Source organism: Amphritea pacifica (genome assembly GCF_016924145.1).
Taxonomy (GTDB): Bacteria; Pseudomonadota; Gammaproteobacteria; order Pseudomonadales; family Balneatricaceae; genus Amphritea; species Amphritea pacifica.
Map to the genome: position 1 here is coordinate 1 of NZ_JAFFZO010000024.1, position 82,795 is coordinate 82,795.

Sequence of the window (82,795 nt, forward strand, 5' to 3'; positions counted from 1 at the left end):
ATGATCCGGTAGTTCGCGCAAATATCAGTGAGCCAGAGTTAGCGACTCAATCAGAGCTCGAACATAAGCGTGCATTTATTCTAAGTCAAAATCGTTTCATTGTTGACAGAGGGGAGTCCACATAAGCGAGCAGCGCAGCCGCGATCTAGCCACTGCCCTTAAACCGCCTGCCCCGCAGCCACTCCCGACGCCCAGGCCCACTGGAAGTTATGGCCGCCCAGATGCCCGGTCACATCGAGGCACTCACCGATAAAATACAAACCAGAAACAGATTTAGTTTCCATCGTTTTCTGATTGATTTCATTAGTATTTATACCACCCATTGTAACTTCGGCCGTACGATAACCTTCTGTGCCCGACGGTTTAATTTTCCAGCAACAGAATGCAGCCGCAACCGCTTCAAGCTGCTTATTGGAGAGGTTTCCTATTACGCCAGAGAGCTCAAACTTTACACAGAGTATCTGTGCCATTCGCTTACTCATCTGCTGCGCCATGATGGTGGTCAGCTCAGCTTTCGGGCGCAGCTCGCGTTGCTCTTTCAGCCACTCGAGAAGATCGAAACCAGGGAACAGATCGATCTCGATCTCTTCACCGGGATGCCAGTAATTGGAGATCTGCAGAATTGCCGGACCACTGAGTCCCCGATGCGTGAACAGCATCATCTCAATAAAGCTGGTTTTACCGATACTCGCCTGAACCCGGTGTGAAACACCGGACAACTCGCTCAGTTGCTCTTTATCTTTGGGTTGCAGGGTAAAAGGCACCAGCGAAGCGCTACGCGGTAACAGATCCAGCGAAAACTGCTCGGCGATATCGTAGGCAAAACTGGTCGCTCCGCCGTTCGGAATAGACAGCCCCCCGGTAGCAATAACAACTGATTTTGCCGCTATATTGCCGGCTGTGGTTTGCAACTGAAAACCGTTGTCGGTTTGTTGCAGCTTATGCACCTGGGTTTCCGTTCTGATCTCAACCCCTGCCCAGTCACACTCGGTGAGTAAAACCTGCAAGATCTCTTTGCTGGACTCATTGCAGAACAACTGTCCCAGCGTTTTCTCGTGATACTCCACCCCGTGACGATCAACCAGATCGATAAAGTCCTGCGCACTGTAGCGACTCAACGCCGATTTACAAAAATGAGGATTTTCTGAAATAAAGTTCGCGGGTGAGTTATGAATATTGGTGAAGTTACAGCGGCCACCACCCGACATCAGAATCTTCCGGCCGATCTTAGCTGTATGCTCAAGCACCAGCACCGAACGTCCCCGATAGCCAGCGGTAGCAGCGCACATCAGACCGGAAGCACCAGCCCCTACAATAACCACATCAACCTGTTGCAAGGTACACACTTCCTGCTTAAAAAAAAACGCATTGTACCCAGTAGAGGTGATTCTAGCGAGTGCTATTGGCTGTTACTGCCCGTCCGGCTGTGACTACCATCACAAAGCGGCGCTGTAGCTGTTTGTTTACAACGGCAGAGAAACACGGTTTCGCTCTTGCGGGCAACAAAGACCACCGGATCAAGCCCTGTACCCTGATGAGAGCCATCACAGAAAGGCTGATTCGCCGAACGGCCACAGGCACACCAGCAATAGGTTTCACCCTCTTTCAGATCAACCCTGGCAGGCGAATCGCCCGCACGATGAACATCAGCATGAGTCATAGTCCGATCTCCATTTACCGCCTGCAGTTTATCTGCAGGCACCAGTAAACGTAGATGAGGCTTTAGCGGAGATCAAACTCCGGAGGGATTTATTTATCTTCGGCTTCCGCCTGGCGAGCCTCTTCAGCGCGCTTCAATCGACGAATTTTATCCGCCAGTGGCGTATCACGTTTAGCCTCAGCGGACTCTGCTGCTAATTCAGCTTCACGGGCTTTTTCGTACACTGACTTATGCTTTTTCTTCTGTTCCAGACTGCGGCGCTTACGGCTCTCATAGCTATCGGGATCAGCCAGTTTCTCGCTGCGCCGGGGCACATCGAGAAAAATGGGCTTTGGTGAAGTACGCTTTTTCTTAATACGTGTCATATCATTTACCTTTATTTCTCTGAGCCGGGCGATCACTCTGTGACTCTGCCTCCAGCCCTTCCTGCGCTTCTCGTTCCTGCTCCAGACGTTCTGCTTCCAGCCGTTGCTGCTCCCACTTTAACAGCCACTCTTCGACCGTTTCGTAGGTTATCTGCCCCAGTTGACCTCCGCGCAATTCGTTAAGCAGTATTTCTGATGCTTTATGCATATCGATCTTGCCGCCGGGTCTCAGTCCGCCACGCTTGCGCCCAATCTCTTCCAGCACCTGGTCGCCGCGCTCTGGCAGTTGCTTCAGTTTATAGCGAGCCACCAGCAACTCTGGGTATGCTTTACGCAAAAACTCAGCAGCGTACAGCGCAACATCTTCGAATTCGATTGCGGTATTTTTAATAGCCCCACTGGCGGCCAGGCGGTAGCCTGAATCGATATCTTCAATTTTAGGCCATAACATCCCCGGCGTATCGGACAGCGCCATACCGTTGCGCAGGGTAAAACGTTTCTGCCCCTTAGTAACCGCGGGCTCGTTGCCGACTTTAGCGATTTTCCTGCCCAACAGGGCATTGATCATGGTGGACTTGCCAACATTGGGTATCCCCATAATCATCGCCCGAACCTGACGCCCATGATTACTTCGCGAAGGCACCAGTTTATTGCACAGATCGGGAATAGTGCTGATCAGCTTTTTCTGCGAATAATCGATTATCAGTGCCTGAGTGTCGGGCAGACTGTTATAAAACGCCGCCCACTCCTGCGTTCGCTGAGGGTCCGCCAGATCACTCTTATTCAGCAACTTGATGACCGGTGTTCCTTTGCGCAGCTGAGACACCATCGGATTTTCACTGGAAACCGGCAGGCGCGCATCAAGCACCTCGATCACCACATCGATCTCATCCATCACCTGGGCGATCTCTTTGCGGGCTTTGTGCATATGGCCCGGGAACCAGTTAATTGTACTCATAATCACAGTCTGCTAAATCAGGGAGCAACATTATACCTGTCGCATTGAAAACAGCGACTTCTTTTGCTGTTTATCCCATAATCCTATTACCTGTATTGGTGATAAACCAGCTGACAACAGAAACTGCTGATTATATGCTGTAGCAAAAAGCAGTTTTGAATGGAAAAAACTATATGGAAAGCACATCAGATTCACAAGTTCTGATGGCCCGCCAGCCGATCTTTGACCGCAGCCAGCGGGTAGTCGCCTATGAACTGCTCTACCGGGACGATCAGGACCCGGATAACAGCCTGTTCCGCAATGCCGGTTCTACCAGTGAGGTTATCCTTAACTCCTACACCAGCATCTCTGATCAGGGGGAGCTGAAACGGGTGCCAGCGTTTATCAACCTCAATCGAGACCTGCTGGTGTCTGACGACTTCCCTGAGCTGCCACGTAAAAACATAGTCCTCGAAGTGCATCACAACATTAAACCAGATCGCGAAATCATCATCGCAATTTACCGTCTGGTCAAGGCGGGTTACCGCATCGCGCTGGATCATTTCACCTATAAAGCAGCGTATGAACCCCTGCTGAAGATGGCACATATCGTCAAGGTTGATGTGCAGAATATGAGCGTTGAGGAAGTGGCCGAGCAGGTGCGGCTGCTAACGCCCTTCAAAGTCACCCTGCTGGCGGAAAAAATCCAGACGGTAGAGATGCTGGAAGCGTGCAATAAACTCGGTTTTAAGCTGTTTCAGGGACACTTCCTCAGCAAACCTAAACTGGTTAAAGGGAAGAAAGTTGACCCGAACCAGGCCGCGCTGTTTGAACTGGTGCAGGAACTTCAGAATCCCAACACCACTCCTGAGCGACTTGAACATCTGATTATCCGCGATCCGGTACTCACCTATAAGCTCCTGCGTATCGTCAACTCAGCGGCCTACTCCCTGGTGCGCAAGGTTGAATCCCTGACTGAAGCGATCGTTATGTTGGGAATGACGCAGATCAGGAAGTGGGCGACTCTGATTGCGCTTAACAACCAGAGCGGCAAACCAGAAGAGATCTGCCGCAGTCTGCTGGTACGGGGGCGGATGTGTGAAGAGATCGCACTGGCAAGCAAACGCAGTAATCCCGGCAGCTATTTCATGACGGGTATGATGTCCAATTTACACCTGTTGCTGGATATTGATCGTGAATCGATGCTCCGGGAAGTCCCCCTGAGTGACGAGATCAAAAATGCGATTCTGTTGAATGAGGGCGAGATGGGCGAAACGCTGATGTATGTTGGCAACTATGAAGCGGGCGACTGGGATCTGTTGCCAACCAATTTCGATTCAAACCTCTATGAAACCTGCTATCGCAAAGCCCTCGACTGGAGTAAAGAAGCGATGCAGGCGCTCAGTGATATCGATTAATCTTCTCTGGCCTCAGCATATCCCCTGGGCCGCATTTGCGGCCTTGCTAACCCACTTCATGCTCCGGGCTGCAGATCGGGATGGGCAGCGGCAAATGCCTGAATCTGCAAACAGTTTTCATTTATCCGGACAATGTTGGGGTAGCGCTCAAGATCGCAGTTGAACCGGTTGGCATTAAATACCTGCGGAACCAGACAAAGATCAGCCAGCGACACCTGATCGCCAAAACTATAACGGCCAGACACCTGGCTAAGCAGCTGTTCCAGCGCGGTAAACCCCTGATAGATCCAGTGCCGGTACCACTCGGTTTTTTCGCCTTCGCTAACACCCAGTTCAGACACCAGATAGTTAAGCATACGCAGATTATTAAGCGGATGGATATCACAGGCAATCAGTTGTGCCATTGCTCGCACGGTTGCCCGATCAGCAGCCGTTTCTGGCAGTAGCGGCACACCACCAGAACAGGACTCCTCCAGATATTCACAGATCGCCAGCGATTGAGTCAGCAGCAGCACTCCATCCTCAAGTGCCGGAACCAGCCCCTGGGGGTTTCGGGCCAGATATTCGGCAGAACGCTGCTCACCGGCAAGCAAACTGACCGGAACCTGCTGATACTCAACCTCTTTAAGATTCAAGGCGATACGAACGCGGTAAGCCGCTGAAGAGCGGCAGTAGTCATACAGAATCATTTATCTTACCCAATATATTTTATTATTAAACAGACGCTTATAGAAAAAATTAAAAGTAGATTATCATAATAAACGGTCAGTCCAGGATTAAGAACGGCTTTGGCAGTGTAGTTTTTGCTGCAGATTATTTTCCAGCCAGCCCTGAAAAAATTCGATAAATAAGCTGACTTTCGGAGGGCTGTATTTGCGATCAGGGTAGATTGCATAAAGGCTGAGCTGCTCTGCCTGAAACTCTGGAAGCAGTAATTCCAAACGTCCCTCCTCAACATAGCGTTCGATTACAAATGAGGCCAGATTAGCCACCCCCCGATGCGCCAGGGCAGCCTGTAATACCAGCAGACTGTTGTTCGCTTTCAGGTCTCCACTGACCTGTACAGTCTGGCTGCCTTCAGCGTTTGTCAGGGTCCAGAGATTGGTATTACTTGCCAGCATAAAGACCAGACAGTTATGTTGTCTGAGATCCTCGGGTGTCTGGGGATGACCATGCTGCGCCAGATAGCTGGGGGTGGCACAGAGGAACAGCGGGATGGAAGCTATCTGACGAGCGATGAGACTGGAATCCGGTAGTTTAGGGTGGGCTATTCTCAACGCCAGATCAAACCCCTCTTTGAGCAGCTCGACATCGCTGTCATCGAGCGCAACTTCCAGCTGCACATCCGGATAAGCAGCCATAAACTCAGGGATCGCCTTTGACAGCAACAACTGACCAAAGGTCATATTGCAGTTAATCCTCAGCAGCCCCCGGGGCTTTCCCTGCAACTGAGACACCAGGTTTTCAGCTTCGTCCACATCTGCAAGAATTGCCTGACACTTCTCATGGTAGGCCGCCCCCACTTCCGTGACACTGAGACGCCGGGTTGTGCGTTGCAGAAGCCGGGCACCGACATGCTGCTCCAGATGTGAAATCTGTTTACTCACTGATGAGCTGGAGATCCCCAGTTCAGAGGCTGCCAGGGAAAAGCTTTTGAGATCTACCACCCTGACGAATACAGCCATTGCCGACAAAACATCCATTCACTGCCTCTCCTGAACACTGATCAGGCTTTAACCTATCAGGGCATACGCTGATACACAATATTAATTCCATAAAGATAATAATCATGGGTCTGAAGCACAAAAAAAGCGACTTCAGAAGCCGCTTTTATCCGCTAATACAGCGATCAGAGTGGCACGATCAGCACCGGCCGCTTTGAGTTATGCATCACTTTATTGGCGGTTGAGCCGAGCAGGAACTGTCCCATAGCAGAGTGCGTCCGGGTTCCCATCACGATGACATCGGCGTTGATCTCATCCGCCACTCTGAGTATGGTTTTCCAGGGAGTTCCCTCCTCTACACGGGAGGTTACAGCGCCTTCATCAAGGATCTCATTCTGCTCAAGTTCCGACTCGCAGAAACGCTGGATTCGCTCCTCAATTTTAAATTTGAGGTTTTCCAGGCTCTGATCATGCAGCTCATTCAGATCCGCCTCACTAATCATGTTTTGAACAATACTCTGCGCTGAGGCACTCAGAGGTTCTATCACATGCAGGTAGGTAATTTCAGAATGATAATGGCCACACAGGCTCACCGCAGCACGAAATGCCGGACGTGAACCTTTATCAATATCAGACGCATACAGGATTTTTTTTACATCAGGTAGCATAACAGTAACCTTCTGATAAAGGGCCCCGGCTCCCTATTAAGAGTAAGAGGCCGTAACATATTAACGATACAGCAGCTCAGGCAGAAACAGCGATATCGATGAGATAAAGGTGATCAGCGCCAGGCGAACGATATCAGCGCACCAGAACGGGGTAACCCCCTTAAAAATAGTACTGGCTTTAACGTCTCTCAGCACCGCACTCAGAACAAATACGTTCATGCCCACCGGTGGCGTGATCAGACTGATCTCAGTCACCACGACAACGACAATACCAAACCACACCAGGTCAAAGCCGAGACTCTGAACCAGCGGGAAAAAGATCGGCACCGTCAGTAGCAACATCGACAAACTTTCAAACACCATACCCAGTACAATGTAGATCGCCAAAATAACCAGAATAACCACCATTGGGGCAACATCCAGGCTGTTGACCAGATCCAGAAGGTCTGACGGCAGGCCGGCACGGTTGATAAAGTTGGAGAAGATCAGCGCACCGATCAACACTCCGAAGAGCATCGCCGAGGTACGGGCGGTATCCGTAAGAATATCGAACAGACTGCCAAAACTAAGCGATCTGCGATACAGGGCAATAATAAATGCACCACCGGCACCAATACCCGCCGCTTCCGTCGGTGTAAAGATACCGAGATAGATTCCTCCCATCACCACAGAGAACAGCGCCAACACACCCCAGACACCATTTAATGCCTGAATCCGCTCGGGCCAGCTCATCTTTTCACCGCAAGGTCCCGCTTCAGGAGTACGCCAGACAACAAACCTGACGGCGCAGAGATAGAGTAAAATACCCAAAAACCCGGGAATAAAGCCCGCCGCAAATAACTCACGGATACTGGTCTCAGTAAGCAGACCATAGATAACCAGAATAACGGAGGGTGGAATCAGTATTCCCAGAGTACCACCTGCGGCAATGGAGGCGGTGGCCAGAGAATCGGCATAGCCATATTTGCGCATCGGCGGCATCGCCACCTTTGCCATCGTCGCGGAAGTCGCCAGACTGGAGCCACAAATGGCCGAAAAACCACCACAGGCAACCACCGTAGCCATCGACAAACCACCCTTGCGGTGACCGAGAAAAGCGTAGGATGCCCGATAGAGCTCATGAGAAAGACCCGACTTGGTAACCAGATTCCCCATCAGGATAAATAGCGGAATCACTGACAGGCTATACTCCTGAGCAGTATTAATCACCCGTTTGGAAGCCATCGTCAGAGAGGAGTTCCAGTTAAAATCCATAAAATTATCAAAGCTCAGGCCCTGCATATAGGCAAAACCAAAGAAGCCCACCAGGCCCATGGCAAATGCGATCGGCACGCGGACCACCACGATGAACAGTAATAAAATTACAAAACCAGTTAATGCAGTAATCATTCTTATAATACCTGTAACGTTGTCAGCGCATTAATACCGGAGACCCGGAATCAATCCCGGGATAGGAAAAGCAGCCGGTAGATACCGTAACTGATCATCAGCGCAGCAGTCGCCCAGCTCATCACGGCAATATAATCGACAATATAACCGACCGGAACCTGCAGAAACTCGGTCACTTCGCCCCGACTATTTGAACGTACTGCCAGTTCATGGATACGAACAGCAAGAAAATACAACGAAGTAGAGATAAGCAGCGCAGACAGCAGACCTAACACTTTGATTACCGTACCGCCCAGTAGCCGGTCCAGAATATCAACGACTACATGACCACCGCGCCAGGTAATAACAGGCATCTCAGCAAAAACGAGAATAGCGAGACTCATCTCAGTTAACTCGGTCGCACCATCAACCGCATTATCGAGAAAATACCGTCCAAACACATCGGCACAGGTCAGCATCATCATAAAGAACAACGTGATGGCAGCTACAAATTCAAGGAGGAAGGCCAGCCAGGCGACCGGCCCCTTCTCCTCGTAGTGCGCTTTCATCCAGGCACTGAAGGACATAGCAGGCTCCTTACTTGTAGCTGCGGGCGATCTGACGCAGCTCAGCCAGCGCGGCTTTAGCGTCGACACCACGGTCAGCTACAGACTCATAGAAGGCCTCATCCATGCCCTTGGTAAGCGCCTTAAACTCTTCAGCCATCGGCTCACCCTCTTTGACCTGAACCACATTGACACCGTTTTCCTGCGCAGCTTTAAGGCCTTCAATATCCGCCGCATCCCAGGCACGCCCAGCCATGGCTGACAGTTTTTCACCAGACACGCTGAGAATAGCGTCACGATCCTTAGCATCAAGATCAGCCAGGAAGTCGGGGTTCATAAAGATCCCAAAGCTCCCCAGATACATGCCACCCGGCAGTGCAACGACATTGCGGGCAACTTCATGCAGACGCAGAGATTTCTGCTCACCCATCGGGATAAACACCCCATCAATAACACCCTGTTGCATCATCTCGTAAACTTTAGGTGCCGGTGCGCCAACCGCCGTCACGCCCATACGCGCACCGATCTCACCCTGAACACCACCGCCAAGACGGATCTTCTTTCCTTCCAGCTCAGACAGAGAAGAGATAGGTTCAGCCAGATGGATCTGACCAGGCCCATGGGTAAACAGACCAATCACCTCAAGACCATCATGCTCATTAGCCTTAGCAAAATATTTCTGATGTACCCGCCAATGGGCGACAGATGCCGCTTCTGCACTCGCCCCCAGCAGCGGCTGCTCTACCGCCTGCGTCAGTTTAAAGCGCCCCGGTACATAGCCGTGATAGCTCCACGAAGCATCCACTACGCCATCTTCCACCAGCTCAAACATGGTTTTTGGATGACCCAGACCATACTCAATCTCGACCTTAACACGGCCCTCGGTGGCATCTTCAACCCACTTAGCCCAGGTAGGCCAGACAACAGCATTTTGTGGATGGGTAGGTGGCAACCAGCTGGCTACACGCAGTGTAGTATCAGCCAGAGCAACGGTAGTTAGTGATGTGCCCAGTGCAATCGCGGCCGCACTTTTCAGGAAAGTCATTCTTGTCATTCGGTCTATCTCCTGGCTATCTCTTGAACGTTTAATACGTCAGTTATTGTTATTAAGAGATTATTGGGGTTTTACCCCTATTTATTATTTATCCTGACCACTCAGGTCAGGGTCTTTCGAATCATAACCAACTAAGTGATACAATTCCATACAACATTAAAAAGAAATGTGTATCAGTTAAGTATTACAGCGCCTCCGTTGCCCTGCTTTGCCTGATCCGCCTTTGTTCTGAGAACCTGAACAAAGCGCATTGTGCTCTGGTCGTCTATCCTGTCTGTCAGAGAGTCCTCGACCCAGCTTTTAGTTAACATGTTAACTTAATAGTATTTACAGGTAAACACCTATAACCACATTCAGTTTTATCTTCTCTGCGTCTGTTCTGTTACGGTCAGTTATGCTGTCCAGGCATCCGGCAGCAACAACCCTGTGTTACATTTACTTATAGACCATATGGATTTAATTACCCCTTACCATGTTGATGAGATTGTTTTTTGCTCATAAACTCGTTGATTTACTGGTAATATCCGCTATCAGCGTTTCCTGTTAGCCTGGATACCCTTTCCGTTCTGATTTATGAGTAGCCCATGAACAAACTCCGTTGTATTGAAGAGTTGGTCGATGACTTTAAGAATCAACGCCCGATCCGGGGCGGTTCTCTGATCATCACTATCTATGGCGATGCCATATCCCCCCGAGGCGGAACAGTCTGGCTGGGAAGTCTGATCAGGTTGCTGGAGCCACTGGGACTCAACCAGCGACTGGTGAGAACATCGATTTTCCGACTGACAAAAGATGGCTGGCTGGCCTCCAGCCAGGTTGGCCGGAAAAGTTTTTACAGCCTGACAGACACAGGACGTCGCCGATTTGAAAGTGCATTCAGGCGAATCTACGCTGAGCTTTATCCCGAGTGGGATGGCAAGTGGGATATGATTGTCACCACTCAGCTCGATAATGAGTTGCGTAAGGTTGTCAAAAAAGAGCTTGAATGGCTCGGCTTCGGTAATATCGCTCCCAGCGTCATGGCGCACCCTATGGCAGACATAACCGAAGTCAGCAGTACGCTGCAGGAGCTATGCGTGCTCAACGATGTGATCCATATGAAGTCCGAACTGGCAGGCAGCCAGACCTCGATTCCGTTGAAAGAGCTGGTGCATGAGTGCTGGAATCTTGACCTGCTGGCCGAAGGTTATCAGGCCTTTCTGGAGCGTTTCCGACCGATTCTCAGAGCCCTGGAGGGGCAGTCCGAACTGGACCCGGAGCAGTGCTTCCAGCTCCGTACTCTGATGATCCATCACTACCGTAGAATTCTGCTGAGAGACCCGCAGCTGCCGGAAAAATTACTGCCGGCCGACTGGAGCGGTACATCCGCCAGAGTGCTGTGCCGCAACATCTACCGGTTGATCTATAAGCGTGCGGAGGAACACCTCTCCTCGACCCAGGAGACCGCCGATGGTCCTCTGCCCGAACCCGCTCCCCGCTTCTACAAACGCTTTGGTGGCTTGTAAGCAGCTGCAACAAAAGATTGCAAGCCACAACAGTTTATGGGTTTAATATTTTAACAGGCGTCCCCAGCGAGTGGGCACCCGATAAACTATTACTATTAGAAAGAACAGATTCTATGCCACTACCTCAACCTGCTGAACGCACAAAAATCCACACCCGTACTGTCATCTGTGAGGGGTTTGAGCGCGCTGATGGCCTATGGGATATCGAGGGCCATCTGACCGATATCAAAACCATCCCGATTACGCTGCGCGACCGGAGTCTGAGTCCGGTGAAGCCCGGCGAGCCCATCCACGATATGTCTATCAGACTGACCATCGATCTGGATTTCAATATTCTCGACGCTGTCGCCAGTATGGAGCACACTCCTTTTACAGTCTGCCCATCAATTGCCGATGCATATAAACAGCTGATCGGCCTGAGAATAGCGCCAGGATTCACCAAACGGTGCAAACAGCTGTTTGGCGGCACCAATGGCTGCACCCATCTGCTAGAGCTGCTTGGGCCGGTGGCAACCACTGCATTTCAGGCAACCCATCAGGCCAGGGAAGCCAGACATGAGCAAGCCAGTGAGGAGCACCGCCCCCATACACTCAACACCTGCCATACTTTTGACAGCGCCGGTGAGGTGGTTAAGAAGTACTGGCCACAATACTACGAGCCGGACAAGCTGATCAGCAGCAAACAGATCAGTTAAACCGCTTCTCGTTTGCATGGAACATTACAAACTCGATAAACAGCCTTACCTTGCCGGGTATGTATTTACGCTCTGGATACAGCATATGCACTTCCCGCGGGTGCGGTTGCCAGCCCGGCATCAGTTTTTTTAACCGGCCAGAGGTCAATGACTTAGTCACAACATAGTCCGGCAGATTGACAATACCCAGTCCATTTTCTGCCGCCCGCGCTGCGATATTCAGCTCATCGACTTTCATCCGCGCATCACCCACAATTTTGACTGTTTCATCCTCTTTACTGAAGTTCCACACCGGATTTCTGCGGGTTACGATCAGAGTGTGCTGATACAGATCCTGCGGGTGTTGCGGTACTCCCCGTCGACGCAGATAATCCTCGCTGGCACAAACACTGAAGCTTGATTCCATTAACGGTCTTGAAATCCAGTTCTGCATCCGCACGTCACCGATACGGAACGCGACATCGATCCCCTCCTCTACCAGATCGATATTACGGTTAACCACTATCAGCTCCAGATTGATACGTGGAAAGCGCTCCATGAATTTAAAAAGCCACTCCGCCAACAGGTCATTGGTGAGGCTGACCGGCGCGGTTACCCTTAGCAACCCGGAAGGCTCTGCCAACTCATCATCAAGTTCTTTAGCGGCATATTCCAGCTCAGTAAAGAGCGGCTGACAACGGTTATAGAACTTGACACCCGCCTCCGTCAGCACCATTTTTCGTGCACTGCGGTGCATCAGCTTATAACCCAGATCATTTTCAAGCTGCTGAACCTTGCGGCTGACGGTCGAAGTGGGGACCGATAACGATTCTGAAGCCGAGAGAAAGCTGCCTCGCTCCACCACTTTAAGAAAGATAAACAGATCCTGATAGTTCATTTGATTACCTTAATCCCATATTTGGGATTATATATTACATTTCTACTACATCTTTTTATATAGGCAATCATATATGATGATTTGATCATAACCATAACAATCCAGAGTGCTTATTTAATGAACATCGCAACCAAACATCTGAATATAAAGCATCCTGATATCAAGCAACTGTCCAAACAGGTCAGATTCCAGAACCATGACGGCACCGTCTGGTTTGGCGAACAGCGCATGCTGTTGATGCAGATGGCGTCACTGACCACCTTTCGCAAAGAACAGATCCTCACCGTCGGTCTGGAGCGGGCCAAAGGCTTTTTTATGCGTCTGGGTTACAGCCTGGGGCAGAAAGACGCCGAACTGGTTAAACGGCTGGCCGGCGATATAGAACCCGAGGAGCTGTTCCGCACCGGTTTTCAGCTGGACTCACTGAAAGGCTCTGTAAAAGTTGAGGAGCTGAAGCTGGAGATTGACCCGGAAAATCAGCACTTCTATGCCCTGCTGAACATGCATGACTCTTACGAAGCTGAAATGTTTATTTCCCAGCTGGGTCTGACAGACGGCCCCGCCTGCTGGGCTCTGGTGGGTCATACCAGCAGCTTCGCCTCAGAACTGCTGGGACAGGAGATCATCTTTAAAGAGACTCACTGTCGCGGCTGTGGCGATCAACATTGCCTGTTTGAGGGTAAGCCCGCTACTGAATGGGAAGACCATCAAACCTACCGCAACTATTTTAAAACAGCCCCCATCATTGAAGAACTTTACGATCTCCAGAATCAGGTTACCGAGTTACGCCATCAGGTGGATGACACCCCGAGCCTGGGCAACCTGATTGGTAAATCCGGCGCATTTAAGCAGGTTTGCAGACTGGCGAAGAAAGCGGCAACCGGTAAGGTTTCAGTGCTTCTACAGGGCGAAACAGGCGTGGGGAAAGAGCTGGTTGCCAAAGGGATCCATGACAGCTCCGGCCGCTCATCCCAGCCCTTTATCGCTGTTAACTGTGCCGCAATCCCCCCGGACCTGATTGAGGCGGAACTGTTTGGCGTCGAGAAAGGTGCATTTACCGGCGCGAACACCAGTCGTGAGGGACGTTTTGAGCGCGCCCATCTTGGCACCATATTCCTCGACGAAGTGGTTGAGCTGAGCCCCCGTGCTCAGGCGACACTGCTGCGCGTATTACAGGAGGGTGAACTGGAACGGGTAGGCGATTCCCAGACCCGTACCGTTGATGTGCGGGTGATTGCCGCAACCAATGAATCACTGGCGCAAGCCGTTGAAGCAGGCCGGTTCCGGGCAGACCTTTACTACCGGCTGAATGTTTATCCGATCGATATCCCACCGTTACGCCAGCGACATGAAGATATCCCGCTGCTGACGGCCCACTTCCTGGAAAAGTACGAAACGCTCTACGGTAAAAACACTCTGGGACTCTCTGATCTGGCGACCAAAGCGCTGCTTAACTATGACTGGCCCGGCAACATCCGTGAACTTGAAAACATCATCGAGCGGGGGGTCATCCTTGCTGAAGATAGCGAAACCATCGATGCCGACTATCTGTTTCCCAGCATGCGTCAGGACAACAACAGCCAGGTGCTATCAAAGTCAGGCACCCTTATCGACTCTGCTCCCGCACCAGAGCATGGAGCCACCAACTGGACAAAGCAGGCGCTTGAACAGTTTGGATCGTTAGAAAAGATTGAAGAAGCGCTGGTCCGGTTTGCACTATCGGAAGCAGAAAACAATGTTGCAGAAGCCGCCCGTATGCTGGATATCACCCGCCCGACGCTGGCTTACCGCCTTAAAAAACTGAATATAGAGGTTGAATAGATGCTATCTGAACAAAGCCAGCAACTACTGACGCTGGCGCTTACCACCGCCCGCAACGCCGGCGTGAATGTGAATATTGCCGTTTGCGATCCGGGAGGCAATCTTTGCGCCTTCCAGCGAATGGATGGCTCGCCTCTGGGGTCGGTTGAGATTGCCCAGAAAAAAGCCCGTAGTGCAGTGTTGTTTGGTGCCCCCACCGAAGCTCTCGGTCAACTGGTACGGGAGCAGCAGCTGGATAGCTTTGAGCAGACTAATGGTGGCCTGATTCTGTTCGCCGGCGGTGAACCGGTCTTCCAGCAGGGCAAACTGATCGGCGGGATCGGCATCTCTGGCGGCAGTGCCGCTGAGGATAAGATGATCGCACTTTCAGCTATCGATCAGGCGGGCTTCACCTCTGCGGGAGTCACTGATGCCGTTTAAGCTTAGCGTAGTAGATCAGTCCCCAGCTCATAATGGTCAGTCTCAAAGTCAGGGATTGCACTACTCTACCCGTCTCGCGCAGCTGTGTGAGGAACTGGGCTATCACCGTTTCTGGATTGCAGAACACCATGATACCGCCAGCTACTCCAGCTCCTGCCCTGAAATTCTGATCGCCCATATCGCCCAGAATACTCAGAATATCCGTGTCGGCAGTGGTGGCGTTATGTTATCCCACTACAGCCCGCTCAAAGTGGCGGAAGTGTTTCGCACGCTGGAAGCGCTTAATCCGGGCAGAATCGATCTCGGCGTTGGCCGGGCACCCGGCGGAACTGACCTGACCAGCAGAGCATTAGCCTTTCCTCACCGGCCAAACAGCGCCGAGCTGTATCCTCACCTGCTAAGCGATCTGAGCGGCTTTGTGCATGATAATCTGCCTGAGGAACACTCCTTTTACGGTATCAATGCCACCCCGGTGGGTGCTTCGGCCCCTCAGCTCTGGACACTAGGCTCCAGCAGCGGCAGTGTCGACCTGGCGGCAGAATTGGGGCTGGGGTTTGTACTGGCGCTGTTTATCGGCACCCATGAACGTCCGGCAGAGATCTTTGAACGCTATAAAGCCAGATTCCGTCCCAATGGTAAGGGGCTGGAGAAACCGCAGACCATTCTCTCTGTCGCCTGCCTCTGCGCCGACAGCAAGGAGGAAGCCGCCTACCTGGCGGCCCCGAACATGTACTGGAAAGTGATGGCATTCCGTCACGGTATCCGTGAGCATATCCGTAGCCCTGAAGAGGCCCTCAGTCTTTATAACCAACTATCACTGTCGGATCAGGCTTATTATCAGGAAACCCTTGATTCGGTGGTCAGCGGTTCAGCAGCACAGTGCCGTGAAGAGCTTGAGAGACTGGCCGATCACTACAATGCTGAAGAACTGATGCTGGTTAACGTTACCCATGATTTTAAAGACCGCTGCAACAGTTACAGCAAACTGATGACGGCATTTTAATCTGAACCCTGCCCGCTCAGGGTTGAGCGGGCAGCGCGATCGGCACCCTCTCACCATCGATATTCAGGGTTAACTCTACCGCCTGAAGCCGGTGATAGCGACTGCCGAGCACCCTGAAATCGGTAGCATCAAGCCCCTCCTCTATCCTTTTCAGATAGAAATATCCCCGGTGTCCATAGATTTTATCCCCCACCACCGGATGACCCAGATAGCTTAGCTGAGCCCGAATCTGGTGTTTCCGTCCGGTATACAAGCGACACTCAATCAGCGCGTTGCCAGCCTCAGAATACAACACCCTGAATGCCGTTTTACTGTGACGCGGTTTCACAAAATGCTTTCTGTCACTGCCATCCACCACATAGACCTGACTGCGAATTGCGCTATCCGCTCTTTCAGACAGCTCGCACACCAGCGTTTTTGACTGCCAGAGAGGAATACCTGTAACCCACGCATGGTAGACTTTCTCTATGATTAACTGATCCAGACGAGGCTTCCATTGACGATCCGCTGAGGCATGCTTTGCCAACAGGATCACACCAGCGGTTTCGCTATCCAACCGGTGTAGCAGCCGCGCATCATAATAGGGTGTCTGCCGCCGCACCAGCGAGATCAGTGTGTTGTAGAGATTACGGGTGGTGCGACTGACCGGCAGCAGGTGGGGCTTATACACCGCCATCAGCTCACTGTTTTGCCACAGTAAACGCCAAGCGGTGTCAACGTCATCTTCCTGATGGCCTGGCAGGCTGACACAGACCGTTTCACCTCCAGACAGTTTAAAACCTGCTGAAACGGTCTCATTATCGATGCCTATACAGCCCCTGGCAAAAAGCTCAGGCAGTCGGTCAACATCCGCAGGCGTGAGCCTCAAACGTAAAAAATCGATCAATGGAAAGGGTAAGGTCCCGGCATCGGGAACAGCGAGACAGTCTGACAGATTAAAGACCAGAGAGAAGTGTTCCGACACGCGTCACAGACCGGTACAGGCAGACTAAAACAACGGACAGATCAGAGATCCGGCAGTTGCTGATGAGCGAAAATTTCCTCGATCTCAGCCCGGTTACTGCAGGCTTGCACCTGCCTGACCACTTCGGGAGTAAGATGCGGCGCAAACTGCTGGATAAAGTCGTACATATAGCCCCGCAGAAATGTCCCTTTACGAAAACCGATCTTGGTGGTGCTGTACTCGAACAGATGACTGGCATCAAGACAGACGAGATCCTGATCCTGCTGCGCATCAAACGCCATGGTCGCGATAATCCCCACCCCCAGCCCCAGACGAACATAGGTTTTGATGACGTCGGAATCAACCGCAGTAAATACCACTTTGGGTTCCAGCCCCTCCCGGCTAAAGGCGTCATCCAGCTTGGAACGTCCGGTAAAACCAAACACATAGGTCACAATGGGATACTGCGCCACATCCTGCAGCGTCAGTCTGGATACCTGAGCCAGCGGGTGATCTTTGGGCACTACAACAGAACGGTTCCAGCGGTAACAGGGCATCATGATCAGATCATTGAAGTGCGACATCGCTTCGGTAGCGATGGCAAAGTCGACCGAGCCATTTGCCGCCATCTCAGCTATCTGCATCGGGGTTCCCTGATGCATATGCAGAGATACATCGGGATAATTCTTCATAAAACTGTTGATCGTCACTGGCAGTGCATAACGCGCCTGAGTATGAGTCGTTGCCAGATCAAGACTGCCCATCTTCTCATCACTGAACTCCTGGGCAACCTGCTTAATGCTTTCAACTTTACGCAGAATATCTCCTGCGACTTCAAGAATCGCTTCACCGGCGGGTGTAACCCGGGTAAGGTGCTTTCCGCTACGGGCAAACACCTCAACTCCCAGCTCATCTTCGAGCAGACGAATCTGTTTACTGATCCCTGGCTGAGAGGTATAAAGGCTCTGGGCAGTCGCAGAGACATTGAGATCATGCCTGGCCACTTCCCAGATGTAACGTAACTGCTGCAGCTTCATTTATACCTCCAATAACGATAAAACCGTATTCTAATAACTATTGATTATAATACACCGTTATCCTTATCAAAAAACCTCTCTTTGACACGCCACTAAGCCTCCTCTATCGCAGGCCTTATGACACCGGGCTCACAGCATAATCAGGTCAGACGGCTACGCAGCTTACGGATCTCTTCCTCGTAGGTGGTCATCTTTTTCTCCAGCGTCGATAGCCGGGCCGTAGCCCGCATAACCTCCTCAGCCTTATCCTTTAACTGCCCGCGGAGCATATTCTCTCGCCGGGAAGCATCATTAACGGCCAGCAGGTTTTTCTGATTAATCCGTTTAAGCTCCTCTTTCATCTCATCGACTTTGTCTTCAAGACGCTTACTGCGATTCTGCTCAGAGAGTAGCTGGCTGCTTAACTGGCTTCTTTCACGCAAGTTCTGGCTGTCTTCAGTTTTGTAGCGTTTTAACTCAGTTTCCAAAGACTTAATCTGATTTTTATAGGTCTCCAGTTTGACATCTTTCTTGGCCACGACAGCCTGCAGATTATGAATATCCTTGGTCAGCGCGGACTCTTTACGCCCACACTCATCGCGAAACTTTTCCAGCGCACTGCGGTAATAACGGGTGTCTGCTTCCGCTTTCGCAACCTGATCCAGCCCATGACGCTGTTCTTCAATGATGCGCTGATCAAAAGTGCGTTTTGAGTCGTCGATCTTTTTCTGCAGCAGATTCAGTTCCTGCTCAACATTAAGGCGGCGCTGCTCTTCTGCCTTCTGTTCAGAGGTTGCCGTTGCCAGATTGATTTTCAGCACTGATATCTCAGCGTCAAGCACCTCAATCTGATGTTTTTCCTGTAGCAGTTGCTGTTGCAGATCACGATAGTTCTGATCCATCTCGGCTTGCTGACTCTGCGCCTTAAACAGTTCCGACTCTGATTGGCGGCGGGCATCTTCGCTGGCCAGCTGTTGATACTGCTTATCAGTGGACAGGGCTGACTGAGCCTCCTGCACGGCCAGCTGCCACATAGATTCAAAGCTATGCACCAGAGACTCAGGAAGCTCAGGCATCCGGGGTGTAGAATCACCGAACATCCGCATCCGATCAGGTAACACCGTCCACCACTGCTCTAGCAGTCCCGTCAGTTGCTCTGGCTCTACGCCAAACAGTTTTGCCAGTTCTGTTGTACTGGGCTCCCTGCCACTTTTTAATATGGCGTCTGCTGCTTTATTAAACTCTTCGGTGTTGATCTGTTGACTCATTAATAACGCCTTACCGGGCTGATGATTGCCCGTCTATTTTCTGCAAATTTTTTAACCCGTTTTCCAACTCATCCCCTAAAGGCGCGTGGAAAATTTTTCTGCCACCCGATGGCAGAGGTACTCGTAACTCAGCGGCATGAAGAAATAAGCGGCGAATACCGTAACCTTTCATCTCCCGATTCACCGGGTCCGTACCGTACTTATCATCACCGATGATAGGGTGACCCGCAAACTGACAATGAACACGAATCTGATGTGTCCGTCCGGTAATAGGGCGCGCCTCCACCAGAGTAGCCAAACCATCAAAGCGTTTAAGCACTTTATATTCAGTTAGTGATGCTTTACCCATGGGATGGGCTTTTACGATCCGCTCACCGGATTTTAGTTCATTTTTTTGCAGCGGTGCATCGACTTTGGTTTTTCTCGCCGACCACTTACCCTCAACCAGGGCGTGATAGATCTTGGTTATCTTTTTCGCTTGTAGTGCCGCATGTAAAAACCGGAGGGCACTGCGTTTTTTAGCCACCATGATACAGCCCGAGGTATCCCGGTCGAGGCGGTGAACCAGTTCAAGAAAGCGGGCATCCGGCCTGATCTGACGAATGGTTTCGATCAGGCCGAGGCTGATACCGCTACCACCGTGAACGGCCAGTCCTGACGGTTTATTGAGCACTATCAGATCATCATCTTCATACAGAATTGAGCTCTCAACCAGATGTTTCAGGTTATCGCTGACGGTGGCCTGAGGCTTCTCCTCGCTCAGCCTGATGGGGGGTACTCTGACCAGATCGCCATCCTGTAACCGGTAATCCGGTTTGATGCGCTTTTTATTAACCCGCACCTCCCCTTTACGTAAAATCCGGTAGATCAATGTTTTAGGTGCGCCTTTTAGACGGGTGCGCAGGAAATTATCAATTCGCTGCCCGGCTAACTCTGAATCGATTTCAAACCACTGGACTGCGGGCGCAGATACTGCTGTTTCTTCTGACATATTAATGGGATATCGGACCTTTCGATTGATGCTGTCTGTTTAAGCTGCTATATTCTAGCGCTGCTGCGGGCAGTTGGCTTTAGCTAATTTGAAATTCCCGGTTATTTTGCATTTTAGTTCTTAGAATCAGGCAAATAATCGGTTCGAATCCCTCGTACAGCATCAATTTTAAGAGAATTACTACGTATTTCATCCAGCTGGCAATGCCCTGAATTGCAAAACCAGTTGGAGGTGAAGATGTCAGTTGCCCGGAACCTGCCAATAAACAGACGGCAGCAACAGCCTGATCAGACTCGAAATAAGAGGTCGATATGAGGCAACTGTTTCCTTCACCGTCGATAAGACCTGGTCGTATTTTTATGCAGCCAGGCATTAAGTTGAGCACATGAGTCGTTACGAAGACTTGGTTTTCTGTGTCTGGATATATTCTATAGACACCTCTCTGTGTGGCTTGCGGCTGGATGAAGTACGTTAGTGTTATAAGAGAACGCTAACAAACAATGAAAAGAATGCTAATTAACGCAACTCAACAAGAAGAGTTGCGCGTTGCCCTGGTTGATGGCCAGCGCCTTTATGATCTGGATATCGAATCCAGCTCCCGCGAGCAGAAAAAAGCCAATATTTACAAAGGCAAAATCACCCGGGTTGAACCCAGCCTGGAAGCAGCCTTTGTTGAATATGGCTCCGAGCGCCATGGTTTTCTGCCCCTCAAAGAGATCTCACGCGAATACTTCAAAAAAGGCTCCGATAAAGGTGGTCGTCCGAATATCAAGGATGTGATTGCTGAAGGGACCGAAGTTATTGTTCAGGTTGATAAGGAAGAGCGCGGCAACAAAGGCGCTGCACTGACAACCTTCATCAGCCTCGCTGGCCGTTATCTGGTATTGATGCCTAACAACCCCCGCGCTGGCGGTATCTCCCGTCGTATCGAAGGCGATGATCGCAAACAACTTAAAGAGGCTCTGGATGGGGTAACTATCCCACCAAAGACCGGCGCTATTGTGCGCACCGCCGGTATCGGCCGCACCTCTGAAGAGCTGCAGTGGGATCTCGATTACCTGATGACCCTGTGGGATGCAATCACCAGCGCCGCTGATGAACGTAAAGCCCCCTTCCTGATCTATCAGGAAAGTAACGTCGTTATCCGTGCAATCCGCGACTACCTGCGCCAGGATATCGGTGAAGTACTGATCGATAAACCGGAAGTCTATCAGGAAGCGCTGAACTTCGTTCAGCAGGTAATGCCCAGCTATCAGAACAAGATCAAACTCTATGATGAGTCGATCCCCCTGTTCAATCGCTTTCAGATCGAGAGTCAGATCGAAACCGCTTTCCAGCGTGAAGTTCATCTGCCCTCCGGCGGCTCTATTGTTATAGACCCCACTGAAGCACTGGTATCCATCGATATCAACTCTGCCCGCGCAACCCGCGGCAGCGATATCGAAGAGACCGCATTGCAGACTAACCTGGAAGCGGCTGATGAGATATCCCGCCAACTACGTCTGCGGGATATCGGCGGTCTGATCGTTATCGACTTCATCGATATGACCCCTATCAAAAACCAGCGGGAAGTTGAGAACCGGATGCGCGATGCGCTGAAAGTTGACCGCGCCCGTGTACAATTGGGCCGTATCTCACGCTTCGGCCTGATGGAGATGTCCCGCCAGAGACTGCGGCCTTCACTGATTGAGAGTCGCGGCGCCGTCTGCCCTCGCTGTAATGGCCAGGGTACAGTGCGTGATACTGAATCCCTCGCCCTCTCTATCCTGCGCCTGATCGAGGAGGAATCATCAAAAGACCGCACCGCACAGATTCGTGCGATTCTGCCAGTTTCCGTGGCCACCTTCCTGCTCAACGAGAAACGCCGCGAGGTTCATGAGGTTGAGGTGCGTCACAAAGTCCGGGTTGTGGTTGTCCCCAATCCAAACATGGAAACACCGCATTATGAGGTGGTTCGTCTGCGCGATGATCACACCGTAATCAACACCAATGATGCCAGCTACACCCTGCAACCGGAACCTGAAGAGGAGCCGGAAGTTGAAAGCGCCAGAACTCAGCCTATACGTGAGCGTGCAGCGGTCAGTACGGTAGCCCCATCAACTCCGGCACCGGCTCAGGTAGCAGCCCCTCAATCTACGCCAGCACCTGTTCAGCAGAAGGCTGTCGAAGCCTCCCTGACCAGCCGCATCTTTACCGCACTGGGCAGCCTGTTTGGCAGCTCAGAAGATGCCAAAGAGAAAGCACGACTGGAGCAGGAAAAGGCTAAACAGGAGCAGGAGCAAGAGGAGCGCAATAAGAAGCAGCGCGGCCGTAAGCGTACCAACAACCGTCGCGACCGCGATCGTAACCGCAACCAACGCCGTGACAGCGATAAAATCATTGATAACCTGTCTGATAACAATGACTCACAGAGCACATCTGATCGTGATGAGTCACGCGAAGAGTCAGGTCGTGGCCGCTCGCGCAACCGTCGCCGCGGCGAACGGGACAAAAAAACGCAGCAGGATAATGAAGAGCAGAGCAACGCTCAGCAGAGCGAGCCTCAGAAAAGCAGCGAGGAAAACAAACCTGCTGAACAAAACGAAGATGGTCGCGCCCGTGGTGAACGCCGTCGCGGTCGCCGTCGTCGCGGAGAGCGCAGCGGCAAACGCACCAGCGATTCCAGTGCTTCTGAAACTAATGCTTCCGAATCTAATGCTTCCGAAAATAGTACACAGCTGAATGAAACGGCAGAGACAATCGCCAAACCTCAGACTGAAGAGCCAGCAGCGGTTGCTGACACTCAGCGGGAGACTCAGGCGGAAGAAGCGCCTCGCAAGCGTCGTCAGCGCCGTCGCGGGCCTAAAACAGAGACTACAGATACTGAGAACAGCACTGACAGCACTCAGACGACAGAAGCGACTAAAACAACCGTCAACCCTTCTGCTAAATCTGAAGTGGCTGAAGCGGCAGAGTCGGTATCAACGGACGTAGCAGAAACTGAAACAGCCGCAGCTGATACCCAGGCGGAACAGCCAAAAACTGACACAGCTGACGCCGCAGATACGACTGCAGCTGCAGAAGCAACAACGACTGCCAATGTGACTGAAACGGCTGAGAATGTGACTGAAGAATCTGCCGCAGCACCTGAGGCTGCAACAGAAGCTCCTCAGCCTGAACGCCTGAAACCAGAGCCTCTGGAACCAGAAGAAGCGACAGCAGCCGCTGTTGCAGAGCCTTCACAAGCTGAAGAGAGCGCCACTGCTCAGTCTGACGAAGCCACTGAGGAACAGCCCGAGCCTGAAGCTGTGACAGAGGAACAGCCCAAGCCTGAGGCCGCAGAACAAGCGATAGTTGAAACGACCAACACAGCTGCGGAAGCAGAAGCAGAGGAAGCGCAACAGGCTACAGCTGAAGCCCCCGCCGAAGAAGAGCAACCCAGCCGCCCAGCCGGTCGTCGCGTTCGTAAACGCCCTGATCTGACTGCGCCAACGGTTGCGCCTGACGAAGTCATGACCGCCCGCCCACGCCGCGAAGCGCCACCGACCAAGGCTCCTGAAGAGGCAGCACCGCGTCAGCGCCGTCAGCGTCGGGCCCCTAATGATCCGCGTCTGCAGGAAAACAGCGATAGCTGAACTCAGTAACGACAAAAAAGCCGGCGATTCGCCGGCTTTTTTAGGTTTATGATTTATAACAGGAAACATCTATGACAGGAAACATCTATGACAGGAAACATAGCAACAGCACCTGTCAGGGATAGCAGCGGGGTTCTATCTCCAGCATCACCCCAAACTGCTTGTATACATCAGCCTGAATAGCCCCCGCCAGCTCAATAATATCGGCTCCGGTAGCATTACCATGATTGACCAGCACCAACGCCTGCTTCTCATAGACTCCCGCATCACCTTGAGTACGCCCTTTCCAGCCCAACTGATCAATCAGCCAGCCAGCGGCCAGCTTGTAATACCCGGGCTTATCAGCAAACACCACCAGCCCGGGAAAGTCCTGCTTCAACTGTCCCGCCTGGCTCTCAGATATCACTGGATTTTTGAAAAAACTGCCAGCATTACCCAACTGCTCAGGCTGAGGTAGTTTGCTATTCCGTACCTCGCAGATAAGATCACTCAACTGCAATGGTTCAGGCATGGTTATACCGAGATCCGTCAACTGCCCGGCAATACCACCATAATGAAGCACCGGATTAAACTCACGACTCAGGGTAAAGGTCACTGCGGTGATCAGATAGCGGCCAGGAAAACGACTTTTAAATATACTGTCACGATAATCAAACTGGCAATCTGCTGAAGTGAAGACAACCCGATCACCGGTTTCCAGATCAAACGCCTCCAGGCTCTGCATGCGATCTTTAATCTCAACACCGTAAGCACCGATATTCTGAATAGGAGCCGCCCCCACGGTTCCGGGAATCAGGGATAAGTTTTCCAGACCATACACACCCTGCTCCAGCGTCCAGCGAACAAACGGATGCCACTCTTCACCGCCACCGGCAGTTACAGAAACGCTTCCATCCGGGTTATCCGATATCTGTAATCCGCGAATTCGATTGACCACTACCAACAGATCCAGATCAGCAACCAGAACAAGGTTGCTGCCGCCACCAATAAACAGCACGGGTATATTGTGTGTCTGAACAAATTCCCGGACATCATTGAGTTGTTCAGCGCTATCCAGAACCGCAAAATAGCGAGCCGAAACATCAAAACCAAAGCTGTTATAGGGTTTTAGGGAGACATTTTCCTGGAACTGAAGACTCATTGATTAAGCTCTTTGGCTATACGGTCTAACAAAGCTTCTGAAGCAGCTTCCACCAGATCCAGTACATGATCAAAACCTGAGGGGCCGCCATAATAAGGATCGGGTACCTCGCGCGGATCAAGTTCAGCAAGGTCAAGAAACAACCCCAGATGCCCCTTAAAGCTGGCCGGACATATCGCCCTGAGCTCTGACAGATTCTCCCTGTCCATTGCTAAAACATAATCATAGTGATCAAAATCAGCAGCAATCGCCTGACGTGCCCGCAGATCACTGAGATCATAGCCACGCTGCAGTGCTGCCGCTGCAGAACGATGATCCGGTGGGTTGCCAATATGGTAGGCCGCTGTGCCTGCTGAATCGATCTCAATCAGATGGGCGAGCCCCCGCTGCTCCACCAGCGCCCGAAACACCCCGTGGGCGGTAGGAGAACGGCAGATGTTTCCCAGACAAACGAAAAGAACCGATTTTTTATCCTGATATCTCAAAGCTCTTACTCTCAATATTGACTATGCACAGCTTGACTCTGTACCGATACTGCTCATTATAAAACAAACTGTTGCAAAATGATTTGTCGGGCAACGGATGAGATAAGTTCACGCTAAGTGTTGAAAAAAAACCAACCATTAAGGCTGGTTCGGTTGAATAAAGACACCTCAATAAATCAGCCAGCGCGCCAGCTTACTTAGCAAACTGGCTCTGAATCAATAGAGATTATTTTAGCAGATCATTGTTCAAACAGATGACGAATCCGCTCAAGGTCTTCAGGGGTATCAACGCCCGCTGGCGGCAGCTCGTCTGCTTCCTCAACATGGATAACCGCACCGTTCCACATCGCCCGCAACTGCTCCAGACACTCGGTCTCTTCAATTGGAGCCGGGGCCCACTGAACGAAGTCATTAAGCAGCTTAACACGATAGGCATAGATACCGATATGGCGCTGAAACCTGATACCCGAGGGCATCACTTCACGCCCGGAGGGGGTGGCAAAAGGATCTCTGGGCCAGGGAATCGGCGCCCGGCTAAAGTAGAGCGCCCGTCCTCGGGAATCCGCCACAACTTTAACTACGTTGGGGTTGAGTACAGACTCGATATCATTAATCGGCTCACACAGTGTTGCAATGCTGGCCTCTGTCACCGCACTGAGGTTATGTGCTACCTGATTGATCACCCGCGGTGGAATCAGAGGCTCATCCCCCTGAACATTAACCACGATATCATCCGCATAAAACCCCAGCGAGTGAACCACTTCCTGCAGCCGGTCCGTGCCGGAAGGATGGTCTGCCGATGTCATACAGACTTCGGCACCAAAACCACCGGCGGCATCCGCTATACGCTGATCATCGGTGGCGATAATGACCCGCTGAGCCTCGCTCTGAATGGCCCGTTCATAGACATGCTGAACCATCGGCTTACCGGCAATCTCCGCCAGCGGCTTACCGGGAAAGCGGGATGAACCAAAACGTGCAGGGATAACAACGGAAAAAGCCATATCGTAACCTACTTCGCCAGACGTTCGTCTGCGGTCAGGGTACGAGCTTCTGTCTCCAGCATCACCGGAATATCATCACGGATCGGGTATGCCAGACCAGAACTGCGACAGATCAGCTCATTGGTCTCTTTGTTCCACTCAACCGGTGCTTTTGATACCGGACAAACCAGGATATCAAGCAGTTTCTTATCCATCGTTAGTGCCTCTGTATGAAGTGCTGTAATAATTGTTACGCCGCGGGTCAGCGGCTGAGCAGTCGTTCGAGGGATACTGCAAACCCCTCTCCCAGCCTTGCATCAACCTGCAGATACCAGCTATTTTTAAGTGTTATATGATCGCATTTTACTGCGTCTTTTTCAGTCATTATCAACGGCAGCTGCTGCTCAAAGGATAGATCACGCTGACTAAAGTGATGGTGATCAGGGAAGCAGTGCAGCTCAGGTGTAAACCCTAAGGCTTTCAGTGTATGACTAAAACGTTCCGGATTACCGATTGCGGCTACCGCATTAACCTGCCGACAACCGCTCCACTGGTCCGTGGAGACAGCCGTATCGGATGATAATGACACCAGATGCCCCGGCTGCAGCGTCATAGTAAACGCTTTAGCTGCCTGAGTGGTATCCAACAGTGTATCCGGTAAGCCGCCATTTACCACAATCAGATCAACTTCATTTAATCGTTCGACCGGCTCTCTGAGCGGACCTTCAGGCAGGCAACGCCGGTTGCCAAAGCCCCGCACACCATCGATCACTGCTATTTCCAGAGTTCGGTTCAGGGCGTAATGTTGCAAACCATCATCGCTGATAATCAGATCGCAGCCGGTTTGCTCCAGCAGCAGCTTCGCAGCAGCAACCCGGTCAGGCGAGATCACCAGCGGAACATGGGTTCGACGCACAATCATCAGGGGCTCATCACCCGCTTCAGCAGCGGTTGAATCTGATGTTACAAAATAGGGGTTCGTCGGCGGTGTGGCACGGTATCCACGGCTGATAACACCGGGTTTATAGCCCTGCTGACGCAGATATTCGACCAGCCAGATCACCAGTGGCGACTTGCCGGTTCCACCGACCGAGATATTACCAACGACAATCACCGGTACCGGCGCGGTCCAGCTGGGTTTCGAACCATCCCGATAGCGCTGTCGTCGCCGGGCTGCGATACCACGGAATAGCAACTCCAGCGGGCGCAGAAGACATAGCCAGCGACTGCTGCTGTACCAGGCCTGCTCCAGCCCCATGTTTACTGCCCGGCCGGTTGCTGGGTAGTAATACTCAGCGCGGCGAACCCTAGCTTACCGGCAACATCCATAACGGTAACCACCGACTGGTGCGGTGTTTTGGCATCGGCGGAGATAATAAAGGGCAGCTTACGATTGTCACCGGCCTGATCGATAATCGCCCGGCGCAAGGTGTCCGGCTGACTGTTCAGCAGGCTCTGACCATTCACCGTATAGCCACCATCAACACCGATCAGTACCTCAAGGGATTCTGCCTGGGTCTCGGAGGCCTCACCATGGGCCTCCGGCAGACTGATCTGCAGATGCGACTCGTTCGTGAACGTCGTGGATACCATAAAGAAGATCAGTAACAGGAAAACCACATCGATCAATGGCGTCAGGTTAACGGAAACCTCTTCTTTCGGCTTACGTCTGAATTTCAATCGACTCATCAGTTACTCGAAATCTACTTCACGCTCACCGTGAACTACTTCAACCAGTTTCTGACACTCCTGCTCCATCTCAATCAGCAGAGTCTCAACACGACGTTGAAAATAACGGTGAAATACCAGTGTCGGAATCGCCACAGATAAACCCGCAGCGGTTGTAATCAGTGCTTCAGAGATACCACCTGCCAGCACATTCGCATTGCCAGTCCCCTGCAGCATGATCTCAGCAAACACTTTGATCATACCGATGACGGTTCCTAACAGTCCTAACAACGGCGAGATAGCAGCGATAGTGCCCAGCGAGTTCAGAAACCGCTCCATCTGGTGCATAACATGATAAGCCGCCTCCTGAATGCTCTCCCGCATAATCTCACGACCATGATTGGAGTTATTAAGACCAGCCACCATAATCTGCCCTAATGAGCTTTCATTGCGGATCATCTGCAGGCGCTCAGGGGTCATTTCACCACTACGCACCCGCATCCAGACTTCAGATAACAGATTATCTGGCGCGACCCGCTTCTTCTGCAGCACCCAAAAACGCTCCAGACAGATCGCCAGAGACAAGATAGAACAGGCGATAATTGGCACCATTAGCCAACCACCGGATTGAATCAATTCAAACACCAGTATTCCTCCTACAAACCGGCCCATACTCTAGCATAGAGTCACACGCCAGAGTAGTGATTAACCCGCTGACCAGTAACGCTTTTTCTGATCACGATAGGATTCAGTCAGACAATGGTCTGCGCTGCTCTGAATAATCACTGCGCCCCTGTCTGAGGTATTCAGCCAGTTCAGCTTAAGTAGCTGTAATCGATCAATAATCTCTCTGGCAGGATGCCCATAGGGGTTGTCAAAACCAGAACTGAACAATACCCAGTCCGGTCTTAAACCGTTTAACCACTCGACAGAACTGGAAAAACGACTGCCATGATGAGCGGCCACCAGCCAGTTGACATGTAAACCGGGGTGCTCATTCAGAATCTGCTGCTCGACACTGCTCTCAATATCTCCAGGAATCAGAATCGAACAGTTTTCTGACTGCACCAGTAGCACACAGGAGCGGTTATTTTCATTGGTCTGTTTCAGTCTGGCAGGCTGGATATAGCTGAAACGAACACCATCCCACTCCCAGCTATCACCAGGTGTGCAAGGTTGCGCGGGTAAACGGCGTCGAATCGCCGGACTACCGGAATCCAGACCATTAACCGTTAATGTCTCTGCCAGATCAGCATAACCACCAGCATGATCGTTATCTTTATGGCTGATAATCAGCCGGTCTAGCTGACTGATATTGCGACTTTCCAGCATCGGTATCAGAGTGAAACGGGCAGTACTGCGACCACGATACGCGGCACCGGTATCAAACAGTACGCTTTTACTGTTGGTCTCAATCAGTACGGCAAGCCCCTGGCCAACGTCAGCCACTGTCGCCCGAAAACCGCCCTGATCAACCGGTTGTTCAGGTGGAAAAATCAGTACAGTCAGCATGAGTAGTGCAAAAAACCCAACCCCCATCCAGCGGGGCAGATTCAGCAATAGCGCCGCCAGCCCTCCCAGCAGCACCGGCAAAAGAGCTGGACGACTGAACAACACCGCCTGCCCATCAGAAGGAGCGCAAACCTGTAACAATAGCCAGAACTGGTTCAACAGCCCATTCAACAGCGCGCTCCCCAGCTCAGCATTAAGCAGACAGAGCAGCAAACCCAGTACAACCCCGGGAATCAGAATAAAGGTGAGTAACGGAATAGCCACGATATTGACCAGCGGGGCGATCAGAGCAACCTGCCCAAGCCAGAACAGCAGCAGCGGGAACAACCCCAAAGACACAGACCACTGTGTAGTAACAATGGCTTTAAGCCGATGACTGACCGGATTTGCTGCAGTCGACAGCAGCAGCGCCCCGACTGCGGCAAACGATAACCAGAAGCCAGGCTGATAGAAGCTCAGGGGCTGCAGCAGCAGTACAACCACCAGCGCCAACTGGTATCGCGTCCAGATTCCCAGATGGCGGTTAAACAAACCGGGCAACAACATCGACAGCGCCATGATAAGCGCCCTCTGAGTGGGAATACTAAACCCGGCCAGCAGCGCATAGCTGGATGCCAGCAGCAGCGCAGGCACAATACGATAAGCGCGGATATCAGCCTGCCCCGGTAAAATACGCCCGGCCAGCCACTGCACCGAACTGCCTAACCAATACCCGATCAGACAGGCAATTGCGATATGCAGACCACTGATAACCACCAGATGTACCGTTCCTGTTTGTCGCAGAATGCGCCACTGGTCATCCTTCAGCCCCTGCTTGTCCCCCAGCAATAACGCCCTGATGGTTGCTTCACTGCTATCCGTCAATGATAACCGGCTTAGCCACTGAGCAATCCGGTATCTCAGGTAGGCGATCTGCTGCGCCCCGCTCTCCCCCGGTCCGCGAATCAGTCTGGCAGAGAGCAGATAACCCCGGGCATTAATCTGTTCAGCAAACAGGCGGGTTTCATAATCACTGCCGCCGGGATTCATCAACCCTCGTGGCGGCTTCAGCCGGACCTTCAACTGCCATTGCTGACCTGGCACAATTTCCCCCTCGGGGTGATACCAGCTCAGCTGCAGATGTTTCAGATCAGTCCCAGGCAACGTGGGAGAGTAATGGTCTACGTCAAAACTGAAGCGGATCATAGCGGGACGGTTTTGCGGCAAACCTGTAACCGTTCCACTGACCGAGATCTCCTGTGCCGACATATCCATCGGCATGCGCTGGCTCAGATTGAGATAACCCCAGCCGGAGGCGTAAACAACCCCGAATAGCAAACCGGCTATCTGGATTCGCCCCCCGGAGGATAAAAAGATCCGGCAAGACGGCAGTAAACATAAGAGTAGTAGCAATGCCAGCAGCAGAGTCAGAGCTGGAAATGAGATCAGCCGGGGTAGCCAGGCCACCAGCAAAACACCTAAAGCGATACCAATCATCCATGATTTCCGGTTGGCTTACAGTTTGTAAGGGGGCATAATGAGCCCCTCCCATCAGCTAACTATAGTTTCTTCCTGATGCCGCGCAAACTTATCAGAAAATTTATGCCAGATGAGCATAAACTCAAGTCCAACCGCTACCTGAGCTGGCTTGGAAGTCATATCCATGACCCAAATCTGTGGCACCTGACCCGTAAGTCTGTCAGCAGGGCATTCTTCGTTGGCTTATTCTGTGCGTTTATCCCGCTGCCATCACAGATGCTGATTGCTGCAATCGCAGCTCTGTTCGTGCGCAGTAATCTGCCAATTTCAGTGGGCCTGGTGTGGCTGACCAATCCGATCACTATCCCCCCTATGTTTTATTTCGCTTACTGGATCGGAACACTGATTCTCGGTGTGGACCCGGTTGCTATTGATTTTGAGTTAACGATGGAGTGGATTAAGGCTGAACTGGAACATATCTGGCTGCCTCTGCTGGTCGGATCGCTGGTATGTGGTATCGTCAGTGGCACTCTGGGCTATCTGCTAATGCAGCGATTCTGGGTCTGGCATGTCAATAAAAGCTGGCGTAACCGAAAAAGCCGCAAGTTTATACTACGCAAACTTCTACGGGATAAAGAGCCGCAAGATAGCGATGAAGACTCTCCTGCCAATCAGTCAGACAAAACCACTCAGAGCAAAAAGCCGGAATAAATTCCGGCTTTTATAGAGAAACGTAACGTTCAGCGTATCGATAGATCAGTCAGACCTGCTTAACTGATCAATTGCTGCAGTAAACCATCTTTCAGCTCAACAACCCGCCCCTGTTTTTCAGCGAGCTGTGGATCATGGGTCACCACCACAAACGAAATACCAAACTCAGTATTCAGTTTATCCATGAGCGCCTGCACCTCCTGAGCGGTATGACGATCAAGATTGCCGGTGGGCTCATCCATCAGCACACAGGCAGGATTAGTGACCAGCGCCCGGGCGATGGCCACCCGCTGACGTTCACCACCACTCAGCATCGAAGGCTTATGCTCAAGACGATGAGAAAGCCCCACCGAGTGAAGAATTGCAGTCGCCTGTTCGCGCACGCTGCTGATCGCCTCCCCTCTGATAAGCAAGGGCATCGCTACATTCTCAAGCGCGCTGAACTCTGCTAACAGGTGGTGAAACTGATAAACAAAACCAAGAGAGCGGTTGCGCAGCTGTGCCCGCTCCTGTTCACTGATCTTAAACAAAGAATGGTCGTCGACGCGAACATCCCCGGAACTCGGCAGATCAAGTCCCCCCAGCATATTCAGAAGGGTACTCTTCCCGGAACCGGAGCTGCCCACTATCGCCAGGGTCTCTCCCCGCTTCACCTGAAGCTCTATTCCCCGCAAAACCTCTACCGCAATATCTCCATCACCGTATCGCTTTTTCAGATCAATACACTGCAGAACCAGATCACTCATAACGCAACGCCTCCGCTGGCTGAGTCCGGGACGCCCGCCAGGCCGGGTAGATAGTTGCCAGGAAACTGATTCCCAGGGCCACAGAGATAATCACCACGACATCACCCAGCTGTAGTTGCGAGGGCAGATAACTAATGAAATAAACATCCGCACTGAGAAACTGAATCCCAAAAGTATGTTCAATCCAGGCGATAAGATCGGTAATAGTTAGCGCCAGCAGGATACCCAGAACAGATCCCAGCAGCGTTCCCATCACTCCGATAACGGTGCCCTGCACCATAAAGATCCGCATGATCCGACCCGGTGTAGCACCCAGTGTCCGTAAAATTGCGATGTCGCCCTTTTTATCTGTGACCACCATTACCAGCGTCGAAACAATATTGAATGCCGCCACAAACACGATCAGAAATAGCAGTAAACCGATCATCTTCTTTTCCAGCTGGATCGCCTGAAACAGATTACCGTGCGTACGGGTCCAGTCGCTGGCCCGATAAAACTCGCCCAGATCAGCTATAATCTGCCGGATTCTGGCGGGTGCCTGGAACAGGTTGTCAAACTCCAGACGGATACCATCAACACCGCGATCCATCCGTTTAAGCCGGGCTGCATCATCGATATTGATATAGGCAAGACTGGCATCCAGCTCGGCCCCGACTTCAAACACCCCGACCACGGTAAAACGTTTCAGGCGCGGAATAATCCCGGCAACACTAATCGATGCTTCGGGAAGCACCAGCGTTACCTTATCGCCCACAGCAACCCCCATGGAACGGGCCAGTAATGCCCCCAGAACAATACCGTAACTTCTCGGCTTCAATGCATCCAGGCTGCCAGCTTTGATATTCTCATCCAGAATGGAGATCTTTTGTTCCAGTTCAGGCTCTATACCGTTGATCAGTACGCCACGAACGACACCCCGGTTTGTCAGCATCCCCTGTGCCTGAATGTAGGGTGCAGTACCTACGACGCCAGCCTTCTGATTAACCTTAGCAGCGACCGCCTGCCAGTTTTCCAGCGGCTTACCATAGTCAGAGATAGTGCCATGGGGCACCATGCCAAGAATACGTTCTTTCAGCTCACGGTCGAAGCCGTTCATCACCGAAAGCACAACGATCAGCGCAGCAACTCCCAGCATCAGCCCCAGCATTGAGACCAGCGAGATAAATGAAATAAAGTTGTTGTTCCGTTTGGCTGAGGTATACCGCAACCCAACGTACAGAGAGAATGGTCTAAACATGGCCGGGATTAAATCACAGACTGATAAAATTCTCTAACAAAATCAGAATAATATTCGTTATACTCAGGAAAAGTGACCAACTCACGAGGGCTGTATTTTGAACCAGGAACGTCGCCAGTATTTCCGCATCAACGGCAAAGTAGCGGTAGACTATAAAATCATCACGGAAGATGAGATGCAGCACGGCCGTCTGCCGACGCAGTTTCAGGTTTCGCCCTTCTTTTTGTTACTGACTCAGCTTCAGGAGTTTAGTCAGGACAACAGCTACCAGCTGCGTAAAATCGCTCAGAAAGACCCTCTGGTTGCGACCTATCTCGAAAATATGAACAACAAGATCGATGCCATCGCTCATGCTATCGCTAAAAGTGATGTGGAGTTTGAAAATCTGACAACTCAGGAGATCAACCTGAGTGAAGGTGGCATGAGTTTTTACAGTAAAGAGTCGATTCCTCTTAAAAGCTATCTCGCTCTCAAAGTCGTATTTGAAGAAACCTACTCAGGCTTACTGCTGTATGGTCAGGTTCTCTATAGTGGCGAAAAAAATGAACAGGGCCAGTACAAGATTGGTATCGAGTTCAGCGATATGCCCGAAAGCAGCCGGATGATTGTTGCCCGCTATATTCTCACCAGCCAGACCCGCGAACGACAACAGAATGATGAGCAGTACTGATACGGTTGAACTGCTTGAGAGTCTTAACCAGCTTAATCAGGCTCTGCTCTGTTTCTCTGAACAGCTACTGAACAGCAAACTGCCCTTCTGGTTACCGGGCGAAACGGCCCGCAACCTGCCACAAGCGGCCAGCCTCTATACGGATATCTGGTATCGTGATGGGCAGGACGGTCGTACCACAATCACTCAGCACGGCATGATCGGTGCCAGCGCAGATCTGATTCAGGCGACCCTCAGATTAAACTCCGCAAAAACAGATTTCCAGGCCCTCGCAACCCGTTATCGGCTGAGCCAGTCCGCCGACACCCTGCAACTGCTTCACCGACGCAGTGAAACGATCGCCGCGATGTTGCATCGCCATGGTGCATCAAGACTTCATCTCAAGCAGTGTTATCGTCAGATCCCGGTATTTGAAACCTGCCCCAGCCGCATCGGTTTCAGTTGGTACAGCAGTGGCCGCAGCATTCGCAAACTCACCCCCAGGGAAGCTGAAGAAAAGCTGCTTCAACTGGACACCAGTCAACCTCATATTCAGATACAGTTACAGGCTGTCGGTCAGCTACGTCCCGGTGATATGCTGGCTCAGGTTCAAAATCAGGTACCGGTTATGCGGGCCAACCCGGTCTGGAAACACAAAGACAGCACCCTGCGTAAGGCGCTGAACACCTCATTGCCGATTATTATCGCCCTTAACAGTGATAACCCCACCCTGCCCGCGTATAATGAGCCACCGCTTACGCCGCCTGAAGCGCGTAGTCGGGTTGAACGCAGTGATCTGAAAATAGATCCTCAGCCCTTTCTGCCAAGCATCAGAGTACACCGTTACCTTGGATAACCACACCAATGCCTGACAACTCAAACAGTTCCGATAGCAGCACGCATAACAAACTGCTACATCACATCGCCACAGGGTTTGGTTTGCTGTTTCTTATCGCTTATTATCTGGTGATCGATAGCACGGGATTTTACGACTGGGTGACAGCTCAGATGCCAGAAAAGTATGCCGGAGCCGGACTGATGCTGGGGATCATGATCGGCATGACACCCGGATTCTTCCTCTGGAAACACTACAATCGCTGGATTGAAAGAAAACTCGGGGTCACCGGAAAATATTATGAGGATGGCTTCTATAAAACACCGGAAAAACCCGACGACGATACCGCTGATCGATAATACAGATAAAAAAACCGCCCAATGAGGCGGTTTTCTTATTGCCGCTCTGTTACAGGTTGGAGATACGGTTCAAACCCGCAATCGCCGCTACCCGATAGGCTTCTGCCATGGTCGGATAGTTAAAGGTGGTGTTGACAAAGTAATTTATGGTATTCGCTTCACCCGCCTGATTCATAATCGCCTGGCCGATATGTACAATCTCCGATGCCTGGTCTCCGAAACAGTGAATCCCCAGTATCGCCAGCGTATCCCGGTTGAACAGAATCTTCAGCATACCCACCGGCTCACCGGAGATCTGCGCCCGGGCGGTATCCTTGAAAAAGGCCTGTCCGACCTCATAAGGCACACACTCTTCGGTGAGTTGCTCCTCGGTTTTACCGATAGAGCTGATCTCAGGAATAGTATAGATACCGGTGGGCACATCATTAATGTAACGGAAATCGTCTGCATTGAGCATATCTGAAGACGCAGCACGCCCCTGATCAAGCGCCGCAGATGCCAGCGCAGGCCAACCGATCACATCACCACAGGCATAGATCCCCTCTGATTTGGTCCGGTAGTGCTCATCGACCTCAATCTGCCCCCGACCATTGGCCTCCAGACCAATATTTTCCAGCTTCAGCATATCGGTGTTACCGCTACGCCCATTACACCAAAGGAAAGCATCAGCCCGGATCATCTTGCCAGAGCGCAGCGTCAGAGTGACACCCCGCTCATCCGCGGCCACTTTTTCATACACTTCATTGTGGCGTATCTTCACCGCATTATTACGCAGATGATAACTCAGCGAGTCGGAGATCTCGGCATCCAGAAAAGACAACAGGCGGTCCATCGAATCGATAAGGTCTACCTTAACGCCCAGACCACTGAAGATAGACGCGTATTCAGAACCGATAACACCGGCACCATAAATAATAAGCGTCCGGGGGGTATGACTGAGGGTCAGTATAGTATCGCTGTTGTAGATACGCGGATGATTAAAGTCGATATCATCCGGCTTATAAGGCCGTGAGCCGGTGGCAATAATGATGTTTTTGGCCCGCAGGGTTTCATTTCCCTTAACCGTACCGGTTACCAGCACCGTATTTTTGTCAGCAAACTCTGCCTGACCAAAAAACAGATCTATGCGATTGCGGGCATAGAAGTTGGTGCGCATCATGACCTGGTTTGAGATTACTTTTTCAGCACGCTTGAGCACTTTAGGAAAGGAAAACCAGCGAGGTTCACCGATATCACGGAACATAGGATTGGTATTGAACTCAATGATCTGCTTGACTGAGTGACGCAGCGCCTTAGAGGGGATAGTGCCTTTATGGGTACAGTTACCGCCCACTGAATCCTGAGACTCTATTACGGCTACACGACGCCCCTTTTTCGCCGCATTCATTGCCGCGCCTTCACCGGCAGGACCGGATCCGATTACAATGACATCATAGTCATATACAGCCATCACTTTCCCCTATTACTGTTATTCTTGCGATAATTATTTGTCGAGACAATCAGACCCCGTACAGCAGGCACAGAGTATTTATTCTGCGCCTGAAAAATTCACTCAGCAGCAGATCCCACTCAGTGGCCGGACTTCGCCTCATAGGCCAGTTCGGCAACGGCCTCTTTACGGTTCTGCTTGTCCTGCTCATCTTCACACTTGTTCTGATCGCCACCGCAGATAGGACACTCTTCGTCGATACCCACGGCAGCCAGACCACCACAGGAACCTGCAATCGGTTTACGCCCCATGATAACCCCGATGGACATACCAGCTATCACCAGCCCCAGAACGATAAATGACAAAATCATAGTACTCATAGAACTTTCCTCACTCCACCAGGTAGTGTTTAAACCCCGGTGTCATCTTTTCAATAAAGCCGTCAGCGGACTTTATAATCAATAGCGCTTCAACCCCCTGCTGCTCAGCATAGGCTTCAGCCCGCTCGGGCCCAAGCACCATCATCGCCGTCGCCAGCGCATCTGCTGTCGCACAGTCACTGGCCAGTACGGTAACGGACGCCAGCTTATGACTGATCGGCTTGCCAGTAGATGGATTAATTGTATGGGAAAAACGGATACCGTTTTCCTCAAAATAATTACGGTAATCGCCTGATGTTGCGATCCCCACATCTTTCACTTCAATTATACGCTGAACCTTACGCTCACCGGAAACCGGCGCTTCAATGGCGATCTTCCAGTGGCTGCTGTCCGGCTTCAGCCCCCGGGCTCTCAGTTCACCACCGATCTCAACCAGATACGCGGTAATACCGTTTCTTTCCAGTAGTTCGGCGACTTTGTCCACACCGTACCCCTTAGCGATTGCTGAAAGATCGATATAGACATTACGCTCACGGCTTAACTGATTCCCGGTAAGCCTGATATAGTGATAGCCGACCCGCTGACGCAGCTGAGCAATCTCATGCTCCTCCGGCGCATGGATAACCCGGCCATCCGGGCCAAAGCCCCACAGATTAACAAGTGGACCGACCGTAACATCAAATGCCCCGCCAGAAGAATCGCTAATCTCTAAAGCTTTTTTTAATACCTGAGCCAGACCTTCAGACAGTGTCACAGCCTCACCTGCCGGCATCCGGTTGATGCGGCTCAGCTCGGAGTCCTTCTGATAGGTAGACATACTGTTATTGACCTGCACCAGCAACTGATCAATCTGTGCCGGCAGTTCTGCATCAATATCAGCATCGGACGATACCCACTTCACAGTGAAGCTGGTGCCCATTGTCGGCCCCTGATGGCTGACAATCTGAGGTTGTTTGCTACACCCGGTAAGGAGTGCAAACATGAAAAACGAAGCGGCCAGCAGCAGAGCTGCCGGCCGTTTAATGATTTGTCTGGTTATTTCAGACATCAATGATCAGCCACCAAAGTCGTCGAGGAAGATATTTTCGCGCTCAACGCCCAGATCAACCAGCATCTGAATAACAGCAGCATTCATCATGGGAGGTCCACACATGTAGTACTCGCAATCTTCCGGTGCCTCATGGTCCTTCAGATAGTTTTCGTACAACACATTATGGATGAAACCAGTCATACCATCCCAGTTATCTTCAGGCTGAGGATCTGACAGGGCCAGATGCCACTTGAAGTTGTCATTTTCTTCCTGAAGCTTATCGTATTCCTCATTGTAGAAGCACTCACGCAATGAGCGGGCACCATACCAGAAGGAGATCTTACGCTTAGAGTTCAGACGCTTCAGCTGATCGAAGATATGAGACCGCATGGGTGCCATACCCGCGCCACCACCGATAAAGACCATCTCGTTATCGGTATCCTTGGCAAAAAACTCACCAAACGGTCCGTACACGGTAATCTTATCACCCGGCTTGAGGCTGAAAACGTAGGAAGACATCTTACCCGGAGGCACATCGGTACCCGGAGGCGGAGACGCGATACGGATATTGAATTTCACAACACCGCGTTCTTCCGGATAGTTCGCCATGGAGTATGCACGGATCGTGGTTTCATCCACTTTCGATACATAACGCCACTGATCAAACTTATCCCAGTCGCCACGATATTCCTCTTCGATATCGAAGTCTTTGTAATGCACTTCGTGAGGCGGACACTCCAGCTGAACATAACCACCGGCCCGGAAGTCCACGTTCTCGCCTTCCGGCAGACGCAGGGTCAGCTCTTTGATAAAAGTAGCAACGTTAGGGTTGGATTCAACCGTACACTCCCACTTCTTAACACCAAAGATCTCCTCTTCGAGTTCGATATTCATATCCTGCTTTACAGCCACCTGACAGGACAGGCGCCAGCCCTCTTTCGCTTCACGCATGGTAAAGTGAGACTCTTCAGTCGGCAGCATAGAACCGCCTCCATCAAGCACCTGACACTTACACTGCGCACAGGTACCACCGCCGCCACAGGCGGAAGGCACAAAGATACCAGCGTTAGACAGAGTCTGGAGCAGCTTATCACCGGCAGGAACAGTAACGCTCTTGTCCGGATCATTATTGATGGTGATGGTGACATCACCACTGCTAACCAGTTTTGAACGGGCTGCCAGAATTACCGCGACCAGTGCAAGCACCACCGCGGTAAACATGACAACGCCGAGAACGATTTCTGCATTCATTAGCTTAATCCTTCTTTAGTTGATCATGCGACAGCAATTACAGCTGCACGCCGGAGAAAGACATGAAACCCAGAGACATCAGACCCACAGTGATGAAGGTGATGCCCAGGCCACGCAAACCTTCCGGTACGTCGCTGTATTTAAGTTTTTCACGGATACCCGCCAGGGTAGCAATTGCCAATGCCCAGCCAACACCCGCACCGGTACCATAAACAACGGACTCACCAAAAGTGTAGTCACGCTCAACCATGAACAGAGCAGCACCCATAATGGCGCAGTTCACGGTAATCAGCGGCAGGAATACACCCAGCGCGTTGTACAGTGCCGGTACATACTTATCCAGGAACATCTCCAGAATCTGTACAATCGCAGCGATTACACCGATATAGGAGATATAACCCAGGAAGCTGAGATCAACATCAGGATAACCGGCCCAGGCCAGCGCACCTTCACGCAGCAACAGATTAAAGATCAGGTTGTTGATCGGGGTGGTGATCGCCAGAACCACGATAACCGCAATACCCAGACCAATCGCAGTCTGCACCTTCTTTGAGATCGCCAGGAATGTACACATCCCGAGGAAGAAGGCCAGCGCCATATTTTCAACAAAGACCGCCTTAACGGCTAGGCTGATATACTGTTCCATTACACAGCCTCCTTCTGAGAGTTCTTGGCCAGCTCAAACTCGGGTGCTTCGACCTGATCTTTCTTAAAGGTACGAATCAGCCAGATAAACATGCCAATAATAAAGAACGCACTCGGTGGTAGCAGCAGCAGACCGTTAGCCTGATACCAGCCGCCATCGGTCACCAGTGGCAGGATTTCGATACCAAACAGCTTACCGGCACCAAACAGTTCACGGATAGTACCGACAAACAGCAGTACCACACCGTAACCCAGACCGTTACCGATACCATCCAGGAAGGAGATCATCGGCGGGTTCTTCATTGCAAACGCTTCAGCACGACCCATAACGATACAGTTAGTAATGATCAGACCAACAAATACTGACAGCTGCTTCGATATTTCATACGCGTACGCTTTCAGAATCTGATCTACCACGATTACCAGCGAGGCGATAATCGCCATCTGACAGATGATCCGGATACTACTCGGCATCTGATTACGGATAATCGAGATAAACAGGTTGGAAAATGCAGTAACAACGGTTACCGCTAAGGCCATTACAAATGCAGTCCCCAGGTTAGATGTTACCGCCAGCGCGGAACAGATACCCAGGATCTGCAGACCAATCGGGTTATTGTTAAAAATCGGTCCTAACAGGACATCTTTAACTTGAGACATAATTTACGCCCCCCCTGCTTTCAGATTAGACAAGAATGGTGCATAACCATTTTCACCCATCCAGAAGTGAACCAGATTTGTGACACCACGGCTGGTCAGTGTAGCACCTGATAAACCATCAACCTGGAATTTCGCTTTCGGTGAAGCCGGATCAACACTACCTTTAATCAGCCCCAGCTCAGGCTTCATAGAACCCTCTGGGTAAACCTGTTTACCAGGCCACAGCGCTTTCCAGTTAGGGTTATCAACTTCCCCACCCAGGCCCGGTGTTTCAGCGTGAGAATAGAAGCCCAGACCCACCACTGTATTCAGGTCTGACTCAAGCGCCAGAAAACCATACAGCGTTGACCAGAGACCATATCCGTGTACCGGCAGAATCACTTTATCAAACCCTTTTGGTGAATCACTTTTAACCAGATAGACAGGCATCACTTTTGCCTGATATTTGATAGAGGCGATATCTTCCTGACGACTCAGTTTAACACCGGTATCCGCTTCTTTTGCCGCTTTACGGGCATCATAACGGGCCGGATCACTAACCTCAGTAAACTTACCGGTGCTCAGATCAACAAAGCGCTTTTCGATCAACTGATCAAACACCGCCTGAACATCCTTGCCCTCAGTCGCAATACCAGCCGCAGCCAGAATATTAGTCTGTCGGTCAAGGTTTTTATTGGCAATCTGTTTCGGCTTGAGTAACACCGCTGCTGCAGATACAACCACAGAGCAGACTACACACAGCAAAACAGCTACGGTAATTGTTCTACCGATAGAATCTTTACTCGCTGACATTGCGCATCGCCCTCCGTTTGATGTTCGCCTGCACGACAAAGTTATCGATCAGTGGTGCAAACAGGTTACCGAACAGGATCGCCAGCATCATACCCTCAGGGAATGCCGGGTTAACCACACGGATAAGTACAACCATCACCCCGATCAGGGCACCAAAGTACCACTTACCTTTATTGGTCATAGATGCAGAGATCGGATCGGTTGCCATAAAGAACATACCGAAGGCGAAACCACCCAGAACCATATGCCAGTAGAACGGCAGCGCAAACATAGGATTAGTGTCAGAACCGATGAGATTCAGCAGGGTTGCCATCGCGGTCATTCCCAGGAATACACCCGCCACAATCCGCCATGCTGCAATTTTAGCTATCAGCATCACCAGACCACCCAGGGCAATAGCGAAGGTAGAAACCTCGCCCACAGACCCCTGAATGTTGCCGATAAAGGCATCAAACCAGGTGATATTCTGCGCCAGGATAGCATCAACGCCACCTGCGGCAGCCAGACCCAGAGGGGTCGCACCGGAGAAGCCATCAACAGCGGTCCAGATCGCATCACCTGTCATCTGCGCAGGATAGGCAAAGAACAGGAACGCACGGGCAGTGAGTGCAGGGTTAAGGAAGTTTTTACCGGTACCACCGAAAACCTCTTTACCAATCACAACACCAAAACTGATGCCCAAAGCAACCTGCCATAACGGAATCGTTGGCGGCAGAATCAGCGAGAACAGAATAGAGGTCACGAAGAAACCTTCGTTGACTTCATGTCCGCGCTTCATTGCGAACAACACTTCCCAGAAGCCGCCCACGACAAAGGTAACCATGTAGATAGGCAACCAGTAGGCCGCACCGTGGATGATATTATCCCACAGACTATCAGGGTTGAAGCTGGTCAGGGCACCTGCTATAGCCCCCTGCCAGGTAGTCGGGTCAGTAATACCCAGTGCCGCCATCGCAGTATTTGCCTGATGGCCAACGTTGTACATACCGAAGAAAACCGCCGGAAAAGTACACATCCAAACCAGAATCATAATCCGCTTCAGATCGACAGCGTCACGCACATGAGCTGCAGTCTTAGTCACATGACCCGGAGTATAGAAAATAGTATCCGCAGCTTCATACAGCGCATACCAGTTTTCATACTTGCCGCCTTTATGGAAATGCGGCTCCATCTTATCAAGAATATTTCTTAAGCTCATGATCAGGCCTCTTTCTCTATACGCGTCAGATTGTCGCGAAGAATTTGGCCATACTCATACTTGCCCGGACAGGCAAATGTGCACAGCGCGAGGTCTTCTTCGTCAAGCTCGAGACACCCAAGTGCCATCGCATGAACGACATCCCCGGTAACCAGGGCTCGCAACAGTTGCGTCGGAAGAATATCCAGTGGCATCAGCTCTTCGAACTGTCCCACCGGCACCATAGCCCGTTCCGAACCGTTGGTTGTCGTAGTGAAGTCAAACTTCTTAGACGGGTTCAGTTTGGACAGGAACATATTCAGCACAGAGAATTTGTTCGCACCCGGTGCGATCCAGCCCAGCAATTCACGCTGATCCCCCTCTTCCAGCACAGACACCTGAGAAGCGTATCGGCCAAGATAGCCCAGGGGGCCTGCAGCCTTGCGGCCATTCCATACAGAACCGCTGATCACCCGGTTATTTTCACCTTCAGTACGGCCTGCCAGCAGCTCATCCAGATTAGCCCCCAAACGGGTACGCAGCAGTGTTGGCTGCTTAACCTGGGGACCCGCTACAGCGACCACCCGATCAGTATACAGTTCACCGGTCGTGAATAATTTACCGAATGCAATTACATCCTGATAGCCGATAGTCCAGACAGTTTTTGTCGCAGACACCGGATCAAGGAAGTGGATATGGGTACCCGCATTACCCGCTGGATGTTTACCGGTAAACTCTTCGACCGTAACACCTTCAGCGGCAGGAATGTTTGCTCCCTCAGCTTTACAGAGAAACACTTTACCTTCGGTCAGACGAGTCAACACTGTCAGACCATTAGCAAAGGCTTCCGCCTGCTCAGCAATAACCACTTCCGGATTTGCAGCCAGAGGATTTGTATCAATCGCCGTAACAAAGATCGACGCAGGCTGTGAGCCTGGCTGTGGAACCTTGCTGAATGGACGTGTACGTAGTGCAGTCCAGGCACCGGACTTAACCAGATTATCCTGAACCTGCTCAGCCGTCAGTGAAGATAACTGAGATACTTCATATTTCGAAAATTGTTCCGCTTCGTTGCCATCTACTTCAACAACAACCGATTGCAGAACCCGTCTATCACCACGGTTGATCTCTTTGATCACACCCGCAGCTGGTGCTGTAAAATCAACACCTTCCGTTTTCTTATCGGAAAAGATCACTTGACCGAGTTTTACCCGATCTCCCACCTTGACCCGCATCGTAGGCTTCATGCCTGGATAATCGAAGCCGATCACGGCGACAGACTTAACCTCAACAGCTGCCGAAACAGTCTGTTCAGGTGCGCCTGTTATAGGTAGATCCAGACCCTGTTTGATCTTGATCATCCGCCTCACCCAATCTCTATTATAATTTTTTCAGGATCCCCTCCCACAGAGCGCAATGCCTCCGACTCTGCAACATTGTCCCCGGATGTTACAAACCAAAGCAAAAACCCTACAAAGGACGGGATAACCCCAACCCAAAAACCGGTTAAGTATAAAGATCGGGAGGTAATTTTTCTACAAGAGCGACCACTAAAGGTGACTTTTAGGTCATTAATCGCAAAGCATTGATAGAACTTTAAGATATAAGAATATACTTTTAATGAATATAAAGAAAAACCCAATAAAAAACCGCCTGTTAGGGCGGCTTTTAGTTAGTCTAAAGTCTTATCAGACCTTAGCTTTAGGGAATGCAGGCAGGGTACATTTAGCCATACGCTGAGCCATACGGATCACCTGACAACTGTAACCAAACTCGTTGTCATACCACACATACAGGACACAGCGATTGCCTTCTGCAATCGTAGCCAGCGCATCAACCACACCGGCAGCACGCGAACCAACAAAATCGGAAGAAACCGCTTCCGGAGAGTTGCTGTAGTCGATCTGCTTCTGCAATGGAGAGTGCAGCGCCATATCACGCAGATAACTGTTCAGCTCTTCCTTGGTGGTGCCGTTATCAAGGTTCAGATTCAGTATTGCCATCGATACGTTAGGCGTAGGTACACGGATCGCATTACCGGTCAGCTTACCCTCCAGCTGAGGCAGCGCTTTGGAAACCGCTTTTGCGGCGCCTGTCTCAGTGATAACCATGTTCAGACCCGCAGCACGACCACGACGATCACCCTTATGATAGTTATCAATCAGGTTCTGATCATTGGTGTATGCGTGAACGGTCTCTACGTGACCATTGGTTACACCAAATTTTGCATCGATCGCTTTCAGCACAGGGGAGATAGCGTTAGTGGTGCAGGATGCCGCTGACAGGATAGTATCGCTGTCGTCGATATCGCCGTGGTTAACACCCATAACGATATTCTTGATCCCTTTACCCGGTGCAGTCAGGGCAACCTTGGCAACACCTCTGGATTTCAGATGCAGCGACAGACCCGCTTCATCGCGCCAGATACCGGTATTATCCAGCACCAGTGCATTGTTGATACCGTATTGGGTGTAGTCAACCTGATCAGGACCATCAGAGTAGATCACTTTGATCAGGTTACCGTTGGCGATAATCGCCTGATTTTCCTCATCCACCTGGATAGTGCCGCGGAATGAACCATGAACAGAATCGCGACGCAGCAGGCTGGCACGCTTTTCAAGATCATTAGATGCCTTGCCTTTGCGCACAACAATCGCCCGCAGACGCAGAGATTGCCCGCCACCAGTACGCTCAATCAGCAGACGCGCCAATAAACGACCAATACGGCCAAAACCATACAGCACAACATCGGTTGGCTCTGAGGCTGCACCACCAATAGCAGGTGCCAGTTCAGCCGTCAGAAACTCTTCCATCGATACGCCATTGCCTTCCTGCTGGAATTTGACTGCCAGCTTGCCCACGTCGACATGCGCATTCTTAACATCAATCTTATCCAGAGCAGTCAGAACAGGATGGGTGTCACAAACAGACAGCTCCTTATCCTCAACCTGACGCACATAGCGGTGTGCTTTTATCACATCAACAACTGAACGCTTGATGATAAGACGACCATACACAGAGGTCTCAACGTTCTTGTCACGGTACAGACGACCAACCAAAGGGATCATCTCTTCAGCTAATGCTTCGCGACCTTTCCAGTCAGCTAACACTTTATCTTGGCTCACGGCTCACTCCAAAAAGGTAGTAGTCAATATAGCAGTCAAATTTTGCTGGGCGCATTATCACCTTTTCCCTCCCTGTGAGCAAATCTGAAACACTACACTTTAGGGCTATATTTCAGATTAATGTAACCCGGATGACAGAATAAGACAGATAAGCCACACCTCAGGACAGTCGCATCAGAGACTGTACTTTTGCCTCACGCTCCGTAAGATAAGCGCCCAGATCCCCTGTCGCGCATCGAACAGAGGTCCGTATCAGCTCATGGAGTTTGTTGTCAGTGTTTAAACAAGAATATCAGTTACCCCGAACAGCCGGAGATATCCGGCGGATCGGCAACCTCTCCGGCAGCGGCCGCGGCATGCTGACTACCGAGATTGCCGAGCAGCATCCCGGGCTGATTCTCTGCATTACCAATGACAGTGACGGCGCCTCCCGGCTTCAGTCAGAAATCGGTTTTTATGGCAATAACGGGGTCGAGTGCATGCTGTTTTCCGACTGGGAAACCCTGCCTTACGATAACTTTTCTCCGCATCAGGATATCATCTCAGAGCGTCTGAATACCCTCTACCGACTGCCACAGATGCAGCGCGGCGTACTGATTATCCCGGCCAGTACGCTGATGCAGAGAGTCGCACCACAACGTTTTCTGGATGGTAACTCACTTATTCTTGATCAGGGTCAGTCCCTCAATCTGGATGAGATGCGTCGCAAACTCGCAGATGCGGGATACCACCTCACTGAAACGGTTTATGAACACGGTGAATTTGCCATTCGCGGTGCGATCATCGACATCTTTCCAATGGGCAGCAACACCCCGTATCGCATCGAGCTGTTTGATGATGAGGTGGATACCCTGCGCAGCTTCGATCCTGAAAGTCAGCGCTCAATCGACAAGGTCGATAAGATCCGTGTATTGCCTGCCAAAGAGTTCCCTTTCGATGAACTCTCGATCCGCAATTTCAAACAACGCTGGCGGGAAACCTTCGATGTCGACTATAAGCGTTGTTCCGTTTATCAGGATGTCAATGATGGCATCAGCCCGCCCGGGATTGAGTACTATCAGCCGCTATTCTTTGATACCAGCGCGACCCTGTTTGACTATCTGCCCGATAATGTACTGATTATCACCGAAACCGATCTGGAAGATCATTGCAACCAGTTCTGGCAGGAAGTTCAGGAGCGCTATGAGGAGCGCCGCTATGATATCGAACGCCCTATTCTGCCACCGGACAGACTGTTTATTCCGGCCAACGAGCTGTTTGGCACGCTGAAAAAGATGCAGCGCATTCAGCTGCAACAGGGTAAAACCCAGGCCCGGCCAGAGTCAGGCCGCTACAATCTGCCCCTGACGGAGCCACCTGAACTGACCATCAATGCTCAGTCAGCCCGCCCGCTGGCGGCCGTTGAGAGCTTTCTCGCAGAGACCCGCGACCGGGTACTGTTTTGTGCCGAATCCGCAGGCCGCCGCGAAGCGCTGATAGAGCTGCTCGGGCGCATCCATATCAAACCTCACCCGGTCGACAGCCTGCAACAGTTTTTAGACGATGGCTATCCGGTTAACATCTGCATCTTTCCGCTGGAACAGGGACTGAGTGCGCCGGACCGTTTTCATCTGATCACTGAAACCCAGCTGTTTGGTCATCAGGTTTTTCAGCGTCGGCGACGCTCCCGGGAGCAGGAGCAGTCTGATCAGATCATCAAAAATCTGACCGAACTGAATATCGGCGCACCGGTAGTGCATATCGATCACGGCGTCGGCCGTTATCGCGGTCTGGTAACCCTGGAGCTGGACTCACAAACCTCGGAGTTCCTCAAGCTTGAATACGCTAACGAGGCCAATCTTTATGTACCGGTTACCTCGCTACACCTTATCAGTCGCTATTCCGGAGCAGGCGATGAACTGGCCCCGCTGCACCGGCTCGGCACAGAGCAGTGGAGTAAAGCGCGCCGCAAAGCCGCTGAGAAAGTGCGCGATACTGCGGCCGAACTCCTGGATATTTACGCCCGCCGCGCTGCCCGACGGGGCCATCAGTTTGATTCACCGGACAAGCATTATGCCAGCTTCAGCGCCGCCTTCCCGTTCGAAGAGACCGTCGATCAGGCCAACGCCATCCAGGCAGTCATCCAGGACATGCAATCGGAACAACCGATGGACCGACTGGTCTGCGGTGATGTTGGTTTCGGCAAAACAGAAGTGGCGATGCGAGCGGCATTTATGGCGGTTCAGAGCAATAAGCAGGTCGCTATCCTGGTACCAACCACCCTGCTGGCACAGCAACATTACGAGAACTTTCGCGATCGCTTTGCTGACTGGCCGGTTAATGTTGAGCTCATCTCCCGGTTTCGCTCAGGCAAAGAGAGTAATGCGGTACTCAAATCCCTGACAGAGGGCAAAACGGATATCGTTATCGGCACCCATAAACTGCTCCAGGGAGATATCCGCTTCAGCGATCTGGGACTGCTGATTATCGATGAGGAGCATCGCTTTGGAGTACAACAGAAAGAGCGTCTCAAATCCCTCCGCTCAGAGGTTGATATCCTCACCCTGACTGCGACACCGATACCCCGTACCCTCAACATGGCGATGTCCGGCATCCGCGATCTGTCGATTATCGCAACCCCGCCAGCCCGACGACTGTCGGTGAAAACATTTGTGCGACAAGCGGATAAAGCACTGAAAAAAGAAGCAATCCTGCGGGAACTGCTACGCGGAGGACAGGTGTACTACCTGCATAATGAAGTTAAGGATATCGAACAGACCGCTGCCGAGATAAATGCACTGGTGCCCGAAGCCCGCGTAGGCATCGGACATGGCCAGATGCGTGAACGTGAGCTTGAGCAGGTGATGTCTGATTTCTATCACAAACGCTTTAATGTATTGGTCTGCACCACCATCATCGAGACCGGCATCGATGTACCCAACGCCAACACCATCATTATTGATCGGGCCGATAAATTTGGTCTGGCACAGCTTCACCAGCTACGGGGCCGGGTTGGCCGCTCCCACCATCAGGCCTACGCCTACCTGATGACACCCCATCCTAAAGCGATGACCAGCGATGCCGTTAAACGTCTCGAGGCGATTTCCAGCGCCGACGAGCTTGGCGCGGGTTTCACCCTCGCGACTCATGATATGGAGATTCGCGGCACCGGTGAGCTTCTGGGTGAGGGCCAGAGCGGGCAGATTCAGAATGTCGGCTTCTCTCTCTATCTGGAGATGCTGGAACAGGCGGTAGAAGCGATCCGTGAGGGCAAAACACCCAACCTGGATGCGCCACTGAAACAGGGAATAGAGATCAACCTGCGGGTTCCTGCACTGATTCCGGATGAATATCTGCCAGACGTCCACAACCGCCTGATCATGTATAAACGGATAGCCAATGGCAAAAGCGAAACGGAACTGAAAGAGTTGCAGATCGAGATGATCGACCGCTTCGGCATACTGCCTGAGCAGACCAAAAATCTGTTCCGTCAGACGCTGCTGAAACTGCACTGTGAACAGCTCGGCATCACAAAAATTGATGCCGGTGAACACGGAGGCCGAATCGATTTTGATACCGATACTGTGGTTGATCCCTTCAAACTGGTGCAACTGGTACAACAGCAACCACAAAAATTTCAGTTTGGCGGCCCCAGTCAGCTGAAGTTCACCCTGAAGATGGATAAAATAGAGCAGCGTTTTCAAGCTGTGGAACAGCTACTCCAGCAATTGACCGGGAATTCATAATGACCAAGCTTACTTCAGGGATCGTACTGACTCTGACCCTGATTCTGTTTAATAGCAGCCCAGCCCAGGCCGACACCTCAAACTATAAGGTCGAACTGCTGATTTTCAGCCATCAGTCTTCGGATACTCTGGGTGATGAAATCTGGCCTCTTATCGACGCAATTCCGCCACGTCGCAGCCGCGCCCTGGAATACAACCAGCAAGGCCAGCAGATCGGCTTTTTCACCCGCCTGCCAAAATCATCACTATCACTGAGCAGCAACCAGGCCAGCCTGAGACGCAGTTCACTCTACCGGGTACTCTTCCATGAAGCCTGGATTCAACCGATCGGCGAAGTCAAGAACCAGCACGTAATCAGAATCAACGGCGGAGAGATACTCGACAATGGCCTGTATGAGCTGGACGGCTATATCTCCATTGATAAAGGCCGCTACCTGCATTTTCGCAGCGACCTGTTTCATAGCCGCAGACTCAGCCCGACAGAGAGCCAGATGCTGCTAAAACCCTCAACAGGCCCTACCCCGGCAGATAAAACACCGCTGAGTGATGAGCCTACGACTGCAACGCCGGCAGATCAGCCTGAAGGCAGCAGCGTCAATGGCAACCGTTACCTGACACAAACCACTATTCCAGACTTCCTCACAGTGGAGATGGAGAGTGCCCGGCGGATGCGCAGCAATGAACTGCACTATATCGACCATCCCCTGTTCGGCATGCTGGTGAAGATATCGCCAGTTAAATAAAAAACGGAGCGTTCGCTCCGTTGTTACCTCACAACAGCCGGAAACGATGCTCCGGCTGACTGAATCAGACTATCGTTTGCGCGACCGTTTTACTTCCCGGATCAGCATCATATCAAGCTCTTCAGGCCAGACCACCAGACCATCTTCTTCCCCTCCGCTACCCGGTAGCGGAAACACCACCACAGCAAAACCATCCTCTTCCAGACCGGGCGTCCAGCGATGGTTCCACTGTTTAAGGGTAATCGGCATCGCCTCACAATCGGACCACTCGCCGGTTGCCCACTGCTCAGCATATTCCAGATCCGGCCAAACCGGCACACAATCCTCATCATCAGTATTCAGCATCACGCTGCCATGGGCATCAGTGAGAATCCAGACCTCTCCGGTTTCAACCACACGGTGGATCATATAGTCGAAGCGCTGCTCCGCATCCAATCCGGCAACCCGGTCTAACTCACTCTGTTCTAAAGCCACTTATCTTTCTCCATCACCCTGCCGGGCAAAAAAAAAGGCACCAGAGGCGCCTCTGTAACAATGATTAAACCGGATCAGGCTGAGGCCCTTCATTCTCAAGATGTATGGTTTGTGTCGGAAACGCAAAGTCTGCCTCATGCTCATGCACGATGCGGATGATCTGCCCCATCACATCCTGCTTAACCTGATGAAAATGCACCCAATTGGTCGTTTTGGTAAAGGTATAGACAAAAAACTCCAGCGAATAGGGAGCAAAGCTATTGAGATTAACAATCAGTGTCTGGCTGTCATCGATCTCCGGATGATTAATCAGCATCTCCCTGACATCATTAATCACCCCCTCTATTCGCGCTGAATCTTCATAACGCAGACCGATCTTTTCATAGATACGGCGGTTAGTCATGCGTGAAGGGTTTTCCAGCGAGATACTTGCAAAGGTGCCATTAGGCACATACAGCGGTCGTTTATCAAAGGTACGGATACAGGTCAGCCGCCAGCCAATATCCTCCACCGTCCCTTCAATCTCTTTGTCCGGCGAACGCACCCAGTCACCCACTTTGAAGGGCCGGTCGAGATAGATCATCAGGCCGCCAAAGAAATTTGCCAACAGATCTTTGGCAGCAAAACCCACCGCGATACCGCCGATACCGCCGAACGCCAATACGCCAGAAATACTGTAACCGAAGGTCTGTAGCACCACTAAAACCGCAGTAATGATAATCGACAGCCGCAGTAGTTTACCCAGCGCACTCACAGTGGTCTCGTCCATCGGATTCTTTACTTTTTCATCCGACACCAGCACCCCTTCCGCCTGACTGATAAAGCGGATCAGGAACCAGGCGATCATCACAATCACCATCACTCTGCGCAGCGGATCGACCAGCCCCATCAATACGGAATCAGCCCCGGGATCTGCCAGCTCAAATGCCAGACTCAGCCCCAACACCCAGATTAACAGCGCAATGGGACGACGCGCGGCATAGAGTAAAATGTCATCCCAGATATTACGGGTTTTTTGCAGCTGAGCTTCTAACCGCCGAAACAGGCGATTGGAGATGAAATTTGCCAACATGGTGAGGAAAACCACGACAAACACCTGAAAAATCCAGGCCTCAGCATAGCCGTCCAATCCCAGCTGTGTGAAAATTTGCGCAATTTGCTCCTGCATGACATCGCTCCAATAGATCTAATGAATATTGACTAACTGATTAGCTAAACCTGTGGCACGCTGCCAGCGCGCAGTGCTGCGAATATCATCAAAACAATAACTGTGTACTGCTTTCATGCGCTTAATACGCTTTGACCCCGGATGCCCCAGTTGCTCCAGATAGTCCAGCACCTGCAGTGCAGCAGGACGATTATTACATACCAGCAGCATGTCGCAACCCGCATCCAGCGCCTGCGCTGCACGGGCCTCAAAACTGCCGGCAACACTGGCCCCTTCCATGGTCAGATCATCACTGAAGACCACCCCATCAAACTCCATGCCGGCGCGCAGCCGCTGACCAATCCAGTAGGATGAAAAACCCGCCGGCCGATCATCCACCTGGCGATAGATCACATGCGCAGGCATCACCGCATCCAGCCCCTGCTGTATTAACCGGGTAAAGGGAATCAGGTCCTGCGTTTCAATCTCCTCCAGACTGCGCTCATCAACGGGAACGTCGAGATGAGAATCCGCAACCACCCAGCCATGCCCGGGAAAGTGTTTACCGGTGGATGCCATACCTGCCTGGCGCATACCGTCAATAAAGCCGCCAGCTAACGCCGTGACGGTTTCAGGACTGCCGGAGAACGCCCGGTCTCCAATCACCTGGCTAACGCCAAAATCAAGATCCAGTACCGGCGCAAAGCTGATATCGATACCATAGCTGATCAACTCGGCAGCCATCAGCCAGCCCAGTTCTGTCGCCACTGTCACCGCATTACCCCGGTCCTGACTGTATAGTGTTCCCAGAACAGACATTGGCGGCAACCGGGTAAAACCATCGCGAAAGCGCTGCACCCGTCCCCCTTCCTGATCGACAGCGATCAGCAGCTGCGGCGCACAAAGGCGAACTTCCTGAATCAGATCAGATAATTGCTGCGGGGAGTGATAATTCCGGCTAAACAGGATAAGACCGCCCACCTGAGGGTTCTTCAAAAGGCGTTTATCATCCTCTGTCAGACTCAGACCGGCGATGTCCAGCATCAATGCTCCAGACATTGCTTTTTTCTCTTCTGTTAGAACTACTCTATGAAAACCAGGGTACCGACACTGACACGCTCAAACAGCTCCGCTATATCGTTATTACGCATACGGATACACCCATGCGACAGAGGCTGTCCCATGGGTTCACTGTCAGGAGTACCGTGAATGTATATATAGCGCTGCATTGTATCAACGCCGGACAACCGATTGCGACCTATTTCACAGCCAGACAACCAGAGAATGCGGGTCAGAATCCAGTCCCGCTGGGGATAGCGACGCGCCAAATCCGCCGAGTACGTTTCACCCGTATCACGACGACCGACAAAAACGGTATTAAGAGGCTTTCCTGCGCCAATTTTGGCGCGTATCAGGTGTTTACCACGGGGTGTGCAGCCACTGTTTTTTTGCTCACCGGGGCCGTTCAGAGCGGTTGAGACCGGATAGTCCGCCACACACTCAGCGTCCTGCCACACTTCCAGACGCTGATGAATTATTGAAACCCGGATATACATAAACCCGCTTATACCCCTAGATGCGGGTGAACGGGGTATGCTCCGCACGCGCTTGCAGGCCAGCCACCAGCACGGGGATCATGCGATGCAGAGTACGTTCGACCTCAGCACTGCGCTCGAATTCGCGCATCTCTATCGCCACCAGGGTCTGGAAATTGGACAGGGTAAAAATGATCGACCCCATCAGAAAGTGTAAGCGCCAGAAAAACTCTTCATCCTCCATGACCGCTGCATCTTTACGCAACAGCTCAATAAAAACAGAAAAGGAATCCCGGTGACGGGCCAGCATAGCATCACGCAGCTCTTGCTGATTTTTCATATAGATCAGTTCCAGCAGGCGCATAAAGACCGGCAACGCAAACTGCCTGGACTTCCCCAGCTGCAGCAGTGTGCGCATCAGCATCTCTAAAAGCTCTTGCGCTGTGATGGTACCATCTTTCATATCCGCCTGACGCTCACTGAGTGAATCCTGCAGATTTGATACCAGCGGGGTCAGATATTTTTCAGCGACCGCTGTAATCAGACCTTTTTTAGAACCGAAATGGTAATTTACCGCTGCCAGATTAACTTTTGCAGCGCTGGTAATCTCCCGCATTGTCGTTTCAGCAAAACCCTGTTCAGCAAACAGCGCTTCGGCAGATAACAATATTTTCCGTGCGGTTGCAGACTGTCGCATTGATGCTCCCTTAGCCGGGTCGCGAATGCCATCAGAACATCCTGATAAAATCCGCTTCATATGTTTGAAACTTTTACAATATGATTATAAGCGACAATCAGATAAATGCTGACATTTCCCTTACCATTTTGGTTACTTAGCCAAAAAATGGGAGTTTAGAATACGTCCTGCCCATTTCGTAAACAGGGTGTCAGTTGTTTTAATCGACATCTCAGAAAGACGATCTTGAAGGGTCTTCTTATACTCATACCGGACCGTATAGACATCGGCTTCTTCACACGCCTGAGTCAGATATTCATCGCTGGTAGAGATCTCATCAATCAGATTGACCTCCAGCGCTCGCCGACCGAACCAAACCTCACCGGTTGCTACTTTTTCAAGATCAACCTGAGGCCGGAACTCGCCAACAAACTCTTTGAAAAGACTATGGGTATCTTCCAGATCTTCAATGAATTTCTGCCGGCCCTTTTCAGTATTCTCTCCCATCACCGTCAGGGTGCGCTTATACTCACCCGCCGTCAGCACTTCATAGTCAATATCATGCTTTTTTAATAAACGGTGAAAATTGGGCAACTGAGCCACCACACCGATCGATCCGAGTATCGAGAACGGCGCTGCTACAATCTTGTCCGCCAGGCAAGCCATCATATAGCCGCCACTGGCCGCGACTTTATCGACACACACTGTCAGCGGGACTCCCCGCCGCTTAATCCGCTCCAGCTGAGAGGAAGCCAGACCATAGCTATGCACCATCCCACCGGGACTTTCCAGACGGATAACCACTTCATCCTTCTCGGTCGCCATGGTCAGCACGGCGGTGATCTCTTCACGCATCGGCTCAAGCTCTGAGGCTTTAATATCACCATCGAAATCCAGTACAAAAACCCGTTTACGTTCCGGCTCAGCATCAGGCTGGGATTTAGTTTTCTTCAGAGCTTTTTTGCGTGCCTTAGCTTCCTGCTTTTCCTGCTTCTCTTCCGCTTTCAGTTGCTGCTTATAAACTTCAGAATCCAGCACTACCTCTTTCAGCGCATGCTCCATATCCTCCAGCGTTTCATTCATGCTGTGAATACTGAGATATCCCTCTTTACTGTCTCGCTTATTCCGTGATGCCACTGCGCCTATGGCGACAATAACCAGAATAATGGCGCCGACCACTGTCAGCGCTTTTGCCAGGAACAATCCGTAACTTGCCAGAAAATCGACCACCTAACACTCCAGATCTTTAAGCCCTTGGGGGCAATTCAATATATTGATTTATGGTCGGGTAATGTACCATACAACCCACCGAGGCAATATCACTGAATACAAAATTGGAGAGCTGAATCAAATATGTCTGAAGCAATCACTGTCACCCGGGTTATAGAAAAGCTTTCCAGTCGCTTTATTCCGGAAAACACCTCCGCAGTGTCGGCCACATTCCAATTTATACTGAGTGATGCGGACGACTTCTATTTCACGATCGCTGACCAGCAACTGACGGTTGCCCTTGGCGAACATCAGGACCCGGATATCACCCTGATCACCAATAGCGACACTTTTATCCGTGTGGTCACAGGTGAGAAGGATGGCATGAGCGCCTACCTCACCGGCAAACTCAGAGCCGAAGGCAATGTAATGCTGGCAACACAGCTGGGTAAGTACTTCAGTAAAGACAAACGCGGCTAATCCGCGACTTTGCAGCGCTTTATGAACTCATCAATCAGTTGACGGGATATGGTAAACGGTGGAGGAATAGGTGCCTCATCCAGCTCACTGTAGTGAAACCAGCGCGCATCGACTATTTCACCTGGCTCTGGCACGATCTCCCCGGATACATAATCGGCAAAAAAGCCCAGCATCAGCGAATGAGGAAAAGGCCAGGACTGACTGCAGTGATAGCGAATATTGGTAACCTCAACACCCACCTCCTCTCTGACCTCACGCGCCAGGGCATCTTCAGCACTTTCCCCCGCTTCAATAAACCCCGCCAGCGTGCTGTATCTGGGTTCAGTGAATCGAACGCCCTGCGCCAGTATGCAATACTCACCGCGGGTCACCAGCGTGATAATGCAGGGAGAGAGCCTGGGGTACTGAGTCAGACCACAACCATCACACTGCTTGGCCAGATCCTGATGGTGATGCCGTAAAGCATCTCCACAACGGGGGCAGAAGTTGTGATCGCGACTCCAGGTTGCCACCTGAGCGGCTCTCGAAAGCAGAGGAAACATCGACTCCTCGGAGCGGGACAGCAGTTGCCGCAGCTGCAAACCCGGGGTTTCATGGGGCAACACGTCCTCAGGCATAATCATCAGTCTTACCTGCTGTTGCGGCAACAAAGTCAGATCATATTCCTCCAGTGCGAGGCGATGGTCGCAGCAGGGCTGAGTAAAAATCCAACGCCCCTGCAGATCTGACCAAACCCGGTGGCCCGATGAATAAATATATTCAATTTCCATAATATTTGTTGAACCTAAGCAAAAACAGACCAATAAACAGTGATTTCAGGCATATATGTCACCTGAAAACTAGGGTACTCTTAACAGGTTAAGCAGACTTTTGATTTAACAAAACTCCTGCTAACCTACGTCAAAATTATAATAACATTCACTACTTAACTTACATTGGAAAGACTGTAATCACTACATTTAGCATGATGCACAGAAACTTTCCACAGGCCCGAATTGGCACAGGACCCCGTATCGATGACCACAACCCAGGCGCTTATAAAGAACTTCCTTGGCAACTCACCTATCTGGTATAAACAGGCCATTGTACTTTTTCTGATTCTCAACCCGATTCTTCTGTTCACCGCTGGACCTGTAGTAACAGGCTGGATGCTGATCTTTGAATTTATCTTCACTCTGGCACTGGCACTAAAATGTTATCCGCTTCAACCGGGCGGCTTACTCGCTCTGGAAGCGATTATTATCGGCCTGGCAAGCACTGAGACGGTTTACCATGAAGTGGAAGCCAACCTGGAAGTAATTCTGCTACTGATGTTCATGGTAGCAGGCATCTACTTTATGAAGAACATGCTGCTGTGGGTATTTACCAAACTACTGCTGAAAATCCGCTCCAAAGTTGCACTGTCACTGATGTTCTCACTGTTTGCGGCACTGCTATCAGCCTTTCTCGATGCCCTGACAGTAACGGCAGTACTGATCAGTGTCGGTGTCGGCTTCTATGCGGTGTATCACAAAGTCGCCTCCGGCAAACAGTTCCACCATGAAGCACACGATCATGGCGATGATGAAACGGTTCATGTCGACCACCATGAAGCGCTGGCGCAGTTCCGGGCATTTCTGCGCAGTCTGCTGATGCATGGTTCCGTGGGCACCGCTCTGGGCGGCGTCTGTACCCTGGTGGGAGAACCACAAAACCTGCTGATCGCACAAAAGGCTGGCTGGGATTTTGTCGAGTTCTTTGTTCTGATGGCCCCGGTAACAATGCCGGTTCTGTTTGCGGGTCTGGCAACCTGCATCCTGCTGGAAAAACTCAAATGGTTTGGTTACGGCGCCGATATCCCCCAATCGGTACGCACTATTCTCGAAGATTTTGCTGCCGAACAGGATAAGAAGCTAACCAAGTCGGACAAGCTGGCCCTGTTTGTTCAGATTCTGGTGGCGGTCTTTCTGGTTCTGGCCCTGGCATTCCATCTCGCGGCCGTTGGTCTGATCGGTCTCACAGTGATTATTCTGCTGACCGCGTTCAATGGCATAGTCGAGGAACATCAGATCGGTAAAGCATTTGAGGAGGCACTGCCATTTACGGCCTTGCTGGTGGTGTTTTTCTCCATTGTTTCGGTGATTCACGAACAACACCTGTTCCAGCCCATTATCGCCTCGGTACTGGCCATGGACACTCAGGTTCAGCCGGGCATCTTTTTTATTGCCAATGGCCTGCTATCAGCAATCTCCGATAACGTCTTTGTTGCAACGGTGTATATCAATGAAGTTCTGGCAGCACTCAAAGAGGGCTCAATCACCCGGGAGCATTTTGACCTGCTGGCGATCGCCATCAACACTGGCACCAATATCCCGAGTGTGGCAACCCCCAACGGCCAGGCGGCATTCCTGTTTCTGTTGACATCTGCCCTGGCACCGCTGATTCGTCTCTCATACGGCACTATGGTGTGGATGGCACTGCCCTACACCGTGGTCATGAGTGTCACTGGCTATCTGGCGGTAACACACTTCCTGTAAACAGAGAATCGCTTCATAGCTGCAAGCAAGACCTCTGAAAATCAAAAAAGCAGGCTTCACAGCCTGCTTTTTTTCATTTCATTAAAGATTTGCTTCAGCCCGTTTCACCTGACTGCTCACCAAGCTGACTCCAGACACTGCCTCCCTTGCTATCCAGGCGTTCGATATAACTGCGGTGAGCATCCAGTTCATCCCCCTCAGCCCGCACCACCTTCAGGGTCATAGCTGAAGTATCAAGACGCCGGACCTGATCAACACCGTCGTCGCCATCTTCCTCGCCTGCCAGCATCAGATTCTTCTGGCCGCCCGTCAGCATCAGATAAACATCGGCCAGAATCTCAGAATCAAGTAACGCGCCGTGCAGCTCACGATGGCTGTTATCAATACCGTAACGGCGGCACAGCGCATCAAGGTTATTTTTCTGCCCCGGATGTTTCTTGCGTGCAATCGCCAGCGTATCGGTCACCTGACAAAAATCATGGACCCGCTCCTGATGGTTATTCAGGCTTAACTCATGGTCGATAAAACCCACGTCAAACGCAGCGTTATGAATAACCAGATCGGCACCGCGGATAAAGTGCAAAAACTCATCCTGAATCTCTTCAAAGCGGGGTTTATCATCGAGAAACTCATTGGTGATTCCGTGTACCTGAATCGCTTCATCATCGATCACACGATCCGGCTTGAGATAACGATGATAGGTGCGACCTGTCAGTCGGCGGTTCATCATTTCAACACAACCGATCTCAATTATCCGATGCCCCTCTTTCGGGTCGATGCCCGTGGTTTCCGTATCCAGTACTATCTGTCTCATAACTTATCTGTTCACTTACGCCTGTTGCAGGGCCTGCTCGACCCCTTTGTTAGCCAACTGATCGGCCAGCTCATTACCCGGATGACCACTATGACCTTTCACCCACTTCCACTGAATCTGGTGCCGTGCAGTCTGCTCTTCAAGCCGCTGCCACAGATCGGCATTTTTCACCGGCTTCCTGGCTGAAGTTTTCCAGCCATTGCGCTTCCAGCCCGCCAGCCATTCAGTAATGCCTTTACGTACATATTGAGAATCGGTCGTCAGAACAATTTCACAGGACTCCTTCAGAACACTCAGCGCTTCAATCGCGGCCATCAGTTCCATCCGGTTATTGGTGGTATTCATCTCCCCACCAAACAGTTTTTTTCGATGTTCACCATATTCCAGGACGGCTCCCCAGCCCCCTGGTCCCGGATTTCCTTTACAGGCACCATCAGTATAAATATTAATTTTTTTCTTCACTCACTCTTCCTCGGGCACCACGGGTTGTTGGTTCAACCAGCGGCAGATTAATCAGCTTACGCTTCTTCCAGACCGGTTCAATCGGGGTCATCCCGCCGACATCCTTGCGGGCAACATGCAGCACAAAAGCGCCACAATGGGATGAACAACGTCGGGTTATCGCATCGATCAGCCGCCCACGCTGACGCCAGGACTCTTTCTCGAAGGGCAGACGATAGTAATCGGACAGCTCCCTGACCACCGTTAATTCGAGCAACGCTAACCAGTCATGCATACGTTGCGAGCCGATAAAGTGCCCCTGCCAGGGTACCGTTTCTTTATTCAGCTTCAGGGCACGATAAACGCCCCACCAACTGACCGGATTAAAACCGATATTCAGCAGATAGCCCCCCGGACGCAGAACCCGGGCAGATTCACGCAACACCTGATGAGGGCTTTGAGCAAAATCGAGTCCATGGTGCAACAGCACCACATCAATACTGTTATGCTCGAACGGTAACTCTTCATTGCGGGCGATCACCGCACTGTCTGGCAATCCCAGCTCGGCAACCGGGTTTACCGGTATCTGATGGCGCACCGGACTCTCCCGGGCCAGATCAAGCCGGTTATCAAAACTGATCTGCAACAGATGATAGCCAAACATGGTCGGTAACAGCCGATCCAGCAACTCTCGTTCTGAAGCCAGCAACTGCTGCCCCAGCTCTGTATCAAACCAACTCCGTAACGCCGGTAACCACTCTGCAAGCGGTGGCTGTTGTTTAAACCCCATACATTATTAGCCCTTAACGCTCCGGTTTGAATAGGTTAACCTTGTAGTCAACGGGTGCACTCAAGCTCCTTACTCTGCTCAATATGTACTACTATATCTGACAAATCCGATACAGCCGAGGCCTAAAATGTTCAATGTCATGCCGATACCTGCTTTTAATGATAACTATATTTGGGCTCTGACTGTACCCGGCAGTAATGAAGTGGCCGTCGTCGACCCCGGTGATGCTGACGTGGTCGAACACTATTTGAACGAAAATAACCTGCGGTTAACCACCATCCTGATAACTCACCATCATCATGACCATACCGGTGGTGTCACTCAACTATGCCACGACAACGCTGTCGTTGTTTATGGTCCGGCCAACTCCCCGTTTGACGGCATCACACATAAACTGAGCGATGGTGATCAGATCAGCCTGATGGAGCAGACGCTGACTATCCGCGAAGTACCGGGCCACACATTAGACCACATCAGCTACTATCTCCCAGGAAGTGAGCCGCAGCTGTTTTGCGGCGATACGCTGTTTCTGGCCGGTTGTGGCCGGCTGTTTGAAGGCAGTGCGGAACAGATGCACCGGGCGATGGAATATTTCCGACAGCTGCCTGATACAACCCAGATCTACTGCACCCATGAGTACTCTCTTGCCAACCTTGCATTTGCCGCAGCGGTTGAACCCACAAACAACCATATTAAAGAGGCGATCGAACACTGCACCCAACTGCGCGAATCCGGTCAGCCGACCCTGCCTACAGATATCGCCACTGAAAAACAGATCAACCCCTTCCTTCGCTATAGCGAAGCCCCCGTAAGACAGTCTGCCGAGCTGTTTGCTGGCGGGCCGCTGACCTCAGAAGTCGCCATTTTCGCTATGATCCGGGAATGGAAAAATCAGTTCTGACGCCCCCGCCCCCTTGATAACCGCTGCAGAGTTGATGTAGCTCAGCCGGATATCAATAACAGTTGACCCTCTGCAACCGGCCCCATAAAATGCACCCTTTTATATTTTACAGGGTGCCAATGGCAATGCAGCTGGTCAGAAAATTCGTTGTACTCACCGCTGCCGGGCTGATTCTTGCCGGCTGTCAGACCAATCAGGTTATCAGTCAGCAACCGGTGCCTGTCAGCGGCCCTGATGAGCAGCCACAGGCACAGCGTCAGGCACTGAATCCGACACCCTCTTCTGATACGCAACAGCAAGAACAGCCTCAAACCAGCACCGATCTCTGGCAACTGACCCGACAGCATATGCAGCTTGATCTGGATCATGATGATCCACGCTTACAGGCGCAGTTCGAGTGGTATCAAAAACATCCGCAATATATGCAACGGGTCGCGACCCGTGCCAGCCGTTATTACTATTATATTCTCGGTGAAGTACTGAAACGGGACATGCCTGCAGAGGTTGCGCTGCTGCCGATTGTCGAAAGCGCTTACGACCCCTTTGCATACTCACATGGCCGCGCCGCCGGGCCCTGGCAATTTATTCCCGGCACAGCGAAACATTTTGGATTAAAAAGCAGTTGGTGGTATGACGGACGTCGCGACATTGTCGCCTCAACGGATGCTGCGCTGACCTATCTGCAGCAACTGCATGACCGCTTTGATAGCTGGGAGCTGGCCCTGGCTGCCTACAACTGTGGCGGAGGGAATGTCTCAAAAGCGATCCGCCGCAATAAGAAAAAGGGGTTGGCGACAGATTTCTGGTCACTGGACCTGCCCAAAGAAACCCGGGTATATGTACCTAAACTGCTGGCGGTTTCAAAATTGATTCGTGACGCTGAAGACAATAATCTCACCCTGCAGCCATTGCCGAACAAGCCCGTGTTTGAACAGGTCGAACTGAACAGTCAGATCGACCTGGCACAGGCAGCTAAACTCAGTTCTATTTCAACGCAGGAACTGTATCAGCTCAACCCCGGATTCAATCGCTGGGCCACTGATCCCGATGGTCCGCATCGCCTGCTAATTCCGGCTGACACAGCAGAACAGTTCCGTACCCAGCTGGCTCAGCTTCCGGCTGAACAACGGGTTAACTGGGCTCGCCACAAAATCAGCAAAGGCGAAACCATCAGCACCATTGCCCGGCACTATAACACCACCTCCGCGGTCATCCGTGAAGCCAATAAACTCAGCGGCAGTAATATCCGTGCCGGCAAGTATCTGCTGATCCCCAGCGCCAAACATGAGTCCAGCGAATACTCGCTGAGCCAGTCCCAACGCTTCAGTCGTAAGCAGAATCAACTGGCCCAGAGCGACCGCAACCGTGTCAGCTACGAGGTAAAACAGGGCGATAGCTTCTGGAAGATAGCCAAAAACAACAACGTCAGCGTGCGAGAACTGGCCTCATGGAATCAAATGGCGCCGGGCGATCCCCTCAGAGTGGGTCAAACCCTGGCAATCTGGAAAGCCGATGCCCATCAGGGCCTCAGCCGCAGTGATCAACAGCTGATTCGCCGCATCGGTTATTCCGTTCGTAGCGGCGATTCACTGTATACCATTGCTGACCGTTTTCGGGTTTCTATCAATGATATCCAACGCTGGAATAAGCTGGAAAAGAGCAAGTATCTCCAACCGGGGCAACACCTGACCCTCTATGTTGATATCACTGAAGCGCGGTAAAATAGCGACTTGATCACCCGGTTCATCAAATCCATCACCCAGGAGACAGGACATGGACGCACTTAGTATCGGCATCATTATCTTCGCAACGGTGACCGCACTGCTGTTCAAATTTATTCTCTATCATAAGATCTGTAACTGGATGGATAAAGATCTGATCTCCGGGCTTTCAGCCGGTAACAGTGATAAGCAACGCTTTCTCACCGAACAGCTCAACCAACTGAAAAACGACAAGGTCAAGCGTAAATTACAACACCAGCGTCTGACCGAACTGGCCGATGAATTTGAACAAAACCGCTGATCCGTACTCATATAACTAGCTATAACCGATCCCCCCTGTTATAAATTAACAGGTTACCAATCTGGCTGGATAATTACGGATGAATTTCAAACAGTTATCTAAGCAGATATCAACGCTTTGTCTGTTATCTGCAACTCTGATCTGCACACTCACCTCCCCGCTACACGCTGCCACACCGCAGCATGGCATCTCTATGTATGGCGATCTCAAATATCCTCCCGGGTTTAAACATTTTGATTACGTCAATCCTGACGCCCCTAAAGGCGGTGATGTCTCTGAAGATGCACTGGGCACTTTCGACAGTTTTAATGGCTTTATCAGTAAGGGGGCTGCCGCCGATGGCATTGGACTGATCTATGATTCTCTGCTGACCAAAGCTCAGGATGAACCCTTCTCTCTCTATGGGCTACTGGCTGAATCGCTGGAAGTCGCAGATGATCGCAGCTGGATCATATTTAATCTTAATCCCGACGCGAAGTTCAGCGACGGCCAGCCCGTCACTGCTGAAGATGTGGTGTACACCTTTAAACTGCTGCGTGAACAGGGAGCCCCGTTTTACCGTTCCTACTACCACGATATCGCTAATATTGAGGCGCTCTCCAGCGAGCGGGTTAAATTCACGTTTAACGCCAGCGAAAACCGCGAGCTGGCATTGATTGTCGGCGAAGTCAGTATTTTACCCAAGCACTACTGGGAGGGGCGTGATTTCAGCAAGCCCGGTCTGGAGATTCCGGTAGGCTCTGGCCCCTACCTGATCGATAGTTTCGATGCCGGACGCACCATCACCTACCGCAGAAACCCGGACTATTGGGGTAAGGATCTGCCAGTTAACCGCGGCCGCTTTAACTTTGACACAATCCGCTACGACTACTACAAAGATGGCAATGTTGCCCTTGAAGCGTTTAAAGGGGGCGAATACGATTTTCGCCAGGAGTTCTCATCCAAGCAGTGGGCTACCGGATATACCGGCGCTGTGTTTGATGAAGGAAAGATCATCACCCGTACCCAGGTGCATGAAAACCCCACAGGGATGCAGGCCTTCATTCTAAATACCCGTAAATCCTATTTCTCAGATGCCCGGGTCAGAGAAGCGCTGGCCTATGCCTTTGACTTCGAATGGACCAACCAGAATATCTTTTATAACGCCTATACCCGCACCAACAGCTATTTCTCTAACTCGGAGATGGCCGCCACAGAGCTACCCACTGAAAAAGAGTTAAAAATTCTTGAGCCGATCCGTGACCAGGTGCCCCCCGAAGTATTTACTCAGGTCTACAAGGCGCCCACAACCAACGGTGATGGCAATATACGCGGACAGTTACGCACCGCCCTGCGGTTGTTGAAAAGTGCTGGCTGGGAGCTGAAGGATGGCTTACTGCTGGGGCCTGACGGCAAACAGATGTCATTTGAAATTCTGCTGCTTCAACCCACATTTGAGCGTGTGGTAGCGCCCTTTGCCCGCAATCTGGAACGGATGGGTATCAAGCCCTCAATCCGTATTATCGATGCGTCACAGTATATCAACCGGGTGCGCAGTTTTGATTTTGATGTCATCATCAGCGGCTTCGGTCAGTCTATCTCTCCTGGCAATGAACAGCGGGAGTTCTGGCACTCTTCAACGGCCGATCAGCCAGGCAGTCGCAACCTTATTGGTATTAAAAATTCAGCTGTCGACTATCTGGTCGGCCAGATTATCCAGGCGCCAGACCGGGAACAGCTGGTACTGCGAACCCGCGCCCTCGACCGGGTGCTGCAGTGGAATCACTATGTTATTCCGCAATACCATATCAACAGCTATCGCGTGGCTTACTGGGATAAATTTGACTTTCCCAAAGTCCATCCCAAATATTCACTGGGGTTCGACACCTGGTGGGTTAAACCGGAAAAGACAGGGCAGTAACCTGAATGGCGGCTTATATCCTGCGGCGTCTGATGCTGATTATCCCCACTCTGCTGGGTATTCTGACCATCAACTTCCTGATCGTTCAGGCCGCCCCCGGTGGCCCGGTCGAGCAGACTATCGCCAACCTGCAGGGCTTGAGCACCAGCTCAACATCCCGCTTCGACGGTTCAGCCCAGTCCGATCTGAGCAACTCAGGCTCATCATCCGCCACGGGCAACAGCAGCACCTACCGAGGAGCACGGGGACTTGATCCGCAGTTGGTTAAACAGATCGAAGCCCAGTTTGGTTTTGATAAACCCGCCCATGAGCGCTTCTTGCAGATGCTGAAGAACTACCTGGTCTTCGATTTCGGCGAGAGCCTGTTCAGTGGCAAAAAAGTGACAGATCTGATCGTCGAGAAACTCCCGGTATCCATCTCTCTGGGACTCTGGACAACCCTGATCACCTATCTGGTGGCCGTGCCTCTGGGAATAAAGAAAGCGGTCCGTGACGGCACCCCTTTCGATGTCTGGACCAGCTCAATGATTATCGTAGGCTACGCGATCCCCAACTTTCTGTTTGCCATCCTGCTGATCGTTCTGTTCGCAGGCGGCACATACTTCAGCTGGTTTCCGCTCAGGGGACTGACTTCACCGTATTTCGATCAACTGAGCATGTGGGGGCAGATTAAAGATTATTTCTGGCATATCACCCTGCCGGTGCTGGTATCGGTGATTGGCAGTTTTGCGACCCTCTCTATGCTCACCAAAAACTCTTTTCTTGATGAGATTAACAAGCAGTATGTGATAACCGCCCGGGCCAAAGGGCTCACCGAAAATCAGGTGCTCTATGGCCATGTCTTCCGAAATGCAATGCTGCTGATTATTGCCGGCATGCCTGCGGCGCTGATCGGTATCTTCTTCACCGGATCGATGCTGATTGAGGTGATCTTCTCACTCGATGGAATCGGCCTGCTGGGCTATGAAGCGGTCATTAAACGGGATTATCCAGTTATCTTTGGCACCCTGTATATCTTCACACTGATCGGCCTGTTACTTAAACTGGTTAGCGATCTTACCTATGTTGCGGTTGACCCCCGAATCGATTTTGAAAGCAGAGAGAACTGAGCAGTATGCTGAAGCGGTTCAAATCCCTGAAAATAAGCCCTATCAACCAGCGCAGATTACAGAACTTCCGTAATAACCGGCGTGGTTACTGGGCACTCTGGATATTTCTGACACTCTTTATTCTCAGTCTGTTTGCGGAGCTGATTGCCAACGATAAACCGCTCCTGATCGGCTATCAAAACAGCTTGTATTTTCCAGTGGCGATCGACTATTCCGAACTGGAATTTGGCGGTGAGTTCGACACATTCGCTGATTACAAAGACCCCTATATTCAGGAACTGATCATCAGCCAGGACGGCTGGATTCTCTGGCCTCCTATACGCTTCAGTTATCAGACGATCAATCACGATCTGCCTGTCCCAGCCCCCTCCCCCCCAAGCACGGACAACCTGCTGGGTACCGATGATCAGGGGCGTGATGTCCTGGCCCGGGTTATCTACGGTTTCAGAATATCAGTATTGTTTGCTATTACCCTGACGCTGATCAGCTCAGTCATCGGCGTTGCCGCCGGCGCGGTTCAGGGTTTTTATGGCGGTAAAATCGACCTGTTCTTCCAGCGTTTTATCGAGATCTGGTCGGGAATGCCGGTACTGTTCCTGCTGATTATTCTGGCCAGTATTGTGCAGCCCAACTTCTGGTGGTTGCTGGGTATCATGCTACTGTTTTCCTGGATGCAGCTGGTTGATGTCGTGCGTGCCGAATTTCTGCGCGGGCGTAATCTTGAGTATGTCCGGGCGGCCCGCGCGCTGGGCCTGAGTAACCGGCTGATTATGTTTCGCCATATCCTCCCCAATGCGATGGTAGCGACTCTGACATTTATGCCATTTATCTTCAACGGCTCGCTGGTCACCCTCACGGCGCTGGACTTCCTCGGTTTTGGTTTACCGCCAGGTTCGGCTTCACTTGGGGAGTTAGTGGCTCAGGGTAAAGCGAATCTGCATGCACCCTGGCTGGGCTTGACCGCCTTTATCTCTCTGGCCGTGATGCTGACACTGCTGATCTTTATTGGCGAGGCTGTTCGTGATGCTTTTGACCCCCGGAAGGTGATGAATGACTGAACCCCTGCTCTCGGTACGCAACCTGTCAGTCCGCTTTGGCCAGAACCACTCAGCGGTCAATGCCGTTAACAACGTCAGTTTCGATATTATGTCGGGACAGACCATGGCCCTGGTGGGCGAATCCGGTTCGGGTAAATCGGTGACCGCAATGTCGATCCTTAAGCTGCTGCCGTATCCGAAGGCCAGCCATCCTGGGGGAGAAATTTTATACCGGGGTAAAAATCTGCTACAGAACACTGAGGCGCAGATGCGGTCGCTGCGCGGTGACCGCATCAGTGTTATTTTTCAGGAGCCGATGACCTCGCTCAATCCGTTGCACAACATATCCCGCCAGATCGGTGAGACATTGCTGCTGCATAAGGGGCTGACAGGCCTTCAGGCCCGCGAGCGGACGCTGGAGCTACTCAATCTGGTCGGCATCAAGGATCCGGAAAAACGCCTTAACAGCTATCCACACGAGCTCTCAGGGGGGCAGCGACAACGGGTGATGATCGCCATGGCACTGGCCAATGACCCTGAACTGCTGATCGCGGATGAGCCGACGACCGCACTGGATGTCACAATCCAGGAGCAAATACTCGAGTTGCTCCGCTCACTGCAGCGAAAACTGGGGATGGCGGTGCTGCTGATCACTCACGATCTGAATATTGTCCGCCGTTACAGTGATGCGGTCTGTGTGATGTATCAGGGATCGATTGTCGAGCAAAACCGCACAGCAGATCTGTTTGCCGATCCACAACACCCCTATACCCTGAAACTTCTCAATGCAGAACCCTCAGGTCTGCCTCAGCCGGTCGCAGAAACCGGTTCACCGATATTACAGACTGACAATCTTAAAGTATGGTTTCCCGTTAAACGGGGCTTGCTGAAACGCACCGTGGACCATATTAAAGCGGTAAACCCCTGCAGCATTAAACTACACACTGGCCGCACTCTGGGAGTTGTTGGAGAGAGTGGTTCAGGGAAAACCACTCTGGGGCTGGCAATACTCCGTCTGATCCGCTCGGAGGGAGGCATACAGTTTGATGGCACGGCGATTGAAAGCCTGAACCAAAGCGAAATCAAACCTCTGCGACGCAAAATGCAGATCGTATTTCAGGACCCCTATGGCAGCCTCAGCCCGAGAATGTCTGTGGCAGAATCGCTCAGCGAAGGTCTGGAGATCCATAATATCGGTTTACCGGACGAACGTGAGCAGCTGATTATTGATGCCCTCAAAGAGGTGGGACTGGAACCCGATGACCGGCACCGCTACCCCCATGAGTTTTCCGGCGGCCAGCGCCAGCGCATTGCGATCGCCCGGGCAGTGATTCTCAAACCGGAACTGATCATCCTGGATGAACCAACCTCAGCCCTGGATCGCACCGTACAGGCACAGATAATCGATCTGCTGCGCGAACTACAGCAGCGATACAAACTCAGCTACATCTTCATCAGCCACGATCTGGCTGTAGTCAAAGCCCTCAGCCATGATCTGCTGGTGATGCAACAGGGTGACGTGGTTGAACAGGGCTCTGCTGCTGCTATATTCAGCAACCCTGGCCAGAGCTATACCCGCCGTTTACTGGAGGCAGCCTTTGCCGCAGGTTAAACATCGCCCTCAGGGTGCCGGCGGCGACAGTGGTGGAGGCACGACAGCAGCCGGATCCACCGGAATTTTCATCCCTGTTGTGGCATCATAAGGGAATCCAGTTGGTATAATATGCACGCCGTCCGGGCAGCGAATCAACGCGGCAAGCCCCAGCACCATCCCCTCACCCGCGGCCCCATAGCCACCGACCGAAATGGCCTCACAGCCGACCGTCTGGCTACGATTAATGGCGAGCTGCAGCTCCTGTGCCGCTTCAGCGCCTGTGGCCATCGATTCGCCGATAATAACGAAGCTTTTACCACCACTCATCCGGGTCGGATTATGCTGACACCCGGTGATGAATATGAGGGCAGTGACACACACAACAAAAGAAACAGGTCTGATTTTCATACGGACCTCCTGAGATTAGCGTTTTTATTATTACGATTTCATCACGCCCCCAGACAAACAATTTAACGGTTGTAAAACCTGAGGGGGGGATGAAAACGGCCGTCAGCAGCCTTTAAAATCTCACAGATGTTGATCAGTATAGTATTAAAACGGCTGTTTTAAGATCTCAGAGACCCAGACAGTCTGCAATTTAAATGTTTCCTTTCGTGCTAATTGAGCACCCTGGCCTACGGCGAAGCCGGTTCAACCAGCGACGTCAGCAGTTCCAGCCAGATTTCCAGGCGCTCAATTGCCCGGTTATAGCCATGAGCAACGGATAGATGAGAGGTAGTAAGCTCTGTAACGCTACATAACGCTCTGCATGCCTGATCAATGCTGTCTGAGAAAGCCTGAGAATCACCACGCCAGACGACTATCCGGTGCCGTAAGCCAAGCTCAGCGGCCTGTGCTGCATTCCGCTGTTGTTCGGGTTGATCGGTAAGCACCAGTATAATGGGCTTATCATAGACCCGGGCAATCGATAGTGCTGCCATCCCCGGTGCAGAGATGATCAGCGAGCTGCGGGCAGCCTGGGCGCCCCAATCGGTGTCCCGGGCTAACCAGCCTGGACGGTGTGCCATCCCCTCGCCAACAAGGTGTGCCGTACCACCTGCATCAGAAATCCCCTGCTCTAACGCCGCAGCGAGTGCAGAATCGCAAAAATGTGGATTCAGATACCCTGCTATGTGCATCCCGTCCTGATCTGGCTGGTCCCCGCCCGGCTTTACCACAGCAACAGGTGTGGGCAGGCGAAAGCAGTCACCGTTGTGTTCAGCCATGGAGGGGTAGGCAAAATCATGCTCCAAGCGTGCACTGGCACGATTGATCTGCCATGCAACAATAGCGCTGTATAGCTTCGCCACAGCCACCGGAATGCGGCCATTGAAGTTTGTTTCCAACGCCTGCCGCAAGCTGACCCCGTAAATATGCACCACCTTGTGTCGCCAGACAGGCAAACACCCCATGAATAACAGTGCCGGATGAAACGAATCATTGAGTACAAGATCATTGTCACGAAACACCCGGCGTAGTTTCCAGATATCCCGGACCATGCGCTTAGGGTGAAAAATATAGCCCGCAACATTAGCATCTGTTGCTCCACGCAACATATTTTGCTGAGTATCAAACTGCACCGAGTAATGACGCGACAATACTGCTGCCGTCAGCCCAAAGTCAGCTAAAAACTCCTGACCTTTATCTGAAGTGGTAATAAGCTGCACCTTAATTCCCCGGGCTTGCAGTGCATGAGTCAGCAACTGCGCCCGCATCAGATGACCTCTGGCATCAGCAGTCGCCAGGTAAGCAATACGCATACACTTAACTCCGGTCTGGCAACAGGCGAAGCAACAGACCCACCAAGAGTAGCCCGAGGGCACCGGTAACAGACCAGGAACGGTCGACAGCCCGGATCTCTGCCAGCATCTGTTGTAATGTCTCCTGCTCATGGGGATCTACCAGACGGATCAAGGCACCGCTGCACATCTGCACGTGCCTGCCCTCGTCTGAGAGCACTCGTACCAGCAGAGGCAGCAGAGGGTGTGACGGAGAGATCTGCTGAAGTAACCGGATATGCCGTTCCAGCACCCGTGTGGCCATCTGTTCCGCACACAAGCCAATGGCAAATGCGGGAACCAGTAAGCGGCTCTTAAAAGACGACTCATATCGGTGTGCTATCGCGTGCCACTGGGCAATTTTACGACGGCTTAACCAGTCTGGCTGTGCAGTTCTTTGAGCTACAATCGTCTCACCGCGCGCTTCCAGGGCCGCAGAAAAGGCCCGGACATGTTGCCGTTCTTCAGTTAAGTGCTGGTCCATCTGACGCACTAACCAGTCTGGACGCTCGGTCAATAGTTCTTGTTGCAGTGCAATCTCTGTAGCTTCTTCGCCAATAAGATAGATACGTAATAACAATCGCTCACCGGCATGACTGGCATGCAGCTGCCGTAGCGCCGCTCGCTTGATAGCGTTCACCCATTGCGCCTGTAAACGTAACCATCCATACAACACAGGCGGATCACAGCAATCCTGAACAAACGGTGAACTATCAGCAGTCATAAGCTTCTCTCCGGCTATCCCTGTTTAAAGCAATATTGTCCGTTACAGTGCTTTGCCTGACCATCATTTGGATGAACCATGGTAGGACAACGCCTGGACGTCACCGCCCTCTTTACCGCGAGGATAGTGCACACCTAAACCGCGCATCAGGGCACCGCTCATATCTAACACTGAGAAGCCGACAATGAGGATGATTGCCGCTAACCAGCGAACCCCATATAACGGAGGCAGATCCTGCTTGTTAAGGGCTCGCACACTGAAAACCAATCGGGCAATCAGTACACATAAAGGTCCGACAGGACCGCTTCTCGCCAGCCATTGCCATCCGGTCGGCATATAGCTTCGCACCAGGAAGGGTGTCAGCCCACAGGTGTCCTGCCCACGCAGCCACCTCAATTTGATGATGTCCTTTAAACTATCAGGAAAGCGATGAACGGTGTGCGCCCTGGCAGCATAATGTAGCGGAATACCCTGCGATTGCAGTTGCAAACCGAGCACCTGGCAGTGGGCTCGATAGACACTCTCTAACTCCTGGTAATGATATTCGGCGAAAATATCCCGGCGAAAAACAACATTATTGGCATAAAAATTACGCGTTGCTCCGTCTGCCAGAGCCCCGGGAAAGTACATGAAATCGAGGGTTGTCAGCGCTGTTCCCGCCAGGTCAGGTGCATAACTGGTGCGTCCCGCCACTGCGGCAAGTGTCTCATCCCGGATAAATGGATACAGTAGCTGAGCTAACCAGTCTGCTGCTGGCACGCAATCTGCATCGGCAAAAACAACCCATCGGCAGCGCTCAGCATCTGTTGCGGCAAATCCCGTATTCTTTGCGTGGTAGTAGCCCGTAGAGGGGTCAATCTGTACAAAATCAACAGGATGCCCGGCGATATCCTCCACCTCCTTAAAAGAGGATTCATCCAGTCCGTCGTGTGTTATAACTATCTGTGCCAACGAGGTTAGTGGCAGGCTCTGATTTGCCAGCAACCCGACAACCCGTTTAAGGCTGGAGAGAACTCGTTGAATATCTGCACCACCGCGCAGGTTATTGGTTTCCAATACCAACGCAGTGCGACTTGCCACATCATTCAACCCAGTGTTTGTTTCTGATGAAATTTCGCTAATGGTGTCCATTTGCTTGAAATACTCCCTGTATAAAAGCGGTAAACTAAGGTAATTACCATGCCAATGAGATCTTATCTGTGCGACTTCAATAAGCCAGTGACAGCTGGCACAGAATCGAATCACCCGCACTGGTGACCACAACCGTGCCCCTCTGGATCGAGCTAAATGATTAAATACTACAGGACTTAAAAGCACCTTCCATAGCCTGTGGTTGCCATCTGATCTCCCTGGCACAGACTGAATATTACACAATTAAGTCTGGGTTGTAACGCCAGGATTCAACCGCCCGATAACAGGCAATAAAAAAGGCTGCATCCGCAGCCTTTTCAGGTTTCATTGAGTCCAGCGATTTCAGAGCCTTTCGATTTCTGCAGCGTTTTTACGCGCTTCCATCATCGCCTGATAATCAAACTGACCAGAACGCTGGCTGAGAATATTTCGCATCGCTTTTTTCTCATCAGCAGAGACCGCTGACAGATCAGGCTCATGTACCGCTGTGACGGCCACGATTGCCTGGGCTCCATCGTTGAGCGTAATCAGAGAGTAAGAAGCCCCCTGTTCTGGCTTAGGCAGCTTAAATGCTGCGTCCATAACCTCAGCGGGCTGTTTCCGGTCAGCACGACCCACCGCGTCCGCAACCTGCCACTCAGCACCATTGACCGGTTTGCGCTCAGCCCCCTGTTGCAGTTTTTCAAGCTCTGCTTCCAGAGAGGCCTGCAGTGCTTCGCCAGCCTTCTGCAGTGTCAGAATCTCAGTGATCTGTGGCCTGACCTCCTCTTCGCTCAGTTGACGCGGACGGATATGCTCCTTAACCCGCAGTACCAGCGTGCGCCCTGAGTCCAGTTCGATCGGATCACTGTTGAAGCCATCGCGAATCAGCTCTTCGTTGAAAGCTGCGCGAACAACCCGTTGATTCGAGGTGACATCATCATTGCCGCCTTTACGACTGAAAGGGGCCGCTTCAACGATCTTGAGGTTCAGCTCTGCTGCCGGCTCATGCAGATCACCGGATGAGAATGCCAGATCGGTCAGTTGCCCAACCCGCTCAACGTAGATCTGCTCAACCTTGTTGTCCAGCTGCTCAGCGATCAGTTGATCTTTAACCTCTTCAAATACCGGAGCCTTACTCTCTGACAGATCGGTAAGTTTAATGATGTGATAACCGAATGCCGTGCGTACAGGCTCAGACACCTCACCGGCTTTCAGAGAATAAACCGCCTGCTCGAATGGACCATCCAGCATCCCTTTCTGATAGACACCCAGATTACCACCATCAGAAGCAGAGCCAGGGTCATCAGACTCAGTTTTTGCCAGCTCGGCAAAATCTTCGCCTGCAGCGAGTTTTTTCTCGAGATCCTGAGCCTTAGCCAGTGCAGCAGCATCATCAACACTGTCTGAAACTTCGATCATGATATGAGAAACGGTGCGCTGCTCTTCAGATTTAAACGCCGCTTTCAGTTGCTCAAACTGCCCTTGCAGCTCAGCATCATCAACCTTAACTTCTTTCAGCAGATCCGCTTTATTGATCAGCAGATATTCAATCGCCACCTGCTCATCGGTCATAAAGTCCTGCTGATGCGCATCGTAGTAAGCCGTCAGCTCAGCTGGTGTCAGAGACACATCTTTCATGTAATCCTGCAGCCCCACCTTGAGATACGCCAGATCACGGGTTTGCCGGTCCAGAGTAATAATCTTTTCAGCTTCGCTGCTAAGGACAAATGCAGAACCCATATAACCCGAACGTTCATAGCCGATCAGGCTCTCTTTACGCAGCAGATTCTTATACATCATCGGTGTCAGCCCTGCATTTCGCAGTACCGCCTGATAACGGTCAGGGTTAAAAACACCATCGACTTTGAAATCCTGGGTATTAACGATCATCTGATCCAGAGCCTGATCAGAGATAGCCATATCCTGATTCGTCGCAGACTGAACCAGAATCTCCTGTTGAATCAGGTTATCCAGGGTCGCCTTACGGATAAGATTATCATCCAGCAGGGTTGGATCAGCATTTTCACCCATCTGCGCCAATAGCTGACGACGTTGCAGGTCAGCACCCTGCAACACATCCCGCTCACTAATGTCGACACCATTGACGGTCGCGGGGGCGTTTGAACCTGAGGTCAGACTGACCAGGGACTCCACCCCGAATAGTGCAAAGGTTACGACGATCAGACCAACAATGATCTTGGCGACGATCCCCTGGGAGTTATCTCGGATATTCTGAAGCATGATGCCTCTTGGCCTCTAAGGTAATGTACAAATAGAAAAAAAGGCGCATCCTGACAGGATGCGCCTTTGATATGTTTGGTAGTACGGAACCGGTTTTACTGGTTTCCGCTACCCAGAGAAACACTGACAGTATGATCAGCGATCTCACATTTGGCGGAACGGACGGGACTCGAACCCGCGACCCCCTGCGTGACAGGCAGGTATTCTAACCAACTGAACTACCGCTCCGGATGCCAGCGATCCTTTCGGATCAGGCGCTAGCTATTCTTACTTATTTACAGCGTCTTTCAGAGCCTTACCAGGCTTGAAAGTAGGCAGAGTCGCCGCAGCGATCTGAATTGGCTGACCAGTCTGAGGGTTACGACCAGTACGTGCAGCACGCTCCTTCACACCAAAAGTACCGAAGCCTACCAGTGCAACAGAATCACCCTTTTGCAGAGCGCCGGAAATTGATTCCAGTGTAGCATCCAGTGCGCGGCCAGCAGCAGCTTTTGGAATATCCGCAGAAGCTGCGATTGCGTCGATTAGTTCAGATTTATTCACATTGTTCCCCTTATATGAATCGTTTTTATATTCTGTAGCCCATGCCCAGCAAGTTGACGGACAATTTATACCAAGCCTGCAAATCAGGTGTCAAGCGGGTTGCAGCCTGTTTTGCCACTATTTTGTGTTAATGTGGTTTTATTTGTCCCTGCTCATTTTTTGCTTGCTTTTTCTTTTCAGAAAAGCTTGCCTTTTGCTCCTCCGTCAGCGGTTCAGGACTGAACTTCAGAGCAATTTGCAATACCTCGTCTATCCATTTTACCGGACAGATCTCAAGGTCTGCTTTGATGTTTTCAGGAATTTCCTTCAGATCACGTTTGTTCTCATCCGGAATAATAACTGTTTTGATACCACCGCGATGCGCTGCCAGTAACTTCTCTTTCAAGCCACCGATAGGCAGTACCTGCCCACGCAAGGTGATCTCACCGGTCATCGCTACATCGGAGCGAACCGGAATATTTGTCAGGACAGATACTAATGCAGTACACATCCCGATACCAGCACTTGGACCATCTTTTGGTGTCGCACCTTCCGGTACATGGATATGAATATCGTTTTCCTCATGGAAATCCGGATTTATACCCAGTGATTCCGCCCGGCTTCGCACCACGGTCATCGCCGCCTGAATCGACTCCTGCATCACCTCACCGAGGGATCCGGTACGAATCTGACGTCCTTTACCCGGCACAACGGCGGATTCAATCGTCAGGATATCCCCGCCGACTGAGGTCCATGCCAGACCGGTTACATGGCCGATACGGTCCTGCTCTTCAGCAACACCGAAATTGCACTTACGCACACCGGAATAGTGCTCCAGGTTTTCGCTGTTTGCGACCACCGAAGCGTTCTTATCGTCACCCAGCGCAATCTCTTTAATCACCTTACGACAGATCTTGGCAATCTCTCTCTCAAGACCCCGTACACCCGCTTCACGGGTGTAGTAACGGATCAGATCAGTGACCGCCTCATCCTCAATAACCAGCTCGCCCTTCTTCAGACCATTCATTTTAGTCTGCTTAGGTATCAGATACTTACGGGCAATATTTAATTTCTCATCTTCGGTATAACCCGGGATGCGAATAATCTCCATACGGTCCAGCAAGGGGCCGGGGATATTCATCGAGTTAGAGGTACAAACAAACATCACATCGGAGAGATCGTAATCGACTTCGAGGTAGTGGTCGTTGAAGGTACTGTTCTGCTCCGGATCAAGCACTTCCAGCAACGCTGACGCGGGATCACCGCGCTGATCCATGCCCATTTTATCGATCTCATCAAGCAGGAACAGCGGGTTTTTAACCCCAACCTTAGACATCTTCTGAATCAGCTTACCCGGCATCGAACCAATATAGGTACGCCGGTGTCCCCGGATCTCCGCTTCATCGCGCACACCACCCAGCGCCATCCGAACATATTCACGATTAGTCGCTCGCGCAATGGACTGGCCCAGAGAGGTTTTACCCACCCCCGGAGGCCCTACCAGACAGAGAATCGGCCCTTTCAGCTTACGCACCCGTCGCTGAACCGCCAGATATTCAAGTATACGGTCTTTCACCTCTTCAAGGCCGTAATGGTCTTCGTTGAGAATCACCTCAGCCCGCTTCATATCATGGCGCAATTTAGAGCGTTTCGACCAGGGTATCTGAAGCATCCAGTCGATATAACCCCGGACAACAGTCGCTTCAGCAGACATCGGAGACATCATCTTCAGCTTATTGTATTCGTTAAGCGTTTTGTCCAGCGCTTCCTTCGGCATGCCGGCCTCATCGATCCGTTTTTTCAACTCTTCGATATCGGTATTGCCATTTTCATCCAGGTCGCCCATCTCTTTCTGAATCGCTTTCATCTGCTCATTCAGATAGTACTCTCGCTGGCTTTTCTCCATCTGTTTTTTAACGCGCCCGCGAATCCGTTTCTCAACCTCAACCAGGTCGATCTCAGACTCCATCAACGCCATCAGATGCTCCAGACGCAGCTTATCGTCCAGAATTTCTAAAATTTTCTGTTTTTCATCCAGTTTGAGGGACATATGTGCGGCAATGGTATCCGCCAAACGGCCGATCTCATCGATCGACCCCAGCGAAGTAAGCACTTCAGCCGGGATCTTTTTGTTCACCTGCACAAAACGTTCAAACTGATCCAGCGCGGTACGTTTATAGATCTCTGCTTCGCTGTCGCTAACCTCGCTGACCGGCAGAACCGTAACATCGGCAGTGAAATGACTCTCGCTGGTATGCAGGGTTTCTATACGCGCACGATAATCACCTTCCACCAGCACTTTAACAGTGCCATCAGGCAGCTTCAGCATCTGTAGCACGCTTGCTACTGTACCGATTGAAAACAGATCGCCACCCACTGGCTCATCGTCCGAGGCATTTTTCTGAGCTATCAGCAGGATCTCTTTATCCTGCAGCATCGCAGCTTCAAGGGCCTGAATTGATTTTTCCCGGCCAACAAACAGGGGGATCACCATATGAGGGTATATAACAACATCACGCAGCGGTAAAACCGGCAACGTGGTGGTAGTGATCTCTTTATCATTCTCGAGTGGTGCCATAATGGACCTTACTCCTTTTTCGAAAGAAACTGCGGGAAGACAGCAGTTACGGACTGTATGACATATCGTTCTTACTGGTTAATGGGGCTTGGACGGCAAAAAACAACCATATCCCAGTAAAACTTACATAAAAAAGCAATAATCAATATCAGCGTTATATCAGTTCACCCCGAGGCGAACAACGTACCAAAATGGTAGGTAGGAGGGCTGGCAGAGGTTTTAACATCAAAAAAGCCCGGACGAGCCGGGCTTCAGGGCAGATCAGTCTTACTTATAGTAAGCGTTATCCGTCACAGAGTGGTCAGTTACATCCCGCACACCTACGAGCCCTTTAATGCGTTCCACCAGTGTTTTTTCAACACCATCCTTAAGAGTCATATCCACTGCACTGCACCCCTGACAACCCCCACCAAACTGCAGAATAGCAATGTGACCGATCTCTTCCTCTACCAGCTCAATCAGTTTAACTTCACCGCCATGTGAAGAAAGCCCGGGGTTAATATCAGAGTAGAGAATATAGTTGATCTGCTCTTCCATCGGGCTGTCATCAGAGACTTTTGGTACTTTGGCATTCGGTGCCTTAATGGTTAACTGACCACCCATTCTGTCAGTGGCGAAATCAACCGTGGCTTCCTCCAGGTAGGGCAGACTATTTTTTTCAAAATAGAACCTGACCTTCTCCATCTCCATAATTTCATCATCTTCGACAACTTCATCCGGGCGGCAGTAAGCCAGGCAGGTCTCAGCGTAAGGTGTTCCCGGCTGAGTCACAAACATCCGTACAGCAATACCTTCAACATTCTGTTTTTCTAGCAGCTCAGCAAGGTAAGTTTCCGCTGATTCGGTCACTGTAATATTCATTAAAATTCCTGTTAAATCACTGTCTCATATGGTTGACAGGATACACGTTTTCTAAACCCGAGTAAATTGCTCAGTTATTAACCAGAACATCGTTAATACTATTCTGTTAAACTGCCCCGTTTTACACCTTTGTGGCAGACTTCACAACATTCTCACGGGCAATCACCCGCCCACTTCGGCAATAGGGAAACCGGATTTTTGAACCGCCTGCAACGCATTAAAACTATTCTTACTCTGGGATTGCCCATTGTTGGCGGCATGTTATCACAAAGTGTTCTGAATCTGGCGGATGCCGCCATGGTAGGTCGTCTGGGCGAAACAGCACTGGCAGGCATCGGCGTCGGAGGCTATATAAACTTCCTCGCGGTCAGTCTGATACTGGGGCTTTCGTCTGGCGTTCAGGCACTGGTGGCGCGTCGTAGAGGGCAGAGCCTTGACGCAGAAACAGCAACTCCACTGGGCTGGGGCATTATCGTTGCCTTTGCCATCGCCCTGCCCCTGACTCTCCTGTTTTTCATTAACGCCGAGTGGCTGATAACGCTGCTGAGTGAAGATATTCAGGTAGAAGAGATCGCGGCTAACTATTTTAATTATCGTGTGCTGGCTCTGCTGGCGGTCGGTCTGAATCTCAGTTTTCGTGGCTACTGGAACGGCACCAACAGGCCGGTCGTTTATCTGCGCATCCTGCTGATGGTGCAGCTTCTCAATGTGTTGATCAGTTACACCCTGATCTTTGGTTATTTTGGTCTTCCCGCCATGGGCGCACCCGGTGCGGGGCTTGGAACAGCCATCTCCCTCTATCTGGGTGCAGTATTGTTAGCTCTGGTGACATTGCCAACTGCTATTAAGAAAGGGATGCTCAACCTGCAGCGCAGCAATCTGCATCAACTGAAGTCGTTACTACGCCTCGCTGTTCCTCACTCTATTCAGCAGTTTCTCTTTGCCACGTCCATGCTGGTTCTGTTCTGGATAATCGGGCTATTGGGCACCACCGAACAGGCGATCGGGCATGTGCTGATAAATCTGGCTCTGCTGCTGATTCTGCCAGGCGTGGGTCTGGGTGTAGCGTGCACAACGCTGGTCAGTCATGCACTGGGACAAAATGATCCCAACATGGCCAGTCGATGGGGCTGGGATGTTATTCTCACCGCTATTCTGATAATGCTGCTGCTCAGTTTGCCGATGTGGCTCTACCCCGATTCACTGCTAGGACTATTTCTGGCCACAGCTGAAGCGATCGATAAAGCCCATACACCACTGATGTTAACCGGGTTGGCGATCTGTCTGGATGCCGCGGCTATCGTTTTAACCCAGGCGTTGCTGGGGGCCGGAGCAAACCGCGTGGTGATGTTGATCAGCAGCCTCGGGCAATGGGTTTTCTATCTGCCACTGGCCTGGCTGATTGGCCCCTTCCTGGGTTACGGACTGACCGGTATCTGGTTATTACAAACATTTCACCGGGCAGGCTCTTCGCTGATCTTTATTTATATCTGGAAGCGCCGCAACTGGGTTCATATCCGCATATAGATTGGGTAGACTGAAGAGGTAATCCGGATCGGATCAGACCACCAACCCAGCCTGAATTTACAGGATATCTGCTTATTTATGTTGCAACAAAGCCTGGTTTTCTCTTTTTTTCTTATCTTTACCGGGGCTGCGATACTGGCTTCTATCGCACTCTATACCCGCCAGCCCCTGCTGGTTGCATACATAGTACTGGGAGCAGCTCTGGGGCCCTACGGTTACAGTTTCATCCAGGATACCGCGCTGTTATCGGACATATCCCATGTGGGCATCATATTTCTGCTGTTCCTGCTGGGCCTGGATATGCAACCCAGTCATCTGGTGCATATGCTTAAAAAAGCCACTCTGGTGGCGATTTTCAGTGCAGTGATATTTATGGCGATCGGCTATGGTGTCGGTGTCGCGTTCGGTTTTACCCGTACGGAAGCGATTATTATTGGTGTGGCGCTGATGTTCTCCAGCACCATCATCGGTATTAAACTACTGCCAACCACTGTGTTGCACCACAAACATACCGGTGAGCTGGTGGTGGGCCTTCTGCTGCTGCAGGATGTCATCGCAATTCTGGTGCTGCTGTTCCTCAACAGCGGTGATGGCGGCACCAGCCAGCTCACAACCTTCCTTAAAACAGCGGTGGCGTTACCGCTGATTATCGGCGCTGCACTGCTGTTTGTTCGCTACATACTCTTGCCGCTGATTCAGAAGTTTGACCGTTTTCATGAATATATCTTCCTGGTGGCGATCGGCTGGTGTCTCGGGCTGGCCGAACTGGCCCATGCGGTCGGACTATCCGCTGAAATTGGCGCTTTTATCGCTGGCGTCAGCCTTGCAACCAGTCCAATTTCTCAGTATATCGCCACCAGTTTGCGTCCGTTGCGCGATTTTTTCCTGATTCTGTTCTTCTTCTCTATCGGTGCCAGCTTTAATCTGGGACTGCTTGGGCAGATTATTATCCCGGCTCTGATTCTCGCGGCGCTGGTGCTGGTTATCAAACCCATCGTGTTTCGTTTTCTACTGCAAAGCATCAGCGAAAGTAACAAGCTTGCCTGGGAGGTCGGCTTCCGTCTGGGACAGATCAGTGAATTCTCACTGCTGATTGCCTATATGGCCACCAGCGCCACATTGATCGGACAGGAAGCCTCCCACGTTATACAGGCAACCGCCATCCTGACCTTCCTGCTGTCGACCTATATCGTTATCTTTAACTTCCCCAACCCGATTGCGGTATCGGATAAGCTGCGAAGAGACTAAATTTCTAAATGGCTGCAAATAACAGGTGGGAGCGGCACCAGCTTCCCCCTTCGGCTACCCCGCCGCGATCAATTCTGTCAAGGTTCACACATTACTGCCGCCCCCACCCTTTTTTATGATTCAATCAGAAAGCAAAAACTGTGCATTCATCCAGTTTATTTAATATTCACTTAGCGCTATGCTCGTTTTGTCACTATCGCGATGCGCGTTTTTCTACCAACATTTTTTAAAAAACGCATAGAAACAAAGGAACAGGTTAACCGGTGAGGTGAGATAACAGGCTGGCACCGGAACAGATATGAGCATGCTCAGTTTTATCCGCAGGGAGGTGGTTTTTTCAATGAAATTCTCAGTTAATTCTTTAAGTTACCTCTCTTTTCTTAAGAAAAGTCTGGTGTGTATATGCGCACGCCTGCTATTAAAATGTTATACGAGCACAAGAAAATGTCCGTGAGAAAGCTTCTAGAACCAATATGGCCTTGGATCGCTATATCAGTCATCACGCTTGTAGCGAGCTTTATATTTCACAAGCTAGGCTGTAAAGAACTCAGTTTTGATCGTGGAGGCGCGCTAGTTTGTCTTTACGGAGTTATTCTTGGCTTCATTTACGCAAAATTCGGCCCCGTCTCCGGCGCGTTTTCTGAAGTCATCGTCAAACCAAACGGAGAGCAAGTGATTTATATTCCTGGTGAAGAATTTAAAAAACATCTATATGCAGGCTTCGCATTGTCGGGAATAGGAACGCTTATCTGGGCATTTGGGGCATCCGTATAACAATGCGCTCAAGTCGCTCACTTCGTTTGCTGGGACGGGCTAAAGCCCGCCCCTTAGCTTAATCGTGTGTGCCAGGCATGGCACTTAACTAGCGAGGTGAAAGTCCTCGTACCAGGTATTCGCAGAGCCGAAGGTTAGCCAAAGGGCAAGGTTAGTCCCGCGAGGGGCTGGCTGGAGGAAGCCCAAGGCA

Annotated in this window: 78 protein-coding genes and 1 tRNA gene; 25 read left to right on the forward strand and 54 right to left on the reverse strand. The window is 51.3% G+C overall.

Annotated features, from left to right (window positions below):
- Nucleotides 1-158: 158 nt before the first annotated feature.
- From JW499_RS14280 to ylqF, 4 genes are all read right to left on the reverse strand, one after another.
- Nucleotides 159-1,337 carry a BaiN/RdsA family NAD(P)/FAD-dependent oxidoreductase gene (locus JW499_RS14280; RefSeq protein ID WP_205211247.1) on the reverse strand — a complete coding sequence of 393 codons (1,179 nt, stop codon included), beginning with the start codon at nucleotides 1,335-1,337 and terminating at the stop codon, nucleotides 159-161.
- Nucleotides 1,338-1,399: 62 nt separating this feature from the next.
- The gene (locus tag JW499_RS14285) at nucleotides 1,400-1,660 is read right to left on the reverse strand and encodes a CDGSH iron-sulfur domain-containing protein (RefSeq protein WP_205211248.1); all 261 of its coding nucleotides are present in this window, start codon (nucleotides 1,658-1,660) and stop codon (nucleotides 1,400-1,402) included.
- Between the two features lie 89 nt (nucleotides 1,661-1,749).
- The gene (locus JW499_RS14290; RefSeq protein ID WP_091358420.1) at nucleotides 1,750-2,025 is read right to left on the reverse strand and encodes a hypothetical protein; all 276 of its coding nucleotides are present in this window, start codon (nucleotides 2,023-2,025) and stop codon (nucleotides 1,750-1,752) included.
- A 1-nt stretch (nucleotide 2,026) separates the two neighbouring features.
- Nucleotides 2,027-2,983 carry a ribosome biogenesis GTPase YlqF gene (ylqF, locus tag JW499_RS14295; RefSeq protein WP_205211249.1) on the reverse strand — a complete coding sequence of 319 codons (957 nt, stop codon included), beginning with the start codon at nucleotides 2,981-2,983 and terminating at the stop codon, nucleotides 2,027-2,029.
- Nucleotides 2,984-3,156: 173 nt separating this feature from the next.
- Between ylqF and JW499_RS14300 the strand changes: the two genes are divergently transcribed.
- Nucleotides 3,157-4,380: an EAL and HDOD domain-containing protein gene (locus JW499_RS14300; protein WP_205211250.1), complete on the forward strand. Its 1,224-nt coding sequence runs from the start codon at nucleotides 3,157-3,159 to the stop codon at nucleotides 4,378-4,380.
- Between the two features lie 56 nt (nucleotides 4,381-4,436).
- Here JW499_RS14300 and maiA read toward each other — a convergent pair whose 3' ends face one another.
- The 6 genes from maiA to JW499_RS14330 all read right to left on the reverse strand — a co-directional run bounded on the left by maiA (nucleotide 4,437) and on the right by JW499_RS14330 (nucleotide 9,700).
- A complete protein-coding gene (maiA, locus tag JW499_RS14305) occupies nucleotides 4,437-5,069 on the reverse strand; it encodes a maleylacetoacetate isomerase (RefSeq protein WP_205211251.1) in 633 nt (210 codons plus the stop codon).
- An 87-nt stretch (nucleotides 5,070-5,156) separates the two neighbouring features.
- A complete protein-coding gene (locus JW499_RS14310) occupies nucleotides 5,157-6,083 on the reverse strand; it encodes a LysR family transcriptional regulator (protein ID WP_205211252.1) in 927 nt (308 codons plus the stop codon).
- 146 nt (nucleotides 6,084-6,229) lie between these two features.
- Complete coding sequence (locus JW499_RS14315) at nucleotides 6,230-6,712, reverse strand: universal stress protein (protein ID WP_205211253.1); 483 nt, start codon at nucleotides 6,710-6,712, stop codon at nucleotides 6,230-6,232.
- A 60-nt stretch (nucleotides 6,713-6,772) separates the two neighbouring features.
- On the reverse strand, nucleotides 6,773-8,101 hold the full coding sequence (locus JW499_RS14320) for a TRAP transporter large permease (RefSeq protein WP_205211254.1): 1,329 nt from the start codon (nucleotides 8,099-8,101) through the stop codon (nucleotides 6,773-6,775).
- 50 nt (nucleotides 8,102-8,151) lie between these two features.
- Nucleotides 8,152-8,667: a TRAP transporter small permease gene (locus JW499_RS14325; protein WP_205211255.1), complete on the reverse strand. Its 516-nt coding sequence runs from the start codon at nucleotides 8,665-8,667 to the stop codon at nucleotides 8,152-8,154.
- A gap of 10 nt (nucleotides 8,668-8,677) precedes the next feature.
- Nucleotides 8,678-9,700 (reverse strand): TRAP transporter substrate-binding protein, encoded by a 1,023-nt coding sequence (locus tag JW499_RS14330; RefSeq protein ID WP_205211256.1) that lies wholly within the window; start codon nucleotides 9,698-9,700, stop codon nucleotides 8,678-8,680.
- A gap of 584 nt (nucleotides 9,701-10,284) precedes the next feature.
- Between JW499_RS14330 and paaX the strand changes: the two genes are divergently transcribed.
- Nucleotides 10,285-11,205, forward strand: coding sequence for a phenylacetic acid degradation operon negative regulatory protein PaaX (gene paaX, locus JW499_RS14335; RefSeq protein ID WP_205211257.1), 921 nt, complete (start codon nucleotides 10,285-10,287; stop codon nucleotides 11,203-11,205).
- Between the two features lie 113 nt (nucleotides 11,206-11,318).
- Nucleotides 11,319-11,900 carry a DUF2889 domain-containing protein gene (locus tag JW499_RS14340; protein ID WP_205211258.1) on the forward strand — a complete coding sequence of 194 codons (582 nt, stop codon included), beginning with the start codon at nucleotides 11,319-11,321 and terminating at the stop codon, nucleotides 11,898-11,900.
- On the opposite strand, the gene JW499_RS14345 is transcribed toward JW499_RS14340, so the two are convergent.
- Nucleotides 11,893-12,777, reverse strand: a complete 885-nt coding sequence (locus JW499_RS14345; protein ID WP_205211259.1) for a LysR family transcriptional regulator — start codon at nucleotides 12,775-12,777, stop codon at nucleotides 11,893-11,895. The genes JW499_RS14340 and JW499_RS14345 overlap by 8 nt on opposite strands.
- Nucleotides 12,778-12,894: 117 nt before the next feature.
- On the opposite strand from JW499_RS14345, the gene JW499_RS14350 reads away from it, so the two are divergent.
- From JW499_RS14350 to JW499_RS14360, 3 genes are read left to right on the forward strand one after another with little or no spacing between them, the layout of a single operon-like run.
- On the forward strand, nucleotides 12,895-14,598 hold the full coding sequence (locus tag JW499_RS14350) for a sigma 54-interacting transcriptional regulator (RefSeq protein ID WP_205211260.1): 1,704 nt from the start codon (nucleotides 12,895-12,897) through the stop codon (nucleotides 14,596-14,598).
- Entirely contained in the window at nucleotides 14,599-15,018 is a 420-nt protein-coding gene (locus JW499_RS14355; protein WP_205211261.1) for a GlcG/HbpS family heme-binding protein, read from the forward strand.
- Nucleotides 15,008-16,021 (forward strand): LLM class flavin-dependent oxidoreductase, encoded by a 1,014-nt coding sequence (locus JW499_RS14360; protein ID WP_205211262.1) that lies wholly within the window; start codon nucleotides 15,008-15,010, stop codon nucleotides 16,019-16,021. Before JW499_RS14355 ends, JW499_RS14360 begins: the two co-directional genes overlap by 11 nt.
- Nucleotides 16,022-16,037: 16 nt before the next feature.
- On the opposite strand, the gene JW499_RS14365 is transcribed toward JW499_RS14360, so the two are convergent.
- The 4 genes from JW499_RS14365 to rluC form a co-directional block, all read right to left on the reverse strand.
- Entirely contained in the window at nucleotides 16,038-16,985 is a 948-nt protein-coding gene (locus tag JW499_RS14365) for an RluA family pseudouridine synthase (protein WP_205211263.1), read from the reverse strand.
- Nucleotides 16,986-17,026: 41 nt separating this feature from the next.
- Entirely contained in the window at nucleotides 17,027-18,001 is a 975-nt protein-coding gene (gene cysB, locus JW499_RS14370) for an HTH-type transcriptional regulator CysB (protein WP_205211264.1), read from the reverse strand.
- Nucleotides 18,002-18,141: 140 nt separating this feature from the next.
- Complete coding sequence (locus JW499_RS14375; RefSeq protein ID WP_205211265.1) at nucleotides 18,142-19,248, reverse strand: coiled-coil domain-containing protein; 1,107 nt, start codon at nucleotides 19,246-19,248, stop codon at nucleotides 18,142-18,144.
- A 10-nt stretch (nucleotides 19,249-19,258) separates the two neighbouring features.
- Entirely contained in the window at nucleotides 19,259-20,239 is a 981-nt protein-coding gene (rluC, locus tag JW499_RS14380) for a 23S rRNA pseudouridine(955/2504/2580) synthase RluC (protein WP_205211266.1), read from the reverse strand.
- A 500-nt stretch (nucleotides 20,240-20,739) separates the two neighbouring features.
- Here rluC and rne point away from each other — a divergent pair, with 500 nt between their 5' ends.
- Nucleotides 20,740-23,853 carry a ribonuclease E gene (rne, locus tag JW499_RS14385; RefSeq protein ID WP_332873979.1) on the forward strand — a complete coding sequence of 1,038 codons (3,114 nt, stop codon included), beginning with the start codon at nucleotides 20,740-20,742 and terminating at the stop codon, nucleotides 23,851-23,853.
- Between the two features lie 115 nt (nucleotides 23,854-23,968).
- On the opposite strand, the gene murB is transcribed toward rne, so the two are convergent.
- The 8 genes from murB to JW499_RS14425 form a co-directional block, all read right to left on the reverse strand.
- Nucleotides 23,969-24,994, reverse strand: a complete 1,026-nt coding sequence (gene murB / locus JW499_RS14390; protein WP_205211267.1) for a UDP-N-acetylmuramate dehydrogenase — start codon at nucleotides 24,992-24,994, stop codon at nucleotides 23,969-23,971.
- Entirely contained in the window at nucleotides 24,991-25,479 is a 489-nt protein-coding gene (locus JW499_RS14395; RefSeq protein ID WP_232846428.1) for a low molecular weight protein-tyrosine-phosphatase, read from the reverse strand. The genes murB and JW499_RS14395 overlap by 4 nt, the downstream gene beginning before the upstream one ends.
- 239 nt (nucleotides 25,480-25,718) lie before the next feature.
- Nucleotides 25,719-26,483 (reverse strand): 3-deoxy-manno-octulosonate cytidylyltransferase, encoded by a 765-nt coding sequence (gene kdsB / locus JW499_RS14400; protein WP_205211269.1) that lies wholly within the window; start codon nucleotides 26,481-26,483, stop codon nucleotides 25,719-25,721.
- Nucleotides 26,484-26,491: 8 nt separating this feature from the next.
- The gene (locus JW499_RS14405) at nucleotides 26,492-26,677 is read right to left on the reverse strand and encodes a Trm112 family protein (RefSeq protein ID WP_091358362.1); all 186 of its coding nucleotides are present in this window, start codon (nucleotides 26,675-26,677) and stop codon (nucleotides 26,492-26,494) included.
- A gap of 47 nt (nucleotides 26,678-26,724) precedes the next feature.
- Entirely contained in the window at nucleotides 26,725-27,720 is a 996-nt protein-coding gene (lpxK, locus tag JW499_RS14410; protein ID WP_205211270.1) for a tetraacyldisaccharide 4'-kinase, read from the reverse strand.
- Between the two features lie 2 nt (nucleotides 27,721-27,722).
- On the reverse strand, nucleotides 27,723-28,142 hold the full coding sequence (locus JW499_RS14415) for an ExbD/TolR family protein (protein WP_205211314.1): 420 nt from the start codon (nucleotides 28,140-28,142) through the stop codon (nucleotides 27,723-27,725).
- Between the two features lie 12 nt (nucleotides 28,143-28,154).
- A complete protein-coding gene (locus JW499_RS14420) occupies nucleotides 28,155-28,775 on the reverse strand; it encodes a MotA/TolQ/ExbB proton channel family protein (RefSeq protein WP_091358608.1) in 621 nt (206 codons plus the stop codon).
- A 60-nt stretch (nucleotides 28,776-28,835) separates the two neighbouring features.
- Complete coding sequence (locus JW499_RS14425; protein ID WP_205211271.1) at nucleotides 28,836-31,118, reverse strand: DNA internalization-related competence protein ComEC/Rec2; 2,283 nt, start codon at nucleotides 31,116-31,118, stop codon at nucleotides 28,836-28,838.
- A gap of 105 nt (nucleotides 31,119-31,223) precedes the next feature.
- On the opposite strand from JW499_RS14425, the gene JW499_RS14430 reads away from it, so the two are divergent.
- Nucleotides 31,224-31,811, forward strand: coding sequence for a DUF2062 domain-containing protein (locus tag JW499_RS14430; protein ID WP_232846429.1), 588 nt, complete (start codon nucleotides 31,224-31,226; stop codon nucleotides 31,809-31,811).
- Between the two features lie 59 nt (nucleotides 31,812-31,870).
- On the opposite strand, the gene lolD is transcribed toward JW499_RS14430, so the two are convergent.
- Nucleotides 31,871-32,557, reverse strand: coding sequence for a lipoprotein-releasing ABC transporter ATP-binding protein LolD (lolD, locus tag JW499_RS14435; RefSeq protein ID WP_205211273.1), 687 nt, complete (start codon nucleotides 32,555-32,557; stop codon nucleotides 31,871-31,873).
- On the reverse strand, nucleotides 32,550-33,794 hold the full coding sequence (locus JW499_RS14440) for a lipoprotein-releasing ABC transporter permease subunit (protein ID WP_205211274.1): 1,245 nt from the start codon (nucleotides 33,792-33,794) through the stop codon (nucleotides 32,550-32,552). The genes lolD and JW499_RS14440 overlap by 8 nt, the downstream gene beginning before the upstream one ends.
- A gap of 97 nt (nucleotides 33,795-33,891) precedes the next feature.
- On the opposite strand from JW499_RS14440, the gene JW499_RS14445 reads away from it, so the two are divergent.
- Genes JW499_RS14445 through JW499_RS14455 form a run of 3 tightly spaced genes read left to right on the forward strand, consistent with a single transcriptional unit; the run spans nucleotide 33,892 to nucleotide 35,637 of the window.
- A complete protein-coding gene (locus JW499_RS14445) occupies nucleotides 33,892-34,464 on the forward strand; it encodes a PilZ domain-containing protein (protein WP_205211275.1) in 573 nt (190 codons plus the stop codon).
- On the forward strand, nucleotides 34,448-35,299 hold the full coding sequence (locus JW499_RS14450; RefSeq protein WP_205211276.1) for a DNA replication terminus site-binding protein: 852 nt from the start codon (nucleotides 34,448-34,450) through the stop codon (nucleotides 35,297-35,299). The genes JW499_RS14445 and JW499_RS14450 overlap by 17 nt, the downstream gene beginning before the upstream one ends.
- 8 nt (nucleotides 35,300-35,307) lie before the next feature.
- Complete coding sequence (locus tag JW499_RS14455) at nucleotides 35,308-35,637, forward strand: hypothetical protein (protein WP_205211277.1); 330 nt, start codon at nucleotides 35,308-35,310, stop codon at nucleotides 35,635-35,637.
- A 49-nt stretch (nucleotides 35,638-35,686) separates the two neighbouring features.
- On the opposite strand, the gene sthA is transcribed toward JW499_RS14455, so the two are convergent.
- The 10 genes from sthA to JW499_RS14505 form a co-directional block, all read right to left on the reverse strand.
- Nucleotides 35,687-37,087: a Si-specific NAD(P)(+) transhydrogenase gene (gene sthA / locus JW499_RS14460; protein ID WP_205211278.1), complete on the reverse strand. Its 1,401-nt coding sequence runs from the start codon at nucleotides 37,085-37,087 to the stop codon at nucleotides 35,687-35,689.
- A gap of 119 nt (nucleotides 37,088-37,206) precedes the next feature.
- On the reverse strand, nucleotides 37,207-37,446 hold the full coding sequence (gene nqrM / locus JW499_RS14465) for a (Na+)-NQR maturation NqrM (RefSeq protein ID WP_205211279.1): 240 nt from the start codon (nucleotides 37,444-37,446) through the stop codon (nucleotides 37,207-37,209).
- A gap of 10 nt (nucleotides 37,447-37,456) precedes the next feature.
- Nucleotides 37,457-38,494, reverse strand: a complete 1,038-nt coding sequence (locus tag JW499_RS14470; RefSeq protein ID WP_205211280.1) for an FAD:protein FMN transferase — start codon at nucleotides 38,492-38,494, stop codon at nucleotides 37,457-37,459.
- Between the two features lie 6 nt (nucleotides 38,495-38,500).
- Nucleotides 38,501-39,727, reverse strand: coding sequence for an NADH:ubiquinone reductase (Na(+)-transporting) subunit F (gene nqrF, locus JW499_RS14475; protein WP_205211281.1), 1,227 nt, complete (start codon nucleotides 39,725-39,727; stop codon nucleotides 38,501-38,503).
- Nucleotides 39,728-39,764: 37 nt separating this feature from the next.
- Nucleotides 39,765-40,373, reverse strand: coding sequence for an NADH:ubiquinone reductase (Na(+)-transporting) subunit E (nqrE, locus tag JW499_RS14480; RefSeq protein WP_091358326.1), 609 nt, complete (start codon nucleotides 40,371-40,373; stop codon nucleotides 39,765-39,767).
- Nucleotides 40,373-41,032: an NADH:ubiquinone reductase (Na(+)-transporting) subunit D gene (locus JW499_RS14485; protein ID WP_091358323.1), complete on the reverse strand. Its 660-nt coding sequence runs from the start codon at nucleotides 41,030-41,032 to the stop codon at nucleotides 40,373-40,375. The genes nqrE and JW499_RS14485 overlap by 1 nt, the downstream gene beginning before the upstream one ends.
- Before the next feature lie 3 nt (nucleotides 41,033-41,035).
- Nucleotides 41,036-41,824 carry a Na(+)-translocating NADH-quinone reductase subunit C gene (locus tag JW499_RS14490; RefSeq protein WP_205211282.1) on the reverse strand — a complete coding sequence of 263 codons (789 nt, stop codon included), beginning with the start codon at nucleotides 41,822-41,824 and terminating at the stop codon, nucleotides 41,036-41,038.
- The gene (locus JW499_RS14495) at nucleotides 41,811-43,022 is read right to left on the reverse strand and encodes an NADH:ubiquinone reductase (Na(+)-transporting) subunit B (RefSeq protein WP_205211283.1); all 1,212 of its coding nucleotides are present in this window, start codon (nucleotides 43,020-43,022) and stop codon (nucleotides 41,811-41,813) included. Before JW499_RS14495 ends, JW499_RS14490 begins: the two co-directional genes overlap by 14 nt.
- Nucleotides 43,023-43,024: 2 nt before the next feature.
- Nucleotides 43,025-44,362 (reverse strand): Na(+)-translocating NADH-quinone reductase subunit A, encoded by a 1,338-nt coding sequence (locus JW499_RS14500; RefSeq protein WP_205211284.1) that lies wholly within the window; start codon nucleotides 44,360-44,362, stop codon nucleotides 43,025-43,027.
- Nucleotides 44,363-44,689: 327 nt separating this feature from the next.
- A complete protein-coding gene (locus JW499_RS14505; protein ID WP_205211285.1) occupies nucleotides 44,690-46,126 on the reverse strand; it encodes a glyceraldehyde-3-phosphate dehydrogenase in 1,437 nt (478 codons plus the stop codon).
- 275 nt (nucleotides 46,127-46,401) lie between these two features.
- Here JW499_RS14505 and mfd point away from each other — a divergent pair, with 275 nt between their 5' ends.
- Together mfd and JW499_RS14515 are read left to right on the forward strand one after the other, a co-directional pair.
- A complete protein-coding gene (gene mfd, locus JW499_RS14510) occupies nucleotides 46,402-49,851 on the forward strand; it encodes a transcription-repair coupling factor (protein WP_205211286.1) in 3,450 nt (1,149 codons plus the stop codon).
- Nucleotides 49,851-50,594 (forward strand): CsiV family protein, encoded by a 744-nt coding sequence (locus tag JW499_RS14515; protein ID WP_205211287.1) that lies wholly within the window; start codon nucleotides 49,851-49,853, stop codon nucleotides 50,592-50,594. The genes mfd and JW499_RS14515 overlap by 1 nt, the downstream gene beginning before the upstream one ends.
- A gap of 69 nt (nucleotides 50,595-50,663) precedes the next feature.
- Here the strand turns inward: JW499_RS14515 and JW499_RS14520 are convergent, their stop codons facing one another.
- The 6 genes from JW499_RS14520 to sohB all read right to left on the reverse strand — a co-directional run bounded on the left by JW499_RS14520 (nucleotide 50,664) and on the right by sohB (nucleotide 55,656).
- On the reverse strand, nucleotides 50,664-51,068 hold the full coding sequence (locus tag JW499_RS14520) for a DUF2750 domain-containing protein (RefSeq protein WP_205211288.1): 405 nt from the start codon (nucleotides 51,066-51,068) through the stop codon (nucleotides 50,664-50,666).
- 64 nt (nucleotides 51,069-51,132) lie between these two features.
- Nucleotides 51,133-52,236, reverse strand: coding sequence for a mechanosensitive ion channel family protein (locus JW499_RS14525; protein WP_205211289.1), 1,104 nt, complete (start codon nucleotides 52,234-52,236; stop codon nucleotides 51,133-51,135).
- Between the two features lie 18 nt (nucleotides 52,237-52,254).
- The gene (nagZ, locus tag JW499_RS14530; protein ID WP_232846430.1) at nucleotides 52,255-53,274 is read right to left on the reverse strand and encodes a beta-N-acetylhexosaminidase; all 1,020 of its coding nucleotides are present in this window, start codon (nucleotides 53,272-53,274) and stop codon (nucleotides 52,255-52,257) included.
- A 23-nt stretch (nucleotides 53,275-53,297) separates the two neighbouring features.
- A complete protein-coding gene (locus tag JW499_RS14535) occupies nucleotides 53,298-53,771 on the reverse strand; it encodes a L,D-transpeptidase (protein ID WP_205211290.1) in 474 nt (157 codons plus the stop codon).
- A gap of 16 nt (nucleotides 53,772-53,787) precedes the next feature.
- Nucleotides 53,788-54,447 carry a TetR/AcrR family transcriptional regulator gene (locus JW499_RS14540; protein ID WP_205211291.1) on the reverse strand — a complete coding sequence of 220 codons (660 nt, stop codon included), beginning with the start codon at nucleotides 54,445-54,447 and terminating at the stop codon, nucleotides 53,788-53,790.
- A gap of 132 nt (nucleotides 54,448-54,579) precedes the next feature.
- The gene (gene sohB / locus JW499_RS14545) at nucleotides 54,580-55,656 is read right to left on the reverse strand and encodes a protease SohB (protein ID WP_205211292.1); all 1,077 of its coding nucleotides are present in this window, start codon (nucleotides 55,654-55,656) and stop codon (nucleotides 54,580-54,582) included.
- 123 nt (nucleotides 55,657-55,779) lie between these two features.
- Here sohB and JW499_RS14550 point away from each other — a divergent pair, with 123 nt between their 5' ends.
- Nucleotides 55,780-56,115, forward strand: coding sequence for an SCP2 sterol-binding domain-containing protein (locus JW499_RS14550; protein WP_205211293.1), 336 nt, complete (start codon nucleotides 55,780-55,782; stop codon nucleotides 56,113-56,115).
- Here JW499_RS14550 and nudC read toward each other — a convergent pair.
- A complete protein-coding gene (gene nudC / locus JW499_RS14555; protein ID WP_205211294.1) occupies nucleotides 56,112-56,885 on the reverse strand; it encodes an NAD(+) diphosphatase in 774 nt (257 codons plus the stop codon). The two genes, JW499_RS14550 and nudC, sit on opposite strands and share 4 nt — an antisense overlap.
- Nucleotides 56,886-57,131: 246 nt before the next feature.
- On the opposite strand from nudC, the gene nhaB reads away from it, so the two are divergent.
- Nucleotides 57,132-58,631 (forward strand): sodium/proton antiporter NhaB, encoded by a 1,500-nt coding sequence (gene nhaB, locus JW499_RS14560; protein WP_205211295.1) that lies wholly within the window; start codon nucleotides 57,132-57,134, stop codon nucleotides 58,629-58,631.
- 94 nt (nucleotides 58,632-58,725) lie between these two features.
- Here nhaB and dnaQ read toward each other — a convergent pair whose 3' ends face one another.
- The 3 genes from dnaQ to JW499_RS14575 are packed head-to-tail and all read right to left on the reverse strand — an operon-like array spanning nucleotide 58,726 to nucleotide 60,676.
- Nucleotides 58,726-59,445: a DNA polymerase III subunit epsilon gene (dnaQ, locus tag JW499_RS14565; protein ID WP_205211296.1), complete on the reverse strand. Its 720-nt coding sequence runs from the start codon at nucleotides 59,443-59,445 to the stop codon at nucleotides 58,726-58,728.
- A gap of 15 nt (nucleotides 59,446-59,460) precedes the next feature.
- Entirely contained in the window at nucleotides 59,461-59,907 is a 447-nt protein-coding gene (rnhA, locus tag JW499_RS14570) for a ribonuclease HI (RefSeq protein WP_205211297.1), read from the reverse strand.
- On the reverse strand, nucleotides 59,891-60,676 hold the full coding sequence (locus JW499_RS14575; protein ID WP_205211298.1) for a class I SAM-dependent methyltransferase: 786 nt from the start codon (nucleotides 60,674-60,676) through the stop codon (nucleotides 59,891-59,893). The genes rnhA and JW499_RS14575 overlap by 17 nt, the downstream gene beginning before the upstream one ends.
- A gap of 127 nt (nucleotides 60,677-60,803) precedes the next feature.
- On the opposite strand from JW499_RS14575, the gene gloB reads away from it, so the two are divergent.
- From gloB to JW499_RS14610, 7 genes are all read left to right on the forward strand, one after another.
- Nucleotides 60,804-61,577 carry a hydroxyacylglutathione hydrolase gene (gene gloB / locus JW499_RS14580; protein ID WP_205211299.1) on the forward strand — a complete coding sequence of 258 codons (774 nt, stop codon included), beginning with the start codon at nucleotides 60,804-60,806 and terminating at the stop codon, nucleotides 61,575-61,577.
- Nucleotides 61,578-61,696: 119 nt separating this feature from the next.
- Complete coding sequence (locus JW499_RS14585; RefSeq protein ID WP_332873978.1) at nucleotides 61,697-63,298, forward strand: lytic transglycosylase; 1,602 nt, start codon at nucleotides 61,697-61,699, stop codon at nucleotides 63,296-63,298.
- 52 nt (nucleotides 63,299-63,350) lie between these two features.
- On the forward strand, nucleotides 63,351-63,599 hold the full coding sequence (locus tag JW499_RS14590) for a hypothetical protein (RefSeq protein WP_091358273.1): 249 nt from the start codon (nucleotides 63,351-63,353) through the stop codon (nucleotides 63,597-63,599).
- Between the two features lie 79 nt (nucleotides 63,600-63,678).
- On the forward strand, nucleotides 63,679-65,499 hold the full coding sequence (locus JW499_RS14595; RefSeq protein WP_205211300.1) for an extracellular solute-binding protein: 1,821 nt from the start codon (nucleotides 63,679-63,681) through the stop codon (nucleotides 65,497-65,499).
- Nucleotides 65,500-65,504: 5 nt separating this feature from the next.
- Entirely contained in the window at nucleotides 65,505-66,608 is a 1,104-nt protein-coding gene (locus JW499_RS14600) for a microcin C ABC transporter permease YejB (protein ID WP_205211301.1), read from the forward strand.
- Between the two features lie 5 nt (nucleotides 66,609-66,613).
- The gene (locus tag JW499_RS14605; protein ID WP_232846431.1) at nucleotides 66,614-67,666 is read left to right on the forward strand and encodes an ABC transporter permease; all 1,053 of its coding nucleotides are present in this window, start codon (nucleotides 66,614-66,616) and stop codon (nucleotides 67,664-67,666) included.
- Complete coding sequence (locus tag JW499_RS14610; protein ID WP_205211302.1) at nucleotides 67,659-69,257, forward strand: ABC transporter ATP-binding protein; 1,599 nt, start codon at nucleotides 67,659-67,661, stop codon at nucleotides 69,255-69,257. The genes JW499_RS14605 and JW499_RS14610 overlap by 8 nt, the downstream gene beginning before the upstream one ends.
- 9 nt (nucleotides 69,258-69,266) lie before the next feature.
- On the opposite strand, the gene JW499_RS14615 is transcribed toward JW499_RS14610, so the two are convergent.
- From JW499_RS14615 to nfuA, 9 genes are all read right to left on the reverse strand, one after another.
- Nucleotides 69,267-69,647: a hypothetical protein gene (locus JW499_RS14615; protein WP_205211303.1), complete on the reverse strand. Its 381-nt coding sequence runs from the start codon at nucleotides 69,645-69,647 to the stop codon at nucleotides 69,267-69,269.
- Between the two features lie 227 nt (nucleotides 69,648-69,874).
- The gene (locus JW499_RS14620) at nucleotides 69,875-70,999 is read right to left on the reverse strand and encodes a glycosyltransferase family protein (protein ID WP_205211304.1); all 1,125 of its coding nucleotides are present in this window, start codon (nucleotides 70,997-70,999) and stop codon (nucleotides 69,875-69,877) included.
- 4 nt (nucleotides 71,000-71,003) lie between these two features.
- Nucleotides 71,004-71,741, reverse strand: a complete 738-nt coding sequence (locus tag JW499_RS14625; RefSeq protein WP_205211305.1) for a hypothetical protein — start codon at nucleotides 71,739-71,741, stop codon at nucleotides 71,004-71,006.
- Between the two features lie 63 nt (nucleotides 71,742-71,804).
- Nucleotides 71,805-72,821, reverse strand: coding sequence for a glycosyltransferase family 2 protein (locus tag JW499_RS14630; protein ID WP_205211306.1), 1,017 nt, complete (start codon nucleotides 72,819-72,821; stop codon nucleotides 71,805-71,807).
- A gap of 393 nt (nucleotides 72,822-73,214) precedes the next feature.
- Entirely contained in the window at nucleotides 73,215-75,095 is a 1,881-nt protein-coding gene (locus JW499_RS14635) for a SurA N-terminal domain-containing protein (RefSeq protein ID WP_205211307.1), read from the reverse strand.
- A gap of 151 nt (nucleotides 75,096-75,246) precedes the next feature.
- Nucleotides 75,247-75,323, reverse strand: a tRNA-Asp gene (locus JW499_RS14640).
- A gap of 39 nt (nucleotides 75,324-75,362) precedes the next feature.
- Complete coding sequence (locus tag JW499_RS14645) at nucleotides 75,363-75,638, reverse strand: HU family DNA-binding protein (RefSeq protein WP_091358245.1); 276 nt, start codon at nucleotides 75,636-75,638, stop codon at nucleotides 75,363-75,365.
- Between the two features lie 127 nt (nucleotides 75,639-75,765).
- Nucleotides 75,766-78,195, reverse strand: a complete 2,430-nt coding sequence (lon, locus tag JW499_RS14650; RefSeq protein ID WP_205211308.1) for an endopeptidase La — start codon at nucleotides 78,193-78,195, stop codon at nucleotides 75,766-75,768.
- 267 nt (nucleotides 78,196-78,462) lie between these two features.
- Complete coding sequence (gene nfuA / locus JW499_RS14655) at nucleotides 78,463-79,056, reverse strand: Fe-S biogenesis protein NfuA (RefSeq protein WP_205211309.1); 594 nt, start codon at nucleotides 79,054-79,056, stop codon at nucleotides 78,463-78,465.
- Nucleotides 79,057-79,254: 198 nt separating this feature from the next.
- Here nfuA and JW499_RS14660 point away from each other — a divergent pair, with 198 nt between their 5' ends.
- From JW499_RS14660 to JW499_RS14670, 3 genes are all read left to right on the forward strand, one after another.
- A complete protein-coding gene (locus JW499_RS14660; RefSeq protein ID WP_205211310.1) occupies nucleotides 79,255-80,583 on the forward strand; it encodes an MATE family efflux transporter in 1,329 nt (442 codons plus the stop codon).
- Nucleotides 80,584-80,661: 78 nt separating this feature from the next.
- On the forward strand, nucleotides 80,662-81,831 hold the full coding sequence (locus JW499_RS14665; RefSeq protein WP_205211311.1) for a cation:proton antiporter: 1,170 nt from the start codon (nucleotides 80,662-80,664) through the stop codon (nucleotides 81,829-81,831).
- A gap of 402 nt (nucleotides 81,832-82,233) precedes the next feature.
- Nucleotides 82,234-82,605: a hypothetical protein gene (locus JW499_RS14670; protein ID WP_205211312.1), complete on the forward strand. Its 372-nt coding sequence runs from the start codon at nucleotides 82,234-82,236 to the stop codon at nucleotides 82,603-82,605.
- Nucleotides 82,606-82,795 lie beyond the last annotated feature (190 nt).

What these genes read in the sequence shown, in the direction of transcription:
- JW499_RS14285 (WP_205211248.1), bottom strand. Translation starts at nt 1,660, where the DNA reads ATGACTCATGCTGATGTTCATCGTGCGGGCGATTCGCCTGCCAGGGTT.
- JW499_RS14290 (WP_091358420.1), bottom strand. Translation starts at nt 2,025, where the DNA reads ATGACACGTATTAAGAAAAAGCGTACTTCACCAAAGCCCATTTTTCTC.
- ylqF (WP_205211249.1), bottom strand. Translation starts at nt 2,983, where the DNA reads ATGAGTACAATTAACTGGTTCCCGGGCCATATGCACAAAGCCCGCAAA.
- JW499_RS14300 (WP_205211250.1), top strand. Translation starts at nt 3,157, where the DNA reads ATGGAAAGCACATCAGATTCACAAGTTCTGATGGCCCGCCAGCCGATC.
- maiA (WP_205211251.1), bottom strand. Translation starts at nt 5,069, where the DNA reads ATGATTCTGTATGACTACTGCCGCTCTTCAGCGGCTTACCGCGTTCGT.
- JW499_RS14310 (WP_205211252.1), bottom strand. Translation starts at nt 6,083, where the DNA reads ATGGATGTTTTGTCGGCAATGGCTGTATTCGTCAGGGTGGTAGATCTC.
- JW499_RS14315 (WP_205211253.1), bottom strand. Translation starts at nt 6,712, where the DNA reads ATGCTACCTGATGTAAAAAAAATCCTGTATGCGTCTGATATTGATAAA.
- JW499_RS14320 (WP_205211254.1), bottom strand. Translation starts at nt 8,101, where the DNA reads ATGATTACTGCATTAACTGGTTTTGTAATTTTATTACTGTTCATCGTG.
- JW499_RS14325 (WP_205211255.1), bottom strand. Translation starts at nt 8,667, where the DNA reads ATGTCCTTCAGTGCCTGGATGAAAGCGCACTACGAGGAGAAGGGGCCG.
- JW499_RS14330 (WP_205211256.1), bottom strand. Translation starts at nt 9,700, where the DNA reads ATGACAAGAATGACTTTCCTGAAAAGTGCGGCCGCGATTGCACTGGGC.
- paaX (WP_205211257.1), top strand. Translation starts at nt 10,285, where the DNA reads ATGAACAAACTCCGTTGTATTGAAGAGTTGGTCGATGACTTTAAGAAT.
- JW499_RS14340 (WP_205211258.1), top strand. Translation starts at nt 11,319, where the DNA reads ATGCCACTACCTCAACCTGCTGAACGCACAAAAATCCACACCCGTACT.
- JW499_RS14345 (WP_205211259.1), bottom strand. Translation starts at nt 12,777, where the DNA reads ATGAACTATCAGGATCTGTTTATCTTTCTTAAAGTGGTGGAGCGAGGC.
- JW499_RS14350 (WP_205211260.1), top strand. Translation starts at nt 12,895, where the DNA reads ATGAACATCGCAACCAAACATCTGAATATAAAGCATCCTGATATCAAG.
- JW499_RS14355 (WP_205211261.1), top strand. Translation starts at nt 14,599, where the DNA reads ATGCTATCTGAACAAAGCCAGCAACTACTGACGCTGGCGCTTACCACC.
- JW499_RS14360 (WP_205211262.1), top strand. Translation starts at nt 15,008, where the DNA reads ATGCCGTTTAAGCTTAGCGTAGTAGATCAGTCCCCAGCTCATAATGGT.
- cysB (WP_205211264.1), bottom strand. Translation starts at nt 18,001, where the DNA reads ATGAAGCTGCAGCAGTTACGTTACATCTGGGAAGTGGCCAGGCATGAT.
- JW499_RS14375 (WP_205211265.1), bottom strand. Translation starts at nt 19,248, where the DNA reads ATGAGTCAACAGATCAACACCGAAGAGTTTAATAAAGCAGCAGACGCC.
- rluC (WP_205211266.1), bottom strand. Translation starts at nt 20,239, where the DNA reads ATGTCAGAAGAAACAGCAGTATCTGCGCCCGCAGTCCAGTGGTTTGAA.
- rne (WP_332873979.1), top strand. Translation starts at nt 20,740, where the DNA reads ATGAAAAGAATGCTAATTAACGCAACTCAACAAGAAGAGTTGCGCGTT.
- murB (WP_205211267.1), bottom strand. Translation starts at nt 24,994, where the DNA reads ATGAGTCTTCAGTTCCAGGAAAATGTCTCCCTAAAACCCTATAACAGC.
- kdsB (WP_205211269.1), bottom strand. Translation starts at nt 26,483, where the DNA reads ATGGCTTTTTCCGTTGTTATCCCTGCACGTTTTGGTTCATCCCGCTTT.
- JW499_RS14405 (WP_091358362.1), bottom strand. Translation starts at nt 26,677, where the DNA reads ATGGATAAGAAACTGCTTGATATCCTGGTTTGTCCGGTATCAAAAGCA.
- lpxK (WP_205211270.1), bottom strand. Translation starts at nt 27,720, where the DNA reads ATGGGGCTGGAGCAGGCCTGGTACAGCAGCAGTCGCTGGCTATGTCTT.
- JW499_RS14425 (WP_205211271.1), bottom strand. Translation starts at nt 31,118, where the DNA reads ATGATTGGTATCGCTTTAGGTGTTTTGCTGGTGGCCTGGCTACCCCGG.
- JW499_RS14430 (WP_232846429.1), top strand. Translation starts at nt 31,224, where the DNA reads ATGCCAGATGAGCATAAACTCAAGTCCAACCGCTACCTGAGCTGGCTT.
- lolD (WP_205211273.1), bottom strand. Translation starts at nt 32,557, where the DNA reads ATGAGTGATCTGGTTCTGCAGTGTATTGATCTGAAAAAGCGATACGGT.
- JW499_RS14440 (WP_205211274.1), bottom strand. Translation starts at nt 33,794, where the DNA reads ATGTTTAGACCATTCTCTCTGTACGTTGGGTTGCGGTATACCTCAGCC.
- JW499_RS14450 (WP_205211276.1), top strand. Translation starts at nt 34,448, where the DNA reads ATGATGAGCAGTACTGATACGGTTGAACTGCTTGAGAGTCTTAACCAG.
- JW499_RS14455 (WP_205211277.1), top strand. Translation starts at nt 35,308, where the DNA reads ATGCCTGACAACTCAAACAGTTCCGATAGCAGCACGCATAACAAACTG.
- sthA (WP_205211278.1), bottom strand. Translation starts at nt 37,087, where the DNA reads ATGGCTGTATATGACTATGATGTCATTGTAATCGGATCCGGTCCTGCC.
- nqrM (WP_205211279.1), bottom strand. Translation starts at nt 37,446, where the DNA reads ATGAGTACTATGATTTTGTCATTTATCGTTCTGGGGCTGGTGATAGCT.
- JW499_RS14470 (WP_205211280.1), bottom strand. Translation starts at nt 38,494, where the DNA reads ATGTCTGAAATAACCAGACAAATCATTAAACGGCCGGCAGCTCTGCTG.
- nqrF (WP_205211281.1), bottom strand. Translation starts at nt 39,727, where the DNA reads ATGAATGCAGAAATCGTTCTCGGCGTTGTCATGTTTACCGCGGTGGTG.
- nqrE (WP_091358326.1), bottom strand. Translation starts at nt 40,373, where the DNA reads ATGGAACAGTATATCAGCCTAGCCGTTAAGGCGGTCTTTGTTGAAAAT.
- JW499_RS14485 (WP_091358323.1), bottom strand. Translation starts at nt 41,032, where the DNA reads ATGTCTCAAGTTAAAGATGTCCTGTTAGGACCGATTTTTAACAATAAC.
- JW499_RS14490 (WP_205211282.1), bottom strand. Translation starts at nt 41,824, where the DNA reads ATGTCAGCGAGTAAAGATTCTATCGGTAGAACAATTACCGTAGCTGTT.
- JW499_RS14495 (WP_205211283.1), bottom strand. Translation starts at nt 43,022, where the DNA reads ATGAGCTTAAGAAATATTCTTGATAAGATGGAGCCGCATTTCCATAAA.
- JW499_RS14500 (WP_205211284.1), bottom strand. Translation starts at nt 44,362, where the DNA reads ATGATCAAGATCAAACAGGGTCTGGATCTACCTATAACAGGCGCACCT.
- JW499_RS14515 (WP_205211287.1), top strand. Translation starts at nt 49,851, where the DNA reads ATGACCAAGCTTACTTCAGGGATCGTACTGACTCTGACCCTGATTCTG.
- JW499_RS14525 (WP_205211289.1), bottom strand. Translation starts at nt 52,236, where the DNA reads ATGCAGGAGCAAATTGCGCAAATTTTCACACAGCTGGGATTGGACGGC.
- nagZ (WP_232846430.1), bottom strand. Translation starts at nt 53,274, where the DNA reads ATGTCTGGAGCATTGATGCTGGACATCGCCGGTCTGAGTCTGACAGAG.
- JW499_RS14535 (WP_205211290.1), bottom strand. Translation starts at nt 53,771, where the DNA reads ATGTATATCCGGGTTTCAATAATTCATCAGCGTCTGGAAGTGTGGCAG.
- JW499_RS14540 (WP_205211291.1), bottom strand. Translation starts at nt 54,447, where the DNA reads ATGCGACAGTCTGCAACCGCACGGAAAATATTGTTATCTGCCGAAGCG.
- JW499_RS14550 (WP_205211293.1), top strand. Translation starts at nt 55,780, where the DNA reads ATGTCTGAAGCAATCACTGTCACCCGGGTTATAGAAAAGCTTTCCAGT.
- nudC (WP_205211294.1), bottom strand. Translation starts at nt 56,885, where the DNA reads ATGGAAATTGAATATATTTATTCATCGGGCCACCGGGTTTGGTCAGAT.
- nhaB (WP_205211295.1), top strand. Translation starts at nt 57,132, where the DNA reads ATGACCACAACCCAGGCGCTTATAAAGAACTTCCTTGGCAACTCACCT.
- dnaQ (WP_205211296.1), bottom strand. Translation starts at nt 59,445, where the DNA reads ATGAGACAGATAGTACTGGATACGGAAACCACGGGCATCGACCCGAAA.
- JW499_RS14575 (WP_205211298.1), bottom strand. Translation starts at nt 60,676, where the DNA reads ATGGGGTTTAAACAACAGCCACCGCTTGCAGAGTGGTTACCGGCGTTA.
- gloB (WP_205211299.1), top strand. Translation starts at nt 60,804, where the DNA reads ATGTTCAATGTCATGCCGATACCTGCTTTTAATGATAACTATATTTGG.
- JW499_RS14585 (WP_332873978.1), top strand. Translation starts at nt 61,697, where the DNA reads ATGGCAATGCAGCTGGTCAGAAAATTCGTTGTACTCACCGCTGCCGGG.
- JW499_RS14590 (WP_091358273.1), top strand. Translation starts at nt 63,351, where the DNA reads ATGGACGCACTTAGTATCGGCATCATTATCTTCGCAACGGTGACCGCA.
- JW499_RS14595 (WP_205211300.1), top strand. Translation starts at nt 63,679, where the DNA reads ATGAATTTCAAACAGTTATCTAAGCAGATATCAACGCTTTGTCTGTTA.
- JW499_RS14600 (WP_205211301.1), top strand. Translation starts at nt 65,505, where the DNA reads ATGGCGGCTTATATCCTGCGGCGTCTGATGCTGATTATCCCCACTCTG.
- JW499_RS14605 (WP_232846431.1), top strand. Translation starts at nt 66,614, where the DNA reads ATGCTGAAGCGGTTCAAATCCCTGAAAATAAGCCCTATCAACCAGCGC.
- JW499_RS14610 (WP_205211302.1), top strand. Translation starts at nt 67,659, where the DNA reads ATGACTGAACCCCTGCTCTCGGTACGCAACCTGTCAGTCCGCTTTGGC.
- JW499_RS14615 (WP_205211303.1), bottom strand. Translation starts at nt 69,647, where the DNA reads ATGAAAATCAGACCTGTTTCTTTTGTTGTGTGTGTCACTGCCCTCATA.
- JW499_RS14620 (WP_205211304.1), bottom strand. Translation starts at nt 70,999, where the DNA reads ATGCGTATTGCTTACCTGGCGACTGCTGATGCCAGAGGTCATCTGATG.
- JW499_RS14625 (WP_205211305.1), bottom strand. Translation starts at nt 71,741, where the DNA reads ATGACTGCTGATAGTTCACCGTTTGTTCAGGATTGCTGTGATCCGCCT.
- JW499_RS14635 (WP_205211307.1), bottom strand. Translation starts at nt 75,095, where the DNA reads ATGCTTCAGAATATCCGAGATAACTCCCAGGGGATCGTCGCCAAGATC.
- lon (WP_205211308.1), bottom strand. Translation starts at nt 78,195, where the DNA reads ATGGCACCACTCGAGAATGATAAAGAGATCACTACCACCACGTTGCCG.
- nfuA (WP_205211309.1), bottom strand. Translation starts at nt 79,056, where the DNA reads ATGAATATTACAGTGACCGAATCAGCGGAAACTTACCTTGCTGAGCTG.
- JW499_RS14665 (WP_205211311.1), top strand. Translation starts at nt 80,662, where the DNA reads ATGTTGCAACAAAGCCTGGTTTTCTCTTTTTTTCTTATCTTTACCGGG.
- JW499_RS14670 (WP_205211312.1), top strand. Translation starts at nt 82,234, where the DNA reads ATGCGCACGCCTGCTATTAAAATGTTATACGAGCACAAGAAAATGTCC.